This window comes from Streptomyces sp. NPDC058045, from assembly GCF_042885635.1.
Lineage (GTDB): Bacteria > Actinomycetota > Actinomycetes > Streptomycetales > Streptomycetaceae > Streptomyces.
The window spans coordinates 1-90,004 of sequence record NZ_JBHVRR010000027.1 but is presented as its reverse complement, the minus strand read 5'-3'; the positions used below and the strand labels follow the sequence as shown (position 1 = coordinate 90,004).

General features: G+C 70.3%; 81 protein-coding genes and 1 pseudogene. 35 read left to right on the top strand and 47 right to left on the bottom strand.

Annotated features, from left to right (window positions below; all coding sequences use genetic code 11):
- Positions 1 to 336: 336 nt before the first annotated feature.
- Positions 337 to 1,782: an amidohydrolase family protein gene (locus ACFVST_RS18175; protein ID WP_390152485.1), complete on the bottom strand. Its 1,446-nt coding sequence runs from the start codon at positions 1,780 to 1,782 to the stop codon at positions 337 to 339.
- A gap of 79 nt (positions 1,783 to 1,861) precedes the next feature.
- Between ACFVST_RS18175 and ACFVST_RS18170 the strand changes: the two genes are divergently transcribed.
- The 10 genes from ACFVST_RS18170 (at position 1,862) to ACFVST_RS18125 (ending at position 9,894) form a co-directional block, all read left to right on the top strand.
- Entirely contained in the window at positions 1,862 to 2,440 is a 579-nt protein-coding gene (locus ACFVST_RS18170; RefSeq protein ID WP_390152482.1) for a helix-turn-helix domain-containing protein, read from the top strand.
- Between the two features lie 173 nt (positions 2,441 to 2,613).
- Positions 2,614 to 3,651 carry a Rieske 2Fe-2S domain-containing protein gene (locus ACFVST_RS18165; protein ID WP_390152479.1) on the top strand — a complete coding sequence of 346 codons (1,038 nt, stop codon included), beginning with the start codon at positions 2,614 to 2,616 and terminating at the stop codon, positions 3,649 to 3,651.
- Complete coding sequence (locus tag ACFVST_RS18160) at positions 3,648 to 3,845, top strand: ferredoxin (protein WP_390152476.1); 198 nt, start codon at positions 3,648 to 3,650, stop codon at positions 3,843 to 3,845. Before ACFVST_RS18165 ends, ACFVST_RS18160 begins: the two co-directional genes overlap by 4 nt.
- Complete coding sequence (locus tag ACFVST_RS18155) at positions 3,842 to 5,011, top strand: NAD(P)/FAD-dependent oxidoreductase (RefSeq protein ID WP_390152473.1); 1,170 nt, start codon at positions 3,842 to 3,844, stop codon at positions 5,009 to 5,011. Before ACFVST_RS18160 ends, ACFVST_RS18155 begins: the two co-directional genes overlap by 4 nt.
- Entirely contained in the window at positions 5,008 to 5,793 is a 786-nt protein-coding gene (locus ACFVST_RS18150) for an alpha/beta fold hydrolase (RefSeq protein WP_390152470.1), read from the top strand. Before ACFVST_RS18155 ends, ACFVST_RS18150 begins: the two co-directional genes overlap by 4 nt.
- Positions 5,790 to 6,545, top strand: a complete 756-nt coding sequence (locus tag ACFVST_RS18145) for an SDR family NAD(P)-dependent oxidoreductase (protein WP_390152467.1) — start codon at positions 5,790 to 5,792, stop codon at positions 6,543 to 6,545. Before ACFVST_RS18150 ends, ACFVST_RS18145 begins: the two co-directional genes overlap by 4 nt.
- Positions 6,546 to 6,554: 9 nt before the next feature.
- Positions 6,555 to 7,238 (top strand): SDR family NAD(P)-dependent oxidoreductase, encoded by a 684-nt coding sequence (locus ACFVST_RS18140; protein ID WP_390152464.1) that lies wholly within the window; start codon positions 6,555 to 6,557, stop codon positions 7,236 to 7,238.
- A gap of 35 nt (positions 7,239 to 7,273) precedes the next feature.
- Entirely contained in the window at positions 7,274 to 8,599 is a 1,326-nt protein-coding gene (locus ACFVST_RS18135) for a uracil-xanthine permease family protein (protein WP_390152462.1), read from the top strand.
- A 61-nt stretch (positions 8,600 to 8,660) separates the two neighbouring features.
- Entirely contained in the window at positions 8,661 to 9,632 is a 972-nt protein-coding gene (locus ACFVST_RS18130; protein ID WP_390152459.1) for a nitrilase-related carbon-nitrogen hydrolase, read from the top strand.
- A 10-nt stretch (positions 9,633 to 9,642) separates the two neighbouring features.
- The gene (locus ACFVST_RS18125; RefSeq protein WP_390152456.1) at positions 9,643 to 9,894 is read left to right on the top strand and encodes a hypothetical protein; all 252 of its coding nucleotides are present in this window, start codon (positions 9,643 to 9,645) and stop codon (positions 9,892 to 9,894) included.
- A 38-nt stretch (positions 9,895 to 9,932) separates the two neighbouring features.
- Here ACFVST_RS18125 and ACFVST_RS18120 read toward each other — a convergent pair whose 3' ends face one another.
- The 12 genes from ACFVST_RS18120 to solA all read right to left on the bottom strand — a co-directional run bounded on the left by ACFVST_RS18120 (position 9,933) and on the right by solA (position 22,997).
- Complete coding sequence (locus tag ACFVST_RS18120) at positions 9,933 to 11,216, bottom strand: NAD(P)/FAD-dependent oxidoreductase (RefSeq protein ID WP_390152453.1); 1,284 nt, start codon at positions 11,214 to 11,216, stop codon at positions 9,933 to 9,935.
- 52 nt (positions 11,217 to 11,268) lie between these two features.
- Positions 11,269 to 11,934 (bottom strand): haloacid dehalogenase type II, encoded by a 666-nt coding sequence (locus ACFVST_RS18115; RefSeq protein WP_390152450.1) that lies wholly within the window; start codon positions 11,932 to 11,934, stop codon positions 11,269 to 11,271.
- Between the two features lie 52 nt (positions 11,935 to 11,986).
- Positions 11,987 to 12,925, bottom strand: coding sequence for an aldo/keto reductase (locus tag ACFVST_RS18110; RefSeq protein WP_390152447.1), 939 nt, complete (start codon positions 12,923 to 12,925; stop codon positions 11,987 to 11,989).
- The gene (locus ACFVST_RS18105) at positions 12,922 to 14,382 is read right to left on the bottom strand and encodes an aldehyde dehydrogenase family protein (RefSeq protein ID WP_390152444.1); all 1,461 of its coding nucleotides are present in this window, start codon (positions 14,380 to 14,382) and stop codon (positions 12,922 to 12,924) included. The genes ACFVST_RS18110 and ACFVST_RS18105 overlap by 4 nt, the downstream gene beginning before the upstream one ends.
- Positions 14,379 to 15,332 (bottom strand): succinylglutamate desuccinylase/aspartoacylase family protein, encoded by a 954-nt coding sequence (locus ACFVST_RS18100; protein ID WP_390152441.1) that lies wholly within the window; start codon positions 15,330 to 15,332, stop codon positions 14,379 to 14,381. Before ACFVST_RS18100 ends, ACFVST_RS18105 begins: the two co-directional genes overlap by 4 nt.
- A 67-nt stretch (positions 15,333 to 15,399) precedes the next feature.
- Positions 15,400 to 16,791: an aminotransferase class III-fold pyridoxal phosphate-dependent enzyme gene (locus ACFVST_RS18095; protein WP_390152439.1), complete on the bottom strand. Its 1,392-nt coding sequence runs from the start codon at positions 16,789 to 16,791 to the stop codon at positions 15,400 to 15,402.
- Positions 16,788 to 17,654, bottom strand: coding sequence for an ABC transporter permease (locus tag ACFVST_RS18090; RefSeq protein WP_390152436.1), 867 nt, complete (start codon positions 17,652 to 17,654; stop codon positions 16,788 to 16,790). The genes ACFVST_RS18095 and ACFVST_RS18090 overlap by 4 nt, the downstream gene beginning before the upstream one ends.
- Positions 17,651 to 18,577, bottom strand: a complete 927-nt coding sequence (locus ACFVST_RS18085; protein WP_390152434.1) for an ABC transporter permease — start codon at positions 18,575 to 18,577, stop codon at positions 17,651 to 17,653. Before ACFVST_RS18085 ends, ACFVST_RS18090 begins: the two co-directional genes overlap by 4 nt.
- Positions 18,574 to 19,707, bottom strand: coding sequence for an ABC transporter ATP-binding protein (locus tag ACFVST_RS18080; protein ID WP_390152432.1), 1,134 nt, complete (start codon positions 19,705 to 19,707; stop codon positions 18,574 to 18,576). The genes ACFVST_RS18085 and ACFVST_RS18080 overlap by 4 nt, the downstream gene beginning before the upstream one ends.
- On the bottom strand, positions 19,700 to 20,803 hold the full coding sequence (locus ACFVST_RS18075; RefSeq protein ID WP_390152429.1) for an ABC transporter substrate-binding protein: 1,104 nt from the start codon (positions 20,801 to 20,803) through the stop codon (positions 19,700 to 19,702). The genes ACFVST_RS18080 and ACFVST_RS18075 overlap by 8 nt, the downstream gene beginning before the upstream one ends.
- A gap of 74 nt (positions 20,804 to 20,877) precedes the next feature.
- Positions 20,878 to 21,858: a succinylglutamate desuccinylase/aspartoacylase family protein gene (locus tag ACFVST_RS18070; RefSeq protein ID WP_390152426.1), complete on the bottom strand. Its 981-nt coding sequence runs from the start codon at positions 21,856 to 21,858 to the stop codon at positions 20,878 to 20,880.
- A gap of 5 nt (positions 21,859 to 21,863) precedes the next feature.
- Positions 21,864 to 22,997, bottom strand: a complete 1,134-nt coding sequence (solA, locus tag ACFVST_RS18065; RefSeq protein ID WP_390152423.1) for an N-methyl-L-tryptophan oxidase — start codon at positions 22,995 to 22,997, stop codon at positions 21,864 to 21,866.
- 282 nt (positions 22,998 to 23,279) lie between these two features.
- Here solA and ACFVST_RS18060 point away from each other — a divergent pair, with 282 nt between their 5' ends.
- The 3 genes from ACFVST_RS18060 to ACFVST_RS18050 all read left to right on the top strand — a co-directional run bounded on the left by ACFVST_RS18060 (position 23,280) and on the right by ACFVST_RS18050 (position 26,051).
- Positions 23,280 to 24,026 (top strand): IclR family transcriptional regulator, encoded by a 747-nt coding sequence (locus ACFVST_RS18060; protein ID WP_390152500.1) that lies wholly within the window; start codon positions 23,280 to 23,282, stop codon positions 24,024 to 24,026.
- 94 nt (positions 24,027 to 24,120) lie between these two features.
- The gene (locus ACFVST_RS18055; protein WP_390152420.1) at positions 24,121 to 24,954 is read left to right on the top strand and encodes a hypothetical protein; all 834 of its coding nucleotides are present in this window, start codon (positions 24,121 to 24,123) and stop codon (positions 24,952 to 24,954) included.
- A gap of 62 nt (positions 24,955 to 25,016) precedes the next feature.
- Complete coding sequence (locus tag ACFVST_RS18050; protein ID WP_390152418.1) at positions 25,017 to 26,051, top strand: hypothetical protein; 1,035 nt, start codon at positions 25,017 to 25,019, stop codon at positions 26,049 to 26,051.
- Here ACFVST_RS18050 and ACFVST_RS18045 read toward each other — a convergent pair.
- From ACFVST_RS18045 to ACFVST_RS17985, 13 genes are all read right to left on the bottom strand, one after another.
- Complete coding sequence (locus ACFVST_RS18045) at positions 26,041 to 27,432, bottom strand: sensor histidine kinase (protein ID WP_390152417.1); 1,392 nt, start codon at positions 27,430 to 27,432, stop codon at positions 26,041 to 26,043. The two genes, ACFVST_RS18050 and ACFVST_RS18045, sit on opposite strands and share 11 nt — an antisense overlap.
- Positions 27,429 to 28,091, bottom strand: a complete 663-nt coding sequence (locus ACFVST_RS18040; RefSeq protein ID WP_390152414.1) for a response regulator transcription factor — start codon at positions 28,089 to 28,091, stop codon at positions 27,429 to 27,431. Before ACFVST_RS18040 ends, ACFVST_RS18045 begins: the two co-directional genes overlap by 4 nt.
- A gap of 87 nt (positions 28,092 to 28,178) precedes the next feature.
- Positions 28,179 to 28,301 carry a hypothetical protein gene (locus ACFVST_RS18035; RefSeq protein WP_390152412.1) on the bottom strand — a complete coding sequence of 41 codons (123 nt, stop codon included), beginning with the start codon at positions 28,299 to 28,301 and terminating at the stop codon, positions 28,179 to 28,181.
- A complete protein-coding gene (locus tag ACFVST_RS18030; RefSeq protein ID WP_390152409.1) occupies positions 28,298 to 28,975 on the bottom strand; it encodes a DedA family protein in 678 nt (225 codons plus the stop codon). The genes ACFVST_RS18035 and ACFVST_RS18030 overlap by 4 nt, the downstream gene beginning before the upstream one ends.
- 103 nt (positions 28,976 to 29,078) lie before the next feature.
- Entirely contained in the window at positions 29,079 to 29,381 is a 303-nt protein-coding gene (locus ACFVST_RS18025; protein WP_390152406.1) for a hypothetical protein, read from the bottom strand.
- Positions 29,382 to 29,481: 100 nt separating this feature from the next.
- Positions 29,482 to 31,503 carry a serine/threonine-protein kinase gene (locus tag ACFVST_RS18020; protein ID WP_390152403.1) on the bottom strand — a complete coding sequence of 674 codons (2,022 nt, stop codon included), beginning with the start codon at positions 31,501 to 31,503 and terminating at the stop codon, positions 29,482 to 29,484.
- A gap of 188 nt (positions 31,504 to 31,691) precedes the next feature.
- Positions 31,692 to 32,066 carry a DUF6009 family protein gene (locus tag ACFVST_RS18015; protein ID WP_390152401.1) on the bottom strand — a complete coding sequence of 125 codons (375 nt, stop codon included), beginning with the start codon at positions 32,064 to 32,066 and terminating at the stop codon, positions 31,692 to 31,694.
- 136 nt (positions 32,067 to 32,202) lie between these two features.
- The gene (locus tag ACFVST_RS18010; protein WP_390152398.1) at positions 32,203 to 33,792 is read right to left on the bottom strand and encodes a phage/plasmid primase, P4 family; all 1,590 of its coding nucleotides are present in this window, start codon (positions 33,790 to 33,792) and stop codon (positions 32,203 to 32,205) included.
- A complete protein-coding gene (locus ACFVST_RS18005) occupies positions 33,789 to 34,826 on the bottom strand; it encodes a bifunctional DNA primase/polymerase (protein ID WP_390152396.1) in 1,038 nt (345 codons plus the stop codon). The genes ACFVST_RS18010 and ACFVST_RS18005 overlap by 4 nt, the downstream gene beginning before the upstream one ends.
- Positions 34,827 to 35,640: 814 nt before the next feature.
- A complete protein-coding gene (locus tag ACFVST_RS18000) occupies positions 35,641 to 36,243 on the bottom strand; it encodes a GNAT family N-acetyltransferase (RefSeq protein WP_390152393.1) in 603 nt (200 codons plus the stop codon).
- A gap of 157 nt (positions 36,244 to 36,400) precedes the next feature.
- On the bottom strand, positions 36,401 to 37,450 hold the full coding sequence (locus tag ACFVST_RS17995) for an ABC transporter substrate-binding protein (RefSeq protein ID WP_390152390.1): 1,050 nt from the start codon (positions 37,448 to 37,450) through the stop codon (positions 36,401 to 36,403).
- Between the two features lie 54 nt (positions 37,451 to 37,504).
- The gene (locus tag ACFVST_RS17990) at positions 37,505 to 38,383 is read right to left on the bottom strand and encodes an ABC transporter permease (RefSeq protein ID WP_390152387.1); all 879 of its coding nucleotides are present in this window, start codon (positions 38,381 to 38,383) and stop codon (positions 37,505 to 37,507) included.
- Complete coding sequence (locus ACFVST_RS17985) at positions 38,373 to 39,191, bottom strand: ABC transporter ATP-binding protein (RefSeq protein ID WP_390152385.1); 819 nt, start codon at positions 39,189 to 39,191, stop codon at positions 38,373 to 38,375. The genes ACFVST_RS17990 and ACFVST_RS17985 overlap by 11 nt, the downstream gene beginning before the upstream one ends.
- 230 nt (positions 39,192 to 39,421) lie before the next feature.
- Between ACFVST_RS17985 and ACFVST_RS17980 the strand changes: the two genes are divergently transcribed.
- Complete coding sequence (locus ACFVST_RS17980; protein WP_390152382.1) at positions 39,422 to 40,114, top strand: response regulator; 693 nt, start codon at positions 39,422 to 39,424, stop codon at positions 40,112 to 40,114.
- 176 nt (positions 40,115 to 40,290) lie between these two features.
- On the opposite strand, the gene ACFVST_RS17975 is transcribed toward ACFVST_RS17980, so the two are convergent.
- Both ACFVST_RS17975 and ACFVST_RS17970 read right to left on the bottom strand, forming a co-directional pair.
- Positions 40,291 to 41,484, bottom strand: coding sequence for a ParB/RepB/Spo0J family partition protein (locus ACFVST_RS17975; RefSeq protein ID WP_390152380.1), 1,194 nt, complete (start codon positions 41,482 to 41,484; stop codon positions 40,291 to 40,293).
- Positions 41,481 to 42,716: a ParA family protein gene (locus tag ACFVST_RS17970; RefSeq protein ID WP_390152377.1), complete on the bottom strand. Its 1,236-nt coding sequence runs from the start codon at positions 42,714 to 42,716 to the stop codon at positions 41,481 to 41,483. Before ACFVST_RS17970 ends, ACFVST_RS17975 begins: the two co-directional genes overlap by 4 nt.
- A gap of 882 nt (positions 42,717 to 43,598) precedes the next feature.
- Between ACFVST_RS17970 and ACFVST_RS17965 the strand changes: the two genes are divergently transcribed.
- From ACFVST_RS17965 to ACFVST_RS17955, 3 genes and pseudogenes are all read left to right on the top strand, one after another.
- Positions 43,599 to 44,285: a hypothetical protein gene (locus ACFVST_RS17965; protein ID WP_390152374.1), complete on the top strand. Its 687-nt coding sequence runs from the start codon at positions 43,599 to 43,601 to the stop codon at positions 44,283 to 44,285.
- 84 nt (positions 44,286 to 44,369) lie between these two features.
- Positions 44,370 to 44,792: a hypothetical protein gene (locus tag ACFVST_RS17960; protein ID WP_390152372.1), complete on the top strand. Its 423-nt coding sequence runs from the start codon at positions 44,370 to 44,372 to the stop codon at positions 44,790 to 44,792.
- Positions 44,793 to 45,349: 557 nt separating this feature from the next.
- Positions 45,350 to 45,920: pseudogene (locus ACFVST_RS17955) on the top strand (class I SAM-dependent methyltransferase).
- Positions 45,921 to 45,981: 61 nt separating this feature from the next.
- Here the strand turns inward: ACFVST_RS17955 and ACFVST_RS17950 are convergent.
- Positions 45,982 to 46,260: a hypothetical protein gene (locus ACFVST_RS17950; protein WP_390152370.1), complete on the bottom strand. Its 279-nt coding sequence runs from the start codon at positions 46,258 to 46,260 to the stop codon at positions 45,982 to 45,984.
- A 182-nt stretch (positions 46,261 to 46,442) separates the two neighbouring features.
- Here ACFVST_RS17950 and ACFVST_RS17945 point away from each other — a divergent pair, with 182 nt between their 5' ends.
- Positions 46,443 to 46,865 carry a MarR family winged helix-turn-helix transcriptional regulator gene (locus ACFVST_RS17945; RefSeq protein WP_390152368.1) on the top strand — a complete coding sequence of 141 codons (423 nt, stop codon included), beginning with the start codon at positions 46,443 to 46,445 and terminating at the stop codon, positions 46,863 to 46,865.
- 11 nt (positions 46,866 to 46,876) lie between these two features.
- Positions 46,877 to 48,139 (top strand): MFS transporter, encoded by a 1,263-nt coding sequence (locus ACFVST_RS17940; protein WP_390152497.1) that lies wholly within the window; start codon positions 46,877 to 46,879, stop codon positions 48,137 to 48,139.
- Positions 48,140 to 48,345: 206 nt separating this feature from the next.
- Here the strand turns inward: ACFVST_RS17940 and ACFVST_RS17935 are convergent, their stop codons facing one another.
- Positions 48,346 to 49,080, bottom strand: coding sequence for a D-Ala-D-Ala carboxypeptidase family metallohydrolase (locus ACFVST_RS17935; RefSeq protein ID WP_390152366.1), 735 nt, complete (start codon positions 49,078 to 49,080; stop codon positions 48,346 to 48,348).
- Positions 49,081 to 49,299: 219 nt separating this feature from the next.
- Between ACFVST_RS17935 and ACFVST_RS17930 the strand changes: the two genes are divergently transcribed.
- Positions 49,300 to 49,920 (top strand): hypothetical protein, encoded by a 621-nt coding sequence (locus ACFVST_RS17930; RefSeq protein WP_390152363.1) that lies wholly within the window; start codon positions 49,300 to 49,302, stop codon positions 49,918 to 49,920.
- 31 nt (positions 49,921 to 49,951) lie between these two features.
- On the opposite strand, the gene ACFVST_RS17925 is transcribed toward ACFVST_RS17930, so the two are convergent.
- The gene (locus ACFVST_RS17925) at positions 49,952 to 50,179 is read right to left on the bottom strand and encodes a DUF1778 domain-containing protein (RefSeq protein WP_390152494.1); all 228 of its coding nucleotides are present in this window, start codon (positions 50,177 to 50,179) and stop codon (positions 49,952 to 49,954) included.
- A gap of 374 nt (positions 50,180 to 50,553) precedes the next feature.
- On the opposite strand from ACFVST_RS17925, the gene ACFVST_RS17920 reads away from it, so the two are divergent.
- The 3 genes from ACFVST_RS17920 (at position 50,554) to ACFVST_RS17910 (ending at position 53,927) form a co-directional block, all read left to right on the top strand.
- Positions 50,554 to 50,802 (top strand): hypothetical protein, encoded by a 249-nt coding sequence (locus ACFVST_RS17920; protein WP_390152360.1) that lies wholly within the window; start codon positions 50,554 to 50,556, stop codon positions 50,800 to 50,802.
- Positions 50,803 to 50,814: 12 nt separating this feature from the next.
- Positions 50,815 to 52,467, top strand: a complete 1,653-nt coding sequence (locus ACFVST_RS17915) for a helix-turn-helix domain-containing protein (protein ID WP_390152357.1) — start codon at positions 50,815 to 50,817, stop codon at positions 52,465 to 52,467.
- A gap of 170 nt (positions 52,468 to 52,637) precedes the next feature.
- Positions 52,638 to 53,927, top strand: a complete 1,290-nt coding sequence (locus ACFVST_RS17910; RefSeq protein ID WP_390152355.1) for an MFS transporter — start codon at positions 52,638 to 52,640, stop codon at positions 53,925 to 53,927.
- A 22-nt stretch (positions 53,928 to 53,949) separates the two neighbouring features.
- On the opposite strand, the gene ACFVST_RS17905 is transcribed toward ACFVST_RS17910, so the two are convergent.
- Positions 53,950 to 54,719, bottom strand: a protein-coding gene (locus ACFVST_RS17905; RefSeq protein ID WP_390152352.1) for an IS5 family transposase whose coding sequence is annotated in 2 segments (ribosomal slippage) — positions 53,950 to 54,435 and positions 54,438 to 54,719 — 768 coding nt in all. Because the reading frame shifts where the segments join, the coding sequence is not laid out codon by codon here.
- Positions 54,720 to 54,834: 115 nt separating this feature from the next.
- On the opposite strand from ACFVST_RS17905, the gene ACFVST_RS17900 reads away from it, so the two are divergent.
- Both ACFVST_RS17900 and ACFVST_RS17895 read left to right on the top strand, forming a co-directional pair.
- Entirely contained in the window at positions 54,835 to 55,410 is a 576-nt protein-coding gene (locus ACFVST_RS17900) for a transcriptional regulator (RefSeq protein WP_390152350.1), read from the top strand.
- A gap of 562 nt (positions 55,411 to 55,972) precedes the next feature.
- Positions 55,973 to 56,830, top strand: coding sequence for a putative RNA methyltransferase (locus ACFVST_RS17895; RefSeq protein ID WP_390152348.1), 858 nt, complete (start codon positions 55,973 to 55,975; stop codon positions 56,828 to 56,830).
- A gap of 289 nt (positions 56,831 to 57,119) precedes the next feature.
- Here the strand turns inward: ACFVST_RS17895 and ACFVST_RS17890 are convergent, their stop codons facing one another.
- Positions 57,120 to 58,364, bottom strand: coding sequence for an MFS transporter (locus ACFVST_RS17890; RefSeq protein WP_390152345.1), 1,245 nt, complete (start codon positions 58,362 to 58,364; stop codon positions 57,120 to 57,122).
- Positions 58,365 to 58,564: 200 nt separating this feature from the next.
- Here ACFVST_RS17890 and ACFVST_RS17885 point away from each other — a divergent pair, with 200 nt between their 5' ends.
- Together ACFVST_RS17885 and ACFVST_RS17880 are read left to right on the top strand one after the other, a co-directional pair.
- Positions 58,565 to 59,551, top strand: a complete 987-nt coding sequence (locus ACFVST_RS17885) for a LysR family transcriptional regulator (RefSeq protein WP_390152342.1) — start codon at positions 58,565 to 58,567, stop codon at positions 59,549 to 59,551.
- Between the two features lie 469 nt (positions 59,552 to 60,020).
- Positions 60,021 to 61,175, top strand: coding sequence for a methyltransferase (locus ACFVST_RS17880; RefSeq protein WP_390152339.1), 1,155 nt, complete (start codon positions 60,021 to 60,023; stop codon positions 61,173 to 61,175).
- 329 nt (positions 61,176 to 61,504) lie between these two features.
- Here the strand turns inward: ACFVST_RS17880 and ACFVST_RS17875 are convergent, their stop codons facing one another.
- Genes ACFVST_RS17875 through ACFVST_RS17865 form a run of 3 tightly spaced genes read right to left on the bottom strand, consistent with a single transcriptional unit; the run spans position 61,505 to position 63,241 of the window.
- Positions 61,505 to 62,284 carry a DUF899 family protein gene (locus ACFVST_RS17875; protein ID WP_390152336.1) on the bottom strand — a complete coding sequence of 260 codons (780 nt, stop codon included), beginning with the start codon at positions 62,282 to 62,284 and terminating at the stop codon, positions 61,505 to 61,507.
- Entirely contained in the window at positions 62,277 to 62,642 is a 366-nt protein-coding gene (locus ACFVST_RS17870) for an ArsR/SmtB family transcription factor (RefSeq protein ID WP_390152333.1), read from the bottom strand. The genes ACFVST_RS17875 and ACFVST_RS17870 overlap by 8 nt, the downstream gene beginning before the upstream one ends.
- The gene (locus tag ACFVST_RS17865) at positions 62,639 to 63,241 is read right to left on the bottom strand and encodes an ATPase (protein WP_390152330.1); all 603 of its coding nucleotides are present in this window, start codon (positions 63,239 to 63,241) and stop codon (positions 62,639 to 62,641) included. Before ACFVST_RS17865 ends, ACFVST_RS17870 begins: the two co-directional genes overlap by 4 nt.
- Positions 63,242 to 63,432: 191 nt before the next feature.
- Here ACFVST_RS17865 and ACFVST_RS17860 point away from each other — a divergent pair, with 191 nt between their 5' ends.
- Both ACFVST_RS17860 and ACFVST_RS17855 read left to right on the top strand, forming a co-directional pair.
- Positions 63,433 to 63,945, top strand: a complete 513-nt coding sequence (locus tag ACFVST_RS17860; RefSeq protein WP_390152491.1) for a GNAT family N-acetyltransferase — start codon at positions 63,433 to 63,435, stop codon at positions 63,943 to 63,945.
- A 525-nt stretch (positions 63,946 to 64,470) separates the two neighbouring features.
- Positions 64,471 to 64,953: an HIT family protein gene (locus ACFVST_RS17855; RefSeq protein WP_390152327.1), complete on the top strand. Its 483-nt coding sequence runs from the start codon at positions 64,471 to 64,473 to the stop codon at positions 64,951 to 64,953.
- Between the two features lie 95 nt (positions 64,954 to 65,048).
- On the opposite strand, the gene ACFVST_RS17850 is transcribed toward ACFVST_RS17855, so the two are convergent.
- From ACFVST_RS17850 to ACFVST_RS17840, 3 genes are read right to left on the bottom strand one after another with little or no spacing between them, the layout of a single operon-like run.
- Positions 65,049 to 65,900 carry a phosphotransferase gene (locus tag ACFVST_RS17850; protein WP_390152324.1) on the bottom strand — a complete coding sequence of 284 codons (852 nt, stop codon included), beginning with the start codon at positions 65,898 to 65,900 and terminating at the stop codon, positions 65,049 to 65,051.
- Entirely contained in the window at positions 65,866 to 66,780 is a 915-nt protein-coding gene (locus ACFVST_RS17845) for an aldo/keto reductase (RefSeq protein ID WP_390152322.1), read from the bottom strand. Before ACFVST_RS17845 ends, ACFVST_RS17850 begins: the two co-directional genes overlap by 35 nt.
- A complete protein-coding gene (locus ACFVST_RS17840; RefSeq protein WP_390152319.1) occupies positions 66,777 to 66,953 on the bottom strand; it encodes a hypothetical protein in 177 nt (58 codons plus the stop codon). Before ACFVST_RS17840 ends, ACFVST_RS17845 begins: the two co-directional genes overlap by 4 nt.
- Before the next feature lie 31 nt (positions 66,954 to 66,984).
- Here ACFVST_RS17840 and ACFVST_RS17835 point away from each other — a divergent pair, with 31 nt between their 5' ends.
- The gene (locus tag ACFVST_RS17835) at positions 66,985 to 67,494 is read left to right on the top strand and encodes a VOC family protein (RefSeq protein ID WP_390152316.1); all 510 of its coding nucleotides are present in this window, start codon (positions 66,985 to 66,987) and stop codon (positions 67,492 to 67,494) included.
- 65 nt (positions 67,495 to 67,559) lie between these two features.
- Here ACFVST_RS17835 and ACFVST_RS17830 read toward each other — a convergent pair whose 3' ends face one another.
- Together ACFVST_RS17830 and ACFVST_RS17825 are read right to left on the bottom strand one after the other, a co-directional pair.
- Complete coding sequence (locus tag ACFVST_RS17830; protein ID WP_390152313.1) at positions 67,560 to 67,775, bottom strand: DUF397 domain-containing protein; 216 nt, start codon at positions 67,773 to 67,775, stop codon at positions 67,560 to 67,562.
- Positions 67,772 to 68,641, bottom strand: coding sequence for a helix-turn-helix domain-containing protein (locus ACFVST_RS17825; RefSeq protein WP_390152311.1), 870 nt, complete (start codon positions 68,639 to 68,641; stop codon positions 67,772 to 67,774). The genes ACFVST_RS17830 and ACFVST_RS17825 overlap by 4 nt, the downstream gene beginning before the upstream one ends.
- Positions 68,642 to 68,848: 207 nt before the next feature.
- Between ACFVST_RS17825 and ACFVST_RS17820 the strand changes: the two genes are divergently transcribed.
- Positions 68,849 to 69,274 carry an ATP-binding protein gene (locus tag ACFVST_RS17820; RefSeq protein ID WP_390152308.1) on the top strand — a complete coding sequence of 142 codons (426 nt, stop codon included), beginning with the start codon at positions 68,849 to 68,851 and terminating at the stop codon, positions 69,272 to 69,274.
- A gap of 305 nt (positions 69,275 to 69,579) precedes the next feature.
- Here the strand turns inward: ACFVST_RS17820 and ACFVST_RS17815 are convergent, their stop codons facing one another.
- Positions 69,580 to 70,152, bottom strand: a complete 573-nt coding sequence (locus tag ACFVST_RS17815) for a dihydrofolate reductase family protein (RefSeq protein ID WP_390152306.1) — start codon at positions 70,150 to 70,152, stop codon at positions 69,580 to 69,582.
- A gap of 136 nt (positions 70,153 to 70,288) precedes the next feature.
- On the opposite strand from ACFVST_RS17815, the gene ACFVST_RS17810 reads away from it, so the two are divergent.
- Positions 70,289 to 70,852, top strand: coding sequence for a pyridoxamine 5'-phosphate oxidase family protein (locus tag ACFVST_RS17810; protein WP_390152303.1), 564 nt, complete (start codon positions 70,289 to 70,291; stop codon positions 70,850 to 70,852).
- 155 nt (positions 70,853 to 71,007) lie between these two features.
- Here ACFVST_RS17810 and ACFVST_RS17805 read toward each other — a convergent pair whose 3' ends face one another.
- From ACFVST_RS17805 to ACFVST_RS17790, 4 genes are all read right to left on the bottom strand, one after another.
- Positions 71,008 to 71,736, bottom strand: coding sequence for a C39 family peptidase (locus ACFVST_RS17805; protein ID WP_390152301.1), 729 nt, complete (start codon positions 71,734 to 71,736; stop codon positions 71,008 to 71,010).
- A 71-nt stretch (positions 71,737 to 71,807) separates the two neighbouring features.
- Entirely contained in the window at positions 71,808 to 72,494 is a 687-nt protein-coding gene (locus ACFVST_RS17800; RefSeq protein WP_390152299.1) for a peptidoglycan-binding protein, read from the bottom strand.
- 251 nt (positions 72,495 to 72,745) lie between these two features.
- Complete coding sequence (locus ACFVST_RS17795; RefSeq protein WP_390152488.1) at positions 72,746 to 73,651, bottom strand: amidohydrolase family protein; 906 nt, start codon at positions 73,649 to 73,651, stop codon at positions 72,746 to 72,748.
- On the bottom strand, positions 73,623 to 74,258 hold the full coding sequence (locus ACFVST_RS17790) for a GNAT family N-acetyltransferase (protein WP_390152296.1): 636 nt from the start codon (positions 74,256 to 74,258) through the stop codon (positions 73,623 to 73,625). Before ACFVST_RS17790 ends, ACFVST_RS17795 begins: the two co-directional genes overlap by 29 nt.
- A gap of 178 nt (positions 74,259 to 74,436) precedes the next feature.
- Here ACFVST_RS17790 and zapE point away from each other — a divergent pair, with 178 nt between their 5' ends.
- Together zapE and ACFVST_RS17780 are read left to right on the top strand one after the other, a co-directional pair.
- On the top strand, positions 74,437 to 75,504 hold the full coding sequence (gene zapE / locus ACFVST_RS17785; protein WP_390152293.1) for a cell division protein ZapE: 1,068 nt from the start codon (positions 74,437 to 74,439) through the stop codon (positions 75,502 to 75,504).
- Between the two features lie 74 nt (positions 75,505 to 75,578).
- The gene (locus tag ACFVST_RS17780) at positions 75,579 to 81,194 is read left to right on the top strand and encodes an SDR family NAD(P)-dependent oxidoreductase (protein WP_390152291.1); all 5,616 of its coding nucleotides are present in this window, start codon (positions 75,579 to 75,581) and stop codon (positions 81,192 to 81,194) included.
- A gap of 77 nt (positions 81,195 to 81,271) precedes the next feature.
- Here the strand turns inward: ACFVST_RS17780 and ACFVST_RS17775 are convergent, their stop codons facing one another.
- Positions 81,272 to 82,498 (bottom strand): cytochrome P450, encoded by a 1,227-nt coding sequence (locus tag ACFVST_RS17775; RefSeq protein ID WP_390152288.1) that lies wholly within the window; start codon positions 82,496 to 82,498, stop codon positions 81,272 to 81,274.
- 590 nt (positions 82,499 to 83,088) lie between these two features.
- Here ACFVST_RS17775 and ACFVST_RS17770 point away from each other — a divergent pair.
- Positions 83,089 to 90,004 (top strand): SDR family NAD(P)-dependent oxidoreductase (locus ACFVST_RS17770; RefSeq protein ID WP_390152285.1); only part of this gene is annotated, 6,916 nt, incomplete at its 3' end.

The window sequence follows — 90,004 nt, the reverse complement described above, 5'->3', positions numbered from 1 at the left end:
TATCACCACGACTCGGCGTCGGCAAGACCGTGTGGGCCCACCTGTCCCTGCCGCAGGCGGCCGCCCGGTGACACTCATACAGACGGCGGCACCGGCATGGGGGCGGCTCCGCGGCACCTACAGCGCCCGACTCCTCGCCTACACCCCCGGCGCCCCCCAACTCGCCCTCGGAGAACACCGCACAGACTCCCCACGACTCGCCCTCCGCTGGCTCCACACACGCGCCCACCACGTAGCAGACCAACTCGCCCCACCCCACGCCCACCCCATCCGCGCCTGGACCACCGACCCACACGAACACACCTGGGCACTCGACCTCATAACCCTCGGCGAACCCTACGTCTTCTGCGCCAGAGACGAACACGACACCCGATACACCTTCACCACCCAGACCGTGAGCCCGCTCACCCCGGCCCCAGCCCCAACCGCTCCGCCAACTCCCTTCCCCGCGCCCCGGCTTCGGCCGTGATCTCCGCCGCGTCGACCTCCGTGCACCGACCGTGCTCGGTGATGACGCGCCCGCCGACGACGGTCAGTTCGACGTCGGCGCCGGTGGCGGAGTAGACGAGGGTGGAGACGATGTCGTGGAGGGGGGCGAGGTGGGGGGGCGTCGAGGTTGATGACGGCGAGGTCGGCGAGTGTGCCGGGGGTGAGTTGGCCGGCGTCGATGCCGGCGTAGCGGGCGCCTTCGCGGGTGGCCAGGGTGAGGGCTTCCATGGCGTTGGTGCTGTCGGGTTCGAGGGTGGTCAGCCGCTGGACGTAGATCGCCTGCTTCATGACCTGGAACATGTCCATACGGTGGCCGGCCGAGCCGTCGCTGCCGAGTCCGACGACGGCGCCGGCGGTGCGGACGTCGCGCAGCCGCATGGTGCCGGAGGCCAGGTACTGGTTGGACATCGGGTTGTAGGAGAGGCCGCTGCGGGCGGTGCCCACCGCTTCGATCTCCTCGTCGTCGAGCCAGATCGCGTGGGCGAGGGTGGCGCGTTCGTCGAGGAGTCCGGCGTCGCGCAGCCAGAGGAACGGCCTTGTGCCGTAGGCCTGTTGGTAGATCTCCGGGTCGACGCGGGCCTCGGAGCAGTGGCTGTGCCAGGGCGTGCCGTGGGTGCGGGCGAGTTCCACGGAGCGGCCGACCAGGTCCTGATCGACGTAGATGATGTTGAGGGGGGCCGGCCAGACGCCGACGCGGTGGCCGGTGCGCTCGCGGAGGCACTGCTCGGTGATGGCGATCTCTTCGTCGGCGGAGTGGCGGAACAGGGCGGGGCTGAGGCCGTGTTCCGCCGCCACCTCGGTCATAGTGCCGGTGATGCCGCGGGCGACGGAGCCGCGCAGCCCGGTCCGCTCGATCGCCTCGGCCACGGCGAGGGTGGTCTCGGGGTCGGCGGGGGCGTAGTGGTTGTCGATGACGCAGGTGGTGCCGGCCAGAGCGGCTTCGACGGAGGCGAGCCGGACGCTGGCCACGGCTTCGTCGCGGGTGATGCCGCCGGCGTAGGGCCAGATGAACTCGCAGAGCCAGGGCCACAGTGCCATCCCCTCGCCGAGACCACGGCCGAGGAGCTGGAACAGGTGGTTGTGGCAGTCGATGAGGCCCGGGATGACCGCTTTGCCGGAGCAGTCGACGCGGCGTGCGGCGGTCCAGTCGGACAGCTCCGCGGTGGTTCCGACGGCGGCGATGTGCTCGCCGCGTACGGCGAGGGCGCCGTCGTGGACGATGCGGCGGTCGTCGTCCATGGTGACGAGCACGGCGTGGGTCAGCAGGAGGTCGCAGGTGTTCACCGGGGGCATGGGTCGCCTCTCGTCCGGACGCACGGAGTATTGATAGAATCAAAGTCGATTTCGTGACGTCAAGGGGTGAGGGAGCACGGTGGCGAAGCTGGACGGGGACGAGTTGGAGGCGGATGCCCTGGCGGCGTCGATCGGGCGGGCGATCCGGCAGGCGCGCCAGGACGCCGGGTTGACGTTGCGGGATGTCGCCAAGCGGGCGGGGATGTCGCAGCCGTTCCTCAGCCAACTGGAGAACGGCCGCTCGATGCCGAGCCTGATGACCCTGCACAAGGTCGCGGCCGCGCTCGGGGCGACGGCGCACGGCCTGCTGGCCCAGGGCGAGCGGCCGCTGATCAGCATCGTCCGCGGCGGCGAGGGGCGTTCGTATGCGCTGGCCGAGGGCGTGCGGGTGCGGTTTCTGGCGGACGGTACGCGGGACATGGAGCCCAACGAGGTGATCGCCGAGCCGGACACCGAGGCGGGGGCGCACACCGAGCACGCGGGCGAGGAGTTCGTGCATGTGCTGGCCGGGTCGCTGGAGGTGCGGGTGGGGACCTCGCGGGTGGAGCGGCTGGAGTCGGGTGACTCGATGTACTACCCGGCGACGATCCCGCACCGCTGGCACGCGGGGCCGGAGGGCGCGCACTTCCTGATCATCAGCTCGCCGCCGTCGTTCTGACCCGGCCCGGCCCGGCCGGAGGCCCGGCGCCCGCACTCCGCGGGTGCCGGGCCTCTGTCGTGCGTTGCTGGTGCGTGACCGTGCCCGTAGCGGACCGGCGAATATTGCCGTGAACAAAGATCTTGTACCCGGAGTATTGACCAGTGTGAAGAAATATTGCTCCTATGGATGCCATGACCGAACGCATCGCCTCCACCTACCTCACGCCGGACAGCGAGTCCGCCCTCTACCGGTCGCTCCGCGACTTCTGGCATCCGGTGATGTACGCCGCCGACCTCACCGACAAACCCGTCGGGGTGCGCCTGCTCGACGAGCCGGTGGTCGTCGCCCGGCTCGGCCGCAAGGTGTCGGCCTTCCGGGACCTGTGTGTGCACCGCGGCGCCGCCCTCTCCCTCGGCTGGCTGGAGCAGGGCAAGTTGCGCTGCGCGTACCACGGTTGGACCTACGGGGACGACGGCCGGTGTGTCGAGGTGCCCGCCCGGCCCGATCTGCCGATTCCGCCGGGGGCCTGCCTGACCCGGTACCAGGCGGTGGAGTCCGCCGGCCTGATCTGGGTCTGCCTCGGCACCCCGCGCTACGAGGTCCCGCCGTTCCCCGAGTTCACCGACAGCGCCTACCGGATTCTCACCGGGCCGTCCTACGACTGGAAGATCTCCAGCTTCCGCCGGTTGGAGAACTTCGTGGACATGGCGCACTTCGCCTGGGTGCACCCGGGTGTGCTCGGCAGCCGCGAGCACGCCGAGGTCACCGATCACGAGGTCTGGCGGGACGGCCGGGATCTGCGCTTCGAGCACACCGTCAAGGAGCCGAGCAGCGGCGAGATCAAGGAGCAACTCGGCATCACCGACGCGGTGTTCGACGTGCTCAACTCCTACCACCTGTCCATGCCGCTGAGCATCCATCTGACGCGCAACTTCCCCAACGGCGCCCACTACGTGGTCTTTATGACGTCCTCGCCGCTCTCCCAGCGCGAGTGCCGCAACTTCTGGTTCGTCGCGCGGGACTACGCCCTGGACGAGCGCCATGACGAGGGGTTCATGAACTTCGAGCATCTGGTGCTGTCGCAGGACAAGCCGATCATCGAGTCGCTGCGGCCGGAGGAGATCCCGATGGATCTGACGCGGGAGATGTACATCCGGGTCGCCGACAAGATCACCGTCGAGTACCGCCGGTGGCTGCTGGAGTTCGCACGGGAAGAGGGAACGTCATGAGGATCAGGATCGATCGCGGCAGGTGCGCCGGGCTCGGGATGTGCGAGTCGTTCGCGCCGGAGCTGTTCCAGGTGCAGGGCGACGGCACGCTGCTGGTCACCGACGAGACCCCGGACCCCTCGCTGCGGGACGCCGTCCAGGGCGCGGTGGACAACTGCCCGGTGGAGGCCATCTCGCTGCTGGAGGAGGAGTGAGGCGGCTGGTCGTCGTGGGTGCCTCGCTGGCCGGGCTGCGCGCGGTCGAGGCGGCCCGCCGCACCGGGTACACCGGCGAGATCACCCTGATCGGCGCGGAGCCCCAACTCCCTTATGACAGACCGCCGTTGTCGAAACGTTTCCTCACCGAGCCGGACCTCTCCCCCGACGAGCTCGGCTTCCGCGGCCGGGAGCACTTCGCCGAGCACGGGGTGCGGCTGGAGCTGGGTGTGCCCGCCGCCGGACTGGACACCGGCGCCCGCGAGGTGCACCTCGCCGACGGGCGGCGCGTCGGCTACGACGGCCTGGTCCTCACCACCGGCGCCCGGGCCCGGAGCATCGCCGGGGCGCGGTCGCTGCGCACCGTGGGCGACGCCCTCGCCGTACGCGAGGCGCTGGGCTCCGCGTCCCGGGCGGTGGTCATCGGCTGCGGTTTCATCGGGTCCGAGGTGGCGTCCGGGGCGCGGGCGCGCGGGCTGGACGTGACGGTCGTCGAGGCCGACCGCGCGCCCCTGACCCGCGCCGTCGGAACCGAGTCGGGTGCCGCCCTCGGTCTGCTGCACGCGGACCACGGCACCGAACTGCGGTGCGGCGTGGGCGTGGAGGCGGTGGCGGCGGACGGGGTGCGGCTGGCCGACGGCAGCGGGCTGCCGGCCGATCTGGTCGTCGCCGGGATCGGCGCGGTGCCCAACACGGAGTGGCTCGACGGCTCCGGCCTCACCATCGGCGACGGTGTGCACTGCGACGCCACCCTGCGCGCGGCACCCGGCGTCTACGCCGCGGGCGATGTGGCGCGCTGGCCCAACCCCCTCTTCGACGGTGCGCCGATGCGGCTCGAACACTGGACGACCGCCGCCGAGCAGGCCGCCGCCGCGGTCCGCAATCTGCTCGGCGAGGACAGGCCGTACCGGACGGTGCCGTACTTCTGGTCGGACTGGTACGGCGTCCGCATCCAGTTCGTCGGGGTGCCCGAGGCCGAGGAGACGGTCACCGTGCACGGGTCGGTGGCGGAGCGCCGGTGGGTGACGCTGTACCGCGGCGGTGACGCGGTGACCGGGGCGCTCGCGGTGGGGCGCCCCGACCTGGTGATGAAGTACCGCGCTCTGATCGCCCGGAGCGCCCCCTGGGCCGAGGCCCTCGACTTCGCGGAGGCGGTCGCGGCATGAAGTCCCTTTTCTGGCAGGCGGATTCGCTCCGCCTGCACGCCGTCGACCACGGGGGCGGCGGGCGTCCCGTGGTGCTGCTGCACGGGGTGACCGGGCACGCCCGCGTCTGGGACGCGGTGGCCCCGGCGCTCGCGGGCGCGGGGCGGGTGATCGCGGTGGACCTGCGCGGTCACGGCGAGAGCCAGTGGTCCGCCGAGGGCCGCTACACCACCGCCGACCACACCGCCGATCTGCTGGCGCTGCTCGATCTGCTGGACACCCCCGTCGACCTGGTGGGCCTGTCCTGGGGCGGCCTGGTCGCCGTGCACACCGCCGCGCTCCAGCCGCAGCGGGTACGCCGCCTCGCCGTCCTCGACGTACCGCTGTCCTTCACCCAGGGCGAGGACCAAGTACCGCGGCGGCCAGGGGCGTTCGGCAGCCACCGGGAGGTGTGGCGGTGGGAGCGGGACGCCAACCGGTTCGCGCCGGAGCCGATGATCGACACGCTGGCGTGGCACGGGGTGCGGCCCGGGCCCGGCGGGCGGCTGGAGCGGCGGCACGACCCGTACTTCCTGACGCGGTGGCCCTTCCGGCGGGACGACCGGGGGCGGGAGTTCGCCGCGCTGACCACGCCGGCCCTGCTGGTGCACGGCGCCGAGAGCCCCGTGCTGGACGCGGACACCGCCGAGCGTACGGCCGGTCTGCGGGCCGGGGTGCGCCTCGTCCATCTGAAGCGGTGCGGGCACCTGGTGCCGGTGGACGCGCCCGATCAACTCGCCCTCGTTCTCCAGGAGTTCCTGTGACAGCAGCAGACCACACCGGATCCGTCGCGGTCGTCACCGGTGCCGCGGGCGTCATCGGCCGCACCCTCAGCCTGGCGCTGGCCGAGGCCGGGGCCGCCGTCGTGGCCGCCGACCTCACCCCGCCCACCGAGGTGGCCGCGGAGATCGGCGACCGGGGCGGGCGGGCGCTCGCCGTGGAACTCGACGTCACCGACGCCGCCTCCGCCGAAGCCATGGTGCAGGCCGCGGTGGACGCCTTCGGCCGGGTCGACGCCCTCGTCAACAACGCCGGGTACTTCCGCGGTGCGCGCCGCGGGCCCTTCGACACGATTCCGGTCGAGGAGTGGGACCGTGCCTTCGCCGTCAATGTGCGCGGGGTGTGGAACTGCTGCCGGGCCGCCGCCCCCCGGATGCGGGAGCAGGGCGGCGGGCACATCGTCAACATCGGCTCCAACACCGTCTTCCGGGGTGTGCCGCTGTTCGCCCACTATGTGACCTCCAAGGCGGCGCTGATCGGTCTGACCCGCGGTCTCGCCCGGGAGTTGGGCGACGACAAGGTCGCCGTCAACCTGCTCTACCCCGACTTCATCCCGGACGACGCGCTGCTCGCCGCGCAGCCCGGCAACAACGAGCGCGTCGTCGGTATGCGCTGCTTCCGGCGCACCGAGCTCCCCGAGGACCTCGTGGGCGCCGCGCTCTTCCTCACCGGCCCGGAATCCGGCTTCGTCACCGGGGCCAGCGTCGTCGTCAACGGCGGCGCCTACTTCCTCTAAGGACGTGACATGACACTGCTCGATGGATACGCGGCCGTCGTGACCGGCGCCGCCACTCCGCTCGGCGCGGCGACCGCGCTCGAACTGGCCCGGTGCGGGGCCCGCGTCGCACTCGCCGACCGGGAGCGGCCCGAGGAGACCGCGGACCGGATCACCCGCGCGGGCGGCACCGCCCACGCACTGGCCTACGAGAGCGGCGACCAGGAGTCCACCGCCGCGCTGCTCGACACCGCCGCCCAACTGCTGGGCGGGGTGGACCTGGTGGTGACGGGCGCTTTCGGCCCCGCCGGCGGCGACCCGGTGTGGGACGCGGTGTTCGGGGAGCGGGTGCGCGGCACCTGGCTGGTGCTCGCCGCGGCCCGCCCGCATCTGGCACGCTCCCCCCGCGGCAACGCCGTCGTCCTCACCCCGGGCTCCGCCTGGCGCGGGGAGCCCGGTGCGCTGCCCGAGGTGTCCGCGGCCGGCGGACTGCTCGGCCTGGTGCGGGCGGTGGCCCGGGAGGTGGGCGACGACGGCACCCGCGTCAACCTGGTCGGCTTCGACGAGGACACCGCGGACGCCGGGCAGCGCTGCCTGAAGGGGGACAGCGCACCCGCCGACGTGGCCGCCGCGGTGGCACTGCTCGCCTCCCCCCGCGCCGGCTTCGTCACCGGTCAGACCCTCCTCGCCAACGGCGGATCCCACTTCAACTGATCCGCGCACCGACGCGGCTGAACGCAGGAGTCGACATGAGTGTGGAATCCGGCCCGGACCACGCGCGGCACGGCGACCGATACGACGTGGACCGGATGCCGCCCTGGCGGACCGCGGTCCCGCTCGGGGTGCAGCATGTGCTCGCCATGTTCGCCAGCAATGTCACCATCCCCATCCTTCTGGCCGGCGCGGTCGGCGCCGCCACACACACCACCGCACTGCTGGTGCAGGCCGCGCTGATCGTCGCCGGGCTGAGCACCCTCGTGCAGACCTTCGGGATCGGCCCGGTCGGGGCGCGGCTGCCCGTGGTGCAGGGCACCGGTTTCGCGTTCGCGGCCGCCGCGCTGCCGCTGGCGCAGAAGTTCGGCATCTCGGCGGTGTTCGGCGGTGCGATCGCGGCCGGGGTCGTCCAGTTCGTTCTGGGCGGGCTGCTGCGGCGGCTGCGGTGGCTGTTCCCGCCGCTGGTCACCGGCATCGTGGTCGCCTCGGTCGGGATCGCGCTGCTGCCGACCGGGGTGACACTGGCGGCGGGCGGGAACGGCGCCAAGGACTTCGGGGCGCCGGTCAATCTGCTGCTGGCGGGCCTGGTGCTGCTGGTCACCGTGATCGTGCACCAGTACACCCGCGGCTTCCTCAGCTCGGTGGCCGTGCTGTGCGGTCTGGTCGTCGGGTATCTCGCGGCGATCGTCCTCGGCAAGGTGCACTTCTCCGGTGTCGGCTCGGCGGCCTGGTTCGCGCTGCCGCAGCCGCTGGAGTTCGGCATCAGCTTTCCCGCGGCGGCGGTGGTGGCGATGTCGGTGGTGGCCGTCGCCAACTCGCTGGACACCATCGGCTGCATCTCGGCCCTGACCAAGGGCGGTGCCGGGCGCCGCCCCACCGACCGCGAACTGTCCGGCGGGGTGCTCGCCGACGGGGCCGGCTCACTCATCGCGGCGCTCTTCGGCACGGTGCCCAACACCAGCTTCAGCCAGAACGCGGGCCTGATCGCGTTCACCAAGGTGATGAGCCGGCATGTGGTGTCCATCGGCGGGGTGCTGCTGGTGCTGCTGAGCCTGCTGCCGAAGACCTCGGCCGCCATCGCGGCGATGCCTCCCGCGGTGCTGGGCGGCGCCGCCATCGTGCTCTTCACCATGGTCGCGGGGCTCGGCATCCAGATGCTGGGCGAAGCGGGCCTGGACAACCGGAATCTGCTCATCACCGCGGTCGCCATGGGCGTGGGCCTCGGCATCCACTTCGTACCCGAATCCGTGGACCGGCTGCCGGAGCAGGTCGCGGTACTCCTTCAGACGGGCGTCGTCCCCGCGGCACTGCTCGCCGTGGTACTCAATGTCGTCCTCCCCAAGTCCCCAGCGGAGAGCTGACGTTGGGGCCGGCTGCGGTACGGCGGTGCGTGAACTTCCTGGTCGACCTAGCCTCGGTGGTATGACTTCCTCGATTCCCGCCGCCGAGGCCGCCGCGCCCCGCCGTACCGTGACCGCCGCCGTGGTGCAGGCCGCCGCACCGCTGTTCGACACCCCGGCCGCGCTGGACCGGGCCGGGGAGCTGCTGCGGGAGGCCGTCACCGAGCGGGGTGCGGAGGTCGTCGTCCTGCCCGAGGCGTTCCTCGGGGGCTACCCCAAGGGCCTGGACTTCGGTGTCACCGTCGGCAACCGCACCCCCGCCGGCCGCGAACTGTTCCGCCGCTACCACGCCGCCGCGATCGACATCCCCGGCCCCGAGACCGGCGTACTGGCCGCCCTCACCCGCGAACTCGGCTGCCACGCCGTGGTCGGCGCCGTCGAACGACGGGGCGGCACCCTGTACTGCGTCGCCCTCTTCTTCGGGCCCGACGGCTATCTGGGCCTGCACCGCAAGCTGATGCCGACGGCCGGCGAGCGCTACCTCTGGGGCCAGGGCGACGGATCCACCCTGCCGGTCGTGGACACCGGCGCCGCCCTGCTCGGCGCGGGCATCTGCTGGGAGAACTACATGCCGCTGTTCCGCACCGCCATGTACGCCAAGGGCGTCGACCTGTGGTGCGCGCCGACCGTCGACGACCGCGACACCTGGCAGACCACCATGCGGCATATCGCTCTGGAGGGCCGCTGCTTCGTCCTCTCCGCCTGCCAGTACCTGCGCCGCGACGCGCTGCCCGCCGACCTGCGCCCCGTGCAGGGGGACGCGCCGGACACCGTGCTGATCGGCGGCGGCTCCGTCATCGTCTCCCCCCTCGGCGAGGTTTTGGCCGGTCCGCTCCGCGAGGCCGAGGGCATCCTCACCGCCGCACTCGACCTGGACGAACTGGCCCGCGCCCGCTTCGACTTCGACCCCACCGGCCACTACGCCCGCCCCGACATCTTCACCCTCCACATAGACGAGTCACCCCGCACCACCACCCGCAGCAGCGGCGTCTGAGGAGGCTGCCATGAGCCCGGTGACCCGCCTCGTCATCCGCGTCGATCTGGACGCCCCCGCCACGACCGCCCGCCGGTTCTCGGCGACGGCCCGGCTGGAGGCCCGACGACTCACTGACGGCAACGAGCAGTCGGCGGCCGGCCACTGGGGTTCCCTCGCCCGCACCCTCCGGCGGCAGGGCGCCGAGGTGGACGCGGAGGAACTGGCACGGCTGCCGAGCGAGGTCGTGTTCGGCGACCGCCTCCGCGCCTGGCTCTCCTGAGAACACCCCGGAGACACCGGGCGCGGGGGCGGCGGCCGCTACCGCAACCGGTCCTTGGCCTTGTAGTACGCGCCGCCGAACGGGAGGAACCAGGCGGTGCCGTTGTAGAAGGGGACGGGGACCTTGGGGAAGCCGATGCCGCGCAGCGGGTTGGCCCCGGGGTGGCCGTCCATGGTCTCGGCGAGGGCGCGGCCCATATAGGTGGCCATCTGCACGCCGTGGCCGCAGTAACCCATGGAGTAGTAGAGGCCGTTGACCTCGCCGGCGTGCGGGAGGCGGTCCCAGGAGAAGCCGACCTGGCCGCCCCACACATAGTCGATCCGCACCCCGGCGAGCTGCGGGAAGATCTCCGTCATCTCCCGCTTCAGGATGTCCCCGCTCTTGACGTCGGAGGCCGGGTCGGAGGGGGCGAAGCGGGCGCGGCCGCCGAAGGCGAGGCGGTTGTCGGGGGTGAGGCGGAGGTAGTGGCCGACGTTCTTGGAGTCCACCACCAGGCGGGCGTTGGGGATGATCTCCTTGGCGCGGGCCTCACCGAGCGGTTCGGTGACGATGATGAAGCTGCCCACGTTGATCAGCCGCTTGCGGAAGTACGGCATGGACTTGTCGGTGTAGGCGTCGGTGGCGGCCATGACCCGCTGGGCGCGGATGGTGCCGTGCAGGGTCTCGACCAGGAAGCCGCCGCCGGGCAGCCGGATGAGGCCGGTGGCCGCGTTGCGTTCGTGGATCTCGGCGCCGGCGCGTTCGGCGGCGGCGGCGAGTCCGTGGACGTACTTGCCGACGTGCAGTCCGGCGCTCAGGGGGTCGAGCAGGGCGCCGTGGTAGTAGTCCGAGCCGAGTTCGGCCTTCAGTTCGCTCGGGGACAGCAGCCGGGTCTCATGGCCATAGTTGTCGGCGAGGTCGCGCTGGGTGGCCTTCATCGCCTCGAAGTGCTGGGGTTTGAAGGCGACTCCGAGCCGTCCGGAGCGGTGGAAGTCGCAGTCGATGTCCTCGGTGCGGGTCAGTTCCTCCACGACGTCGACGGCCTCGCGGAAGGCGCCGTACAGCTCGTGTGCGCGTTCCTCGCCGAATCGCCTGCGGGCCTCGCCGACGCCGATGGTCATGCCCTGGGTGCACATGCTGCCGTTGCGGCCGGAGGCGCCCGAGCCGACCTTGTCCTTCTCCACGAGGACGACGCGGGCGCCCTTGCGGGCGGTGTGGTAGGCGGTGGACAGGCCGGTGAGGCCGCCGCCGATCACCACCAGGTCGGCCTCGTCGGGCAGGTCCTTCCCGGACCGGTCGGGGAAGGCGGGGGCGGTGTCGAGCCAGTAGGGGATCTGCTTCATGCGGTGCGTCCTCCGTGTCCGCTGTGCGGTGTCGCCGTGTCCTGCCGTGCCGTCAGCAACCGAGCAGCGCGGGCAGGCCCGACAGGTCGGGAAGCTCGTCGTAGGGCTGGTAGTCGGCGCTGCCGGGGTGGCCGTAGCGGTTGATCCACACCCGGCGCCGCAGGCCCAGGTCGCGGGTGGGGATCTGGTCGTACTCCCAGCCCTGGGCGGTGTGGACGACCTGGGAGGGGTCGACGCCGATGGTCTTGAAGGCGTGCTCGAAGGTCTGGCGGTCCGGCTTGTAGGCGCGGGCCTGCTGGGCGGTGATGACGTGGTCGAAGTCGACGCCGATGTTCGCCACGTTCCGCGCGATGAGCTCGTCGTCGGTGTTGGAGATGATGGCGATCTCGTAGCGGGACTTCAACGCCCGCAGCGCGTCCGGGACTTCGGGGAACGGGCCGAAGGTGGGGACGGCTGCGGCCAGGGCGTCCCCGTCGGATGCGCGGTATTCGAGCCCGTGCAGGCGCATCGCGTTGCGGAGGCTGGAGTGCAGGACTTCGTGGTAGGGGCGGTAGGCCTCCAGTACGGCCTGGAAGCGCATCACACGGAAGTCGTCCAGGAACTCGTCCACGTCCAGGTTGTCCAGGTTCAGCCGGTCGCCGAGGACGTTCAGGGTGGTGGGACCGAGCTGGAAGTCGATCAGGGTGCCGTAGGCGTCGAAGGTGACGATCTCTCGCATCGGGTCGGGCCTCGATTCGGGTGTTCTGTGGGCGAGTTGGGGGTGCGGGGGGTCAGACGACGCGCTCGCCGGGGATGGCGGTCCGGTCGAGTGCGGCCAGGTCGTCGGGGCCGGGGGCCCAGTCGGCCGCCGCCGCGTTGGCGGTGACCTGCTCGGGGGTCATGGCGCCGCAGATAACGGAGCCGACGGCGGGCAGCGCGGCGAGGCCGCCCACCGCGACCTGCAGGAGGCTCAGGCCGCGCTCGGCGCCGTACGCGGTGAGGGCTTCAACCCGGTCGAGGGCCGCGTCGGTGAGCCAGCCCTGCCGCCAGCTCAGCCGGCTGCCGGGCGGCGGCTGCTCGCCGCGCCGGTACTTGCCGCTGAGCAGGCCGTTGGCCAGCGGGTAGTACGGCAGCAGGCCGACGCCGGTGCGCAGGCAGGCGGGGACGAGGTCGTTCTCGGCGCTGCGGTCGAGCAGGTGGTAGCGGGCCTGGGTGGAGACGAAGTCGGCGGTGAGCTGCCCGGCCGGGAGGTTGGAGCAGCCGAGGTGGCCGATCGTGCCCTCGTCGACCAGTTCCCGGAGTGCGGCGACGGTCTCCTCCAGCGGGGTCACCCCGTCCGGCTCGTGGTACTGGTACACGTCGATACGGTCGGTGCCGAGGCGCCGCAGGGAGGCTTCGACGGCGTACCGGACATAGCGGCGGGCGCCGCGGGGGCCGGCCCGCTCGGCTTCCGCGGACATCTCCATACCGAACTTGGTGGCGAGGACCACGCTGTCCCGGTGCCCTTTGAGGGCGGCGCCGAGGAGGCGTTCACCGTCACCGCGGGCGCCGCCCCCCTCACCGAAGCCGCCGTACATGTCGGCCGTGTCGAAGAGGGTGATCCCGGCGTCGAGGGCGGCGTGGACGACGGCCCGGGTGCCGCTCTCGTCGAGGCGGGAGCCGAAGTTGTTGCCGCCGAGGCCGACCGCGGAGACGGCCGGGCCGCGTTCGCCGAGGGTGCGGTATCTCATGGCCGGCTCCCGAATCCGATGCAGACGTTCTTGGTCTGCGTGTAACTCGCCAGCGCCGCAAGGCCCTTCTCCCGGCCCCAGCCGCTGTGCTTGTAGCCGCCGAAGGGCAGCTCCACGCCGGTGCCGACACCGGTGGCGTTCACATAGACCTGCCCGGCCCGGATGCCCTGCGCCAGCCGCATCGCCCGGTCGATGTCGCGGGTCCAGACGTAGGAGGACAGTCCGTACGGGCTGTCGTTGGCGATCTCCAGTGCCTGCTCGGTGTCCTCGAAGCCGATGACGGTGACGACGGGGCCGAAGATCTCCTCGCGGGCGCAGCGGGCGTCGTTGGTGAGGCCGGTGAGGACGGTGGGCTCGATGTAGTAGCCGTCGGCCAGTTCGGGGGCGGTGGGGGCGCCGCCGCCGGTGCGTGCGACGGCGCCCTCCTGCCGGGCCAGGTCCAGATAGCCGAGGACCCGGTCGCGTTGCCGGGCGGCGACCAGAGGCCCGATGTCCGGGTCGGTGAGGCCGGGTCCGACGCGCAGGGCGGCGATCTTCTCCACCAGCCGGTCGAGGAACTCCTCGGCGCCCCGCTGGAGCAGCAGCCGCGTCCCGGCGGAGCACATCTGGCCCGCGTTGCTGAAGGACGCGCCGAGGATCGCGGTGAGCGCCAGGTCGAAGTCGGCGTCGGCGAGGACGATGAACGGTGATTTGCCGCCGAGTTCGGTGACGGAGGGCACCACGTTGGCCGCGGCGGCCTGGGCGACCTTGATGCCGGTCGGTACGGAGCCGGTGAAGGTGACCTGGTCGATGCCGGGGTGCCCGGCGAGGGCGGCGCCGGTGTCCGCGTCGCCGGGGACGACGTTGAGGACGCCGGGCGGCAGGCCGCACTCCAGGGCGATCCTGCCGATCTCCAGCGGGGTGAGGGGTGCCTCGGGGGACGGTTTCAGCACCACCGTGCAGCCTGCGGCGAGGGCGGGGGCCGATCCTCTCGCGGTGTTCTGGAGTGGGTAGTTGAACGGGATGATCTGGCCGGAGACACCGATCGGTTCGAGGACGGTGTAGTCGATCAGGCCGGGGCCGAGGGGGATGGTGGTGCCGCCGAGTTTGTCGGCGGCGCCCGCGTAGAACTCGAAGTAGCGGGCGGCGGCCTCCACATCGGCGACGGCCTGGCCGAGTGGTTTGCCGGTGTCCCGGCTCTCCAGGCGGGCCAGGTCCTCGCCCTGGTAGCGGATGGCCGTGGCGATGCGGTGCAGCAGCCGGCCCCGGTCGGCGGCCCGCATTCCGGCCCAGTCGGGTGCGGTGCCCGCGGTGCGGGCGGCGGCCACGGCCTGGTCCACGTCCTTCTCACCGGCCAGTGCCACCCGGGCGATGGCCGACCCGTCGGACGGGTCGAGGACGTCGAAGGTCCGTCCGTCGGCGGCCGGTGCCCGCCTGCCGTCGATCAGCAGCCCGGTCACCTCGTGTTCCGGGGTCACGGCCGGATCTCCCCCTGCACCTCGCCGAAGATGACGGTCTCGTCGCCGGGGCGCACGGTGCGGCTGCGGCGGACCCAGAGGATGACGCCGTCCTCGGGGGCGCGGACCTCGTCCAGGGTGTTGCCGTAGTGGTCCACGATGTGGGCGATCAGGTCGCCCGCCTTGCAGGTGTCGCCGGGTTCGGCGTGCCCGAGGTAGAAGCCGCCGGCGGCGGAGCGGGCGAAGGTGCCGGAGACGGTGGTGTAGGTGTCGCGGAGCTTCACCGTTCCGTCGGTCATGCCGAGTTGCCGCATGATGTTGCGCACCGATTCGATGTGCAGGTCGACGTTGCTCTCGCGGTAGGTGCCTCCGCCGGCCTCGATGGTGATGGCGGGCTTGCCCGCGGCGAGGGTGGGGTGGCGGACGGTGCCGCCCCATTTGCCGCCCTTCCAGACCAGTTGGTGCCCGGCGGCGAGGGCGAGGTCGGTGGCGAGGTCCTCGTAGCCGCCCTGGAGGATGGCGAGGGGGGCGATCTCGCCGAAGGTGCCGCCGGTGTGCAGGTCCACCAGCGCGTCGATGGCGGGCACGACCTGCTCCACGAAGGTGGCGGCGAGCCGCAGCGAGTACGAGCCGTCCGCGTCCCCGGGGAAGATGCGGTTGAGGTTGAGGTGGTCGAGCCCCCCGGCGCGGGCGGCGGCTTCGAAGGCCGGGGTGTTCATGCAGGGGATGCCGACGAGGGTGCCGCGCAGGGTGGCCGGGTCGGTCTCGGCCAGGACGCGGCGGACGGACTCCTGGCCGTCGTACTCGTCGCCGTGCACGCCCGCGTCCACACACAGCACCGGGCCGGGTTCGGCGCCGTTGACGACGATCAGCGGGATGCCGAGTTCCACGCCGTAGCTGCTGGTGCCGACCGGGATGAGGCCTTGGGCGCGCTCGCCGGGGGCGACGGTCAGCGGACCGATGGAGTACATGGGGTTCCTTCCTCAGCGGGTGTCACAGGGTGCGGGTGCACAGGGGGGCGGTTCACAGGGGTGCCGTTCACAGGCGGGCCGATGCCTCTTCGAGGGCGTCGGCGATGATCTGGGCTATGCGGTCCAGGAGTTGGCGGTCGCTGACCAGCGGGGGCGCGATCTGGACGAGGGGTGCGTCGCGGTTGTAGACGCGGGCGAGGAGGCCGGCTTCCCGCAGGCGGCGCGGGATCAGGCCGGCGACGAGTTCGGTCCGGGCGCGGTCGCTGAAGCCCCCGCCGTCGAGGTCGCCGGAGAGTTCGCAGGCGTAGAAGAATCCGGTGCCGCGGACGTCGCCGACGATGGGCAGGGCGGTGAGGGCGTTCATCCGGGCCTGGAGGTGGTCCTGCTGGCCGCGGACGTGGTCCAGGATGCCGTCGCGTTCGATGATCTCCAGGCTGCGCAGGGCGATGGCGGCGCTCAGCGGGTGCCCGGCGAAGGTGTAGCCGTGGTTGAGGACGGCGCCGGGCCGGTTGATGACGTCCACGACGTGGTCGCTGACCAGGGTGGCGCCCATGGGGGCGTAGCCGGCGGTGATGCCCTTGGCGACGGTGATGATGTCGGGGCGGGCGCCATAGCGGTCGCCGCCGAACCACTCCCCCAGCCTGCCGAACGCGGTGATCACCTCGTCGGCGGCGAGCAGGAAGCCGTACCGGTCGGCCAGGGCGCGCAGTCCTTCCCAGTAGCCGGTGGGCGGGGTGATGCAGCCGCCGCGGTTCTGCACCGGTTCGGCGATGAGCATGGCGATGCTGTCCGGGCCCTCGGCGAGGATCTCCGCTTCCAGTTCGGCGAGGAGGTGCGCGCTGTACGTGGCGTCGTCGGCGTACTCGGCGGGCAGGCCGAAGCGGTTGGTGTTGGCGGTGAAGCGGGTGTCGATCGCGGCGGGCCCGTACGGCTCGCGCAGCCCGGGGTCGTCGGTGAGGGAGAGGGCGCCGACGGTCAGCCCGTGGTAGGCGCCGCGCCGGGCGATCGCCTTGACGCGCCCCGTGTCACCGCGCAGGGAGTGGTAGCGGCGGGCGATCTTCCAGGCGGTTTCGACGGCTTCGGCGCCGCCGCCGGAGAAGAAGGTGTGCTCGATGCCGGCCGGGGCGATCCGGGCGAGGCGTTCGGCGAGTTCGATGGCGGTGGGGTGCGCGGAGGCGGACCACAGGGGGCTGAAGCACAGTTCGCGGAGCTGCTTGTCGGCGGCTTCGGCGAACTCGGGGGCGTAGGAGTAGCCGAGTTGGCAGCAGTACAGGCCGGACAGGCCGTCGATGTAGCGTCTGCCGTCGGTGTCGTCCACGTAGGGGCCGTGGCCGCGCTGGATGACGAAGAGGTTCTCCCCTTCGGTGCCGAGGGAGCCGTTGGGTGTCATGTTGAGCAGCAGGTGGCGGGCCGCGGAGGCGGGCAGGCCGGTGGTCGGGGTGCGGGTGCTGGCGGTCATCGGGTCTCACTTCCGGCGGGCAGGCCCACGGCGGGCTCGGTGGGGAGCAGGCCGTCCTGCTTGCCGGAGCCGCTGAGTCTGCGCACCACTCCGACCAGGGCGAGCGCCACCACCGCCACCGCGATGAGGATGGCGCTGACTGCGGTCACGGACGGGTCGACGTTGTACTGGAGGACGTTGAAGACCTGGACGGGCAGGGTGACGGTGTCCACCGAGGACAGGAACTGGGAGATGAAGAACTCGTCGAAGCTGGTGATGAAGGAGAAGACACCGGCGGCGACGAGTCCGGGCATGGCCAGCGGCAGGGTGATCCGCCGCCACACGGTGAGCCTGCCGGCGCCCATGCTGGCGGCGGCGTCCTCCAGGCGTTCGTCCACGCCTTTCAGGGAGGCCATCAGGATCATCACGGCGATCGGGGAGGCGATGACGGTGTGGCCGAGGGCGATGGCGATGGGGCTGCCGAGCATCGACGCCGGTTCGAAGAGCAGGAACAGGCCGAGCGCGATGACGACTTGGGGGATCACCAGCGGCGCGAGGACCAGGCCGTACACCGCGGAGCGCAGCGGGAGTTCGCTGCGGACCAGGGCGGTGGCCGCGGTCATGCCGAGGAGGAGGGAGAAGACGGTGGTCATGGCGGCCACCGAGGCGCTGAGGGAGAGCGCGGCGGGCCATTTGCTGCCCTGGTCGAAGAGTTGCCGGTACCAGTTGAACGTCCAGGCGCTGGGCGGGAAGCTGCCGAAGGCGTCCTTGCCGAGGGAGGTGACGACGATGACGATGATCGGCATCGCCAGGAAGAGCAGGATGACGGTGGCGAGGACGGCGAGGGTGATGCGTCCGGCGAGGGTGGCGCGTAGCTCGATCATGAGGCGGTCCCCCGTTGCCGCAGGGTTTCGCGGGCCGACTTCAGCAGTCTGAGCAGCAGCAGTCCGGCGAAGGTGAACAGCAGCAGGATGATGCCGAGCGCGGAGGCGCCGTTCCACTGGTTCTGCTTCATGACCTGCTCGTCGATGAGCGAGGCGACCATGGTCTGCTTCTCGCCGCCCATCAGGGCGGGCGTCAGGTAGTAGCCGAGGCTGAGGATGAAGCAGAGCACTCCGGCGTTGACCAGGCCGGGGGCGACCAGCGGGACGTAGACCCGGCGGAAGATGGTGAGGCGTCCGGCGCCCATTCCGGCGGCGGCGGCCATCAGCCGCCGGTCGATGCCCTTCATCACGGCGTAGAGCAGCAGCACGGTGTACGGCAGCATGACGGCGGTGGTGCCGATGACGACGCCCAGTTCGTTGTAGAGGAGCTGGAAGGGCGCGCCGGGGAAGTGGGCGCCGGTGAGGATGTTGTTCACCACGCCGTTGTCGCCGAGCAGGATGATCCAGCCGTAGGTGCGCACCAGGGCGCTGATGAAGTGCGGCACGATCACGACCAGCATCGCCAGGCCCGCCCAGAGGGGTTTGAGCCGGGAGATGGCGGCGGCGAGGGTGAAGCCGACGACGAGGGCGAGCAGGGAGGTCTCGGCGGAGATCCGCAGGGTGGTGAGGAGGATCTCCAGGTGGGCGCCGCGGAACGCGTCCGCGTACCAGTGCAGGGTGAAGCCGCCGTCCTGGCCTTTGAGGCTCAGCATCAGGGTGCTGAAGATCGGATAGATGAAGAGGATCAGCAGGTAGACGACGACGGGGGTGGCGTTGAGCAGGCCGAAGCGGGTGCGGCGGTCGGACAGGGCGCGGGCGGCTCGTTTCCGGTGGGACACGGGGGCGGTGGAGCCCGGGGCGAGCACGGTCATGGTGGTGCTCACCCCCCTTGTCCGGTGTCGGGGAAGACGCTGACGTTGCCGGTGTCCGCGGTGAGGCCGACGGCTTCGCCGGGGACGGGGGCGCGGCCCGCGGGCAGTTCCAGCCGGACGGGTTCGCCGGCGGCGTCGCTGTCGGGGCGGACGGTGACGCGGACGAGGGTGCCGACGTAGGTGACGGTCTCCACGGTGCCGGTGCAGAATCCCTCGTCGGGCGGGCAGGGCACGAGCCGGCCGGGTTGTACGGCGGCGCGGACCCGGGTGCCTTCGGCGGCTTCGTGCGGGCGGGCTTTGACCACTCCGCCGGTGTCGAGGCGTACCAACGTGTGGGCGGGGGTGCGCTGTTCGACCTGGCCGGTGAGGAAGTTGGCGGCGCCGAGGAAGTCGGCGACGAACGGGGTGCGGGGGCGTTCGAAGAGTTCCCGCGGGGTGTCGAACTGGTCGATCCGCCCGTCCCGCATCACGGCGATGCGGTCGGACAGGACGAGGGCTTCCTCCTGGTCGTGGGTCACATAGATGACGGTGAGGCCGAGTTCCTGCTGGACCCGTTTGATCTCGGTCTGCAACTGGTCGCGGAGCTTCTTGTCGAGCGCGCCGAGTGGCTCGTCCATGAGGATCACGGGCGGCCGGTAGACCAGGGCGCGGCAGAGGGCGACGCGCTGCTGCTGGCCGCCGGAGAGTTCGCGCGGGCGGCGGCGGCCCATGGCGGACAGGCCGGCCATCTCCAGTGTGTCGCCGACCCGTTGGCGCTGCTCGGCCTTGGACAGGCCGCGCAGTTGCAGCGGGAAGGCGACGTTCTCCCACACCGTCATGTGCGGGAAGAGCAGGTACTGCTGGAAGACGAAGCCGAGGCCGCGTTTCTGCGGGGCGAGCCGGGTGACGTCCCGGCCGCCGACGACGATGCTGCCGGAGTCGGGTTCGCAGAATCCGGCGATCATCATCAGGGTGGTGGTCTTGCCGGAGCCGGAGGCGCCGAGGAAGGTGACGAACTCGCCGCCCGCGATCTCCATGGACACCTCGTCGACGGCGGTGACTCCGCCGTACGTCCTGCGAAGTGCCGTCACCGACAGGGGTTTTCCGGTGCGGTCGGCCTGGGCTGGGGCTGTTGGCGGTGGCAGGGTGCCGGCCTCACTCATGGGTCCACTCCTGCCAGCGCTTGGACACCGCGTCCTGGTTCTTGATCCACCACTCGACGTCCAGGTCGAAGCCGGACTTGAGGTGTTCGGGCGAACTGGCCAGGTTGGCGGTGGTCTTGGCGGAGAGCTTCTTGTAGGCGCCGGGCACCGAGGGGGCCATCGGGTACAGCTCGGCGTAGGCGGCCTGCACCTCCGGCCTGAGCGCGAAGTCGATGAGCTGGTACGCGGCGTCGAGGTTGCCGGCGCCCTTGGGGATGCCGAGGGCGTTGCTCTGCCGGCGGGCGCCGTTCCACTGGTAGGCGAGCGGGGCGCCGCCCTTGATCTGGGCGTCGAGACGGCCGTGCCAGACGCTGGTGGCGACGACCTCCTTGCGGCCGAGGAGGACGCCGGGCAGGGCTCCGGTGTCCCAGAACTTGCGGATGCGGGGCTTGATCTCGCTGAGGGCCTTGAAGGCGCGGTCCACGTCGAGGGGGTAGAGCTTGTCCGGCGCCACGCCGTCGGCGAGCAGGGCGAACTCCAGCTCCGGCAGGTCGGCGTCGAGGGCCTGGAGGGCGCGGTTGCCGGGGAAGGCCTTGGTGTTCCAGAAGTCGGCCCAGGAGGAAGGTTTCCTCCCACCGAAGGCGTCCGTGCGGTACGCCATGACGCTGGCCCAGTAGTTCTTGCCGACGGCGTTGGAGGTGACCAGGTTCTCCGCGATGCGGGCGTTCTTGAAGTTCTTCAGCCGGTCGTAGTCGAGGTCCTGGGCGGCGCCGTCCTTCTTGAAGAGGACGAAGTCGGCCATCGAGTCGTCGATCACGTCGAACTGGGGGCGGCCCTGCTTGATCTGGGCCAGCATCTGCGCGTACTGGATGTTCACCACCTTGACCTGGATTCCGGTCTCCTTGGTGAAGGGTTCGTAGAGCGCCTTCTGGTTGGCGTCGCCGTAGGCGCCGCCGCTGTCGCGGACCACGAGGGTCTTGGAGCTCTTGCCGCCGCTGCCGCCGGAGCGGCTGGTGCCGGTGCCGCAGGCACCGAGCGTCGTGGCGGCGGCGATGCCTGCGGCGACGCCGCCGACTCCGCGCAGAAACCCTCGGCGGTCTGTCCGGTTGTCTCTCACCGGGTTCCTCCTGGTGGTGCGGTACGTGATGACGGGCTGGGCTGGGTGCGGGCGGGGGGTGCTGGGGGTGGGGGTCAGTGGTCGCCGGTGTCCATGGGGGCGGCGATGGCGGCGAGTTCGGCACCGGGGGCGACGGTCAGGCCGTGCATTCCGTAGAAGATCCGGCCGGTGGCGGGGGCGAGCACCTTGTGTTCGCGGCTGTCCGCGGGGTCGATGACCCGGCCGAGTACCTGGCCCTGGGCCACCTCGTCCCCCGCGGTGAACTCGGGGTACCAGAGGCCGCCCGCCCCGGCGGTGACCGCGGCGGCCCAGACCCATTCCCGGGCCGGTGCCGCGCTCCCGGTGTGGGTGCGGAGGGCGCCGAGGCGGGCCAGTACGCCGTACAGGCCGTCGACGAGGCGGCGGGCGGTGTCCGGGTCGCGTTCGCCGAGTTGACCGGTCTCGACCAGGATGGCGGGGATGCCGCGGCGGGCGGCGGCCGCGTGGCTGTTGCCGCCCTCGGCGTCGAGGCCCAGGATGACGTCTCCGACACCGGCGGCCGCGGCCATCTCCGCGGTGGTGGCGTCGAGTTGGGCGTCGCCGGTGCGGCGGTAGCCGACGAAGTCGGTGAGGACCTCGTCGATGCCGCCGGAGTGCAGGTCGAGGTAGGCGTCCGCGCCGTCGAGCAGTTCGGTGAACAGCCAGTGCGCCAGCCGTTCGGTGGGGCCGCCGTCCGGGGTGCCGGGGAAGACGCGGTTGATGTTGACCCCGTCGAGCGGGGAGGTGCCGAGGCGTCCCTGGTACACGGCGGGCGGGTTGGCGACGGGGCAGAGCAGGATCTGGCCGTGCACCTCGCCGGGTTCCAGCAGGGCCGCGAGCCGGGTGGCCGCGTCGATGCCGGTGAACTCGCCGCCGTGCACTCCCGCGGTGATGACGACGCGGGGGCCGGGGTGGGCGCCGTGGATCAGGGTGAGCGGGATGTCCACGGTGGTGGTGCCGAGGTCGGCGGGGACGGTGCCGCGGGCTTTGGTGCCCGGTTCGGCGCTCAGGGCGCCGACGAAGAGAGCGCTGCTCATACCGGTCAGGCCTCCGCTCGGTCGAGGGTGGAGAGGAAGTCGATGGGCTGCGGCGAGGTGCCGTCGAGCGCGAGGTCGGCCGCGATGTCCCCGAAGGCGGGCGCGAGTTTGAAGCCGTGGCCGGAGAACCCGGCGAGCAGCACCACGTTCTCGGCGCCGGGCAGCGGGCCGACCAGCGGGCGGCTGCTCTCGGTGTAGCCCTCCATATAGACGGAGAGCCGCGTCGGGTCGGGGTTGAGGTCCGGCATATGGCGGCCGATCAGTTCGGTGAAGATGTCGAGTTCCTCGGGCTCCACGGTCCGGTCCAGCTTGTTGGGGTCGCCCGCGGGCCGGTGTAGGGCGCGGGAGAGGCCGAGCTTGACGGAGACGCCGTCCGGGGAGGGCAGTCCGTAGAGGTGGGTGGGGGCGGTGCGGATGAACGCCGGGCGCTGCTCCCCGAACCAGGCGTCGGAGGTGGGCACATACCAGGCGTTGATCAGCCGGCGGATGTCCACCTCCCACGGCAGGTCGGGCAGCAGGTCGTTGACCCAGGGGCCGACGGTGACCACGGCCGTGTCGAAGTGCTCGCTGCCGGAGTCGGTGCGGACCTCCACCCCGCCGCGGACGGGGACGATCTCGCGGACGGTGGTGTAGCGGTGGATGCGGGCGCCCAGTTCCTCGGCGCGGCGGGCGGCGGTCTGGATGGTCAACTCGGGCCGGATGAAGCCGGCATGGCGGTCCAGTACGGCCGCGTCGCCGTCCTCGACGCGGAACTGCGGGAAGCGTTCGGCGAGCGCGCCGGTGTCGAGCACCTCGTGGTCCAGGCCGTGTTCGTCGATGGACCGGAGCACGGTGGCCATCTGGTGGTGTGCGACGGGGCCCATCAGCAGGCAGCCGGTGAGGCGGCGCAGTTCGCGGCCGGTGTCCCGCTGGAGCTGTCGCCACAGGGTGTCGGCGTGCTGGAGCAGCGGGACGTAGCGGGAGTCCTCGAAGTGGGCGCTGCGGAAGATCCGGGTCTCACCGCCGGCGGCGCTGCGGTCGTGGCCGGGGGCGTACCGGTCGTAGCCGACCACGTCGGCTCCGCGGGCCGCGAGCCGCCAGGCGGCCTGGCTGCCCATGGTTCCGACGCCGACGACGGCTACGCGCTTGCTGGGTGACACGAGGGGTTCCTTTCGTCTCCCGAGGCGGGGATGCTGGGCGCCCGGTGTGCGGATGGGGAAATTCCGGATACCGGAGGGCTGGCGGACACCGGCTGGGATTCTCCGGAGCGAGGCTGCGGAGTCCTTGCGGTGCAGGGTCGCTTTCCGGCCCCGCGTCAAGCCCCGTGCCACATTGTGGAACGCTGTGCTAGAATCTGGCACGAGAATGGCAGCGGGTCGGGAGGGGAGTCAAGGGGTGAACCCGAGGAGATCCGGAAGTCAACGGGGGGAAACGAGATGGAGATGAAGAGCGTGACCAGGTCCTTGCGGATCCTGGAGGCGGTCGCGCAGCACCAGCCGGTGACGGTGGGGGAACTGACCAAGATGTTCGGTCTGCCCAAGTCGACCGTGCAGCGCACCCTGGTCACCCTGAACGAGGCGGGCTGGCTGCGGGCGAACCGCAAGGACACCACCCGCTGGGAGATCGGCGCGCGGGTACTCGCCGTACGGCCCGCGGCACTTCAGGGGTCCAGCCTGTTCGCCGCCGCCCGGGAGCCCATGATCCGGCTCCGGGACACCCTGAACGAGACCATCCACCTGTCGGTCCCGGACGCCCTCCAGTCCATGGTGGTCGTGGACCGCGTCGACTGCACCCACGCGGTACGGACGTTCCACGCCATCGGCGACACCTCCCCGCTGCACGCCACCGCCACCGGCCGCGCGATCCTGGCGCACCTGCCGAAGGCGGACATCGACGAGCTGGTCGAGCACGGCCTGGAGCGGTTCGGTGACTCCACCCCGACCGACGACGGGCAGTTGCGCGCCGACCTGGCCCGGGTGCGCGCCGACGGCTACTCCGTCAACCGCAAGCAGTACCGGCCCGATGTGTGCGCCGTGGCCGCGCCGATCCTGGACGAGGACGGCACACCGCTGGCGACGGTCGCCGCCTCCATGCCCGAGTCCCGCTACGACGAGCAGCGGGTGCCGGAGCTGGGCCGCCTGATCGCGGACGCCGCGAAGGAGATAGCGGCCCGCCGCAACGGCGCCTGACGGCAACGGTCGTCCGGGCAACGGCGGTCCGGGCGGCGCGGTGCCGGGCGGCAGTCAGGATGCGTTCAGGTATCCGGTGGCACGGTCTTGCCCCATGACCTACGAAACGTCCGAGAAATCCGCGGCGCCCGGGACCGACCGTCCCGTGGCGGCCGCCCGGCACCGGCGGTACTGGAACAAGGTCCCCGAGGTCACCGTCTACTTCTGGATCATCAAGGTGCTGTGCACCACGGTCGGCGAGACCGCGGCCGACCTGCTCAACGAGAAGGCCGGACTCGGCCTGACCGGGGTGTCCGTGCTGATGAGCGTGCTGCTCGCCGGTGTGCTCGTGGTGCAGTTCCGCACCCGCGGCTACCGGGCCGGCGTGTACTGGCTCGCCGTGGCCCTGATCAGCGTCGTCGGCACACTGATCAGCGACAACCTCACGGACAACATGGGCGTGCCGCTGGAGACCAGCACCGCGGTGTTCGCCGTCGCGCTCGCCGTGGTGTTCGCGGTGTGGTTCCGCCGGGAGCGGACGCTGTCCATCCACAGCATCGACACCCCCGGCCGGGAGTCCTTCTACTGGCTGGCGGTGCTGTTCACCTTCGCGCTGGGCACCGCCGCGGGCGACCTGGTCTCCGAGCGGATGAACCTGGGCTACTGGGTCGCCGCCGTGCTGTTCGGGCTGGCCATCGCCGCGGTCGCGGTGGCGCACTTCGCGCTGGGGCTCGACGCGGTGTGGAGTTTCTGGATCGCCTACATCCTCACCCGGCCGCTCGGCGCCTCCATCGGCGACTACCTCTCGCAGCCGACCGGGGACGGCGGGGTGGGACTGGGCACGGTGGCGACCAGCGCACTGTTCCTCGCCGTCATCCTCGGCCTCGTCGGCTATCTGGCGGTGACCCGCAGGGACGTCACCACTCCACGACCCGACCTCCAGACCTGACCCCAACTCCCCTGCCCCGCACCCGCGTTCAGGATGCGTTCAGGCTCCCGCTGCCAGAGTCCGTGACCGCGGTCGCCGATGGCGGCCCATGTCCAGGGCGCTCGCCCCACCCGCGCATTCCGGGGCGAGCGCCCTGCCCTACGAGCGGATGGATCGGAGAATTCCTGGTGGAGAAAGCGGAAGTCCTGACCGATACCGATACCGGCAGCGGCACCGACACCGGCACGGCGAACACATCCCGTGCGCCCGGTGACGCGAGCAAGGCGAATGCGGCGAAATCCGCGGCGAAATCCGCGATGAAGAAACTGCCCGAGGTGACGCTGGCGTTCTGGGTCATGAAGATCGCCGCGACGACGCTCGGCGAGACGGCGGGCGATCTCTTCTCGCAGACCCTGAAACTGGGCTATTTCCTCACCACCGTCGCCCTGTTCCTGCTGTTCGTGGTGACGCTGGTGGTCCAACTGAAGTCCCGCCGCTACAACCCGTTCTTCTACTGGACGGTGATCCTCTCCACCAGCATGGCCGGCACCACCATGTCCGACTTCATGAACCGCGACGCCAGCGCCAAGTACCTTTCAGGGGGCGCCACTTCGCTCGGCTGGGGTCCGCAGGGGCTCGGTCTCGGCTATCCGGCCGGGGCGGCGATCCTCATCTCGATCCTCGCCGTGATCTTCCTGGCCTGGAAGGCCAGCGGAATGACCTTCCAGATCCGCGACATCACCACCTTCAAGGGCGAGGCGCTTTTCTGGTCGGCGATTCTCGTCTCGAACACCCTGGGCACCTCCATGGGCGATTTCCTCTCCGACAGTTCCGGCCTCGGATACGCCGGCGGCGCACTGCTGGTGACGGGTGTGATCGCGGTACTGGTGGCCCTCATGAAAGCGCCCGCGGTGCCGAATGTGCTGCTGTTCTGGGCGGCTTTCGTACTGACCCGACCGCTGGGTGCCACCGCGGGTGACTTCCTCACCAAACCGGTGGCGAAGGGCGGCCTGGACCTCGGTACCGCGGGCTCCTCCGCCGTACTGCTCGCCGTGCTGTTCGGGATGATGGCCTACGCGCAACTGCGGGAACGCAGGCCTGCCGCGGTCACCCCGTAGGCAGGCTGACGGTGAACCGGGCCCCGGGGGTGTGCCCGGGGTCATGGGCCACCTCCCCGCCGACGGAGCGGGCCAGGCGCCGCGCGAGCGACAGCCCGAGGCCCGCCCCGTCGTGCCCGTCACCGCGATCGGCACGCCGCCCCGGCTGGAACAACTCCCCCACGAACGCCTCCGGCACCCCGGGCCCGTCGTCGTCCACATCGAGGTGCACCGCCCCGGGCGTCCGCCGTGCGCGGACGGTGACCCGGGAACGCGCGTAGCGGGTGGCGTTGGCCAGCAGCGGGCTGAGGATGCGTTCCAGCAGGGCGGGGGCAACTCCCGCCTCCAGTACCTGAGTTGGCGTGAGCCGTTCGGTCGCCACCCCCTCCGGTGGGATGAGGCTCCGCAGCAGGCGGTCCACGGCGGCCACCACATCGGTGGTTCCGGGGGCGGTCGCCGGTGCGCGGGCGTTCTCGCGTGCGTCGTCCAGGACGGTGTCGCAGATGGTGCGCATGGACCGGGTGGCCTCGCCGATGGTGTCCAGGGTGGCCCGGGTCTCGGCGCCGGTCCGGCGGCGGGAGTGCCACCAGTCGAGTTCCATCACGATCCGGCTGAGCGGGGTGCGCAGTTCGTGGGACAGCTCGCCGGTCAACTGCTGCTCATGGCGGAGCACGGTACGCACCCGGTCCAGCAGTTCGTCCAACGAGGCGCCGAGACGGGCGAGTTCAGCAGGGTGCCGCTCGGTTCCGAAGCGCTCCTCGGAGGCCACGGCGCTCCACTGGGTGGCCTGGTCGGTCATCGTCCGCACCGGTCGCAGCGCCCGCCCCACGGACAGCCGCGTCAGCACATAGGTGCACCCCAGCATCACCGCGTCCAGCACCAGCGAGCCGAGGAGCAGGGTGTCCGCCGAGTTGCGGTACGGGGTGAGGTCGAGCGCGGTGACGACGGTGGCGGTCGGCGGCCGGTGGCCGTGTCCGCCCAGGGGATGTGCGCAGAGCCGGATGGTGCGGACGGTGGCGCAGGCACTCCGGCCCGCCGCCGCCAGCCGGTCGGTGGCCGGGGTGAGCGGGCTGTCGGCGGAGGTCGAGGGCGGCTGTTCCAGCAGGCGCGTTCCGCCGTAGATCCAGACGTTGGCGTCGAGCAGCCGGTCGTTGGCGGTCTCCAGGACCCGTACCCGGGGGCCGCTGGTGTCGACGGTGGTGGCCACGGCCGCGGCCCGGTTGTGCAGTTCCCGGTCGGCCTGCCGCTGGAGGTGTTCGTCCATCACCGCGTTGAACACCACGGTCAGCACCGTCATCAGCAGGGTGGCGGTGGCCAGCGCCACCAGCGAGAGCCGGCCGCGCAGGGTACGGGGGGCGAAGCGGCGCACGACCCGGCTGGTACTGATGGCTCGCCCGTTCATGACAGGCGGTGTCCGATGCCGCGTGCCGTGTCGATCGTCAGGCCGCTGCCCGCCGCCCGGAGCTTGCGCCGCAACCGGCTCAGATACTGGTCCAGCGTGTTGTCACTGACCTGCGCCCCCTCCGGCCACCCGGTACGGACCAGATCGCGGCGGCCCACCAGTCCCCCGTCGGCGGCGGCGAGCCGACCCAGCAGCCGGAACTCCGTAGGGGACAGCGGGACTTGGACGCCGTCCACGGTGAGGTGGTGGCCGACCGCGTCCAGCACCAGGTCACCCGTGGCGGCCGGGGCGCGGGGGCCGGCGCGGTGGAGCGCGGCGCGCAACCGGGCGGCGAGTTCGGCGAGATGGAACGGCTTGGGCAGGTAGTCGTCCCCTCCGGCGGAGAATCCGGAGAGCCGGTCGGTGAGCCGGTGGCGGGCGGTGAGGAAGACGACCGGCGCGAGGAACCCGTTGGCCCGCAGCGCCTGGCACACATCCCGGCCGTCCGCGTCGGGCAGCCCGACGTCCAGCACCAGCGCGGCGATGTCCTCGGTGGCCAGCCGCAGCGCCGTGGCCCCGTCGGCGGCGAGCACCGGCTCGAAGTCGTGGTCCCGCAGCCCGCGGCGCAGCACATCCCGCAGCGCGTGATCGTCCTCCACGACAAGGATCCTGGGACGCATGACTCTCCAACGGCCGTAACGGGCAAGGCAGAACGGGACGAATGGGGCAAGCCGGGCAGAGGCGGGTGCGGGGTCACCGGGGCGGGGTCACCGCCACCCCTGCCCCCATCTCCACACCTGCCACCAGGCCGCGACCATGATCAGGGCGAGCACCACGACCAGGATGAACAGCGCGAACAGCGCCCACCCGTACGCCGACCAGGCCGTCACCGCGGCACCTCGTCGGCCCTGCCCCTGCCCCTGCCCCCGCGGCCCCGGTACAGCTCGGCGGCGAGCGGCAGCAGGGACAGCACCACGATCAGCGCGACCAGCGGCAGCAGATACCGGTCCACGTTCGGGATCGAGGAGCCCAGCGCGTACCCCGCCAGGATCAGACCGGCGCTCCATACCAGGCCCCCGGCCACCTGCCACACGGCGAACGTCCGGGCCGGCACGCCCAGCGCCCCGGCCAGCGGGTTGAGCACGGTCCGCACCACCGGCACGAAGCGCGCCAGGACGATCGCCTTGGCATGGCCGTAGCGGGCGAGCAGCTCCTCGGCTCTCCGGGCGCCGTCGTGCAGACGCCGCGAGCGGCTGCGGGCCAGCAGGGCGCCCCCGGCCCGGCGCCCGATGAGATAGCCGCACTGCGCCCCGGCCAGCGCCCCGAACACGGCCGCGACCAGCAGCGGCCCCAGCGACAGCCGGACACCGTGCTGCCCGCCGCCCGTGCACAGCAGCCCCGCCGTGAACAGCAGCGAGTCCCCCGGCAGGAAGAAGCCGATCAGCAGGCCGGTCTCGGCGAACAGCACCGCACCGACCCCGAGCACACCGAACGCGACCAGCAGGGACTGGGCATCGAGCGGATTCACCGCAAGCTGCGACGCCAGAACCACAGGCACGGTCATCGACAGGAGCCCCTTCCGCACAGCACACGACGGTCTACACCTCAGTAGACGGTCTACGTTACTGTAGACGAAAGAGGGAGGGGAACCGTTCCCAAGTACCGACTCAGAGGCGATAGAAGGCCGCCGCGTTGTCGTACAGGACGGCGTCCAGACCGGACCGCGCGCACACCGCCTCCGGCGCCGAGCAGATACCCGTGGTCAAAACGCTGGAACGGCCCGGAGACGACCGCGCCGCCGACGACATGCAGCGCGGCGGCGCGCTCCCGGTAGTCGTGAACGTACTCGCCACCGGCTCCTCGTCGGACTGGTCGAGTGGACACACGACGGCGGCCTCGTCGTGGGCGGTGCCGTCGAAGGCCAACGGAAGGCGGGCGGCGAGCGCCCGCATACAGGCCGGGGCAGCCACCGCCGCGCAGTCCTCGACCTGGACCGCTTCGAATCCGCGATCGCGGCCCGCACCGCACGCCCGGCGGGGGCGGGGACTTAGGCCGTCCCCGCCCGCCGGGTCAGCAGGAGCTGAGGTCCGGCTCGGTCGGCGCCCCGCCCATCAGCGGCTTGAGGTGCTTGTTGTAGAGATCCGCCCAACGGGACGTGTGGCCGGGGGACTTGGCGGTGATGTCGGTCAGTGCCCGGCACACCTCGCCGTGGAGTCCCTCGTCCTTGCCGCTCATCGCCACCCCGTAGCCCTCGGAACCGCTGAGGCTCTCCAGGGCCTTGGTCTTGGCGGAGTACTTGTCGGCGAGCCCGGCGACGATGACGTCATCGGTGGCCACCGCGTAGACCCGGGTCTTGGGATCGAGCAGCGCCTTCACACAGTCCTCGTAGCCGGCCCGGACGACCAGCTGGTCGCTCATGTGCTCCTTCTTGACCCACGGCACATAGACCGACTTCCGCGCGGTGCACACATCGGCGGTCTTGTCGTGCTGGAGGTCGCTGAGGTCGTTGTACGGCCGGTTCTTCCGCACCAGCAGCCCCTTGAGGGCTTCGTAGTACGGTCCGGCGAACTTCACGCCGTCGTCCTTCTCCCGCTGCTCGCTGATGCTGTACGTGGCGAGGACCAGGTGGACCCGGCCGGATCTCAGGTAGTCGCTGCGGTTGTCCGAGGTGACCGTGCGGAACTTGATCTGGCCGGAGCTGAAGCCGAGTTCGCGGCCGATCTGCTGGGCGAGGTCGACCTCGAAACCGTGGTAGGTGCCGTCGGCGGCCACGCTCAGCCCCGGCTGGTCCTTCTTGACGCCGATCCGGAGCTCGTCGTGGTCCTTGCGGAACGCGTTCTCGCTGCCCGGCTCGGGCTCCGGTTTGGGCTCCGGCTTCGGCTGGGTGTGCGCGGAGTCCTTGCCGGAGTCGGAGTCCGAGTCGCCCTTCCACTGCGTCCAGCCGAACCATCCGGTGCCCACCAGAAGTAGCGCGCACAGCACGGCAGTTGCGACCTTCCACCCGTTCCCGCCGCTCCCACCCCCGGCCGCCGCCGGCTGGGGCTGACCAGGGCTCTCGGGCTGGTCGGGCGCGGCGGGCGGAGGCGTGACCGGCGGCGGACCGAAACCAGTGCCGGAATCAGCGCCAGCGCCGGCCCCGGAACCGGACGTCTCCGCAGGTTCGACCGGCGCCCCGGACTCGCCTGACCCGCCGGGCACCGCCGCCGAGCCGGACGCCGTACCGTCCAGGGCCGAGGGGTCCTCCTCGGTGATGGCCGCCAGGATTCGCTCCGCCTCCGCGGCGTCGGGCCGAAGCGCCGGGTCCTTCTGCAGCAGGCTTTCGATAAGCGAGGTGAGCGGCCCGGCGTACCGCAGGGGCGGGAGTGGCGTGTCCCGTACGGCGATGAAGATCTCGAAGCTGGTGTCGCCCTCGAAGGGGCGGCGGCCCTCCACCATCTCGTACAGGGTGACGCCGAGGGACCACAGGTCGGACGCGGTGGACGCCTGGCGGGGGGCGGCGGGATTGTGGCCGAGGAGCTCCGGTGCCAGGTACTGCGGGGTGCCGATGATCTCATCGAGGCGGGTGACCTGGACGGCGCCCTCGAAGGTGGCGATCCCGAAGTCCATCAGCAGGGCGCGACCGTCGGGCCGGAACAGGATGTTGTGCGGCTTCACATCGCGGTGCAGTACGCCCGACTCGTGCACCGCGGCCAGTCCGCGCAGCACCTGGAGCCCGATGCGCGCCGCGTGCGGGACGGACAACTGCCGCTGCTCGTGCAGCAGATCGGCCAGGGAGCGCGAGTCGAGCAGCTCCATGACGATCCATACCTGGTTGCCGTCCTCGATCACATCATGGACGGCGACCACGTTCTGATGCCCGATCCGGGCGATGGCCTGCGCCTCTCGGCGGGCCCGGCTGACCCATGTCGACTGGGCGCGTGGATCGGCGGCGCCCGGATACAGCAGCCCCTTCACCGCCACCTTGCGGTCCAGGCTGGTGTCCAGCGCCTCCCAGACGACTCCCATACCGCCTTGGCCGAGCTGGCGTCTCAGCCGGTAGCGGCCCGCGATAACCGTGTCCGGCTCGCCGCTTGGCGTCCCCTCGCTCCGCATCCGACCCCCCAGAGATCATCGATTCAGGATGCAACCATAGACGCACCATCAGACACCCCAGTTCCGGGCTGGCTTGATGTGTTCACACTGCTCGGACCCGGTGCTGCGGCAGACCGGTCGGGCCTACCTCGGAACCCTCAACTCCGCCTACAGCGTGGCGAGTTCTGGCCGCCTTCGCCCCGTGCGGGTCAGGCGGTGGCCATGCCGGGGCCGAGTTGGGAACGGGTGGTCTTGGCGCCCGGTTTGCGCGGTTCGATGGTGCGGGGGTCGACGGCTTCACCGGGGGCGCCTTCGCGGTAGACGCCGTGCGGTTCGGTGTCGCGGTCGTGCGGGAGGAGGTAGAAGACCCGGCGCTTGTAGAGGCCGCTGTCGGGGTCGGGTTCGGCGCTCTCGTCCAGGCGGGCGTACCCGATCATGCGGCCGTCGCGCATGTAAGGGGGCTTGTTGTTGCGGCGCTTGGTCTTGTCGAGGGCCTGGCGGACGTAGTCGAGCGCCTCGGGGTCTTCCAGCCACACCACGTCGTGCTCGTGGGCGATCTCGCTTTCGGTGAGCAGCGAGCTCATGGCTGCCTCTCCTCGTTGGGCCGGTGGCGGCGGTGCGGGTCCGTGGGTTGCGGCCGCGCCTGCTGCTGCGGGGGCCTCGTCGCCTCCATGGTAGATGGCTGACGGGGCGTCGGGGTTTCGGTGTGCGGGGGGCTGGTCATGCGTCATCCTCCACAAGGGCCAGGTTCGGGTAGAACTTGCGGCCGTTGGACTTGAGCATGTCGGCCGGGGAGGCGATGCCGAGTTCCTGGCGGACCCGGTTGGCGAACGTACGGGGAGTGGCCGGCCGGATGCCTTCACCCGCGGTGCACCAGGAGCTGTACTCGGTGTAGAGCAGGCCCTGTTCGACCCGGAAGTCGGTGCGCTCGGCGTCGTTGCCGCGGGTGCAGCACTCGGCGAGGAAGCGGCCGATGTGGTCCTCGGTGGTGGCGTAGGCGGTGGTGGCGATACGGACGCGGTCGGGGCCTTCGAGGGGGTCGCGGGTGGTGAGGTAGCGGCGGGCGCCCTCGATGAGCCAGTGCAGGATGCCGGGGCCTTCGTCGCGGACGAGTTCGAAGGCCAGGTTGTCGATCTTGCGGGCGTCGGGGACGACGCGCTCGAAGGGCAGCAGCCGGATGCGCCGCCAGAACGCGAAGCCGCCGGTGGACACCTCGGGCCGGTGGTTGCCGAGCAGCCACAGGTGGTGGGTCGGCGAGAAGGAGAAGTAGTCCTGCCGCATCCGGCGGGCCTTGATCTTGTCGCCGCCGGTCAGCAGCCGCACCCGGGCCTCGTCGAACTTGTCGTTGGGCTTGAGTTCGCTGCACACCACCAGGCGCCGGCCGTGGAGTTCGGTGAGTTCGGTGGAGTGCTCGGAGAAGGCGCCGCGGTCCATGAGGAAGCCGGGGGGCGCGGCGTCGGCGTAGTCGCCCAGGATCTGGATCATCGTGTCCAGGAGCACCGACTTGCCGTTCTTGCCCTGGCCGTGGAGGAAGGGCAGCACCTGGGCGCCGACGTCGCCGGTGATGGAGTAGCCGAGCAGCAGGTGCAGGAAGGAGATCATCTCCCGGCCCTCGTCGTCCTCCCCGAAGGTGTCGGCGAGGAAGCGGTGCCAGCGGGGGGTGGGGATGTGCTGCGGGGAGACGCTGGTGGCGCGGGAGTGGAAGTCCTTCGCCGGGTCGGCCTTGCGCAGATTGCCGGTGGTGAGGTCGACGACGCCGGCGGGGGTGCACAGGACGTAGGGGTCGCCGTCGAGGGTGTCCGGGTCGACGGACAGGTCGGGGGCGGCCTTGGCCTGGGCGAGGAGGGCTTTCATGCCGGTCGTGGAGAGGCTGCGGCGCTTGTGCTGGCGTACTTCGCGGTCGGTGTGGAGGCCGGTGGGGTCGGTGTCGGCGAGGTCCTCGGCCATCTCCCCCGCGGCCCACAGGGCGGCCTTCTCGCCGCCCTGCCGCTTCCACCGGTAGCCGTCCCAGACGAACCAGCCGAGGCCCTCCACATGCCGGAAGCGTTCGCGGTAGAGCTGGATGAAGAGGCGCGCGTTGCCGCGGTCGGAAAGGGACTTGGGCAGCAGCACGGAACCGGCCCAGGGCGAAGCCGCGGGTGCGGCCCCGGCCTCCGGCAGGGCCGGGTACGACTGGGCGGGCAGCCGGGCGCCGGGCGAGGCCTGACCGGTGGGCGGTTCGTCCGGTTCGTCCTCGGGGATCTGGAGGGCGAGCATCTGCTGAGCCGCGGCCTGGGCGTCGAACGGCGGCGGCTTCTCGTCGCTGCTCATGAGCGTCCTTCAGGGTGGAACGGGCGGGCGGCGCCTGCGATCAGTCCATCACAGATGATCTTCTCATTGCGTGCCTGCTGCCAGGGGCGGGCGAGGTCCGCGGCCTCGGTCAGTTGCAACCGCACCCTCTCCTCCGTCACATGGCCGGCCGCGGCGAGGCCTCCCGCGGTGTAGGCGGCCCGGTTGAGCTTCTCGGTGAACGCGGTGCCCTCGGGCCGGGCCGCACATCCGGCGACCTCGGCGAGCAACGGTTCCAGAATCCGCTGCGCCCCCACCACGCGCCGCCTGGGGTGCGGTACGGCGCTACCCGCCCGCGGCTGCGGAGGCACGACGGTGGCCGGGGGGCGGGGCGGGGTGATCACATGGCCGGTCCGGTCGAGTTCGGCCCGGAGCCAGTCCGGGAGCGGGGCGGGCAGACGCCGCTCGCCCACGGGACGGTAACTGCCGCCGGGGGTACGGGTGGTGGGGGCGACGATATAGCCGCCGGTGGCCCGTACGTCGACCTGCCAGGCCAGCGCCGCCTTGGTACCGGAACCGGTGGAGCAACGCAGCGGTGTGCCCGTGTTGTTGCGGTACCAGACGTGCAGGCCGCCGGACGGGGTGCGGACGCGCAGGGTGGCTTCGTCGTGGGCGGGATCGGGGGCTCCGCGGTAGGCGGCGAGCAGGGCGAGGGTGTCGTAACCGGAGGCCAGGCCCGTCAGGTTGACCTGGTCCGGGATGGGGATGCCGGGGAGGAGTCGGGCTCGGGAGGGGGCGGGGGCCTGGTGGGCGTCGATGTCGATGACGACGAGTCCTGCGGGGCCGCAGGCGACCCCGACTCCGGCCGCCGGGTGGGCGGACCACCAGGCGTCGATCAACTGGCCGTCGGTGGTGGCCGCGTGGAAGCTGTGGCAGGGGCGGCCGGCGGGGAGGCAGGGGCAGTCGGCGGGGTCGTGCGTCTTGCGGCGGCAGTCCGCGCAGTTCGCTGCGGGCGTCTTGCGGCCGGGGGCCAGGGGGTGCACGGGCCAGCCCTGGGCGGCGCACCAGCGGGCCATCACGTGCTGCTGTGACAGCCCAGCCTGGGGAGCAGGCGCGGGGGACTCACCGGGAGGCACGTGCATCCTTCTCGTAGACAGCGGTCCCTGATGCCGGTCCCTGGGCAAGAGCCCAGGTCACACCCGGAGGGAAGGGCTCCAGCAGGGACTGAAGGGACTGTAGTTCGGGAAGAGTCTAGAGCCCGGAACACGGCAGAGCCCGCACTTTCGGGTGCGCGCCACGCCGGTGGACTCCGCGGGGGCGCTGATTCCAAGGGTCGGTCCCTTGGGTCCCTGGGCGCGGCGCGGGATGTTCTCCCGGTCGGCCACCGTTCGGTCCCTGAGCTTTTTTGCTCCTCCCGGCACTCCAACGTCGGGGCGGGCGGGGGGCAGCGGGGACCGAAACCAGGGACCAAGGGTCCAGGGACTGAAGACCAGGGCCTGGAGCAGGGTTCGGCCCCTCTTCGGTCCCTGCATAGTTCTCGCAGGTCAGAGCCATTTTACTACCCCTGTGAGGGACTGAAGGGACCCAACTCTCTAATTATGAGCTGTACATGAATATAGGTACCCCTTACAAGGAATCCATGTGACACATGCGTACGCGCGTATGAACCAAGTGCTAGGTAGCTTATATATAGGGGGGTTCGGTCCCTTCAGTCCCTCTGAACCTTGGTCACAGGCTTCTGACCTGCACTTTCTCTCAGGGACCGAAAGATGCGCCCAGACCCTGCGCTTCAGTCCCTGGCCCTGCCCGGCCCTTCCGTCCCTGCCGCCGGGGCCTGGCCCGCAGAGCCGGCTGCCCGGGACCGCCCCTCCGCCCCAGGGACTGAAGCTCTCACCACAGACGGTCCGTCTCTCCCGGATGGACGGCGACGCGGGCACCGTGGAAAGACCCGGCGGCCGCCCGCGCCTTCGGGGAGAAGAAAGCCCCCAGGGTGACCTTGCCGAAGCCGGGGCTGTCGCTGGGGAACGGCCGCTGCGGGGTGCCGCCGATGAGCACCGTGCCGGGCAGGTACTGCCAGCCGGCGCTCTCGTAGAAGGGACGCAGGGGCCGTTCGCAGGTGAACAGCCCGAGGTCGATGCCGCTCCCGGCCATCGTGGCGCGGGCCGCGGTGGCCAGCCGCCGCCCGTACCCGAGGCGCCGTGTGCCCCGCCGGGTGACGACCGTGCTGAGCCCCGCCGCGGTGAAACGCACTCCCTGGTGGACGATGTCCTTGCTGAGGATGTGCAGCGCGGCCAAGACCCGGGCACCGTCACCGCTCCCGTCCACCAGGAGCAGCGCCCGCGGCCGCAGCACCGGATCGTGCAACGGCTCCTGTACATCGGCCGCCGCCCGTCCACCGCCGGACGGCCAGGCCTCCTCGTGCAACTGCCGTATCTGCGCCTCGATTTGAGCAGGTACGACGCCTTCGCCATATCCGAACAACAGGATCCGCATCCCCATAACGTGCCCCGGCAGACGTCCCGGCACTGCGGCCAGCCCCACCCCGCCGTACATCAAGATCCGTACGGCGGGGTGGGGCTGGTTGCTGCTGGTGGCTGAACTCCCAAGGGAGGGGCGGGAGTTCAGCCCTTGAGTACGGGGCCTACTTGACCTACTTGGCCTTCTTGACGAACTCCGTGGTGTAGGTCTTGGCGAGGTCCACCTTGAAGTTCTTGAGGTTGGGGTTGAAGGACTTGAGGACGCGCTCGACGGTCGCGGGGCCGTCGGAGGGCATCACGCCGTCGGTGGTGAACATGGGCAGGGTGCTCTTGATCGACTCGGCGTACACCTTGGTACCGCCGCCCTGGGCGTAGTCCGCGGGCATCTTCGCGGCGATCTCCTCGGGGGTGTGCTTCGACATCCACTTGAGGGTCTTCACAAAGGCGTTGGCGAGCTTCTGCACGGTGTCCTTGTGGCTGTTCACCCAGTCCGTGCGCATGTACAAGCTGGACGAGGGATAGGCGCCACCCAGCGCCTCCTTGGAGCCCTCGGGGGTCCGCATGTCGATGAGGACCTTGCCGAGCTTCTTGTCCAGGATGGTGGCGACCGTCGGGTCCGTGGTCATACCGCCCTGGATGGAACCCTGTTGGAGAGCGGCGATGAACGTCTGCCCGGCGCCGACCGCGACCGGTGTGTAGTCGCTGGTCTTCAGGCCGTTGTGGACGGCGAGGTACTTGGTCAGGAAGTCCGTGGAGGAGCCGAGCCCGGTCACGCCGAGCTTCTTGCCCTTGAAGTCCTTGGCCGACTTCAGCTCACCGGCCGCCTTGTTGGAGACGACCTCGACCTCCCCCGGTGCGTGCGAGAACTGCACCACGGACTCCACGTGCTTGCCCTTGGACTGCAGGTCGAGGGTGTGGTCGTAGAAGCCGACGGTGCCCTGGACATCGCCGGAGACGAGGGCGGTCTCGGCCTGCACGCCCGCCGGTTCGGTGAGCAACTGCACGTCGACCCCCTCGGCCTTGAAGTAGCCGAGGCGCTGGGTGAGCATCGCCGGGAGGTAGATCACCTTGTCCAGGCCACCCACCATGATCTTGACCTTGCCCGAGCCGCCACCGCTCTTGTCGTCTTCGTGGTGGGCGCAGGCGGTCAGGGTGGTGAGGGCGAGTGCGGCGCTGATGGCGGCCGCGGCGGCCCGGCGGCCGGAGAGGGTGGTGAGGCGCATTCGGTCACGTCCTTGAAGAGTTCGGGAAAGCTGTGGAGGGGAGCACGGGGCGGGTCAGCCCTCGGAGGGGTTCTCCGGCGGTTTCCAGCGGAAGAGGCGGCGTTCCAGGAAGGTGAGGAAGCCCTCGGCGAGCAGCGCGACCACGGCGAGGATCGCCATCGCGGCATACACACCGGCCGAGTTGAAGGTGCCCTGGGACGCCGACACGAGGAGACCGAGGCCCTTGGTGGCCCCGATGTACTCGCCGACGATCGCGCCGATCAGGGCGAAACCGAAGCTGACATGGAGACTGGTGAAGATCCAGGAGGTCGCGGAGGGAATGACGACCTGGAAGGTGACCTGCCGGTTGCTGGCGCCCAGGATGCGGGAGTTGGCGACCAGATTCCGGTCGACCTCGCGGGCCCCCTGGAAGGCGTTGAAGAAGACGGGGAAGAACACCAGGACGACCGCGGAGGCCACCTTCGACGCCGGCCCCAGACCGAACCAGATCAGGAAGATCGGTGCCAGCACGATCCGCGGCAGTGCGTTGAGGACCTTGATGTACGGGCCGAGGACATCGGCGAGGAAGCGGACCCGGCCCAGCGCGATACCGAGGAGCACACCGGCGATCACACCGATGACCCAGCCGAGCAGCGCCTCATAGAGCGTGTACCAGATCTGCTCCCACAACGAGCCCTGGGCGGTGCCGTGTTGGACCCAGGAGACGATCTGGTCCCAGATCTTCGACGGCATCGACACATTGAACGGGTCGACGATCTTGGCGCGGGCGAACCACTCCCACAGCCCGATCACGGCGACCAGCAGCAGGATCCGGCTGACCAGGATGAGGGACCGGCGGCGCCGTGCGGCCTGGGCCCGGGCCGCGGTACGCCCGGTGGCGGGCGCCTCCTTGGTGAGGGACGGGGCGGGGGCGGTGGGCGTCTCAGGCGGCATTGGCGGCGCCCCTTTCACGAGTGATGCGGACCTCTTCACCGAGGGAGGACCAGATTTCGCGGTACAGCTCGATGAAGCGGGGCTCCAGGCGGATCTGCTCGACCTTGCGCGGCCGCGGCAGGTCGATCTCGAAGACCTGCTTGACGGTGGCGGGCCCCGCCGTCATCACCACGACCTTGTCGGCGAGGGCGATGGACTCCTCCAGGTCGTGGGTGACGAAGACCACAGAGGCGCCGGTGCCCGCCCACAGGTCGAGAAGCTCGTCCGACATAAGGGCCCGGGTCTGCACATCGAGCGCGGAGAACGGCTCGTCCATGAGGAGGATCTCGGGATCGTTGACGAAGGTCGCGGCGAGCGCGACGCGCTTGCGCTGCCCGCCGGACAACTGGTGCGGGTAGCGGTCCTCGAAGGCGGCGAGCCCGACCCGCGCCAGCCAGGCACGCGCCCGCTCCTTGGCCTCCGGCTTGGGTACGCCGCGGAAACGGGGGCCGGCCATCACATTGGACAGCACCGTGCGCCACGGGAAGACGGCGTCCTGCTGGAAGACGAAGCCGACCTTGTCACCGATGCCGGTGACCGGCTGTCCGCCGACCATGACCTCGCCCTCGGTGGGCTCGTCCAGCCCGCTGACCAGGGTGAGGGTGGTGGACTTGCCGCAGCCGGTGGGCCCGACGACGGCGACGAACTCACCTCGTCCCACGGTCAGATCAAGATCCCGTACGGCGGTGTGGGCAGCACCCGACGGGGTGCGGAACGTCTTGCTCGCCCCCCTCAGCTCGATGGCGGGGCTCGTCGTGTCGGTGTTCATGGGGCGGGACGTTAGGTGCGCTGCGGGCGCCTCGGGGCCTTGTGGGCACAACCCGGCCTTCTGCCGACAGAACACTTTTTGCTCGTTCTGCTCACAGCGAGCCCGGGAATCCGCGCAGAGGGGTGGGCAGCGGCCCCCGCTGCCCTTACCGTGCGGATGCGCAGTCTGCCGCCGCCAGGGCGTTTCACCTGCGTACCGCCGCCCGTCACCCACCCCCTGAAGGAGTCACGATGATCAACGTTCTGGTCGTGGACGACGACTTCCGGGTTGCTGAGATCAACGCGGCGTATGTCGAGAAGGTTCCCGGCTTCCAGGTCGTGGCCCGCGCCCACACGGCGCTCCAGGCCCTCGGCACCCTCCAGCGCCAGCGGGTCGACCTGGTCCTCCTCGACCACTATCTGCCGGACGAGACGGGCCTGACGCTGGTACGCCGGATGCGGCACCACGGACACGGAGCCGACGTGATCATGGTGACGGCGGCGCGCGATGTGTCGACGGTGCGGGACGCCATCCGTTTCGGTGCCGTGCAGTATCTGGTCAAGCCGTTCAACTTCGCCGGGCTCCGCGCCAAGCTGGAGGCGTACGCGGCACTGCGCCGTACCGTCGACGGGGTGATGGGCGAGGCCGGCCAGGAGCAGGTGGACCGCATCTTCGGGGCCCTCAGACCCGCCGAACCAGGGACGGACCCGCTGCCCAAGGGCCAGTCGGCGCCCACCTCCGAACTGATCCGGCGGATCCTGGGCGAGGCGCCCTACCCGCTGTCCGCACACGAGGTCGCCGAACGCTCCGGCCTCAGCCGCTCCACCGCCCAGCGCTACCTCAAGCACCTGGAAAACACCGGCCGCATCAACCTCACCCTCAAGTACGGCGACACCGGCCGCCCAGAACACCGCTACGCCCCCGCGGGCCCAGCCGCCAACTGACCTGTGTCCGCACCCCAGATGAGGCACTTTCGCCCCATATAACCTGCTTCGCAAGCCGAGTTGGAGCTATTACGACGTAATAATCGGGCGGGAGACGGTAGTTGGGAGACGCTGAGAGGGGCTGAGCTATTACGACGTAATAGCTCAGCCCCTCTCTCCCAGCGCGCTCGCTTCGCTCAGTTGCCCTGTCCGCCGGGCGCCGTCCGCCGCTCCTGGTGCTCATTGAGTAGACGCAGCATCTTGGCGAACTCGGTCGGGCTCATCTTGCGGATGAGGTGATGCGCGAGAAACACCCCGTCGTCATACGGCAACGTCCGAGGCGTCCGCTCCCCCACCTCCGACTCCCCCACCGCGGCCTCCGACTTCGAGGCAGCCCGCATCTCCGCGGCGGCCTGCGGCTCGACGGGCTGGGGTTCAGGGGCCGGCCGCTTCACCCGGTCCTGGGGCTCGGCCGTGGCGACGGGCTCGGCAGCGGTCGGCGGCTCCACTGCCGTCTCCGCCTCGGTTGAGTCCGGGGCGGAGGCCGGGGCCGGGGCGGCGGGCACCGTACGGGGCTCCGGGATGCGCTCCCCCGGCGAGGAATCCGAGGACTCCCCCGCTCCCCCACCGGACACGGAACCCGCAGCGTTCGCCCGGTCCCTTCTACGAGCCGCGCGCTCCGCGTCCTTGAGGGCCCGCTCCTCCTTCAGCCGTTCAAGAGCCGCTTCCTGCTCCGCCGCGGGCCGATTGCCGACGGCACGCAGCAGATCGATCGGCTCCTGACCGATACGGGCCTGCAACTGCGGGATCAGCCCCAGCAGCGACAGCCGCTGCGAAACCCACCCCTGCGATCGGTGCAGCCGCCTGGCCAGCGCCGCCTGACTGCCATGGATCTTCAACAGGCGCTCCAGTGCGCGCGCCTCGTCCAGCTCGGCCAGATCCTGCCGGTGGATATTGGCGACGAGCGCCGACTCAAGGATCTCGTCCGAGGTCGCACCCTGGTCGTCACTGACCATCACCTTCACCGAGGACAGGCCGGCCTCCCGGGCGGCCGCCAGCCGACTGCTGCCGTCCACGACGACATAGGCGGTGTCCGGCTCCAGGTCCTCCTCACGCTCCGGGTTGGCCTTGAGATAGGCGTCCCGGTTCATGACGGTGATGGCCTGCTTCTGACCGTGGTCCCGGAGGCTGCCCGCGAGGTCCGACAGATCGCCGAGGCTGCTGCGGGGGTTGTCCGGGTTGGGGCTGATGCGGTGCGGCGGCAGATCGGTGGGGGCGGCCACCCCCTCGGTCGGTACCCCGGTGGCGGCGGCGACGGCCTGGCGGCGGGCGCTGACCCCGCGGACCTGGCTGCCGAAACGTCCGGCGCCCAACTGGTCGGCCTTGCTCATGAGATCTCCCGTGCCAGTGCCCGCATCCCCACGGCCTGCTGCGACCTGGGGGCGTAGGACAGCAGCGGCTGCTTTACGCGCACCGCTTCCTTCTGCTCCTTGAGATCGCCGATCAGGCCGACGACCCGAGGATCCTTTATGTCCACCCAGCCCTGCAAAGAGGACGTGGCGATATAGCCGCGACGTGAGTCATAGAGGTTGACCACGATGCCCAGATAGTCGATGTCGACCTGGAGGTCACTGCGCAGATCGTCAATCTGCCGCGTCAGCAGCTCATAGGCGTCCGCCGAACTGTCCTCCGCCTGCACCACGATCAGCGCCCCGGACTGCCCCGGCTTCTCCCCCTCCCGACGCCGCCCGTAGTACGCGGCCGCGTCCATGCTCAGCCCGAGACTGGGCGGGCAGTCCACAAGGATTACGTCGTAATAGCCCTCGACCGAAGCCAGCGCCCGCTCCAGCGCCGCCTCCCGGGCACGCACCGCGGAGAGCCGTACATCGAGCAGGAACGCGTCGTTGCAGGCCGGCAGCAGATGGAGCCGGCCACCGAAGGCCTCGTCGTCGATGGAGACGATGAGATCGCGGAGATCGCCCTTGGGGTCCCCCGCCATGTGGTTGGTGAGGCTGTCCCCGTTCATCGGCAGGGGCGCCGCGCCGAGTTGGTTGGTGAGGTGGCACTGCGGATCAAAGTCGACCAGCAGCACCCGCAGGCCCAGGCCGGGAAGGTTCTCCGTGTCCAGCGGGGTGTCCTGGGCGTCGGAGGCCGCGGCGAGCTGCTTGGCGATCCGCACCGGATGCAGCTTCCCCGGATCCTCGGCAAGGGCCTCCCCCGTGCCCGCGGTGATGGCGGTCTTCCCCACCCCGCCCTTCTGGTTGCACACGACGATCCGACGGGTCACGGAGGGACGCGCGATCTCCGGCGCCGGGTTGTTGTCCAGCCACAACTGCACTGACTGGGCGAGGCTTTGGATGAGGGAGAGTCGCCGGTCACTGGCGACTTGCCGGAAGTCGTCCCACTGCCCCTCGGGCAGGAAGGTCGAGAAGGAGTCGGCACCCGAGGTGTCGACGGGAGCGGTCGCGGAGGCGAGATCACACCAGTCGGTGATGCCCCGCTCCACCGCGGCTTGGATCTCCACGCCCAACTGGGCCGCTCTGATCTTGAGGTTCTGCCGGAGCCATCCCGGCAGTTTGGAAACGACCTTCTCGCGGTCGCTCGGGGTGGCATGAGTCGTCATGGGGACACCTTACTAACGTCCATGATCCTTTGAGAGACCGACACGTTAGGTAGACCAACTCTTTGGTGTGGTGGCGCTTCTGACGGCCCGGCTATTACGGCGTAATAACCGGGCTCTGCTTCGTGGGCGGTTGCTCTTGTCCGGAGGGGGCCGGCCTCAACTGGTTTGGGGTGAAAGGGAGGTGGCGGAGCGTCAGACGTGCGTGCCGGGAAGAACGGAGGCGTGGCGGGGACCGGTGGTGGTGCGGGTGGTTACTGCGGGAGGACGTTCGGCGGTCGCGGTGTGGGGGCTGACTTTCGGTGGTTGCGGTTGGGGAGGGGGAGTTGGTGGTGCCGGGTGTGAAGTGGGTGCGGGACGGCCTGGGTTGAGCAGGTGCTCTTAGTACAAGAGGCGCTGCTGAAAACGTGCCTCTGACCTGCGGTTTTCTGGAAGCGATGTGTCCTGGGGAGCACATTTCGGGGGTCGAAATGTTAATGGGGAGCGCACATTTCGCGGCAAAGTCAAGCTGTGGTGGAGTTTCTATTTGCGCAGGTCAGAGTGGTGCGGAGAGGCGGCAGGAGGGGTGTTTTCGATGGCCATGGCAGTGACGGTGAGTGCCGGTAAGTCAAATGGGAGTGTAGTTTGGGCGCCTGGAGGCTCGGTAAGTCAAGCTGTGATGGAGTTACGGCGCATTTTTCGAACGAGGCCGCAGAGGGGTCCGGCGCGGGGTGTCGGAAGGTAGGGCTCGATCGGCAGAAGACAAGCATCCCTTGACTTACCTCAACCAGTGCTTGATATTTTCTGTGCTCCGGGCGACACGGTGTCGGATCCTGTCTTCCCAAAAGACAAGGACCAGTTGAGTTTCAAGTAGTGTCTGGGACGCCTGAGTTACAAGGAGGTCCTGTGACATCTGATCCGCCTGCCCAGCGTCGGGCGGGCCCCCGCCCGGTCCCGGCACCATCCGGCGAGCACGGCTTCGACGACATCCTCGTCGCCCTCGGCCAACAGCTCGGCGAAACCGTCGAACCCGCCGACCGCAGAACTCGCCGCCGCCTCAAGGGCGTTGTCTTCGAGTACGAGCACGAACCGCGCACCGTCCACGACATGGCGGGCGATGCGGGCTACAGCATCGCCAGCAACTGGTTCACCCAGCTACTGGCCCAACTCGCCGTCGCCAACAGCGTCACCAAGAGCGAGATGTGCGTCTTCCTCTATGTCGCCGGCGGCCAGATCGCCGGCACCGGCCTCGCCCAGTACACACAGCAGGAAATCACCGACGGCCTCAACAAGGAGGCCGCCCGCACCGGCGCACGCTGCATCACCCGCTCCACCGTCAACCGCGCCATCCGAGCCCTCTGCGAATACGGCTGGCTGGAGAAGCACGGAAACGGACGGATCCGGCTCAACGTCCGCCTCTGGTTCCGCGGCAGCAGTACCGCGCAGCAGGCCGTACTCGCCGAACTGGACCGGGAACGCGGTGAGGACAAGGACGCGTTCCCCCACCATGTCGGCCCCGACCGGGCTGTCCAGGAGACGCTCGACGCCGGTCTTGACGCCCCTACCCTCGACCGGCAGGAGCGCACCGGGTGATAACACCGTGCCAGCCCTGAGAAGATATGGACCACGCCCCGCAGACCAGCATCCGCACAGGCTGCCGAACAGGAAGGTGCAGTAGTGGCCGAGGTCATGTCCCCGCTCGTGTCCGAGCGCATCTGGGCCCTGCCCGTCTCCGGCAGCGCCGTCAAATTCCTCCAATACCTGGTCTTCCGCTCGGAGTTCGGGGGTCACATCCCCGTCCGGCAGAAGGACATGGCACGCGAGTTCGGCGGTAAGTCACCTCAGGCCATCAGTGCGTTGATGGCCCCGCTGTGCGATCTGAAGGTGGTACTCCGGCCGCCCAGTGAAGGCCGCGACGGCAACAGCTACCGGCTGCACCCCCTGGCCGCCAAGTACGAGAGCCATGAGGTGATGGAGGCGTCCTTCCGTAAGGCGCTGCGGGACATCAAGGCCGGCGACCTGCCCAACCTCAAACTGCCGTCCTACGCGGCCACACCCCCGAGCGAGGGCACCCCCAAGCTCCGGATCGCCGTCGCGTAACGGCAGGCAGCAGTACCCACAGCGGCACACAAGCGAGGGGCCCACCGGATGGTGGGCCCCTCGTGCCTGAGTGGAGATCTGCCGACCAATATACCCGCCCTCAGCTCGGGCCACTCGCCATCGCCCACTTATTACGCCGTAATAGGCGGGCGCAGCGGCGCGCGGGGCCACTGCCTCGCCCCTCCCCCACTCCCCCGGCCGGCTGTCTCCGCGACCCCGGGCTATTACGGCGTAATAGCCCGGAGCCTCGCGCTGGGCCTCGCCCCGTCCGCGTCCTACTCCCCCGCTCCCCCGCCCCCTCCGCTGCGGCGGGCTATTACGGCGTAATGACTCTGGGCCGGGACGCCGACCCCGGCCGTCGTCTCTCTGGCGCCCGCCCGCCTCCCGTACTCCGGGATCTATTACGGCGTAATAAGCGCGGAGGCAGGGAGGGGCGGAGGCAAGGGAGGGGTGAGTGGAGGCCAGGGCTATTACGCCGTAATAGGTAGCCGGGGGTGGGGGAGGGGCGGTGAGTGGTTCCCCGGTGTAAGTCCCGTGCGCGGTTCTATCGTTGGGTGATGCGCGCAGACTCTGTTGAACAGCCGGCTGATCTGGACGTGGTTCGTGAGTCCTATGACCGGGTGGCGGACAACTACGCGGAGATGGTGGTGACGACCGGGGTCGGCGATATCCGGCGCCATCCTTGCTGAGCGGGGGCTTGATGTGTCCGGGGTGGATCTCTCCGCGCGCATGATCGAGAACGCACGCCGTCTTCATCCGCAGTGCCGTTTCGGTGTCGCCTCCGCCACTGAACTCGACCTTGCTGAGGCGTCCCTCGGTGGTGTGCTCGGGTGGTGGTCGCTGTTCAATCTGCCCCGTGAGGTCCTGCCGCAGGTCCTCGCCGTGTTCGCGCGGGCCTTGAAGCCGGGTGGGTACTTCATCACCGCGACCCACGTCGGTGACGAGGACGCCCTGCGCACCGAGGCCTATGGGGGAGTGCCCGTGCGTTGGACGACGCACAAATGGCGGCCGGAGGAGTTCGTGGCCCTGATCAAGCAGTCCGGGTTGCGCCCGGTCGCCGAACTCCGGCTCCCCGCCGATGAGTTCCAGGGGCCTGGGCTGGTCGTCATGGCCGTACGCCCCGGCTGACGGGACGAGCGGGCGTCACACAGGCGAAAGGCGCGCGCTGTGAACCTGCCCGTCCAGGGCCCTACTTGGTGGACCTGATCTGGTCGGCGGCCACTCTCAGGTCCCGCCGGTCCTCGACGGCCAGCCGGGCGTACTGGATCAGGCGCGCCAGGTCGCCTCGGGAGCACATGAGGATGTCGTCGATGACGTCCGGGCTGGGCGTGGTGTCGCCGTAGCAGTCGTGCCATGCGAACTCGACCAGTTCCAGCAGATCAAGCGCCGCCGGAGCCGCGTCCTTCCCGAGCACCGCCTCGACCTTCGCCGTACGTCCCGCCCGACGGGCCGCCCTTCCCACTGCCATGACCGATCCCCTTCCTCCGACATGTGAGCTGCCTGGCGCCACCCACTCGTACAGCAGTATCCGCGGTATCCGCCAGGGCCTCGGGGTAGTTATGACAGCGCTGTTATATTAGGGCTGTGACATCTTCGGATCCTACTGAACTGCCTGATCCCTGGCGGTCGTTGCATGAGTTGCTGGCGGATATGGACGCTGAGATCGAGCGGGTCTATGTCGAGCGGGGGATCGAGGGGGTGCGGCCCCGGTTCGCGTATCCGTTGATTCGGCTTGCGCACGCCGGGCCGTTGACCATTCGGGAGCTCGCGGAGTCCCTGGACCGTTCGCACTCCGCTGTCAGCCAGACCGTCGCCGCCATGAAGAAGGAGGGGCTGGTCACCTCCGAGCCGGGGCCCGATGCTCGGACTCGGCGGATCGATCTGACCGAGCGGGGGCGGTCGCTGGTGCCGTTTCTGGAGGCGGAGTGGCGGGCCACCCATGCGACGGTCGCCGAGCTGGACGGTGAGATTCCGTATGCGTTGACCGCTGTCGTCCAGGAGGTGCGGCGGGCGCTGGAACGGCGGTCGATGCGGCAGCGGGTGCTGAGCCATCTTGTCGAGCCGCCCCGATGAAGAAGTACGTGATGAGCGGCCGGGTGCGGATCCGGTTACTCGACACTCGTCCGCTGCACGGCAGTCCGGCGTTTCGGGATCTGTGGATCGGTACCTCGGTCTCCCAACTCGGCGGCCAGATAGCCAATGTGGCGGTGCTGGCCCAGGTGTGGGAGCTGACCGGCAGCCCGGTGGGCACCGGCGTGATCGGGCTTGCCACCGGTCTGCCGATGGTGCTGTTCGGGCTGCTCGGCGGCACGCTGGCCGATATCGCCGACCGCCGTACGGTGGTGTGGGCCACCACCGCGGGCCAACTGCTGGCCGCGGCGGGGCTGTGCGTCCAGGCCCTGGTGGACAACCGGAGTGTGCCGCTGCTGCTCGCTCTGGTCGCGATCCGGACGAGTTGTGGCGCGCTCGGCGCACCCGCGCGGCGGACCTTTCCGGTCCGGTTGCTGCCGGGGGACCAGGTCGCGGCCGGGCTCGCGCTGACCAGCGTCTCCTTCCAGACGGCGATGCTGACCGGGCCCGCGCTGGCCGGGGTGATCATCGCCCGCTGGGAGCTCCCCGCCGCGTACGCCACCCAGGCCGTGGCCACCGCGGTCGCGATGCTCGCGGTGATCCGGCTGCCCGCGATGCGGCCGGAAGGCGCGGACGCGGCAGGCGGTAGACGCCGGGCGGAGCGAGGTGGTTGGCGGGTCGTGCTGCGCCGCCCGACGCTGTGGGGTTCGATGGCCACCGACCTGTCCGCGACGCTCCTCGCCATGCCCATCGCGCTCTTCCCCCTGGTCAACGAGATCCGCTTCGGGGGAGACCCGCGGACCCTCGGCCTGTTCCTCTCGGCGGTCGCGGTCGGCGGGATCACGGCCGGTCTGCTCTCCGGCACGGTGACGCGCTGGCGTCGCAGCGGCCTGGTGCAGATCTCCGCGGCCGGTGTGTGGGGGCTGGGGCTGGCCGGGTTCGGGTTGGCGGGGCCGTTGTGGCTGGCGCTCGGCTGCCTGGCTGTGGCGGGCGCCGCCGACACCGTGTCCGTCGTCACCCGCAGCGCCCTCGTCCAACTGGAGACCCCGGACGCGTACCGGGGGAGGGTCTCCTCGGTGGAACACGTCATCGGAGTCGCGGGTCCCGAACTCGGCAACTTCCGTGGTGGCCTGCTGGCTTCGGCCACCTCCGCCCCCGTCTCCCTGGTCGTCGGCGGGCTGTCCGCGGTACTGGCGATCGCCGCCGTGTCAGCGGCCAACGCCCCGCTTCGCGCCTACCGCACCCCGCCGGCGGCGGGTGGGGGAGTGGGGGAGTAGGGCTCGCGTTCGCCGGCATTCCCAAGTGCCGTTTCTGCGGCGGGAGTTGGCGGCCACACACGGCAACGGAGGGTAGGGGGCGGGAAAACGCCAACTGCGGCGTGCGGTCAGCTTGTTGTGACCGTACGCCGCAGTTGTTAGGTGCGGGTGCTAAGACCGGTGGAGGTCGTCGGCGTCAGGGGCCGGGACCGGGTGCCGGGGTGCTGCTAGATGCCGCACTGGGAGGCGGACCAGAAGCGACCGCTCTGGCTGCCGAGGTGGGCGTGGGTGCTGTGGTTGGGGTAGCCCGGGCCGAGGATCTCGTTGAAGCCGTGGTACCGGGCCTGCTTGACGATGGTGCAGTACGACGGCGAGCCGATCAGGTCGATCCCGCGGCCGTAGAGGTGGTTGCTGTTGGAAGCGCCACCGACCGCGCTGTTGCAGGAGTAGGAGCGGAAGCCGCTGCTGGTGGACAGGGGCGCGTCGCCGAGGGCGTGCCGCAGGGCTTCCAGCTTCCACATCTGCTGCAGGGCGTTGGCCTTGGCCGCCGCCGCGGAGACGGCGCCGCCGGACCAGTCGGAGTTGCAGCGGTTCATCTCGGCGTACGTGAAGTGCGCCGGTGTGCAGTCCGCCTTCTGGAGTCCGTAGATCTTGCTGAAGGTGTTGGGACCGGCGATCCCGTCCGCCGACAGGCCGTAGGCCGACTGGAAGCGTGTGACGGCGGCCTTGGTGGCCGGGCCGTACTGGCCGTCGATGGAGATGACGCCGCCGTAGCCCGGGTATCCGGCGACCCGGATCTGCAACTGCCGCACGTCCTCGCCGCTGGTGCCCTCCCTGAGAGTGCGGTTCCAGGTGTAGCAGGAGGCGGCCTGCGCGGAGCCGGCGGTCATCGCGGTACCGACCGATATAAATGACGCGAGCATGACAAGGCTGAGCAAAGTACGTATATGACGTCTGAGCACTGTGCCTCCTGGGGAGTGAGTGTGAGGCAAGACAGTGGCGGACCCGCGCTACGCGCGTCAATAGCACGACCGGGCGCCTTTTCCTGCCTCCGACACGCCGAACCTGACATCTGTCGGACCGGCGGCGCATCATCTTACTGAGCTTCCAACTCGCTTGCGGCCACGGGTACTTGGGTGGGGGCGGGGGCGTTGTCAGTGGTGTGCCGTAGCGTCTCGGGTATGAGTTCCTCGCTGACCGTGCACCTGCTCGATGTGGCCGCCACCCGCGCCCTGGTCGGGTCGGGTGACGACGCCCTGCTGGAGGCGGTGCGCGCCGCCTCCGCCGACGATCTGGCCTTCTTCGACGAGCACTTCGACTACGAGATCGAGCGCGGCGCCCCCACCGCCTACGAGGCGCTGCGCGCGGTGGTGCACGGCGGCCCCTTCACCGAGCGGAAGGAGTACGCCTTCCAGTACGGCTACGCCTATGAGCGCCTCTGCTCCTTCACCGGGACCTTCCTGAACAACAACTGCTTCACCCCGCACCGCGGCGCGTGGCTCTCCGCGGTGGACGAGGGGATACGCGCCCTGGGCATCACCGCGGTCTCCGTCGAGTCCTTCTGCTACGGCGGCCTGCCCGACGCGCTGCCCGCCACCCACACCCCGGACTGCGGCGAGTGGTCCGCGGAGCGGATAGCCGAGGCGCTGGAGCAGTACGAGACCGCCCGGCGGGCTGCCGAAGAGACCGGTCACGCACCGGAGTTGGGGCCGGAGGTGGAGGCGGCGGCGATGCAGTGCGTCGACTGGATGCGGCAGGCTGTGGCCCGCCCGGGACATGGACTGATCGGCTTCCGCTACTGAGGCCGGGGGAGCCGGCCGTCGGGCGCTCTCGCTACCGCTTCCGGTGGGGCGGGGGAGGGGTGGCCGGGCCGGATTCGGCGGCGAAGGCGGCGCCGCTGTGCGCCATGGAGCCCTGGAAGGCGTCGAGGAAGCTCTGTTCGACGGCGGTGGCACGGGCGTAGGCGGCGGAGAGGATGTACTCCTGGAGGCTGACGCCCTCCTCCCGGGCGGCGGCCTCGATGGCGGCACGCTGCTCGGGGTCACGGAAGCGCAGGTTCATGGCCTTGGGCGCGGCTTTGGTTTTGGCCTCGGGAATGCCCTTGGGCTTCGACATAGGGGAGACGGTACCAGTGGTACCAGCCCCGGAGTCCGGAGTGCCGGGTAAAGGAACGCGGCGGGGGTGGTGGGTGTCGTGGTCCCGTATCGCCGTTCGGTGGGTGCGAGGGGCGGGGCGCGTATTGCCGCGGCCCCGCGCTGCTTCCGGCTCCTCCGCCGTGCTTGGTTCCCTGGTCCTGGTAACTTTGCAATAAGTTACGGAGTATCGAGGGTGTCGACCAGGGCAGGGGCGTTGTGTTGCAGATCCGCTTGGGGGTTGAGCGGCCGGCCGGTGCGGATGACGGTCTCGGGCGTACGACGGTGGGGTGGCGGCCGGGGATGTCGCAGGACGAGGCCTGGTTGGCGGGGCGCGGGATCTGGAAGTTCAACGCGGATCGGGCCCTGGCCCAGGACGAGGCGCAGATCATCGCCCTCGACGGCACGGTGCTCGCCGTCGCCCGGATCACCGGCATCACCAAGCACCGGGACCGTTACGCTCTCGAAGGCCATGTGCTGCGCGGCGACCCCCGGGTGGGCCGCGCCACCCCCAGCCCGCATCTGTCCCGCAACCCCGTCACCTACATCTGAGAGCCCGGACCGATGAGTGACTTCGACGCGATCGACTCACTGCTCGACTCCGTCACGCCCGAGGCCGAGCTGCCCGAGGCGCAGGTGCGCCGCGAACTGCGGGAGCGGGCAGGCCTGTCCAAGGCGCAGGTCGCCAGAGCAGTGGGCGTGAGCCCGGCCACCGTCGGCGCCTGGGAGTCGGGCCGCGCCCCGGCGAGCGAGGCGCGTTCCAAGTACGCCTACCTGCTGGAGGGCCTGGCCGCGAAGCTCGCCCCTGCGGCTCCGGCGGCTCCGGCGGCTCCGACCGCTCCGGCGGCTCCGACCGCTCCGGCGGAAGCGGTGACCCCGGTGACCCCGGCGGTTCCGGACTCCGAGGTCGGCAGCGGCGGCGTCGGCGGCTCGGCCGGTGAGGACGCGGGGGCCGTGACGGACGCGGAGGACGCGGAGGACGCGGAGGACGTCGAGACGTTGCCCGTACCGGAGCCCTGCGTACTGTGCGGGGCGGCGGCCCGGCATCGTGTGGCGGGCTTCGCACAGCACCTGGACCCGGCCGACTGCGAAAGCGCCCCCGCCCCGCCGCCCGCCGCACCCCGCCGCACGTCGCCCACCCCAGCCACAAGGCCCAGCACGCCCCGAAAATCCGCACCGCTCGGGGAGTCCGCGCCGTCCCAAAAGCCCACGTCACCAAGGAAGTTCACGCCCCCCAGGAAGTCCGCATCGGATGACGACTGGATCGGGCGGGCCGTTCGGGAGGCGCTTGCCGCCAACGAAGGCGATGTCGAGGCCGCCACCGCCCAACTCGTGCGCAGGGCGATCCCGGACGCGATGGCCCTGCTGGACGACACCCGCAAGGGCGCCCGGTACGACGTGATCGCGCACCCGTGGGTGCCGGACGTCCTCCGCAAGCAGACCTCGCGCGGCGCCGACCAGATCTGGGAGGGCCGCCCCCGGTGGTCCCGCCACGAACTGCCCCCCGGCGAACACAAGATCACCGCTCTCGACGTCAACGGTGCCTACCTCAGCGCGCTCAAGACCCATTTGCCGATCGGGCAGTTGGAGCACTCCACCGGCTTCGACCACGACCGCCGCCGAGCCGGCGTCCACCTGGTCACCCCGCCGCACTGGGACCACGAGGACGTCCTGCCCAACCCGATCGGCCAGCGCGACGAACCCGGCCCCCTCTGGATCACCGAACCCACCCTCCGCCTGCTGCAACGCCTCTCCGGCCCCGGATACGGCCTCTGCGAGCCACCCGAGATCCATGAGTCGTACACCTCCGGAGCCACGGAGAACCTGCTGGAGAAGTTCCGCACCACGCTCAAGGACGCACGGGACCGGGCCATCGAGCAGGACGACGAGGTGACACTGGAGTATGTGAAGGCGATGTACTCCAAGTTCGTGTCCACGATGGGGGAGTCCAACTACAACCGGGAGTTGAACCGCCCCGACTGGATGCACCTCATCCGCTCGCAGGCCTTCGCCAACCTCTGGATGAAGGCGCTCAAAGCCCACGAGGAGGGGCTGATCGTGGTGCGCGCGATGGGCACCGACGAACTCCACGTCACCGGCGGCGACTGGCGCCGCGTCTTCGCCGAGGGCCGTGCGGTCACCGAGGTGAAGGTCAAGGACGTGTACACCGCCGGTTCCGAGGCCGAGGCCGGACCGGTGCCGGGGGAGGAGGACTAAGAACTCCTAACGAAATAGACCGGATAGTTGACCGGAGCGAGTAAAGCTCCAGCGGGCTAAAGCAGTTCCCCCGAGGCAGGCACCACGACGAGCGGGCCCGATGTCAGTGCCGTGTGGCACCGTCGGCGCCGTGATCACCGTCATCAGTCGAATCAATCGGGGGGTGCCCAATGGCGGCCAGTGATGAGGCGGCCGAGGAGACTGTGGAGGCCAGTGGCGTCCCGGTCCCCGAGGCGTGCGACGAGAGACAGGGCCAGGATCGGCTTCCTCGGGCATACAAGCTGTGGCTTGTTGGCATCCTGGTGTCGCTCGTGGGCAATGCTGTCTTCTACTTCGCCCTCGGCTGGGCGGCCAGCGAGTACGGCGGGAGCATCGCGGGGCTGGCCCTGAGCGCGATCACGCTGCCCCGCGTCCTGCTCCTCCTCGTCGGAGGAGCGGTCAGCGACCGCGTCAGCGCACGCCGCGTGTTGATCACCGGTGACGCGGCGATGCTGATCTTCTCGCTCACTCTCGCAGTTGTCGCCTGCTCCCTGGGGGCCCCGCCCTTGTTGCTCATCGCAACAGGCATTGCGGTCGGTGTCGTCGACGCGTTCTATCTGCCGGCCTCGGGCTCCATGCCCCGCCGGCTGGTAACCCAGGCCCAGTTGCCTCGCGCGCTGTCCCTCAGACAGGTCGGCGGCCAGGTGATCAACATGGGAGGCGGTCCGCTGGCCGGCGTGCTGGTCGGCCTGGCCGGGTTCGCGGGTGCCGCTTTCGTCAACGCAGTCACCTTCGCCTTCACCCTGGTTGTCCTGACCGTCGTTCGCCCCCAGCACGACGTGCCTCCGACCCCGAAGACGGACGGTCTTCTCAAGGAAGCCTTGAGCGGGGTGAAAGTGGCCTTCTCCCATCCTGTGCTGCGTCCGGGACTCTGGCTCACCGGGGCAGCGGCCGGGTTCCTGCTACCCGTGCTGTCCCTGCTGATCCCCCTGCTCGCGCGCGAGGAGGAGTGGGGCGCGGGAACTGCCGGGCTGGTGCTCGGAGCTCAGGGCTTGGGCATGGTGGCGGTCACCCTGGTGGTGGTGAAGCGCGGGCCACTGGGGCGGCCTGGTCTGATGGCGGCGAGCGCGCTGGTCCTGGCGGGTGGGGGCGTCCTCGCGCTCGGTCTCTGCCCCAGCGCGACCATCGCCGTCGCCGCCGGCCTGGTCATCGGCGTCGGTAACGGGACCTTCTCCGCGCACATCGCGCCGCTGGTTCTCGCGTCATCACCCGACTCCCACTTGTCGCGGATCCAGGCAGTGCTGGTACTCGTGCAGAGCGTGGCCCTGTTGCTGATGAACAACGTGCTTGGTGTGCTTGTCGACCTTCAGGGCGCCACCGTCATCGTCGTCGCCTGTGCCGTCATGCTTATCGGCGTGGGGCTCACAGGTCTGGCCTCGGACCCGCTCCGAAACGACCGATCGGGACTGAGTCGCCGCTGACTTCAACCGCCGGTGGAAAGTGCTACCGCAGCGACTTCAGGCGCCGCCAACAGATCAGAGCGCAGCCGAGGATGAGGAACGCCTCGTGGATGTCATCGCGTATCTCCCAACGGATCCGAAGTCGGCGGAACCAGTGCAGGTGGGCGAACGCGCGCTCGACCACCCACCGTTGAGCCCCCAGGCCGGAACCATGTGCGGTGCCGCGGCGGGCGATCAGCGGCTTCACGCCGAGATCCCAGACGAGTCGACGGTACTTGTCGTGGTCGTAACCGCGATCGCCGAGCACGACGTTCGGGCGGCGCCGGGGTCGGCCGCGCTTGCCGCGCACGGGAGGCACGGCCTGGAGCAGTGGAATGAGCTGGGTGACGTCGTTGCGATTGCCGCCGGTCAGGGTGGCGGCGAGGGGGATGCCGGTGGCATCGGTGATCAAATGGTGCTTGCTGCCCGTCCTACCCCGGTCGACAGGGCTTCGTCCCGTCTTGGTCCCCCCTTTAACGCTCGGATGTGGGAGCCGTCGACGGCCGCCCGGGAGAAGTCCAGGACGTTCGCGCCGCGGAGTTCAGCGAGCAGAGCCTCGTGCAGTTGGGGCCATACGCCGGCCTCGGTCCACTCGGCCAGGCGGCGCCAGCACGTCATGCCCGAGCCGAAGCCAAGTTCCTGCGGCAGGTGTTCCCAGGCGATCCCGGTGTGCAGCACAAACAAGATGCCCTGGAACACCAGTCGGTCCGGATGCCGCTTGCGTCCCGGGTGTCGAGTCCGGCGCTCGACCTTGGGCAACAGCAGCTCGACCATCGCCCACAACTCGTCATCAACTTCCCACGGCTTCGGCCGAGCCACTCCGCACCCCCAGATCAACAGTCCCAGGGTGATCCAACCAACTCGAAGATAGTTTCGTTAGGAGTTCTAAGTGCCCGACAGGAACCAGGAGTTCGGGAGGTTCGGCGCCCGAGGCATCAAGGGCCATGAAGCCGTGGGCCGCCGCCTCGACTCCCTCGCCGGCTTCATCGCCACCCCCGTCACCCAGCGACGCGGACTGATGGCCCGGCTCCACTACCTCACCCGCACCCCCCACGCCAGAGCCGCCGCCCGCCGGGCCGGACTCACCGTCACCGACCGCACCCTCAACGCCTGGCTCACCGAGCGACGGCGACCCACCCCGCAGAACCTCCAGCGCATCGAGGACGCCTACCGCACCGTCCGCCGCCACAACGTCGCCCGCCACCTCCTCCAGCGACTCAACCGGCAGGGCCGGGGCACCCGCGTCGAGTTCCACCCCCTCAACCAGTCCCAGGTCACCCGCCCCCACCAGCGCGTCGTCGGCTTCCGCACCCTCAACGTCCGCCGCTGGGACGCCGTCGTCGAAGCCTGGGCCGCCGCCGACGACACGGCCCTGGACACCGCCTGGTTCGACGGCATCACCATCGATCTCGGCTCCGACTACGGCGCCTACGAATACGTCACCACGATCGGTTTTGCTGCCTGAACGTCCGTCCGCTGACGCGGTCCGTGACGGCTCCGCTGGGAACTCATCGGCCTGGCCGGCGCCGGTAGCCTTCGTAGCCACGCACTGGATGGGCTCGCTCCACCGCGCCGCCGCTCTGAACTACCTGCACGTGCTGGGACGTTGAGCGATTGGCCGTACCCCGGATGCGGTGAGAGGGGTGCTTGTACCCCGCGCTGCCGATACCACACGCGTTCGCCTCACTGCTCCCAACTCCCGTCCCACAGCGGGGCGTTCAACGTCCAGTGCAGCCCCCCTCCACCGGCCTCCGTACTCACACCCGCCCGTCCCGGACCCCGGGCACTTGTAAGCTCAAGCCATGGCATTCACCAGCACCCCGCACCACTGCTTCCTGTGACCAGGTGGCGCTGAGGGCGATGCCGGACGGCGTCGCCCTCCTCGGTGTGCCTGCGGCATGAACCGCCCTTCAGACGCTGCCAGTTCCTGTTCCTGCCTCGGGCAGTGCAGGGCAGCGACCTTCCGCGTGTGCGTGCAGGCACAGGGCCTCCCCTCTCACCTCACCGCCGCCAAGGAGTGCTGCCACGTGCCCGTTTCGCTTCCCCCTGCCCTCGAACTCTGCCTTGACCTGCTGCGCTGCCCGACCTGCCGTACGAGCCCGCGTCCGCTGAACCCGGACCGCAGCACACTGCGCTGTCCGGCCGGGCACACCTTCGACATCGCCCGCCACGGCTACGCCAGCCTGCTGACGGGCGTCCGCGCCACCAGCGGCGACGACACGGCCATGGCCCAGGCCCGGGACCGCTTCCTGGCCACCGGCCGATACGAGCCGATCCGCCGTGCCGTCGCCCATCTCGCCGCCGACGCCCTGCCCGAACGGGGCACGGTCGTCGACGTGGGGTGCGGTACGGGCTACTACCTGTCCGGCGTACTCGACCAGCGCCCCGGCACCCGTGGCCTGGGCCTGGACACCTCGGTACGCGCACTGCGCTCGGCGGCCCGAACCCACGCCCGAGCCGCCGCGGCCACCTGGGACGTCTTCCGTCCCTTCCCGCTCGGCGACGGGGTGGCCGACGTGGTGCTGGATGTGTTCGCCCCGCGCAACCCGGCCGAGTTCCACCGCGTACTCCGCCCCCACGGCCGGCTGATCGTCGTCCGCCCCACCGGCCGGCACCTGTTCGAACTACGCGGCCGAGTACCGGCCTTGGTCACCATCGACCCCGCCAAGGAACAACGCCTGCACCGCGCGCTGAACCCCTACTTCAAGTCCGCGCTCACCCAACTGATCGAGTACCCCATGGACTTGACCGGCCCCGAGGCCTCGGACCTGCTCGGAATGACACCGAGCGCCCGCCACGTAAACCGCGCCGCCCTGAGCAAGGCCGACCTACTACCCACCCGAGCCACCACCTCCGTACTGGCCACCGCCTACCGGCTCCGGTAACCACGACCTACCGCCGGGCACCCGCCCTGGGGCCTGTAGCCGTGGCTTGTCGCAGAAGACGGTGCCCACCTCGGCGCTCAACTCGCTTGCATGTTACGCGGGATGACGTGGTGCGGGGTGTTAGTTGAGCTGGATCGCCCTTGCTGTGCTATCGCTCATCCAGCAGCCCGACGTTGGCGTGACCCACTACGAGCGGTGCCCTTCTGAGGGTCCCTGGGCGAGGCAAGGAGTGTTCTCCTCGCTCGTGGTCGGTCTGGGTTTGCGGGTTCCAGTGGTGAGGTGTGGTGCCTTATGAGTGGCTGCGGGACGGTTCCGGCTCGTGCTGCGTCGTCTCGTCGTGGTGGGGGAGCAGGAGTGGTGTGGTCAGGATGAGGAGTCCTGTGACGGTGAGAGCGGGGCGTGGGCCGGTGAGGTCGGCGAGTAGCCCGGTGAGTGCGGTGAGGACGGCGATGGACGCCTGCTGACCGATCGACCAGGCCGACAGGGTGCGGGCGACGAGATGCTGGGGGGTGTGTTCGAGGCGGTAGGTGGCGAGCACCGGGCCGTACAGGCTCATGTTGGTGATGATCGCCAGCTCGACGGCCATCACGGTGACCAGGCCGACGACGCCGGGGCGGACAAAGGCCAGGCCGATCAGCCAGATGGCGCGCAGGGTGCCGACGGTCCGGAAGACCCGGTGCCGGCCGAAGCGGGCCACGACAGGGTGGGCCAGTCGGGAGCCGATGAGTCCGCCGAGGCAGGGGGCGGCGAAGGCGAGGGCGTACTGCCAGGGTGGGAACCCGAGTTGGCGCAGCAGGAGCACGGCCAGCAGTGGCTCGGTGGCCATGATCAGACCGGCGACGAGTATGTGGTTGAGGTAGAGCGGGCGCAGGCCGGGGTGGCCCATGATGTGTCGCCAGCCGTCGAGCAGTGTGCTTGCCCGGACCGGGGTCTTGCCGGTCGTTCGCGGTGCTTCTTCCTGGCCGCGGATCGCGGTGATGCCCAACGCGGAGAGCAGGTAGCTGAGCGCGTCGGCCACCACGGTGGTGACCGGCCCGAACAGGCCGATCGCCGCTCCGCCCAGTGGTGGCCCGACCGCGATGGAGCTCCAGTTCGTGGACTCGAACCGGGCGTTGGCGACGAGCAGGTCGTCCGGTCGGACGAGGGCCTTGAGGTAGGCGCCGCCGGCCGCGTTGAAGGCGATCTTGGCTGCGGCCACCAGGGCCGAGACCACGAGCAGTTGGACGAAACCGAGCCATCCGAAGGCGTACGCGACGGGGATCGTCGCCATGGCCGCGAACCGGGCCAGATCCATCATGATCATGACGGGGCGCTTGGGCCGGAACTCCACCCACGGCGCCAGCGGCACCGCGATCAGCGCACCCACCGCGGGCCCCACCGCCGACAGCGCGGACACCTCGCCGGGTCCGGCGTGTAACACCAGCACGGCGATCAGCGGCAACGCCCCGAATCCCAGCCCGGACCCATAGGCGCTCACCGCATAGGACGCCCACAGCCAGCCGAACTGCCGCCCCAGCCGTCTCCTGCCCACCATGCTCAGTGCACCCCCCTGAAGTCCCAGCAGAACAACCGACGTTGACCGATGAGAGATAAGCGGGCAGGACAACAGCAGGTCAAACAACTGACCCGCCAGCAATCCACAACCATCGGTTGTTCACTACGGTGGGGCGCCTGTTCACCAAGGTGGGCCGCCTGTTCACCACGGTGGGTCGCTGTTCACTACGGTGGGTCGGCGTGGATCTCGAAGCAGTACGTACCTTCGTCGCCGTCGCGGAAGCGGGCCAGTTCCAGAAGGCCGCCGTCGACCTGTCGATCAGCCAGCAGGCCGTCTCCAAACGCATCGCCGCGCTGGAACGCGCCCTCGGCGTGCGGCTGTTCACCCGTGCCCCACGCGGCGCCGAGCTCACCATCGACGGGCAGGCATTCCTGCCCCACGCACGGGAGTTGCTGCGCGTCGCCGAGCGCGCAGGCGCGTCCGTGCGCCCCGGCCGCCGTCCGCTGCGCGTCGATGTGATCGCCTCGCGTAGCGCGCAGTCGAGCCTGATGCGTGGCTTCCACCGCGCACACCCCGACGTCGACCTCGACGTGCTGATGCTGCTCGACATCGAGACCGCCATCACCGCCATCCGATCCGGCGCGATCGACGCCTCCTTCCGCGCTGTCGCCGCGCCCGGCCGACCCCTTCCCGACGACATCGCCTCCGTCCGGGTGCTCGACGAGCCGCTCCAACTCCTCACCGGCCCCGCCCACGCACTGGCAGGCGCCCGCTCGGTGACCGTCGCCCAGCTCACCGGGCACCGGATCTGGATGCCCGGCATCGCCCCCGGTACCGAGTGGGGCGCCTACTACGAGGACCTCGTCGCCGAGTTCGGCCTCACCATCGAGGTGACCGGCCCCAACTTCGGCTCCGACGCGCTCCTCGACACCATCTCCGACACCCCGGCCCTGGCCACCTTCATGGGCGAGCACAGCCGCCTCATCTGGCCCGCCGGCCACGGCCTGCGCCGTATCCCGGTAACCGACCCGACGCCCGTCTACCCGCACTCGCTCCTCTGGCACCGCGACAACCCCCACCCGGCCCTGGCCACCCTCCGCACCCACCTCGCCACCACGACGGCCCGCCACGACGCGGCCGGGACCTGGACGCCGGGCTGGGTGATACCGCCAAGTCGACGCCGGGCGGGGGGCGTTCAGCGCGGTCAGCGCGGATCACGCGGATGAGATACGGCCGGAGGACCTGCCGATGATTGCGGCCGAGACACTCGCGGCCGGGCTGGACACCCCGACGCCGTGCGAACGCGCCGGGTGGCCTCGCAACGCGGTGCTCATCCTTGGCGAGGGGGGGGGGCCGCCACCTTCACCAGAAGGGGTAAGTCACCGCAGTGGAAGGGAACTTGAGCCCCCCGGGAGGGGCGCCGCCTCACCTCTACCGCCCAGGTTTGCCCGTAGCGGAGGAGTCGTGGGAGGGTTTCGCGTTGTCTCTCTGGAAGGGCTGGTCATGACGCTCGGCATGGTTCTCGGTGACTTCTTCTCTCGCGCTTCGACGCGGGAGCGGTAGTAGCCCCCTGGCCCCGGCTGTAGCTCTGCCCGGCTGACACGCGCCAGGTGGCGGTGTCAGGCCCTTGCTCCTCTCCTGCTCCTCGTCGAAGTGCTCTTCGTGCCCCGCACGTTCGATCACGAGGAGTACCCGGTGTCCACGATCCACTGGACCGAGAGCAACACCAACAGCAACACCCAGCGCCATGCCGCCCGTTGGCATTTCGAAAGCTCAACTCCCCCTCCCCGCACGGTGGTCAGCGCGGACGATCGGATAAAGGCCGACACCGCGTACCGTCTGGCCTGCGAGGGCACCGGTCTGCTCTGGCGGGGTGACTACCACAACGCCCGCCAGCTTCTAGGGTCGTTGAGCCGCCGCATCGAGCGGCGAACCACCCGGAGACCCACTCAGAAGCCCACCCTGCAAGACGGCACCCCGGCAGCCCTCTTCCACCTGCACCGTCGGTCCCGTAGTCACCGTGCCCGCGTGCTGGGCAGGCTTCTTGTCCTGCTGGAGGACGGCTACCGTCTGGAGCTGCGCCGGGCCCCGGAGGTGCGGCGGGCGTGTGCCGAGGCGTACGGTCCGTGGTCCGGGCCCATGGTTGTCCCGCTCACCGAACTGCTCGGTGTGATCGGGGCGCATCAGTGGCGTACGAAGGGTGTGCGGGTACCAGCTCTCGGTGCTCGGATTCACCCGCACTACGGGGTGTTCTCCCCGGTCAGAGGTGAGTACGTCGACCTTGTCGCGCAGGCGCCGCTGCCCCCGCCGTGTGCTACCGCGTTCGATCTCGGTACGGGTACCGGAGTGCTCGCGGCCGTCCTGGCGCGCCGGGGAGTCGGCCGCGTCGTGGCCACCGACAGCAGTGTGCGGGCGCTGGCCTGTGCGCGCGACAACGTGCGCCGGCTGCACCTCACCGGGTGCGTCGACATCGGGGGCTCTGGGCTCTTTCCCGCGGGCCGTGCGAACCTCGTCGTCTGCAATCCGCCCTGGCTCCCGGCCCGGCCCACCTCCGCCGTGGAACAGGGCGTCTACGACCCGGGCGGCAGTATGGTCCACGGCTTCCTGACCGGGCTCACCGCGCATCTCGAACCGGGAGGCGAAGGCTGGCTCATCCTCTCCGACCTGGCCGAACTCCTCGGTCTGAGGGCGCGCGGCGAACTCCTGGCCGGTATCGAGGCGGCCGGCCTGCGCGTGGTGGACAGGATCGACACACGGCCGCGACACCGCCGAGCGGCCGACACCACCGATCCCCTACACGCCGCCCGAGCCGCGGAAGTCACCTCACTCTGGCGCCTCACCCATACGTGACGCGCGCGGCGCACGGCCACCGCGTACTGGACCCCTACTTCAGGTCCGCGCTCACCCAACTGATCGAGTACCCAATCCATGGCGGGGGTAGAACTGCTGGTCAGCAAGACTGCTCCCCGCGCCCGCTGGGGCTGCTTGCGGAGAGGGTGGCGCCGTGGAGGGGGGCCGGGGGAGAGTTCGCGTCGGAGTTCCTCGTCGAAGAGGTACAGGCCGCTCGCGGGTGCGCACCATGGGTCGGGGAGTTGGGACGGGTCGTTCAGGGCGTCGGGCATTCCGCCAGCCTCGCAGTCGTCCCGCAGTCCCGCTCCCGCTCCCGACTTCCGCCCCGTTCAGGGGTGTTGGGGGTCGAGGTCGTCGGTGTGGCCGGCTTCGAGGCGGGGCCACTGGGGGATGGGGCGGCCGTCGCGGCGTAGGCGGATGTGGTCGGCGGGGGTGCCCTGGACGACCGGCCAACCGGGCGGGGAGTCCTCCCAGAGTTCCTGGCGGCCGTATGCGGTGAGGTCCATCAGGGCGTAGCTGTAGTCCATCTCCTCCACACCGCGCAGGGTCGTCCAGTACGTCTCGAAGACGCGGTCGCCGTCCCGGAGGTAGCAGACGAGGTGCATCATGCCGACCTGGCGGCCTTCCAGGAGGGTGTCCAGGGAGGGGAGTGCCGAGTACCACGGGATGTGCCAGCCCATGAAGTCGCGGTAGCGGCGGCCGGCCTCGTAGGGGCCCTGGCAGAAGACGGCGTAGGTGATGTCGCGGGAGTGGAGGTAGGACAGTTCCTGGACCTGGGAGGTGACCCAGGTGCAGCCCTCGCACTGCTCGGCGGCGGGGTGTCCGTCGTGCCACATGAAGTAGTAGGCGATGAGTTGCCGGCGGCCTTCGAAGGCGTCGAGGAGGGTGAACGGGCCGTTGGCGCCGGTGAGTTGGAGGTCGGCGGGCACCTCGACCATGGGCAGGCGGCGGCGGGCCGCGGCGATCGCGTCGCCTTCGCGGGTGTGTGCCTTCTCGCGGATCCGCAGTCGGTCCAGTCGGGACTGGAAGGTGGCCCGGTCGGTGATGGGTGGGAGTGCGGGTGGCCGGTCGGCGGTGTTGTCGGCGGTGTCGTGGTCCTGGTCAGTCATGGGGTGGTTCCTCGGCGGGATTCGGGGTGGTGGGTGGTGGTTGCTCCGCGAGTTGCTTGATGGTGCGGAGGCGGGTCTCCCAGGAGTGGCCTATGCGGTCGAGTTCGCGGGCGAGTTGGCCGAGGCGGGTGCCGAGGGCGAGGTGGACGATCTCGCGTCCGCGCTGCTCGGACTCGATCAGGCCGACCTCGCGCAGCACCTCCAGATGCTTGACGATCGCCTGGCGGCTGACCGGCAGCTCACGGGCGAGTGCGGACGCCGATTTGGGGCCTTCGCCGAGCCGGGTGAGTATCTCCCAACGGGTCGCGTCGCCGAGTGCGGCACACACGGTGGGGAGGGGGGCGGCGGGCGGGGTCATCGGCGCTCCGTCCGGTCCGCGGTGCCGTCTGCGTCCGCCGTACCTGTACCGGCGTCGGTGCCCGCGTCGGTGCCCGAACCGGTGCCGGAGCCCGCGCCCCGTTCCGCGTATGTCTTCGCGGCCGAGAGTTCGATACGCCAGCCCTTGACGTTGCCCTCGCGCTGCTTGAGCCAGGTGGCCGGGTCCTCGGAGAGGCTGGAGAAGCCGCTCTCCACCACGCGCAGGGTCACCCCGCCGCCGTCCCGCTCGTCGATCCAGAACTCCAGCAGGGTCGACGGTGCCGACTCGTTCCGGAACGGGGTCCCGATCCAGCGGAAGGCCGCGTACCGGGGCTTGTCCAGGGTCACCGTGCGGAAGCGGAACTCGCCGAGGGTGGGGTGGCGCAGTACCGCCACGTCGTCTTCGTAGTGCAGGTCGGGGTCCGGGTCGACGGCGCCGTCGTTGACGTACCAGCCGGGGCGGGCGATCAGGTCCCAGACTCGTTCCGCGGGGGCGTCGATGTCGATCTGCCGTGCGATCCGGTCGAGTTCGGCCAGTTCCTCGGCGGTGTGCGGGTGGGGGTGGGCCTCGTCGGTGCCGGTGGGCGTGTTGTCGGTCATGGGGCAGCCCTCTTCTCCTGTTGCGTGTGGTTCGTTCCGCGTCTCTGTCGTGCGACTTGCAACTCCAGGGTTGCATGTGCGCGTCGGTACTGCAACCGGTGGGTGGCAGGTCGGCCCGGGGTGGCGGTGGACGGGCACCGGTGGCCCGGACCCCCGACCGCCGTACCGTGCAGAATGCGGTCATGGCAGACATGCGCATCCGGGCCGTACGCCTGGACGAACTGGGCGTGCTCCAGGACATCGAGAGGGCCGCCGGGCGGTGCTTCCGCGATATCGGGATGCCGGAGATCGCGGACGACGAGCCGCCTCCGCTCGACGAACTCGCCCGCTACCACCACACGGGACTGGCCTGGGTGATGGACGACGGCACCGGTACCCCGGTCGCCTATCTGATCGCCGACCGTGTCGACGGCAATCTCCATGTCGAGCAGGTCTCGGTGCACCCGGACGGTGCACGGCGCGGTGTCGGGCGGGCGCTGCTGGATCACCTGGCCGGCCACGCCGTAACGAACGAGGCGGCGTCCGCCCTGACGCTCACCACCTTCACCCAGGTCCCGTGGAACGCCCCCTACTACGCGCGCAGTTGTGGCTTCCGGCTGCTGGACGAGGACGGGCTCACCCCGGGCCTGCGCGAGATCCGCGAACGCGAGGCCGCCCACGGTCTGGACCGCTGGCCCCGGGCCTGTATGCGCCGAGCACTGTGACACCACAGCCACCCGCCACCCCAACTACCGTGCGCCGCCAGGCCGTTCAGTCACCGCCGGGCCGCCGGTGCCCTCCGTGGCCTCGGTGACCGGCTGGCGCAGGATGGTCCTCAGCCGTGCACACACACCATCAGCAACGGCCTCCACCGCGAAGACGCTCTCGTACTAGGTGTGCCTGATGTTGTGCGTCATGCGTCGGCAGTTGGGCGACTCGGTGTGCGATGCGGCCTGCCACTGTGGTTGGGGGATGGGACGCGGTTGCGCTTAGGGGGTATGGGCGCTTTGCCGGAATCGGCGAAAGTTGCTGACAACGGGGCCACGGGGCGGTAGAACTGCTGGTCAGCAAGACTGCTCCCCGCGCCAACGGGGATGGACCCCGGGCGTCGGGCGGCACGCAGTCGACACGAACGGAATGGCGCCGTGCGGAACGTTCCGCGAGTGGGTCGCCTCAGAAATCGACTTCCTGGCCTTCTAGCACCCGACTCGACGAACGCCCGACACGGGGACGGTGAGGAGCTGAATTCGGTGCGAGGTACGACCGACGACTGGCGGAAAGACCGGATCGGCAGTGCCCTGCGGGGAGAAAACCCCACGGTACTGCGGAAGTTGGCGGCCGGGTTCGCGGTGATCGGGGACGTCCAGTTCCTGCCCGGATACTCGGTGCTCCTGGTGGACGATCCCGCGGTGGGGCGGTTGTCGGATCTCCCGAAGGAAAGGCGGATGGCGTTCCTCTCCGACATGGACAAGCTGGGAGAGGCCGTCGAACGTGCTTGCCGGCGGCTCGACTCGGCGTTCCGGCGGGTCAACCTGGAGATCCTCGGTAACACCGACCCTTTTCTCCATGCGCATATCTGGCCGCGGTTCGACTGGGAGTCGGCCGACCTGGTCGGAAGGCCGGTATGGCTCTATCCACGTGAACGCTGGCACGACGAGCAGTACGCACTCGGACCGCAGCACGCCACAATCCGCAGGGCGATCACCCGCGAACTTGACCTCCTCACCTCCTGACTCCCGGGAACAGGAAATCAGCCGCACCGTTTCTTCTGTGGCCTTGTTCTTCTGTGGCCTTGCGGATCAAGGCCCTTGATTATTGAGATTGACCTTCAGGTGCTCGGTCCACCGAGAGCTGGGAGTGTGCAGCCGGTGAGTTGTTCGGCACGCTCGGCTAGCAGCGGCGCCAGTTCCGGGTGTCCGCCCCGTTCGGCGACCTGCAACAGCTCGGCGAGGGCGACGAGTTCGCCGATGCGGCCAGCACGGCTGGTCAGGACGTCGGCGAACTCGGAGCGGATCCGGGCGGATGTGGCGGACTGGGCGAGCGCATAGGTGTGCAGGAGGCCGATGTCGTATCCGTACGGCGCGCGCCCCCAGGTTTCCCAGTCCAGGACGGCCAGCGGCTCCCCGGTGAGGTTGCCCCAATGGAGGTCGCCGTGTGCGGTGACCCACTCGATCACCGTCGGCGCCGGGATGCCGAGGAACCGGGGGAACGAGCGCACGATCCATTCCTGCCGGACGGCCTCCCGGTCGGTGGGCACCGCGGCCACCTGGTGCAGAGTGCGGCGCAGGTCGGACCACCAGGTGCGGGACAGCTCGGGTTCGCGGTCGAGGACCGGGCCGCCTGTCTGGAGGACGGGCTGGGTGACGTAGGCGGTCAGTTCGGCGCGGTAGGTGTGGCCGTCGCTCGCCCAGTCGCGCATAGCGGCCAGACGAGGCCGGGGGATCCCGGCCGGGATGAGGCGTTCTGCTGCGGCGGTGCCTTCCCACAGCTTGCCGCCTTCCTTGCCCGTGTCGACGGACAGCAGCCGCAGCCAGGTGCCACCGGCCCGGCGCCCGAGGGTGCGGCCCTCCCATCCCCAGGTCTCCGGCCCGGTGCACGTGACTCCGAGCAGCGCGGCGGCGTGTTCGTGCTCGGTGCACATGCGGTCACGGGTGGCGGTGTCGGGCGGGGGCGAGGACATCGGTCACCTTTCTCAACTGGCAGGCGTCCAAGGGTAGGGCGAGCGCGGCAGCCGATTCCCTCCAGTGCACTTCGGAGCTGGCCGAGGTGAGTACGACGTCCAGGCTGGGGCAGGAGGCTGCTGCCAGCAGGCACACGGCGGCCCGGGACAGGCCGGGCTGGATGAAGTCGACCAGTTCCGGTGTCACCATTTCCGGGAGCTGTCCGCCGTGCAGCGGCGCCGACCCGAATGTGGTGAGCCCGGCTGCGCGGGCCTGGACGAGCGGGCCCCGCCCGCCCAGGGCGAGGGCGATCGGCTGGATCACCACCAGGGACACCGGCATCTGGACGGCCAGCAGGTGGTGGGTGTCGCCGCCGGACGCCTGCTGAGCCAGGCCGATCAGTTCGGGCACGGTGAAAAGGCCCTGCCTGAAGCCGGACCAGGTGGCCACCCCGTACCCGCCGATACGGCCTGCGTGGGCGAACTCCTCCAGCTCGGTGAATGCGCCGAGGAGCGCGGAGTGGAGCTCCGCACGGTCCTCTGACGCCCTTTCCGGATTGTGGACGAACACGAGGTCGGCGCGGCCGAGGCAGGCTGCGGCCCGGGCCGTCTGCCAGCGCACGAACCGCGGGTTCAGGCTGTGGCCGAACGCAGCCTCCTCACGGCTCAGAACGCCGGTACCCACCGCGGCTGCGATCTGGGCGCCGATCATGAATCCGGTCTTTGTCGCCACCCGCACCCAGGGGTGCTCGGCGAGTACCGGGCCCAGCTCTTGGTGGGCCCCTCCGCCCGCATAGTTCGGGGCGGTGTCGATCCACGGGACCCCGGCCGAGCACGCGGTGCGCGCCGCCTCCGCGACGGCACGCACCCGGTACGTTCCCAGCCCCAGGGCGGCGCTCACGCGACCACTCCGAGGACCGATGCGGCCTGTCCTTGCACCAGTGCGGTCACTACGGCGGCGACATCTTCCAACGACTGCGAAGCGCTCGCGGCGAGTACGCCGAGAGTCACCGGCTCTCCGCAGAGCAGGGCGTCGAGCATCGGCCGGGCCGGGGCGGCGAAGTCCCACGACATCCCGGCCGCCCCTCCTGCGTCCCCCCAGGACATGAACGGAATCGCGCCGTGCGGAACGTTCCGGGAGTGGGTCGCGACAGAAATCGACTTCCTGAGCTTTCAGCGTCGGTTGCGGCCGTTGTCGGTCGGTTCGGGGAGTCGGTACGGCTTCCTCATGATTACGAATGTGGCTTCGGCAGTTCTCTACGTGAGTGACCAGGACGCGGCACTGGCCTTCTACCGGGATGTCCTCGCCTTCGAGGTCGTGACGGACGTGGACATGGGGCAGGGTGCCCGGTGGCTGGAAGTGAGGCCGAGCGGAGCGCAGACCTCGATCGTTCTCTCGGATGCCGCCGCTTTCGGGAGAGCTCCGGGAGACGGCGCCCATCTCACCTTCGCGTCCCCTGACGTCGCGGCCACGGTGCGGCAACTCCGTGAGCGCGGCGCCGTCGTCTCCGATCCGACGATCCGGCCGTGGGGGGACCTACGCCACCGTCAACGCACCCGATGGCCACAAACTTCAGTTCAACGAACGCCCGGCCCGGGTGTGTTGAGGCGCTGATCTAGCGCAGAGCGCGCACCGAGGAATCCGCCCTCGGTACGCGCTCACCCGCACATCGGTCGGGGTCAGGCGTTGAACTCTTCCGCCTGAGTCCCGTCGATGAACGCCCGCCATTCACGTGCGGTGAAGGAGAGATTGGGGCCGCTCGGGTCCTTGGAGTCACGAACCGCCCGACCGCCGCCGGGAAGAATCGCAACCTCGACGCAGTTGCCGTTGTTGCCTGAGTAGGAGGACTTGACCCAGGCGAGGTTCTTCGTGGGGTTCGGGTGCTTGTTCGTCACTTGGTTACCGTTTCTTCTATGGCCTTGCGGATCAAGGTTCTTGACTTAGACACGTCGCAAGCCGCGACATTCAAACGCCGGAACAGCGTTCGATACACGTCGGTGTCGGATTTTTCCTCGTAGTACACGGTGCCGGTGGTCGACTCCGCGTAGGCGACGTCCGACTCTGATGTCGACGGAAAGCTCATGATGACGAACGGGCCGAAGAGTGCCGCGTTCAACGGGCTTTCGACCGGGAGGACTTGCAGCTCGACGTTGGTCTCTTTGCTGGAGGCGAGGAGCGATTCGAGCTGTTCACGCATGACGTCCGGGGTGCCGACGCGGTGACGCAGTATGGCCTCGGAGAGGATGACCCACAGATGGACCGGGTCCTCGTCGCGAGTGAGGATCTTCCTGCGTTCCTCGCGGACCTTGATCTGGGTGTCGACTTGCTCCTGCGAGGAGTCCGGGGCCTGAATCCTGATGACTGCCTCGGTGTAGGCGGGCGTCTGCAACAGGCCGGGGATCAGGCTGGTCTCGACGTCGTAGATCTCGGCCGCGTCGGACTCGATGGCGATGTATGCCGTGTAGGTCGGATCGATGGAGTTGCCGTACTCGGCCCACCAGCCCTTTTGTTTGGCGGCTCGGGCCAGCTTTTCGAGTTCCGCTCGCTGGGCCTTGTCCGTGATGCCGTAGGCGTCGAAGAGGGCTCTCAGGTCGAGGAGGCGGATTCCTGACTGGGCGTTCTCGATGCGGGTCATCTTGGACTCCGCGCAACCGAGAACTTCCGCGGCATCCGAATGCTTCAACCCCGCCGCGATGCGCAGCTCCTTCAATGTGCGCGCCAACCGGCGTTGCCGAATCGTCGGGTTGTGGGTGATCGGCACTCCGCTACCTCCGCTCTGTACCTGGTAAGTCTGCCCGCTACCCACCGTCACGGCAACTCCTGGTAGTGACACTCGAAGTGGGGACTTGACACTTCGGTGGTCCCAAGGTGCATGGTGGTCAGGCGTCGGTTGGGCGGGTCGACTCGTCGGCGGCGTATGGAAGGTGACGAACCGTCACATCACGTATCACCCGTGACAGGGGGTCGTATGACCAACGCCCATCGGTTAAGCGCTCGGTATCCGCGGAGCAAGGCGAGTGTCGGCAGGGCGCGGGAGTTCGCGCGCAGGTTCGCCGAGGGGGCGGCGCTCGACGGGACCTCGGACGATCTCGTTCAGATCGTCTCGGAGCTGGTGGCCAACGCCATCGTCCACGGCAGGACGGCACGCGATCGCCAGGTCGCGCTCATGCTCGACATGGACTCCGACCGCGTACGGGTGGAAGTGCGGGACGTGGGTGACGGGATGCCCCGAAAGCGTTGTGGTGAGCGGGACTTGGCCGTATCCGGGCGCGGGCTTGAGATGGTGGAGATTCTGTCCTCGGCGTGGGGAGTCACGGAACAGGTGATCGGCAAGACCGTATGGGCTGAAATCCGAATCGCTGGCGAAGGGGGATCCGGAACATGCGATCAGTAATGCGGTTCGTGGACCAGACGCTGAGAACAGATCCCGACGCCGAACAGGGTTTGGCGCACGCGTGGTGCATGTCCTGCGGTGAACGTTCACCGGAGACGGAGGACAAGGACAGGGTCCAGATGTGGTGCCTGAAACACAGCGGCCTTACGCGTCACGCCAGTTACCGGGCGGTCGTCACCAACTACTTCGTCGTACGGCCGGCCGGTGCGGCGACGGACCGCAGGGACCGTAGGGACTGAGGGGCGGGATGAAGGGACGGGAAGGGAAGAGGAAGGCCGAGGAGAGGAGGGGAGGAGAGGGAGGTGTCAGTGGAGGACCTCGAAGATGTTCTTCTGGAGGCCGTTGGCGTAGGCCTTGTGGTCGAGGAGGCGGAGCTTCTGGGTGTCCTTGTCGGTGGTGCTGAAGAGGCGCTTGCCGGCGCCGAGGAGTAGGGGGAAGACCAACAGGTGGTAGCGGTCGATGAGGCCGGCGTCGGAGAGGGCGCGGTTCAGGGTGGCGCTGCCGTGCGTGATGATGGGGCCGCCGTCGGTCTCCTTGAGCGCGGCCACCTCGGCCAGGGAGCGCAGGATCGTCGTCTCGCCCCAGTTGGTGACGAGGTCGCTCTCGGTGAGGGAGCGGGACACCACGTATTTGGGGAGGTCGCGGTATCGGGTGAAGTCCTCCATGTCCGGCCAGACGGGGCTGAACGCCTGGTAGCTGACGCGGCCGAACAGCATCGCGGTGGCCTCTTCCTGCTCCTGGCCCTTCAGCTCGAAGGCCTCGGGGAGGAACTCGATGTCCTTGAACGTCCAGCCCGCGTTGCGGTAGCCGGACTCGCCGCCGGGGGCTTCGACCACACCGTCGAGTGAGATGAAGGCGGTGCTGATGAGAGTGCGCATCGGGGTCCTCGTTCCTGGGTGGGCCGTGTCGGGCGCGGGGGGTCCGCGCACGGGTGGTGAATGCTGATTCCACCACTACGACCGCGGAGGACGGCGAAACTCATCGGTCCCGGCCCCGCCAGGAAGGACGTGCCCCATGCCCACCCCAGAACCCGCTGTCGGCACCCCCGCGACCACCGAGCTGGACGCCCGCTACAGCTCCGCGCTCAATCCCCGGCCCGGTGCCGAGAACGCCACCGCCACCGAATGGGCCGTGGCGGAGGGGGAGTTGGCGCGGGCGGAGATCTTCTGGCTGTCGACGGTGCGTTCCGATGGGCGGTTGCATGTCACGCCTGTGATCGCGGCCTGGCACGACGGGCACCTGTTCTTCTCCACCGGCCCCGGCGAGCAGAAGGCGAGGAACCTCGCCGGTGACGCCCACTGCGCCCTCACCACCGGGCGGAACTCCCTCGCCGAGGGGCTCGACCTGGTGATCGAGGGTACGGCGGCGCGGGTCGAGGACCCGGCGCTGAGGGAGGCGGCGATCGCGGCGTACGAGGCGAAGTACGGGGCGCACATCACCTCGTCCGAGGGCACCTTTCACGGTATCGGGGACGGGATGCGCGCGGGGCAGGTGGCGCTGTTCGCCGTCACCCCGGCCACCGCTTACGGCTTCGGGCGGGACAACGGCCGCTATACGCACACCCGTTGGACGTTCTGAGGCGGGGGTGCGGTGGCGCACCGCGGCCCCCGGCGGTGTCCCGTCCGGGTGCCCTGGGGAAAGGGGCGGTGGGCGGGACGTGCCGGGGGCCACGGTGTGACGGCCGTTGTACGGACGGCCGCCGGAACGGTGCCGGTCAGCCGAGGCGGCTCCGGTCAGGCGGAGTACCCCTTCGGGGGGATGAGGGTGGCGAGGAGGTTGAAGGAGATCCAGTAGATCTGGTTGCCGCCGAAGGAGGCGGGGTCGGCGATGAGGACGTTCTGGTTGGCGTCGTCGTAGCCGATGACCGTGAAGTAGTGGAAGATCGTCTGGTCGTTGGGGTAGCCCGGCGGGTGGTTGTTGGGCGGGGCGACGATGTTGGCGACGATCGGGTAGTTGTTGTTGATGTCGAGGACGATGTCCCGCCAGAGCAGGTCGCGTTGGGCCTGGCTGGGCGGGTCGTTCGGCATCTGCTTGGTCTCGTACCAGCCGGTGCCGAGGTTGTTGTTGAGGACGTTGGTGACCAGGCCGATGTGGTCGGTGCCGTTCTCGGTGGTGCCGAGCTGCCCGGCGAGGTTGCCCTGGCTGGGCGCCCCGATGCGGGCGGAGAGGGCGATACGGGTGGCGGCGGGGCCGCACCAGTAGCCGGTCTCCTGGACCTGGTAGTCGACGTTGAGGGTGTGCGCGGACCGGGTGTGCGCGCCCTCGACGTGGAACCGGGTGCCCGGCTTGTTGTGCCCGCTGACGACGGCGGTACCGGCGCCGGTACCGTTTGCCAGCACGTCGACGTGGGAGAGCGCGGAGGCGGGCGTGGCCGGCCGGGCGTCGGCCTGGGCCAGCGCGGGGGCCATCAGCACTCCGGCGGCGGCCATCGCGACCGCCGTGGAGACAAGTCTCTTACGCATGTGAACTCCTGTGGGGGGAAACGGAGTTGAGGCGGGTTGAGGCGGGTTGAGGTGGGTGGCGAACGGGTGGGTTACGGGATCGGCGGGACCGTCGGGCTCTCCTGGGCGAGCAGGTCGCGGGCGAAGCCCTCCCACTGGGCGTAGGCGTCGGGGAACGCCGAGACCTGGACCGCCTGGCAGACGTCACCGGGCGGCATGGTCTCCCAGCCGGCGATCTGGATCAGGCCGGGGTTGCTGCCGAAGTCGGCCACCCCGTAGAAGGACTTCGAGGAGGTCGGCACGTCGGTGATCTGCTCCGGGGTGCCCCAGCCGGTGCTGGGGCGCTGCTGGAAGATGCCGAGCGAGTCGTGGTCGACGGGCGACAGGTAGTTGACGAACTTCGACTCCTGCATGGCCGTCATCAGCGCGATGACCTGGCCCTGTTCCGGGATGCCCGCGCCCTTGCCGACACCGATGACGGTGCGCGCGTTCGCCAGCTCCTCGGGGCCGAGGTCGGCGGCGGTGCGGAAGGTCTGGTGCAGTTCGGCGTCGGAGGCCTTGCCGAGGGCCTTCGCGGTGGCGCCGTCGACGACGCCGGTGGCGGCCAGGCCGTGCCGCTGCTGGAAGTTCTTCAGACCGTGGCCGCTCGCCGTCGCGGTGGACGAGGGGGCGTCGGACGCGGGGACGGCCGCGGTGGCCGTGCCGGGCACCGCGAGCAGTGCGCCCGCGGCGACGAGTGAGGCGGCCAGTATGGCGGGGCGGGTGAGGTGGGTACGCAACGCCGGCTCCTTCAGGGATCGTTGCCACGTCCCCGCCCGTCCGCCGGCGTACACACCTGGCCGGTGTGCGGGGGCCGCGAGGGGCGTGCTGCCGGGACGCGACGTGGTGGGGGGATGTCTGACTACGGCAACCCGAACAGGGTCCGCGCATGAGCATGACAGCCGCAATGCCTGAAAGCCCAGGCTTACATCCTCCGCTCACCGGACGCCCCAACGGGGCGGCGCTGCAAGGCCGTTGGGGTCTCGTCAGGTCAGAGTCCGAACAGTTCCGCCGCGTTGTCGTGGCACACCGCCCGCAGCCACTCCGGTCCGAGGTCCAGCCGTTCCAGGGCGCGGAGTTGGTGCAGGTAGGGGTAGGGGATGTTGGGGAAGTCGGTGCCGAGGAGGACGCGGTCGCCGAGGTCGGCGAGTCTGGGCAGGGCCGCGCGCGGGAACGGCATGAAGCCCTCGGTGAAGTCGGTGAACGCCATCGTGGTGTCCAGCCGCACCCCCTCGTACCGTTCGGCGAGGCCGAGGAAGTCCTCGTACTCCGGCATCCCCATATGGGCGACGACGAGGCGCAGCCGGGGGTGGCGGGCGAGCAGTCGGGCGACGGGCTCGGGGCCGGTGTGCTGGCCGGGGGCGGGTCCGGAGCCGCAGTGCATCACGACCGGGGCACCGGCCTCCGCCAACAGCCCCCAGGCGGGCCGGAGTTGCTCATCGGTCGGGTCGTACGCGCCGACCTGCACATGGGCCTTGAAGACGCGGGCACCGGCTTCCAGGGCCTCGCGGACATAGGCGCCGGTGTCGGGCTCGGGGTAGAGGGTGGCGGTGTGCAGGCAGTCGGGGGTGCGGTGGGCGAAGCCGGCGGACCAGCCGTTCAGCCACCTTGCCATACCCGGTTTGTGCGGATAGAGCATGGAGGTGAAGGCCCGCACCCCGAACTCCCTGAGCAGCGCGGTGCGTTCGGCTTCTTCCCGGCGGTAGGTGATCGGCCACTCCAGCCCGTTGAGCAGGGGACCGGAGGTGTCGAAGTAGTTCCACACCTTGTGCAGCACACGCTCCGGCATGAAGTGGGTGTGCACATCGACCAGCCCCGGCAGCCCGAGCCCACCCCAGAAACGACGGACCTCACCGGCCTCACCGGCCTCACCGGCCTCCTCGGCCATCTCCGGCATGTCCGCCGTGTCCCCGTGGTGGGAACTCATCCCCGTCTCCCCTCTCCCCGGCCTCGGCGCCGCGGCCCTGCGGACGACCGGCACTCGGTGGACGGTAACCGATGGCCCGGTGGCCCGGCGCCGCCCAGCAGTCGACGGTGACCTGCTGGGCCGGGCTCCAGTGCTGGGTGACGGTGGCCAGGTGGTGCCAGCCGAGGCGTGCGTAGAGGTGGGCGGCGGCGGTGTCGGAGGTCAGGACGTCGAGTACCGGGTGCAGGGCGCGGTCCCGGGCCGCCGCGGTGGCCCGGGTGAGGAGCAGTGCGCCGAGGCCGTGGCCGCGGGCCCAGGGGGCGACGAACAGGCGGCTGAGGACGGCGGTCGCGGTGGTGGGGCTTCCGGTGTGGGCGCTCCATGCCGTGGGCGCCGCGTCGTCCGGGGTGGCGTGGCAGAGGGCGGCGTGACCGGCGACGCGGCCGTCCAGCTCTGCCACCCAGGAGGCGGTATGGGCGGGCGGCGTCAGCCAAGTACCGGGCGCGGCGGGCCAGTTCAGGGGATATCCGTCGGCGGTGTGCACCTCGGCCAGTATCCGTACACACCCGTCGAGATCGCCGCCCGTCCGTGCCCGCACACCGCGGGGCGGGCGGGCTGTGGTGATTGATGTGCGGGTGCCCACCGGGGTATGGAAGCACAGGTGGGGGCGCGGGGCATTGGCTTCGGGTGGGGGCATCTGGCACGATCACGTCCGCCCGCCTTCGATGGTGTCTGCCGAGCATCGATGCCGACCGTGAACGGGGAAACGACCGCTGATGGAGACGTTCGAACTCGCCGCCCGACAGGCGGGGTTCACCCTCGACAGTTCCCAACTCGCGGCGTCCCGGCGGCTGATGGAACTGGGCGCGGCCCTCACCCGCAGGCGCCGCCTCCTCGGGGGCCGCGGTGAACCGCCGCGGGGTGTGTACCTCTGGGGTCCCGTAGGCCGAGGCAAGAGCTGGCTGGCGAACGTCTTCTACGAGTCCGTGGACGTGCGGCACAAGCACCGGGTGCACTTCCACGAGTTCTTCCGGGAGTTCCACACCGCGTACGCCCGCCACCGCGGCGACCGGGCCGCCTGTGACCACGCGGTGGCCGAACTCCTGGGCGACTGCCGCTTCTTGTACTTCGACGAGTTCCATGTGCATGATCCGGGCGACGCGATGCTGATCGCCCGGGTGCTCCGGTCGCTCTTCGAGCGGAGGATCACCCTGCTCGTCACCTCCAACTACGCGCCCGCCGGGCTGCTGCCGAACCCGATCCACCACCCCATGTTCGAGCCGGCCATCGCCCTCCTCGAAGACGCCCTCGACGTGATCGAGGTGTCCGGCCCGCAGGACTACCGGGCGGCGAACCGCCCCGCCGAACCGCGCACCGAGTTCGAACGCGGCGGCTATCTGTGGCCCGGCACCCCCGAGCAGTACGCGACGGCCGGCCTGCGGCCACCCGAGCCCGCGGAACGCGGCCCGCTCACCGTCCGGGACCGCGAGCTGAGCCCGCTCGCCGTCCGGGACGACCTGGTCTGGTGGGACTTCCACGAGCTGTGCGACACCACCACCTCCACGCTCGACTACCTCGCTCTCACCGACCGGTTCCACCACCTGGTCCTCTCCGGACTGCCCGCACTGGGCGCCAAGTACCGTGACGCCGCACAGCGTTTCGCCAACCTCGTGGATGTGCTGTACGACCGCGACATCCGCTTCCACCTGATCGGTACCGCACCCCTCGCGGACTGCCTGCGCGGTGAGGCGCTGCCCCTGGACATCAACCGGACCGCGAGCCGCCTCACCCTGCTCCCGGACCTCACCGCGCCGGACACCGCCACCGCCCCGACCGGGGCCTGAGCGCCGAACCCGCGCCCCACTTCCCCCCACCCGCCCCCGCGTGGGCACCGAGTCGCTTCGAAGGAGACGAGCCGATGGCGGCTGAGGAGAAACTCCGTGACTACCTGAAGCGCGCGACCGCCGAACTCCAACACGTCCGGCAACGGCTCAAGGACGTGGAGGACCAGGCCCGCGAACCCATCGCGATCACCGGTATGAGCTGCCGCTACCCCGGCGGGGTGACCTCGCCGGAGGACCTGTGGCGGTTGGTCGCGGACGGCACCGACGCCATCGCGCCGTTCCCCACCGACCGCGGCTGGGACACCGAGGGCCTCTACGACCCCGACCCCGCGCACCCCGGCACCTCCTACGTCCGCGACGGCGGCTTCCTCGACGGGGTCACCGCGTTCGACGCGGCCTTCTTCGGCATCAACCGGCATGAGGCGCTGGCCATGGACCCCCAGCAGCGGCTGCTGATGGAGACCGCCTGGGAGGCCGTCGAACGGGCCGGGATCGACGCGACCACCCTGCGCGGCAGCCGTACCGGGGTCTTCGCCTCGGTGATGTACCACGACTACGCGGAACTGCTGGCGGGGCGGGAGGAACTCGCCGGGTATGTCATCAACGGCAGTGCCGGAAGCATCGCCTCCGGGCGGATCGCCTACACCTTCGGCTTTGAGGGCCCGGCGCTGACCGTGGACACGGCCTGCTCGTCGTCCCTGGTCACCCTGCATCTGGCGATGGAGGCGCTCCGCGGCGGCGAGTGCTCCCTGGCGCTCGCGGGCGGCGCCACGGTGATGTCCACGCCCGCCTCGTTCGTGGAGTTCAGCCGCCAGCGGTCACTGGCGCCCGACGGCCGCTGCAAGGCGTTCTCGGCGGCGGCGGACGGCACCGGCTGGGGCGAGGGCGTCGGCATGTTGCTGCTGGAACGCCTCTCCGACGCCCGCCGCAACGGCCACCCCGTGCTCGCCGTGGTCCGCGGCAGCGCCGTCAACCAGGACGGGGCGAGCAACGGGCTCACCGCACCCAACGGGCCCTCGCAGCAGCGTGTCATCCGGCAGGCCCTGGAACGCGCCCGGCTGCGGCCGGAGGAGATCGACGCGGTGGAGGCGCACGGCACCGGCACCGCGCTCGGCGACCCCATCGAGGCGCATTCGCTGCTGGAGACCTACGGGCGGGAGCGGGCCGCGGACCACCAACTGTGGCTCGGTTCGCTGAAGTCCAACATCGGGCACAGCCAGGCCGCCGCGGGCGTCGGCGGGGTGATCAAGATGGTGATGGCCCTGCGGCACGGCATCCTGCCCAGGTCCCTCCACAGCGAGGAACCCACCTCGCACGTCGACTGGTCCTCGGGACCGGTGCGGCTGCTGTCCCGGGCCAGGCCCTGGCCCGAGACCGGCCGCCCCCGCCGCGCCGCCGTCTCCTCCTTCGGCATCAGCGGCACCAACGCCCACGCCCTGCTGGAAGAGGCACCCGCACCGGACGACACCCTGGCGGAGCAGGGCGCCCAACTCGCCTCGCCAGAAAGGCTGTTCACCGAAACCGGGGCCGAATCCGGGGTCGGGTCCGGGGGCGAGTCCAGGCACGCGCCGCCGCTGCCCTTCGTGGTGTCCGCGCGTTCCCCCGAGGCGCTGCGGGACCTCGCCCGCCGGCTGGGTGAACGCCTGACCGCCGCCCCCGACGCGGTCCTCACGAACCTCGCGGCCTCGCTGCTCGCCTCCCGCGCCCTGTTCGAGCACCGCGCCGTCGTCCTCGCCGCCGACCGGGACACCCTGCTCGCCGAACTCGCCCGCCTCGCCGCCGGAGACCCCGGCCCGGCCACCGTCGCCGGTACGGCACTGCCCGACGCGCCCCGGCCCGTCCTCGTCTTCCCCGGCCAGGGCTCCCAGTGGACCGGGATGGCCCGTGAACTCCTCGACGCCTCACCGGTGTTCGCCCGCCGCGTCGAGGAGTGCGCCCAGGCCCTCGCCCCGTACACCGACTGGTCGCTCACCGAGGTCCTGCGGGAGGCTGAGGGGACACCGCCGCTGTCCCGGGTGGACGTCCTCCAGCCGGTGCTGTTCGCGGTGATGCTGGGGCTGGCCGAGTTGTGGCGTGCCGCGGGGATCGAGCCGGCCGCCGTCGTCGGGCACAGCCAGGGCGAGGTGGCGGCCGCCGTCGTCGCGGGCGCCCTCACCCTGCCCGACGCGGCCCGGATCGTGGCCCTCCGCAGCCAGGCCCTGCTGGACATCTCCGGCACCAGCGGGATGGCCTCGGTCGCGCTCTCCGCCGAGGACGCCGCAGGACACCTCGCGCCCTGGGCGGACCGGCTGTCGGTGGCCGCGGTCAACGGCCCGCGCTCCGCCACCGTCTCCGGGGACCGCGACGCACTCGGCGAACTCCTCACCGCACTGGAGGCCGAAGGCATCTGGGCCCGCCGCATCCCCGGCGTGGACACCCCCGGGCACTCGGTGCGCGTCGACGCGGTGCGGGAGCGGATGCGTACCGCGTTCGCGGAGATACGGCCGCTGCCGTCCGCGGTGCCCTTCTACTCCACGGTCACCGGCGGCCTGCTGGACACCACCCTGCTCGACGGCGACTACTGGTACCGCAACATGCGGCAGACGGTGCTCTTCGAGCCGGCGGCCCGCGCCCTCGCCGACGCCGGGTATGCGCACTTCCTGGAGGTCAGCCCGCAGCCCGTACTGCATGTCTCCCTCGGCCAGACCCTGGACACCGGCGGCCGGCACAGCTTCCTCGGCGCCACCCTGCGGCGGGACGAGGGCGGGCGGCAGCGGATGCTCACCTCCTTCGCCGAGGCCTGCGTACACGGGCTCGCGCCGCGCTGGGCCGCCGTACTGCCCTCCGGCCCCACCGCCCCGTTCGCCCTGCCCACCTACCCCTTCCAGCGGGAGCACTGCTGGCCCGGGCCGCGGCCGAGCGGCGGCGGCGCGGACACGCTGGGCCTCGACCCCGCCGGGCACCCGCTGCTGGGCGCCGTGGTGGAACTCCCCGGCGCGGACGGCCACCTCTTCACCACCCGGCTGGCCCGCGGCACCCACCCCTGGCTCACCGAGCACCGGCTGGGTGACGACGTACTGCTGCCGGGCACCGCCTTCCTCGAACTCGCCCTGCACGCGGGACGGCACCTGGGCTGCCCGCGGGTGAGTGAACTCCTCCTGGCAGCACCGCTGTTGCTGCCCGAGCGGGGCGGAGTGCGGATCCGGGTCACCGTCGGCGCCCCGGACGAGGAGGGCCACCGCGACCTGCGGGTGCACGCCCGCACCGAGGACGCCGACTCCTGGACCCGGCACGCCACCGGCACCCTGACACCCGAGACAGCACCGGCCCCGCCGCCCTCGGGAACCTGGCCGCCCACCGGCGCCGAACCACTCCAACTCGACGGCCACTACGAGGACTTCGCCGCGGCCGGCTTCGGTTACGGCCCGTCCTTCCGTGGTCTGCGGGCCGCCTGGCGGCACGGCGAGGAGATCCTCGCCGAGATCGCGCCGCCCGGCCAACTCCGGTCCGAGGCAGCCCGGTTCGCCCTGCACCCCGCCCTTCTCGACGCCGCCCTGCACGCCATCCCGCTGGGCGCGCTCGGCCCCGGGGGCGCCGGAATCGACGCGGGCCGACTGCCGTTCGCCTGGCACGGCGTCCAACTGCACAGCAGCGGTGCCCAGTTGCTCAGGGTGCGGCTGGCCCCGGCGGGCGAGGACACCGTCTCGCTCGAAGTCGCGGACCAGTCCGGGCTGCCCGTCGCCTCCGTCGACTCCCTCACCCTGCGCCCCCTGCCCAAGGGCGCACTCGCCGCGCCCCGTACCGACTCGCTGTTCCGGCCGCGCTGGGAACGCATCCCGGACGCCGGGGCCGGCGGTACCCTGCGCTGGGCTGCCCTCGGCGGCACGGAACCGGCCCCCGAAGGCACCCACCGCTTCCCCTCGTTCGGGAAACTCGCCGCCGCCCTCGACCAGGAACCCGCCCCGGACGTGCTGGTGACCTGGGTGGAACCCGGCCCCGAACCGCGCCCCCGACTCGCCCAGGTACTCGACCTGATCCAGCGCTTCCTCGCCGAGGAACGTCTCACCGGGACCCGGATGCTGCTGGCCTTCCCGGGCACGGCCGAACCCGCCGCAGACCCCGCACTCGCCGCCGTACGCGGACTGCTCCGCTCGGCCGAGTCGGAGAACCCGGGCCGCTTCGTCCTGGTGGACCTGGACACTCCTGATCAGGGCGAGGCGCTGGCCGCGGCACTCGCCACCGGCGAACCCGAAATCGCCGTCCGCGCAGGGGAGTTGTACGTCCCCCGGCTCGTGCGGGCGGTGCCCGCCACGCCCCCGGCCCTCGACCCGGACGGCACCGTCCTCATCACCGGCGGCACCGGCACCCTCGGCAGCGCGGTCGCCCGCCGGCTGGTGACAGAGCACGGGACACGCCGGCTGCTCCTCGTCAGCCGCACCGGCCAAGCCACCCAACTCGCGGCCGAGCTGCAAGAGTTGGGCGCGGAGGTCACCGTCGCCGCCTGCGACACCGGTGACCGCCAGGCCCTCGCCGCACTGCTCGGCACCGTGCCGCGGGAGCATCCGCTGACCGCGGTGGTGCACGCCGCCGGGGTCCTCGACGACGGGGTGGTGCAGTCACTCACCCCGCGGCACTTCGACACCGTGCTCCGGGCCAAGGCCGACGCCGCCCGGCACCTCCATGAACTCACCCGGGACTCCGGCCTCACCGCCTTCGTCCTGTTCTCCTCCGCCGCGTCCCTCTTCGGCGCGCCCGGCCAGGGCAACTACTCCGCCGCCAACGCCGTCCTCGACGCACTCGCCCGGGAGCGCAGAGCGGCGGGACTGCCCGCCGTGTCCCTGGCCTGGGGCCTGTGGGCGGAGGCCAGCGGAATGACCGGCCACCTCGACAGCGCGGGCCTCGCCCGCGTCGAACGCAACGGTGTACGGGCCCTGTCCACCGAGGAGGGCCTGGCCCTCTTCGACGCCGCACTCGGCCACCAGGAAGCCGTACTGGTGCCGTTCCGGCTGGACACCGGTGAACTGCGGCGGCTGCCGTCGGGGGTGCCGCCGCTCCTCCGCTCACTGCTGCCCGCGGCCCCGCGCGAGACCGCCGCCACGCCGGGCGGCGCCCCGCTCACCCAGCGGCTGGCCGGAGTCGCCGCGGAGGAACGCCGCCGCATCATCCTGGACCTGGTACGCGGTCACACGGCCGGTGTCCTCGGCCTGTCCGGCGCCGCCGCCGTCGAGGAGCACCAGGGCTTCTCCGCCCTCGGCATGGACTCGCTGACCGCGGTCCGGCTGCGCAACGAACTCGGTACGGCCACCGGGCTCACCCTGCCCACGACCCTCGTCTTCGACCAGCCCACCCCCGCCGCCCTCGCCGCCCACCTCGACACCGTCCTCGGCACGGAGCCCACCGAGGCACCGCTCCCGCTCGCCGGTGAACTCGACGGTATGGAACGGGCGTTGCGCTCCCTCGTCGAACGGGGCTCCCGCACGGAAGGGGCGGAGGGGCCGATGACCGGGGACGGTGTGCGGGCCAGGCTGCACCAGCGGCTGACCGCGCTCGCGGAGCTGGTCGCGCCGGACGGTGCCGGGGCGGACAGTACCGGGGCGCGGGCCGAGGGCGACGGTGGGTCCGAGGGTGGGGGCACGGCGGCCGAGCAGCTCGGCTCCGCCTCCGCCGACGAGATATTCGCCTTCATCCAGCAGGAGTTCGGCAAGTCCTGACCGGCACCGGACCGCCGGGGACTCCCTTGTACAAGGCCCCGGCGGTCGCGCCGTGCGCGGGTCAGGCCGTGTGCGGGTCAGGGCTTGTGCAGCCGGACCGGGAGCCGTACGAGGCCCTGCATCATGAAGCTTTTGCGCCAGGTCAGCTCGGAGTCCGGCACGGCGAGCGCGAGATCCGGGAAGCGCGTCAGCAACTGGCGCAGCGCGATCTCCATCTCCAGCCGAGCCAGCGGCGCCCCCACGCAGTAGTGCACCCCGTGCCCGAAACCCAGATGGCCGGTGGTGGACCGCCGCACATCGAGCTGGTACGGGCAGGCGAACTGCCCGCCGTCCCGGTTGGCCGCGCCGAGCAGCACCGACACATACTCGCCGGCGCCGATCGTCACCCCGCCCAGCTCGAAGGGCTCCGTCGCGAACCGCAGGGTGGCCCGGTTGCCGGGGCCCTCGTAGCGCAGGAACTCCTCGTTGGCGCCCGGGATCAGACTCGGATCGGCGCGCAGGGCGGCCAACTGCTCCGGGTGGTTCAGCAGGGCGCGCACCCCGTGCCCGATCATGTTGACCGTGGTCTCATAGCCCGCGACGACCATCAGGAAGACGGTGGAGATCAGCTCCACATCGGACAGTTTCGCGTCCTCGTCCCGCGCCTGGATGAGCGCACTGACCAGGTCGTCGCCCGGAGCGGCCCGCTTGACCTGGATCATCCCGGCGAGGTGCTTGCCGAAGGCGGCCATATTGGCCCCGGCGTTCTCGTCGTCGTCCGACATGATCGCGGTGGTCAGCGACACCAGCACCGGGAAGTGCTCATCGGTGATCCCGAGCAGCTTCCCCAGCACCTGGACGGGGAACTTCGACGTGTACTCGGCCACCAGGTCGACGCTGCCGTCGGGGGACTCGGCCGCCCGCTGCTCCATCGCGTCGAGCAGGGTGCCGCTGATCTCCTCGATCGCCGGCTCCAACCTCCGTACCCCGCGGGCCGTCAGCGCCTTGGTGACCAGTTTCCGCAGCCGGGTGTGGTCCGGCGGATCCATATTGAGCATGTGCTGGCCGACCGAGCTGTCCTCCAGGCGCGGTGTGCCGCCCTCGGACATCTCGCGGTCGAAGTAGCCGAGTTGCACGGAGGTTTCGATGTCCTTGGACAACAGGGGATGGGCGAGGGCTTCTCGTGACTCCTCATAACTGACAACCGCCCACACCTTCAGGCCACTCGGCAGCACCATCCGGTGCACCGGCCCCTGTTCCTGCAGCGGCTCGTAGGCAGGGTAGGGATTCGTCAAGAACTCCTCGTCCATGAGGGGCAGGCTCACAGGAACTCCTTGCTGGGAAAGGCGAAGACTTCGGTCGGTGCCGGAGCGGGGGCGAGAACCCGGGGTGTATCCGAGTGCCGTACGTATTCCGGGAGTCGGCCGGATCCCGGTGAGATCCCGGTGAAATCCCGATGAAGTCCCGGTGAAACGCCCGGAGTTGGCCGGGCGCGCCCGGTGTGCAAGTTCCGGCCCCGCTGCGCGTGAGGGTACATCCGGGCCGGTCCGGCTGTCAGTGCAAGGCGGCGCCGGGTCGCCGGAGAGTGACCGTGCAGAACCGTTCTGTATCTCCGGACGGCAACCCGTTTTCCGTCTTCTACCGGAATGGCACCGAGCGGGCCGTTCTGCGCTGAATCCCGTCAACTCCCAGGTAAGGAAGGGTATTTCAGCCCCGTTGCCAGACCGGTGCGGTACTCATTGATCTCTGACCGCCCGCCCTTTAGTGTGAGCCCGCGGCAGACCCGCCGCCTCCGGAACACGGCACTTGAGAAGCACTCAAAACGGCCATCCGGTGCGGTATCCGATACAAATCCCTCCCCGGCACAGGGGCAGCTCTGCCACGCCTGGGACTGACTTGAGCGGAAGGGGCGCGGGTGGGTACTGATCCCGTCCGTACGGTCACGGAGTTGCTGCGGAAGCACGCCCAGGAGCGTCCCGCGGCGATCGCCTATTCCGACATCGCACGCACCATCACCTACGGTGAGCTGGAGAACACGACCGGCCGACTCGCCGGCCATTTCGCGGACTGGGGAATCAAGCCCGGCAGCAAGGCGATCGTCTGCCTCGGAAACCGGGTGGAAATGGTGGAGAGCGCCCTCGCCCTCACCCGCGCCGAACTCATCGGAATCCCCCTCAACCCGCATTCCTCGCGGCCCGAGATCGCGCACGCCCTCACCGACTCCGAAGCCGTGCTCGCCATCACCGACGAGGAACACGCCCCGCTGTTCCGCGCCCTGGACGAGGCCGCGGACCGCCTGCACCTGGTGGTGGTGTCCGACGCCGGCAACCCCACCGGGCAGCACCCCCGCACACACGACCACCGGCACCTGCGCGACACCGAGCCCGCCACACCCGCCCGGGACGGTATGCGCCCCGACGACCTCGCCTGGATGCTGTACACCTCCGGCACCACCGGCACACCCAAGGGCGTGCTCTCCACCCAGCACGCCGGACTCTGGTCCGCCGCCCACGGCTACACCGCACTCCTCGACATCCGGCCCGGCGACCGACTGCTCTGGCCACTGCCGCTGCACCACAGCTTCGCCTTCAACCTGTGCGTCCTCGGTGTCGTCACCGCCGGAGCGAGCGCCCGTATCCTCGCCGACTTCGCCGCCGACGAGGTCCTCGCCGAACTGCGCGCCGGCCAGTACACCCTGATGGCCGCCGTCCCCGCGATCTGTCACCGCCTGGTCGACGCCGCCGACGACAGCGCCACCGCACTGGCCGGCCTGCGGGCCTTCCTGGTGGCGGGCGCCCTCACCAGCGCCGCACTCGCCGAACGCTTCCAGTCCGCCTTCGGCATCCCCCTCATCGACAGCTACGGCAGCTCCGAGACGACCGGCGTCATCACCTGCAACACCCTCAACGAGGCCCGCAGACACGGCTCTTGCGGCAAACCGGTCCCCGGGATCACCGTCCGCGTCGTCGACCCCGACACCCGGCGGGAACGCGCGACCGGCGCCGAGGGGGAGATCTGGGTCGCCGGTCCCAGCCTGATGACCGGCTACCACCGCGACCCCGAGCAGACCGCCCGCGCCTTCCACGACGGCTGGTACCGCACCGGCGACACCGGCGCCCTCGACCAGGACGGCTATCTGCGCATCACCGGCCGCCTCAAGGAACTCATCATCCGCGGCGGCGAGAACATGCACCCCGCCGAGATCGAGGACGTCCTCCGCACCGCCCCCGAAGTCGCGGACGCCGCCGTCGTCGCCCGCCCGCACACCCGCCTCGGCGAAGTCCCCGTCGCCTACCTCGTCCCGGCACCGGGACAACAGTTGCCCGTCGCCCACCTGGTGACCCAACTGCGGGAACGCCTCGCCTACTTCAAGGTGCCCACCGAACTCCGCCTGACCGCCGGCATCCCGCGCACCGCCTCCGGCAAGACCATCCGGCGCCTGGTCGCCGAACAACCCTCCCGCCTGCTCGCCTGCACCGCGACCCACCACCCCCGCCTCCTCGGCACCGGCCCGGCCCACCCCGCCCTGCCCGCCACCCTCCCCGCCGACGACACCAGCACCCTCACCGGACAACCCGTACTCCTGCTGTCCCACCCGCAGTCCGACGCAGACGCCCAAGCCTCCGACCCCGTAGGGGAGTTGGCCGACCACCTCACCACCTGGCACAACAGCCCCGAGGTACTCCGCGAGGACACCGGCCCCGAGGCCTGGCGCACCGCCGCAGCCCACCACCCCCACCATGTACCGGTACTCATCGCCCCGCCCGGCGCCACCACCCGCGCCTTCACCCGCGAACTGGCCGCCGCTGGACGGGCGTTGTACACCCTGAGCCCGGAACCGGACGTCACCCCGGCCGGACTCCGCGACGCCCTCGACGCCGCCCTCATCGAAGGCGCAGCCGAACTACGGGTCCTCGCAGCCGACCGCCCCGCCTCCGCCCTCACCACCACCGTCACCCCCGACCCCGCCCGCGCCGAACGGCTCACCGCCGAACTCCGCACCCTGACCGGCCCCGCACAACGCACCCGACTCCGCGCACTGGTCGCCCGCGCCCTCTCCGCCGTCCTCGGCACCCCGCTACCGGCCGGCGCCGACCCGCGAACACCCTTCCGTGCGTTGGGTTTTGATTCGCTGGCCGCGGTGGAGTTGCGTAATCGTCTGGTGGCGGAGACGGGTTTGGTGTTGCCGTCTTCGTTGGCTTTCGATAGGCCGAGTCCCAAGGTGTTGGCGGATTTTCTGGGTGCGGAGTTGTTGGGTGATGTGGGGGTTGGTGTTCCGGAATCGGGTTCGGTTTCGGGTGTGGATTGTGATCCGGTGGTGGTTGTGGGGGTGGCTTGTCGTTTTCCTGGTGGGGTGGGGTGTGCTGAGGATTTGTGGGAGTTGGTGGTTTCGGGTGGGGATGTGGTGGGGGCGTTTCCGGGGGATCGTGGGTGGGATGTGGAGGGGTTGTTCGGTGTGGATGCGGGGGTGCGGGGGACGACGTATGCGGTGGGGGGTGGGTTTTTGGAGGGGGTGGGGGATTTTGATGCGGAGTTTTTTGGTATTTCGCCGCGTGAGGCGTTGTCGATGGATCCGCAGCAGCGTCTTCTGTTGCGGACTTCGTGGGAGTTGTTCGAGAACGCGGGTATCGATCCGGAGTCACTACGCGGCAGCCGTACCGGCGTCTTCGCCGGTCAGATGTACCACGACTATGCGCAGCGCCTCACCCAAGAGCCCGACCTTGAGGGGTACTTGAGCACCGGCACCGCAGGAAGCGTCCTGTCCGGCCGGCTGTCGTATTTCTATGGTTTTGAGGGTCCGGCGTTGACGGTGGATACGGCGTGTTCGTCGTCGTTGGTGGCGTTGCATTTGGCGGTTGAGTCGTTGCGGCGTGGTGAGTGTGGTGTGGCGGTGGTGGGTGGGGTGACGGTGATGTCTACGCCTGGTTCGTTTGTGGATTTTGCTCGTCAGGGTGGGCTTTCGGTGGATGGTCGGTGTCGTGCTTTTGGTGCGGGGGCGGATGGTACGGGGTGGTCGGAGGGGGTGGGGTTGTTGTTGGTGGAGCGGTTGTCGGTTGCGCGGGGTTGTGGGCATGAGGTGTTGGGTGTGGTGCGGGGTTCGGCGGTGAATCAGGATGGTGCGTCGAATGGTTTGTCGGCGCCGAATGGTCCTGCGCAGCAGCGGGTGATTCGTGAGGCGTTGGCGAGTTCTGGTGTGGTGGGTGGTGAGGTGGATGTGGTGGAGGGGCATGGGACGGGGACGGTGTTGGGTGACCCGATTGAGGCGCAGGCATTGTTGGCGACATATGGGGTGGAACGTGGGGCTGGGGAGCCTTTGTGGTTGGGGTCGGTGAAGTCGAATCTGGGGCATACGCAGGCTGCGGCGGGTATGGCCGGTGTGATCAAGATGCTGATGGCGATGCGGCGGGGGGTGCTGCCGCGAACGCTGCATGTGGAGGAGCCGACGCCGCATGTCGACTGGTCGGCGGGCGGGGTGCGGCTACTGACCGAGGAGCGCCCCTGGCCGGACACCGGCCGGCCGCGCCGCGCCGCCGTCTCCTCCTTCGGCATCAGCGGCACCAACGCCCACGTCATCCTGGAGCAGGCCCCGGCCCCCGACTCTGCGCTGAGGCCCGATGGGCAGGGCGCTCCTGACCGTTGCGGCACCCCGCCGCTGGTCCTCTCGGCCCGGAGCGAGCCGGCCTTGCGCGCCCAGGCGGCCTCGATACATGCCCACCTCACCGCGCGTCCCGAACTGCCCCTGCCGGACGCCGGGTTCGCACTCGCCACCACCCGCGCCGTACTGGAACACCGCGCCGCGCTCCCCGCCGACGACCGGGCAACCCTGCTGAACGCCCTCGCCGCCCTGGCCGACGGCACCTCGACTCCGGGCGTGAGCCGGGGCAGCGGCACGGCCGCCCAGGGCGAACCCACCGCTTTCCTCTTCTCCGGCCAGGGTGGGGAACGGGCGGGGATGGGGCGGGAGTTGTATGGGGCGTTTCCGGTGTTTGCGGGGGTGGTTGATGAGGTGTGGGGGGTGTTGGGTGATGAGGGTGTGCCGGGGTCTACGGGGTGGGCGCAGGCGGGGTTGTTTGCGTTGGAGGTGGGGTTGGCTGGGTTGGTGGGGTCGTGGGGGGTTCGGCCGGATGTGGTGTTGGGGCATTCGGTGGGTGAGGTTGCGGCGGCGTATGTGGCGGGGGTTCTCGACCTGGGTGATGCGGCTCGGTTGGTGGGTGAACGGGGCCGGTTGATGGGGGAGTTGGCCTCCGGGGGCGGGATGGCTGCGGTGGCTTTGCCGTTGCCGGAGACCCAGGAGTTGTGTGCTCGGTTCGGTGGTCGTCTTGAGGTGGGGGCGGTGAATGGTCCCCGGTCGTGTGTGGTGTCGGGGGCCGCGGATGCGGTGGACGAGGCGGTGGAGTTGGTCCGGGGCAGCGGTGGTCGTGCGCGTCGTCTCCCGGTCGGTTACGGGTTCCACTCCCGGTTGATGGAGCCGATGTTGGAGCGTTTCGGCGAGGTGGTGGCCGGGCTGGAGTTGCGTGAGCCCCAGATCCCCTTGGTGTCGAATGTGACGGGTGGGGTGGTCGGCCGGGAGGTGACCACTCCCGACTACTGGATGCGTCACGCCCGCCAGAGCGTCCTGTTCCACGACGGCATACGGACCTTGCAGGCCCAAGGAGTCACCCGTTACCTGGAGTTGGGTCCGGATGCCGTCCTCACCGCCCTGGCGCAAGAGTGCCTGGAGGACTCCGGTTCCCGTTCCTTCGTCGCCCTGCAACGTCCCGGCCGTGGTGTGGTCGAGTCGGCGTACGGAGCGCTGGGGGAGCTGTTCTGCTCGGGGCTGGTGCCCGACTGGCAGGCGGTGTACGGGAGTTCGGGTGGTGGTGGGAGGCGGGAGCGGGTCGCGCTGCCCACCTACCCCTTCCAGGAGCGGCGGTACTGGCCGTCCGCTGCCATGCGGGCGATTTCCGAGCGTGCGGGGTCGGAGGAGGGGGCGCTGTACGAAGTCGCCTGGGAGCCTCTTCGGCTGCCGGCGGTCTCCGGCGCGGGGGCACAGGACGATGGTCCCGGTAGGTGGCTCGCGGTGACGGACACCGAGGACGGGCTCACCGAGGGATGTCTTGCGGCGCTGGCGGAGGCGGGCACCGAGGTGGTGCGGGTCGCGCTTCCCGCCGCCCCCGACCGTGCGGATGTCGTCCGTCTGCTCGGTGATGCCCTCATCCCATCGCAGGCCACCGGGATCGTATCCCTGCTGCATGGTGAACACGCCCCGCTGCACAGCCTGTTACTCATTCAGGCGCTGGCCGACCTCGGTACGCAGGCGCCGCTTCACCTCGTCACCCGGGGCGCCGTATGTGTGGGCGCGCGGGACGTCACCCCCGTCCGTGTCGACGGGGCGCAGATCTGGGGCCTGGGCCGGGTCGCCGCACTGGAGGCGCCCTGCACCTGGGGCGGGCTCATGGACCTCCCCGAACCGTCCGCCGCCGACGCGGGCAGCGCCCCACCCGAGGCTGTGACCAGGGCCTTCGTCGCACTGCTCATGGGCGGGTCGGCGGAGGACGAGACCGCGGTACGCGCAGACGAGGTCCTCGCCCGCCGCCTCCGCCCCGCGACCGCCGTGCCACGGGATACGGCGACCGTCGAACGGAGGGCCTCCGCGGGCACCGTACTGGTCACCGGGGGTACCGGCGCACTCGGAGCGCAGGTCGCCCGGCACCTCGCGGCAGCCGGCACCGCCCACCTCCTGCTCACCGGCCGACGTGGCCCCGCCGCCCCTGGCGCCGCCCAACTCCAGGCCGAACTGGAGGAGTTGGGCGCGCGGGTGACGATCGCCGCCTGCGATGTGGCGGACGAGAACGCGCTCGCCCAACTGCTGGACGGCATCCCCGCCGGCCTTCCCCTCACCAGTGTGGTGCACACGGCGGGCGTACTGGACGACGGGGTTCTGACCGCCCTGACACCGGAGCGCCTTGAACATGTGCTTGCCGCGAAGACGCGCGGCGCACTGCACCTGGACCGGCTGACCCGCGCACACCCGCTCGACACGTTCGTACTGTTCTCCTCCGCGGCGGGTGTCGTCGGCGCGGCCGGACAGGCCAACTACGCGATGGCCAATGCCGCGTTGGACGCGCTGGCCGTGCGCCGCCGCCAGGAAGGACTCCCCGCGACGGCCGTGGCCTGGGGTGCCTGGGAGGGCGAGGGCATGGCGGCGGAGGCGGCGACGGTACGCGAGCGGATGCGCCGTACCGGCTTCCGTCCCATGCGGGTGCCTGCTGCCCTGGACATGCTGGACACCGTGCTGCGGGAGGACCGAACTGCCGTACTGGCCGCGGACGTTGACTGGGAGACGTACGGGAAGGCGCACGGTGCGGCGGCTTGCCGGGGAGCGCTGCGGGAGCTCGTCGGGCGGCCGGAGTCGGTGGTCAGCCCCGGCGAACCGGAGGCGGCTGCGGGTGGATTCGCGGCCTCCCTGGTCGGGCGGTCGGCGGATGAACAGCGGGCGCTGCTGGTGGAGTTGGTCCGACGGCACGTCGCCGAACTGCTGATGCACGACTCCCCGGAAAGGATCGACCCGGGCAAGTCGTTCCGTGCGTTGGGTTTTGATTCGCTGGCCGCGGTGGAGTTGCGTAATCGTCTGGTGGCGGAGACGGGTTTGGTGTTGCCGTCTTCGTTGGCTTTTGATCGGCCGAGTCCCAAGGTGTTGGCGGATTTTCTGGGTGCGGAGTTGTTGGGTGATGTGGGGGTTGGTGTTCCGGAATTGGGTTCGGTTTCGGGTGTGGATTGTGATCCGGTGGTGGTTGTGGGGGTGGCTTGTCGTTTTCCTGGTGGGGTGGGGTGTGCTGAGGATTTGTGGG

Bases quoted from the DNA above. Each gene is read 5' to 3' on its own strand.
- ACFVST_RS17930 (WP_390152363.1), top strand. From the start codon at position 49,300: ATGAGTTCCTCGCTGACCGTGCACCTGCTCGATGTGGCCGCCACCCGC.
- ACFVST_RS17980 (WP_390152382.1), top strand. From the start codon at position 39,422: ATGATCAACGTTCTGGTCGTGGACGACGACTTCCGGGTTGCTGAGATC.
- ACFVST_RS17850 (WP_390152324.1), bottom strand. From the start codon at position 65,900: ATGTCCTCGCCCCCGCCCGACACCGCCACCCGTGACCGCATGTGCACC.
- ACFVST_RS17890 (WP_390152345.1), bottom strand. From the start codon at position 58,364: ATGGTGGGCAGGAGACGGCTGGGGCGGCAGTTCGGCTGGCTGTGGGCG.
- ACFVST_RS18090 (WP_390152436.1), bottom strand. From the start codon at position 17,654: ATGATCGAGCTACGCGCCACCCTCGCCGGACGCATCACCCTCGCCGTC.
- ACFVST_RS18125 (WP_390152456.1), top strand. From the start codon at position 9,643: ATGAGCCCGGTGACCCGCCTCGTCATCCGCGTCGATCTGGACGCCCCC.
- ACFVST_RS18150 (WP_390152470.1), top strand. From the start codon at position 5,008: ATGAAGTCCCTTTTCTGGCAGGCGGATTCGCTCCGCCTGCACGCCGTC.
- ACFVST_RS18115 (WP_390152450.1), bottom strand. From the start codon at position 11,934: ATGCGAGAGATCGTCACCTTCGACGCCTACGGCACCCTGATCGACTTC.
- ACFVST_RS18010 (WP_390152398.1), bottom strand. From the start codon at position 33,792: ATGAGCAGCGACGAGAAGCCGCCGCCGTTCGACGCCCAGGCCGCGGCT.
- ACFVST_RS17805 (WP_390152301.1), bottom strand. From the start codon at position 71,736: ATGCGTAAGAGACTTGTCTCCACGGCGGTCGCGATGGCCGCCGCCGGA.
- ACFVST_RS18120 (WP_390152453.1), bottom strand. From the start codon at position 11,216: ATGAAGCAGATCCCCTACTGGCTCGACACCGCCCCCGCCTTCCCCGAC.
- ACFVST_RS17780 (WP_390152291.1), top strand. From the start codon at position 75,579: ATGGCGGCTGAGGAGAAACTCCGTGACTACCTGAAGCGCGCGACCGCC.
- ACFVST_RS17835 (WP_390152316.1), top strand. From the start codon at position 66,985: ATGAACGGAATCGCGCCGTGCGGAACGTTCCGGGAGTGGGTCGCGACA.
- ACFVST_RS17870 (WP_390152333.1), bottom strand. From the start codon at position 62,642: ATGACCCCGCCCGCCGCCCCCCTCCCCACCGTGTGTGCCGCACTCGGC.
- ACFVST_RS18055 (WP_390152420.1), top strand. From the start codon at position 24,121: ATGACCTACGAAACGTCCGAGAAATCCGCGGCGCCCGGGACCGACCGT.
- ACFVST_RS17975 (WP_390152380.1), bottom strand. From the start codon at position 41,484: ATGAGCAAGGCCGACCAGTTGGGCGCCGGACGTTTCGGCAGCCAGGTC.
- ACFVST_RS18080 (WP_390152432.1), bottom strand. From the start codon at position 19,707: ATGAGTGAGGCCGGCACCCTGCCACCGCCAACAGCCCCAGCCCAGGCC.
- ACFVST_RS17860 (WP_390152491.1), top strand. From the start codon at position 63,433: ATGCGCATCCGGGCCGTACGCCTGGACGAACTGGGCGTGCTCCAGGAC.
- ACFVST_RS17815 (WP_390152306.1), bottom strand. From the start codon at position 70,152: ATGCGCACTCTCATCAGCACCGCCTTCATCTCACTCGACGGTGTGGTC.
- ACFVST_RS17820 (WP_390152308.1), top strand. From the start codon at position 68,849: ATGACCAACGCCCATCGGTTAAGCGCTCGGTATCCGCGGAGCAAGGCG.
- ACFVST_RS18095 (WP_390152439.1), bottom strand. From the start codon at position 16,791: ATGACCGCCAGCACCCGCACCCCGACCACCGGCCTGCCCGCCTCCGCG.
- ACFVST_RS17920 (WP_390152360.1), top strand. From the start codon at position 50,554: ATGTCGCAGGACGAGGCCTGGTTGGCGGGGCGCGGGATCTGGAAGTTC.
- ACFVST_RS18175 (WP_390152485.1), bottom strand. From the start codon at position 1,782: ATGCCCCCGGTGAACACCTGCGACCTCCTGCTGACCCACGCCGTGCTC.
- ACFVST_RS17840 (WP_390152319.1), bottom strand. From the start codon at position 66,953: ATGTCGTGGGACTTCGCCGCCCCGGCCCGGCCGATGCTCGACGCCCTG.
- ACFVST_RS18020 (WP_390152403.1), bottom strand. From the start codon at position 31,503: ATGCGGAGCGAGGGGACGCCAAGCGGCGAGCCGGACACGGTTATCGCG.
- ACFVST_RS18005 (WP_390152396.1), bottom strand. From the start codon at position 34,826: ATGGCCCGCTGGTGCGCCGCCCAGGGCTGGCCCGTGCACCCCCTGGCC.
- ACFVST_RS18110 (WP_390152447.1), bottom strand. From the start codon at position 12,925: ATGAGATACCGCACCCTCGGCGAACGCGGCCCGGCCGTCTCCGCGGTC.
- ACFVST_RS17810 (WP_390152303.1), top strand. From the start codon at position 70,289: ATGCCCACCCCAGAACCCGCTGTCGGCACCCCCGCGACCACCGAGCTG.
- ACFVST_RS18160 (WP_390152476.1), top strand. From the start codon at position 3,648: ATGAGGATCAGGATCGATCGCGGCAGGTGCGCCGGGCTCGGGATGTGC.
- ACFVST_RS17950 (WP_390152370.1), bottom strand. From the start codon at position 46,260: ATGGCAGTGGGAAGGGCGGCCCGTCGGGCGGGACGTACGGCGAAGGTC.
- ACFVST_RS18015 (WP_390152401.1), bottom strand. From the start codon at position 32,066: ATGAGCTCGCTGCTCACCGAAAGCGAGATCGCCCACGAGCACGACGTG.
- ACFVST_RS17945 (WP_390152368.1), top strand. From the start codon at position 46,443: ATGGACGCTGAGATCGAGCGGGTCTATGTCGAGCGGGGGATCGAGGGG.
- ACFVST_RS18045 (WP_390152417.1), bottom strand. From the start codon at position 27,432: ATGAACGGGCGAGCCATCAGTACCAGCCGGGTCGTGCGCCGCTTCGCC.
- ACFVST_RS17915 (WP_390152357.1), top strand. From the start codon at position 50,815: ATGAGTGACTTCGACGCGATCGACTCACTGCTCGACTCCGTCACGCCC.
- ACFVST_RS17970 (WP_390152377.1), bottom strand. From the start codon at position 42,716: ATGACGACTCATGCCACCCCGAGCGACCGCGAGAAGGTCGTTTCCAAA.
- ACFVST_RS18130 (WP_390152459.1), top strand. From the start codon at position 8,661: ATGACTTCCTCGATTCCCGCCGCCGAGGCCGCCGCGCCCCGCCGTACC.
- ACFVST_RS18165 (WP_390152479.1), top strand. From the start codon at position 2,614: ATGACCGAACGCATCGCCTCCACCTACCTCACGCCGGACAGCGAGTCC.
- ACFVST_RS18070 (WP_390152426.1), bottom strand. From the start codon at position 21,858: ATGAGCAGCGCTCTCTTCGTCGGCGCCCTGAGCGCCGAACCGGGCACC.
- ACFVST_RS17865 (WP_390152330.1), bottom strand. From the start codon at position 63,241: ATGACCGACAACACGCCCACCGGCACCGACGAGGCCCACCCCCACCCG.
- ACFVST_RS18135 (WP_390152462.1), top strand. From the start codon at position 7,274: ATGAGTGTGGAATCCGGCCCGGACCACGCGCGGCACGGCGACCGATAC.
- ACFVST_RS17940 (WP_390152497.1), top strand. From the start codon at position 46,877: ATGAGCGGCCGGGTGCGGATCCGGTTACTCGACACTCGTCCGCTGCAC.
- ACFVST_RS18100 (WP_390152441.1), bottom strand. From the start codon at position 15,332: ATGTACTCCATCGGTCCGCTGACCGTCGCCCCCGGCGAGCGCGCCCAA.
- zapE (WP_390152293.1), top strand. From the start codon at position 74,437: ATGGAGACGTTCGAACTCGCCGCCCGACAGGCGGGGTTCACCCTCGAC.
- ACFVST_RS17925 (WP_390152494.1), bottom strand. From the start codon at position 50,179: ATGAACCTGCGCTTCCGTGACCCCGAGCAGCGTGCCGCCATCGAGGCC.
- ACFVST_RS18140 (WP_390152464.1), top strand. From the start codon at position 6,555: ATGACACTGCTCGATGGATACGCGGCCGTCGTGACCGGCGCCGCCACT.
- ACFVST_RS17910 (WP_390152355.1), top strand. From the start codon at position 52,638: ATGGCGGCCAGTGATGAGGCGGCCGAGGAGACTGTGGAGGCCAGTGGC.
- ACFVST_RS17875 (WP_390152336.1), bottom strand. From the start codon at position 62,284: ATGACTGACCAGGACCACGACACCGCCGACAACACCGCCGACCGGCCA.
- ACFVST_RS18000 (WP_390152393.1), bottom strand. From the start codon at position 36,243: ATGCGGATCCTGTTGTTCGGATATGGCGAAGGCGTCGTACCTGCTCAA.
- ACFVST_RS17795 (WP_390152488.1), bottom strand. From the start codon at position 73,651: ATGCCGGAGATGGCCGAGGAGGCCGGTGAGGCCGGTGAGGCCGGTGAG.
- ACFVST_RS18040 (WP_390152414.1), bottom strand. From the start codon at position 28,091: ATGCGTCCCAGGATCCTTGTCGTGGAGGACGATCACGCGCTGCGGGAT.
- ACFVST_RS17995 (WP_390152390.1), bottom strand. From the start codon at position 37,450: ATGCGCCTCACCACCCTCTCCGGCCGCCGGGCCGCCGCGGCCGCCATC.
- ACFVST_RS18060 (WP_390152500.1), top strand. From the start codon at position 23,280: ATGAAGAGCGTGACCAGGTCCTTGCGGATCCTGGAGGCGGTCGCGCAG.
- ACFVST_RS17990 (WP_390152387.1), bottom strand. From the start codon at position 38,383: ATGCCGCCTGAGACGCCCACCGCCCCCGCCCCGTCCCTCACCAAGGAG.
- ACFVST_RS18030 (WP_390152409.1), bottom strand. From the start codon at position 28,975: ATGACCGTGCCTGTGGTTCTGGCGTCGCAGCTTGCGGTGAATCCGCTC.
- ACFVST_RS17985 (WP_390152385.1), bottom strand. From the start codon at position 39,191: ATGAACACCGACACGACGAGCCCCGCCATCGAGCTGAGGGGGGCGAGC.